This is a genomic window from Spirosoma daeguense, from assembly GCF_054776875.1.
Window position 1 is genome coordinate 749,729 of the sequence record NZ_BAAHBF010000004.1, and the last position, 115,343, is coordinate 865,071.

Sequence of the window (115,343 nt, forward strand, 5' to 3'; positions counted from 1 at the left end):
GTCCAATCCAGAACCAATCCTTCTTTGGTACGAGTTTGATTTCCAAACTGATTCCAGAGGCCATTGAGCAGCTTTTCGTTAAGTGTATGGACACGAGCAATATCTTTCTGCGTCTCGGTAACGTAGTACGTTCCTTTGTCTTCGACCAGATCGGGGTAACTCATCCGAATCAGCGGATCATCGTCATACAGCAGAATTTCAGGCTGAGTCCACCGAATGATTTTCCCTTTGGGCGAATCGGCTTCAATACCCCCCATGAGCCAGGCCGGATTACGATCTTCGTAGGCCATGCTACGTCGGTTCGGATGCTCTCGAATAAAGCGTCCTCCGTGGTTATGGAACCAGTACAGAAACTTTCCATTCTCGCATTTCCAGACAAAATTGGCCGCTCTTGGGTGCTTCACTAATCGACCGTTGGCATAGGCCATGTATTGCGGTGGCTCCCAGGTTCGGCCACCGTCGCGGCTATACGTATAGGCCGGATGCCCGTCAATTGTGCGGTAGACGCAGAAAAACGAGCCATCGCTCAATACCGCAAAGCTTTGTTCTTCGGCGATAGGGCCACCTATTTTGGCAGGTGTTCGCAGACCAATATCGCCGTCGGGCAGGGTGCTCCAGTTGGCTTTGGCGGGGTCGCTGATCGTAAGCAGATCGGCGCTACGTAGTAAGGCTCCTTCGCTCGATGTAAAAAAACCGACGCCAAATCCACCGACTTTATGCACCGGAACAAAAGCAGCGCCTTTATCCGTAAACGCTTTTCCGACATTCCAGAAATACTGAATCTTGCCCCCATACGGATTCTTTCGGTCGATTTCAAAATTTCGAATCGGGATCGTAATTCGGTTGGCCGACCATGTTTTTCCGTTATCGTCGGAATATTTAAATACGAAATATCCCTGACTATCAACCCGTTTAACCAAACCATCCTGATACGGTGGATTATCGCCCTTTACGGCTCTGATATTATCCGTGTTGTGATTATAAAACACAAACACGCGACCCGATGGCGCCTTTAGCAGCACTGCATAAGACGCTTCAGGGCCATCTTCTGGCTCTACGGCCCGCTTATCAATCCAGGTTTTTCCCTGATCGAGACTCCGTTGGGTAATAATGTGCTGCCCTGATGCGCCTTCATGACCGGAGCCGGTTGTCAGTACGCAGAGCCAGGCGCCATCGTTCGTTTTAACGATGTAGGGCTGATCGCTATACGTAGCATCTGGAATGATGGTACCGGTAGTAATATGGCGGTTATCCTGAGCCTTTACTGAACAGACCAGCCATAGCCACAAACCAACAAACAAGTGTATTCTTCTGATAATAGGACGCATATAATCCGGATTCAATTTTGTTCACCAAAGCGATGCAAGAGTCTTCCTTACCTCTGATTCAATAGCCCGGATTTTGCGGCATTAGGTTTGGATTAAGCATAATTTCGGTGAAGAACACAGGCATCAGTGCTTTTTTATCGACGCCCAGCACCGACTTGGCCCGTCCGGTACGTAGCAAATCGTACCAGCGATGCCCTTCGAAACAAAGCTCCACAAATCGCTCCTTCTCAATGGCCAACAACAACGCGTCCTTCGACGTAGCGGTGGTATTTGCCAGCCCAGCCCGGTTCCGAATCCGATTGACCTGAGTGGCCGCTTCGGCAGTTTTACCTAATTGCGTCAAGGCTTCGGCCTGCATCAGTATCACATCGGCAAGCCGTATAAAGATGAAATTACTGTCGCTGAATCGAGCGTTGCCAACCACCGTCCCCATGTATTTAGCCACGGTTGGGAGGTTCGGAAATTGGTCGGTGGCGGGGTTGCTGGTATACATACTGGCCGCTTTACGAACATCGCCGGGTTCAAAGGCATCCACCAGTTTGGGCGTTGGAATCAGGGTCTGATTCCCCCCCGTTTGCACCTTGCTGCTACGTGGCAGGAAATAGGCAGACAGCGCATTCGTTTCCTGATTCGTGTAGTTGTATTGCAGTTCAAAAATGGATTCTGTCGTATTTTTAGTCGTAAAAATCGTAGCATAATTAGCCCCCGACACCAGCGAATACGTAGCGTTTGCCAGCACTTTAGCCCCATAGTCGGCGGCCTGTTGCCATTCGTTGGTTTGGTTGTAGGAACTGCGCCAGAGATACACTTTGCACAACATGGCCTGAGCGGCCCCCTGCGTAGCGCGTCCACGTGTTTCAACCGCCGACGCATACGTAGCGGGCAACAATGTTTCGGCCTGTTTTAGATCGGCAACAACCTGCTCCAGCACTTTATCGGCTGGGGTTCGGGCGGGTTGCAGGTCTTTATTGAGCGACAGCGTTGGCTCCAGAATGAGCGGAACAGCACCCCATAAACGTACCAGATTGAAGTAGCTGAAAGCCCGCAGAAAATAAGCTTCGCCCATGAGCCGGTTTTTCACGCTGGCAATGGTTGGGCTCTGTATGTTCGGCACCTGCGCCAGTACGTTGTTAACCTTGTTAATACCATTGTAAAACTTGGCCCAGTTGCCATAGCTACTACTGCTACTGATGTTATCGTTCTGAAAATCAAGCACCGCCGGATCAGTAGCACCAATCGTCTCAAGCGGAATTTTCAGGTTATCGGCTCGGGCATCACCCCAGATAATATGCCGAACTTCATCACCCTGTAAGGCATCGTAGCCAGCCAGTACAGCCGCTTCAGCATCGGCAGCAGATTGAAAAAACGAATTTTGCGTCAGCGCACTAACGGGCGTCTGGTCGAGGATGTCGCTACAGCCCGACAACTGTACCATCAAACTGACAACCAATAATTTATAGATGATTTTTTTCATGGCTAGGATATTGATTAAAAGCCCAGATTTAAACCAAACGTAATGGAGCGTACTTGCGGATACGTACCGAGATCGATCCCCTGCAACAAGGGCTGTCCCGTCCTGAAATTGGCTTCGGGGTCAAGACCGGAGTAGTTAGTGAATGTGAACAGGTTCTGCCCTGATATGTATACTCTGGCGTTGTCGACTCGAATTCGTTTCAGCAAGGCAGCCGGAACCGTGTAACCCAACGTAGCGGTTTTCACGCGTAAATACGAACCGTCTTCAATCCATCGATTCGACGCAAATCCATTACGGCCAATGGTACTCGGGGCACCGCGCGGTACGTCGGTAATGTCCCCTTCTTTTCGCCAGCTACGTAGCACTTCGGTGGTGGCGGCATTGTACACAAAGCTGCGGTTCGATGACTGCCGCGTCTGGTTAAAAATGTCGTTGCCGTAGGAGCTTTGCAGGAAAATCGACAAGTCGAAGTTTTTGAACGAAAACGTGTTGGTAAGCCCGGCAATAAACTTCGGATTCGCATCGCCAATAACAGCCCGGTCGTTGTCGTTGATAACACCATCGCCGTTTAAATCCCTGTAAATCATGTCCCCCGCTACGTAGAACGCTCCCGTTGGGCTACCGTCACGCATGTTGGCCGATTTGGCTTCTTCCGACGTAGCGTAGACCCGGCCTGTGTATACGTAGCCATAGAAGATGCCTATCGGTTGCCCAACCCGGCCAATTCCTATCGGGCTTGTGCTGAAGAACGTAGCATCGGCACTGGTCTGAATAATATCGGCATTGTTGTTCGACAGGGTCAGGATTTTATTGCGGTTAAACGAAATATTGAAACCTGAGTTCCACTTAAATCCGTCACCTGCGCTGGTAATATTCTGACTGGAAATACTGAATTCCAGCCCTTTATTCTGCGTATCGCCCACGTTTTGCAGAGCCGACGTAAAGCCCGTGGTAGTAGGCAGGTTGACCGATAACAGCAGGTCGTTGGTCCGTTTTAGATACGCGTCAGCCGTGATCTGTACCCGATTATTGAAAATCGAGAGGTCGATACCAATGTCCGATTGCGTTGTCGATTCCCAGCTCAGATTCGGATTCGGAATGGCCGACAGTGCAATACCAGCCTTACCAACGTAGTTGCTGCCAGTGCTGTATAAGCCCTGCGCGCCAAAATCGCTGATCGACTGGTTACCGACAACACCAATGCTGGCCCGGAGTTTCAGGTCATTAATAAACGTCAGGTTGCGCATGAACGACTCTTCCGAAATCCGCCAGCCCGCCGACACCGACGGAAACAGACCGTAGCGTTTGTCGGCCCCGAACCGTGACGAACCATCGCGACGTAACGTAGCGGCCAACAGGTATTTATCGTTGAAGCTGTAATTCAAACGGGCATAGTACGAAATCAGGCTCCACGACGATTTGCTGCTCGATGCACCCGTTGGCGTAGCAGCCGCATTCAACGTAGTGATGTTGTCGGTAGCGCCCTGATTACCAGCCGCCGACAGATTAAAAATTTTCGATTCCTGAACGCTATAGCCCAACAGTCCCGTTACGCTGTGTTTCCCAAACGACCGAGTGTAATTCAACGTATTTTCGTTGACCCATGTAAACACATCGCCATACGAGGCCGTAGCCGGGCGAGCCGCCCCCCCCTGAATACTACTGGGCGTAAACCGCTCATCACGCGTACCTGAATAATCGATGTTCAGGGTTGACCGTAGCGATAATCCTTTCCAGATATCATAGTCGCCGTAGATATTGCCAACCAGCCGATTGTTGACGGTGAACCAAGATGTCAGATTGGCCAGCCCGACCGGATTGGGCCGTTGAATCTGATCAACGAATGTGTACGAACCGTCCCTGTTGTAAACGGGCGAAAAAGGCAACATGCGCATCGCATTGGTAATCACGGCATTGTTGTCATCTCCTTCAGGGACCCGGTCACGTTTAGCCGTCGACAGCAGAATATTAGCCCCGGTTTTAAAACGCGCCGATGCCTGATGATCGATGCTGAAACGCCCTCGATACGTATCGAAGCCCGAACTAATGACCACCCCTTTCTGATTGAAATAGCCCAGACTGGCGACATAGGTCGTTTTGTCGTTACCACCCCGCAGCGATAGTTCATAGTTCGACACCACGCCCTGCCGGTAGATTTCGTCCTGCCAATTGGTATTGTAGACCGCCACACCGTTGCGGAACAGCGTATCCAGTCCCAGACGTACCTCGGCTGTACCCGCTAACGCATTGGCATTGAGAATGTAATCGCGCTCCTGAGCGGCATCGAGCATCGGAATCTGTCGCCGAACATCCATGATACCCGTGTAGGCATTCAGATTGAACGACGTTTTCCCAGATTTGCCCCGCTTGGTGGTCACGATAATAATCCCGTTAGCACCCCGCGCGCCGTAAATAGCGGTTGCCGACGCATCTTTCAGCACCTCCATCGACGCAATGTCATTCGGATTAACGACGCTGATATCGCCCGTAATCGGTACGCCATCCACAATATAAAGCGGGTCATTTCCGGCGTTGAGCGACGTAACACCCCGAATTCTGACATTTGGTGCGGCCCCCGGCGAACCGCTATTCTGGACAATCTGCACTCCGGCTACTCGTCCCTGCAAGGCTTCGAGCGGCCCACGAACGGGCAGATTTTCCAACTCTTTCCCCTTCACCGACCCCACCGAACCAGTCAGGTCTTTACGTTGCTGGGTACCGTAACCCACCACCACTACTTCGTTCAGGGCTTTCATGTCGGCTTTCAGCGTTACGTTGATCGTGGTTTGATTGCCCACCGCTACGTCCTGTTTTTCGTAGCCGACCGAACTAAATACCAGTACTACGTCCCGATTCGGCAGACTCAGGCTATACTGTCCGGTTTCGTTCGTTGTGGTGCCGATGGTGGTACCTTTTACCGCAATCGTAACGCCGGGCAACGCTTCGCCTGATTCAGACGTAACCGTACCTTTCGCAACAATAGCCTGCTGAAAAGTCTTACCCTGTGTAATTCCGGGTATCTGACAACAGCACAACACCAGAAGAAACACCCTCCATGCGACCTGTTTTAGAAATAGGATCATAATTGGTTCAAGGATTAGAAAAGTGATATTTTTTACCCTTTCGTTCCCGATTCAGTAAATCCAGAATCATACCTGTCCGGGTGGGCTATACCATCGAATTTATATGGATTTAAGCCGTTACAGCAAGTATAATTGCGTGTTTTCGGGGTTTTATTGTAAAAAAACGTTACCGGAAACGTTGCCGGAAACAGGCGGGAAAAGCTTATTTTCTTAAAAAACCGGCTCTTTTGAGATGCATATGATACGTAGTAGAGCCAAGGCGTCAATCGAAGTGGTTCGCACTTAAAACTGTATTTCTCAAAAAAGTACCAAAACCAATTCTTTTGCCCTGACCACTTCTCTCAATGAACAATAAACAACCCACCATATGGGACATTGCCATAAAGCTAAACGTATCGATCTCGACCGTTTCGCGCGCGCTACGTAATGCCCCTGACATTAATCCAGATACCAAGAAAGCCATACTTGATCTGGCCCATCAACTGGATTATCAGCCAAATACAATTGCCACCAGTTTACGGAAGAATAAAACCAATATTATTGGCGTCGTGGTACCGGAGTTTGTACACGCGTTTTTTCCGAACGTGATTCTGGGCGTTCAGGAAGCCGCTAACGAAGCCGGTTATAAGGTCATGACCATGCAGTCGGGCGAGTCGCTCGATATTGAAAAACACAATTTGCAGGCCATGATTTCCAGCCGGGTCGATGGGCTAATTCTGGCAATTTCGCGGGAAACGAACGATTACGAGCACATTACGTCGGCTCAGCGGAAAGGGTTACCGATTGTTTTTTTAAACCGGATTGTTGACGAACTGCCGGGCTCGAAGGTAATGGTCGATGATTATCAGGGAGCATTTATGGCTGTTGAACATCTGATCAAGACAGGCTGCCAACGTATTGCTCATTTGGCAGGCCCGCAAAATCTGACCATTGGTCGAAATCGGCTTAATGGGTATCTGGATGCGTTAAAAGCCCACCAGTTTTCGATTGATGAAACCCTGATTATGCCGTGCGATTTTATGGAAGGGAAAGCAAGATTTTACACGCAACAACTGCTGGACCGACCTGACCGACCCGACGCGCTGTTTGCGGTGAATGATCCGGCGGCCATTGAAGCGTTAATCTGCATTCAGGAACACAAACTAACCATTCCCCACGATATATCGCTGGTTGGGTTTTCGAATGCTCCGCACAGTGCTTTCGTAACGCCCCCGATGACGGCTGTAGTCCAACCCATTCATGAGATGGGGCGACTGGCAGCCGAGTTGTTGATGCGCCAGATAGCCGAAGGGCAGCGCTTCACCACCGAAACTCGTACGCTGAAAACAAGTCTGGTTGTCAGGCAATCAACACGAGGTTTGTGAACCAGACCACCATCATCGTAATTAAGGGTTGATATTTTTCAGAATGAGCGTCCGCAAACGCTGCTCATGCTCATCTCCCCATTGCCCGATGGCCCCAATAACCGGAATCAGTGATTTCCCGAAATCGGTAAGGTAATATTCAACTTTGGGCGGGACAACCGGGTAAATCACTTTCCCAATCAATTCGTGGCTTTCCAGTTCCTTCAACTGTACATTAAGCACTCGTCGGGATGCGCCCGGTATTTTTCGCTGTAGCTCGCTGGGACGTTGGAACCCTTCATTGATAAACCACAAAAGCCGAATCTTCCATTTCCCGTAGAGAACTTCGCCAATCAGATCGAGGCCGCAATTCAGCTCAGGGACTATCTTTCTCTCGTACATACAACAAATGTAACAATGTGTACTGGGCTGTTCAATAGGGATAAATTTATCCCTATTTGATTCGTAAGTCCGTACTTGTCAGCACCGGACATACACCCGAAATTTGTCCTAAACAAAGCAAAAGTGTTATGGATTTTACGTTTGAAAACGAACTAGCAGGCAAAATTGCGCTGGTTACCGGAGGCAGTAAAGGAACAGGGAAAGCAATCGCCGATCGCCTGTTGAAAGCGGGTGCAACAGTACTCATTACCGCCAGAAACCAGCCGGAAGGTGAACCGAATGGTGCCCATTTTATCGCAGCCGATTTAAGCAAACCGACCGGAACCCAGAAAGTAATCGACGAAGTTCTCGGCACATTTGGCCATCTGGACATCCTGATCAATAATATGGGTGGCTCAGAAACGCCCGGTGGTGGGTTTGCAGCGCTATCTGACGAAGATTGGGAATCAACGTTTCAGACAAATCTGCTAGCACCCGTGCGACTCGATCGCGGATTATTACCTGATATGCTCAATCGTGGTGAAGGAGTCATTATTCATATAGCGTCCATCCAGGCCAAATTGCCTTTATACGACTCAACCCTCCCCTACGCAGCTGCGAAAGCAGCCCTGATCAATTATAGCAAAAGCCTATCAAATGAAGTGTCACCCAAAGGCGTGCGTGTGCTCACCGTATCGCCGGGATGGATTATGACCACAGGGTCGATCCGGATGATGGAACGTATTGCCGAAAGCTCGGGCGGCACCACTGAACAGGCTTCAAAGAGTGTAATGGATGCACTGGGTGGTATTCCTTTTGGCAGAGCTGCCTGGCCAGAGGAAGTTGCTGAACTCGTTGGATTCCTGGTTTCGCCCCGGGCGGCCTATCTTACCTGTACCGACTATGTCATTGACGGTGGTACAATACCTACGGTCTAAACAGGCCTTTGCTAAACTGATATTGACGCAAACCTATTTTTAACAAACACCAAAAAACAATGAAACTTCCAGAAAACATAGACGGGCTGATTAACGCCCAGAACGACCAGAACAGCACCGCCTTTGCGGAGTATTTCACGCAGGAAGCCACTGTTTCCGATGAAGGTTTCTCCTATTCGGGAAGATCTGAAATTAAGCAGTGGATACAGCAGGCGGCTGAAAAATACAATATGCAGATAAAACCACTCCATTTCAACCAGAACGGCTCACTGGCCGAGCTGACTGTTGAAGCCACCGGCACATTTCCCGGAAGCCCGGCCGTTATGAAATACCATCTTGAACTGGATAATCTACAAATAAGCTCGTTACGAATTTCGGGGTAAAAGCAAACTCTTTTCTCATAGCCAGCCAAACCGCTGAACCAGCTTTTCTTTCTGATTTCGCGCCACCGGAATACTTACGTCGTTGGTCATAACCAGATATGCGCCTTCGCCTTTCACAAACAATTTGATGTGATCGAGATTGATGACGTATTGCCGGTGAACCCTCAGAAAGTTACGTTCTTCCAGTACTTCCTGTACCTCACGTAGCGTGCGCGTCAGCAGAAAATGCCGGTTTTGAGTGGCAATCACTTTGGTGTAATTACTATCCGATTCGCAATACAGAATCTCATTAACGGGCAGAAAAATTACGCCTTGCTGATACGGCACAGCAATTTTATCGGCCAACTGATGACTATGTAGCTGATTACGTAGTATATCAATCTGTCGGACATCCAAGCGCTGTTGCCGCTCGGCTTTCCGAACGGCTTCCTGCAACTCAACGGCATCAATCGGTTTGAGCAGATAATCGAGCGCACTGAACCGAAAGGCTTTAACCGCAAACTCGTTATAGGCTGTTACAAAAATCAAGCTGAACGTAATGGAACCCAGTTTTTCCAGCAACTGAAAACCATTCAGACGCGGCATTTCAATATCCAGAAAAACCAGGTCGGGCTGCAACACCTGAATCAGACGCAGGCCATCTTCGCTGTTCGTCGTCTGCCCAACCACCTGTACCTGTGGACAATACGCAGCCAGCTCGTGCGCTAGTAATCGCACACAATCCGGTTCATCATCAATCAGTATCGCTTTGAGCATAGGTAACACAATGATAGAATGATTGAGTGATAGAATGATTGAATAAAAAATGCTGACGTAAGCCTATTCAATCATTCTATCACTCAATCATTCAAAATTAAATCGGTATATCCAGCATCACTTCGGTTCCGGCGGGGTGTCCTTCGGCGTCGATCAGGTCTTTTATCTGAACCTGCGTATGGGTTTTGTAAAGCTGGTTGATGAGCGCAATACGTTCGCGCGTTACGTTCATACCCAGCGATTTTTTAGGCGTCGCCGACTTGCTTTTCAGTTCAGCCGACTTGGTTCGGCCAATGCCATCGTCGGTAATAAAAATCCGTAACCGATTGTCGTCCGGCTGCTCCACCCGAACCGCTACGTTCCCGCCTTCCAGTTTGTGCATCAGCCCATGCCAGATGGCATTTTCGACATACGGCTGAAGCAATAAAGGCGGAATTTCGACAAATTCGGCGTCGATGGTTTCGGCTACGTCGATGCTAAAACGCAGTTTGCTTTTAAAGCGCATCGCTTCCATTTCCAGATAAAGTTGCAACGCATCGAGTTCGTTACGTAGCGTTACGTGTTCAGAGCGCGAATTTTCGAGCACCAGCCGAATCAGCCGACTGAAGCGTGTGAGATAGTCCGACGCTTTGGCCGTATCGTTTTCAGTGGCATACAGCTTAATGGAATTCAGGCAGTTGAATATAAAGTGCGGATTCATCTGAGCACGTAGCGCGGCCATTTCGGTTTCGGCCAGTTTTTGTTCAAAATTCAGTTCGAGCTGACGAATCCGTTGCTCTTCCAGTTGGCGACTTTTCTCCTGAATTTCGGCAGTACGTTCGGTTAGTTGCTGTTCAAGTGCCTGCGTATACGTAGCACGTAGCGACGTATTTTCCAGTTCAATCAACCGATTTCGATACGCCAGTGCCATCGCAAAACAAAACGATTCGATGGTAAAACCGGTCAGGCTCCAGAAACCCGGATTGTTCACGAAGATTTCGATATTGGGTGGCAGATTTGATACAAACGGGTTCAGAAATTGCGGTATGAACAACAAAATCAGCAACGTAGCGACACCAGCCAGCAGGTAGTTTCTGATCGGAATTTTACTACGTAGCAACGCTACGGTTAGCACCAGCATCAGCATCATACCGGGCAAAAGCCTGAACCGATACAGCAGGTTATTACCGAAAAACAACGTGCTCAATACGTCCTCCAGCGACTCCCACACGAGAAATACCAAAACAAGCCAAAACAATCCTTTCGCCCACAGCCACAGACGTGGATTGTTCTGTCGAATCAATAGTAAATGATTCATAAACAGGGCGTAAAACACGATCAGCAACGACGGCGACAGGCGAGGTAACCGAAGTATATCCAAACCAAATCGATCATCGACATGCTGAATCGACAGGTAAAACGCCATCAACGTATAGAGTCCATAGAACAGAAAAGCTCTGTCGCGATTAAGCCCGAACGAGTAAAACGCAAACAGGGTCATAAACAGCAAACTCCCGCACACCAGCGACAGATATACTAGCAGCGTCGATTCGAAATAGGCGTTCTCCAGCGTGGTTTTATACACATCTTCGGGCGTGTAAAGCAACGACACAATCGGCACTACGCTGACGATATAACTCACCGATTGAACATAGTACGTATTGGTTTGCCCCGGCGCGATACGTAGCAACACCGCCGACGTGTTGGGCGATCCTTTTGGGCGTCGGATACCCACGCCAACGCGGGTCAGTCGGTGGTTGTTCTCGTAAACGGTAATGTAATATCCCTGCCAGCAGTCGTAAAACAGACGTAGTGTATCGGTTGGATTTGTGTTTTGAATCCGAAACCGGAGCCACGTTACCAGCAACGGTTGAGCGGCATCGGAGGTACGTTCGTTACGTTTCTGGGCAAACGGCAGAAAACGCTTTTTCTGGATAACGGACAGCGGCAACGTATCGCCCGATTTATCTTCAAAAAACTCGGTAAACGGGCCAATGTCGCGGGGAGGTTTCTGATGATCGACAACAACAGGCCGTACGGTTTGAGCAGACAAAACGTATCCGCAACAACATACTACCAACATCAGTAACCACCTCATGAACAAATAGATAAAAGCGAATTAAGTATTTGTTCGAATATCGGCAAAAGCGGTTAAACGGGCACTAGCTTTCTTGCGAACGGTAGCTTCGGGCTGATCAGCGACCGAACTTTTGAGTAAAGCGCTTCACTCAAAAATTCTGCTATTAGTAGGCTGGTTCTGGTTGTTCACACAAGAAAAGTGGAAATGAGTTTTGTGGCGATGGTAGCTTCGGTAAACTATCCTTTCTGACGGTCATGGAAAAAGCGTACCGAAATATCAGCTACTTTTTTGGAGCTATTCTACTCCTTGTTTTCGTTGCCTTCTTTAAAACGTACTTCAGGCTGTTTCCGCAGTTTTTTGGCATTAGCGGACTCATTCACATGCACGCGCTAACCATACTGATCTGGTTTGCGTTGCTGATTCTTCAACCGATTCTGATTGTAAAAAAGCAGGTCGAATGGCACCGATTGCTGGGAAAATTCACGTATGGGTTTGTGCCGGTGATGTTACTTCTATTAATTATGGTTTCCCGAACGGGGCAGCTAAAACAGAAAGATTTGGGCATCTTTCTGGTCAATATTCTGGATGTCAGCCTGTTTGTGGCGCTCTACGTTCTGGCCATCCTGTATAGAAACAAACCCACATATCACGCCCGGTTTATGATCATGACGGTAGTGCCCTTCATTAGTCCGGCTCTGGGCCGTTTACCACAAATTCCACTACCGCCAGGAGTTCCTTACCTGCTAATTATTGCAGGATTTTTGCTGTATGAGCGATTTCACCGGAAAATCTACAAACCATATTGGATTTCGCTAGCTGTTTTTATGGCTATTTTTCTGCCCCTGCTTGGGCTTTTCCTGTTCGGGATGCCGTTGGTCGACAAGCTGTGGATTGCCTGTTTCGGGTAGAAAGCTCACCTGTTTCTACCAAACCACAATCCGTTCTTTTTCAGGCTTGTACATTTTGTCGCCTGGTTGCACATTAAAGGCGTTATAAAAAGGCGTGAAATTCATCAGCGGGCCATTTACGCGCCACTTGGCGGGCGAATGCGGGTTCGTGTTTACGTACATGCCCATGTAAGCGTTTCTGGTTTTGACCCGCCAGATTCTGGCTATCGAAATAAAGAACCGCTGATCGGGCGTAAAGCCGTCGAGTTTCTCAGTGCTTTTTCCTTGCTCGGTTAGTTTAAACGCATCGTAGGCAATGGCAACTCCGGCAATATCGGCGGTATTTTCACCCACGGTTAAAGCCCCTTTTACGTGAACTGAATCCAGCACCGTGAATTTGTTGTACTGGTCGATCACCTGCTGGGTCCTTGCTTTGAATTTAGCGTAATCTGATTTTGTCCACCAGTCCGTTACGTTCCCGTATTTATCATATTGCGCCCCCTGATCGTCGAACGAGTGGGTGATTTCGTGTCCAATCACCATACCGATTCCACCATAATTCAGCGCATCGTCGGCATTCACATCAAAATAAGGCGGTTGCAGAATACCCGCCGGAAAAACGATTTCGTTCAACGGCGGATTGTTGTAGGCCGTTACGGTAGGCGGAGTTGTGTGCCATTCGGTACGGTCAACAGCTTGCCCCACTTTAGAAACCCGGTCGAGGTATTCATTTTTCGTCGCCGACAACCGATTTTCAAAATAAGCGTCTCGTTTCACCACCACCTTCGAGTAATCTTTCCATTTGTCGGGGTAACCAATTTTCTGCGAGAACGCGTACAGTTTGTCTTTCGCCTTTGCCTTTGTCGAATCACTCATCCAATCCAGCCGGTTAATACGGGCTTCGAAGGCTTTTTTCAGGTTATCGACCAACACCGCCATCCGTTTCCGGGCCGATTCGGGGAAATATTTTTTCACGTACAACTGAGCCAGCGCCTGCCCAATCGACCGATCAACGGCTTGTGTCATTTCTTCGGCCCGCGTTTTCTTTACGGCCTGACCAGTCAGAATTTTGGCATACGCAAACGACGCATCAACAAACGGCTGGCTCAGAAAATCGGCGTAGTTGGTCAACGCCTGCGCTTTCAGATAAACTTTCCAATCCTGAATAGAAACTGAATCGATCATTTTGTTCAGCTTGTCGTAATAAGCCGGTTGGCCCACATTAACCGAATCGGCCTTCACGCCGAGGTCGCTCAACAGCGTTGTCCAACGTAGCGAAGGCTGTGTTTTTGCCATGTCAGCAATCGCCAGTTTGTTGTAGTTCGCCTTTACGTCCCGCAGTTCAATGTTTGTTCGATGCGACGTAGCGAACTGTTTTTCAATAGCATACGTAGTGTTTGCGTTTTTGGTGGCCGTTGCTGCGTCGGTTCCCGTCAATTCAAACAAGCGGGTGAGGTAAGTTTTGTAGGCGTTTTGAATCGCAACGGTCGATGAATCAGTCTTGAAATAATACGCTCGTTCGGGTAAGCCGATTCCGGTCTGGGAAAACTGGGCAATATTGATCGTACTCTTTTTATCATCGGGACCAACGTAAAAACCAATGATAGACCCATTGCCTACTTTTTGTTCGTCGGCCACCAGTTTCAGCAACGTAGCGGCATTCGAAATGGCATCAATACGAGCGAGCAACGGCTTGATGGGCTCATAACCGCGTTTGTTAATCGCAACGGTGTCCATGCCCGACTCATAAAAATCGCCGACCTGCTGTTCAAGACTTCCGGGCTTATGTTTCCCGGCCGACAGGCTATCCAGAATACCCTGAAGCCGAATGCGCTGCGGATAATTCAGGAACGAATACGACCCTACACCCGACTGACTAGCGGGTATTTGGATGGTGTCGTACCAAATACCGTTGGCGTATTTAAAAAAATCATCTCCCGGTTTTTTAGACGTATCAACTCCTGTAATGACAACGCGCTTTGCCGATTGTGCAGAAATCGGCTGCCCGGCTCCTGCCATCAATAGCACCAGCGAGAAAAAGAAGATTTGTTTCATAGTTTGTATTGATGAGTGGCACCGACTGCCAATTGATTTCCCTCAAAATCAAAAATACTTCAGTTTACCACAAAATGAGTAAACTGAGGTAAAAAATGGCAGGCAATAAAGCTGTGCCAGTTCATGTCTGCTACGTCCTGTGCACTACGTAACGGAATTAGCTATTGAAACCGGTTACAGTAGGTACGCCCTTCTTTGCCAATTTGAGTCTGACGTATTCCTAGTGAGCCTGACTACGTAATGCAAATTATGGGTAGTTAGTCGAGGAATTACCTATCTGATTAATAAGATTTTATAGATATTTTTTGTCATTCCGACGACAGGAGGAATTCCAAAAAAAGTCAATTAAATATCTGACTAATAGAAACTTATATCGAAATATAATCATGTTACGTAGCCACTTTTAGCTACCGTATCCAAAAAAAATGCTTAGATACACAACAAACCAAGGATACGTAGCAAAACAGTCGTATACAAAGCTTGGTCAAGTTCAACAATTTCAGGATTTTTTGTTGATATAATTAGTACCTTGTTGGTTACTACGTACTCCACCTAACCAACATGTCGTCGCTCAGATTCTTTCTAACTTTTCTATTTATAGGCTACTCAATTACGTCCTTATTGGCGCAACAGCCGATTTCAATTTCGTCGCCCGACAAAGCCATTGCGTTATCAGTCAGCAACAACCCAACGGGCAACGTAACGTATCAAATCAGGTATAGGGGTAAAAAAGTAATTGAGCCATCCAGCCTGGGTTTTGTCTTCAGCAAGCCTAAAGCTACACTCACGCAATTCACCATTACGGTCACCGATTCGTCGACCAAAGATGAAACCTGGAAACCCGTCTGGGGCGAAGTCCGCGAAATTCGCAATAACTACCGCGAACTGGCTTTAACCTTAACCGACAAAGGCACATCGGGCATCAAGCTCGTGATTCGGTTTCGAGTCTTTAACGATGGCGTTGGTTTCCGCTATGAGTTTCCACCCCAAACAGGGCTCACTCACTTTATTGTCGACGACGAAAAAACCCAGTTTGCGCTGGCGGGCGATCATAAAACGTTCTGGATTCCGGGCGATTACGACACCAACGAATACCTTTATAATACCACTCGCCTGAGCGAAATTGATGCGCTTTCAGCGGCAGCGAAAGAAAAAGATATTGCGTTGAAATCGGTTATTGGCCCCAATGCCATACAGTCGCCGTTGCTGCTCAAAACCGGCGATGGCATCTACATCAGCATCTACGAAGCGGCACTGATCAATTATCCGGTCATGCACCTGCAACTCGACAAAAAGAAACTGGTGCTTACATCGCAACTCGTTCCCGATGCGGTTGGTAATAAAGCATATCTGCAAACTCCTGCTCAAACGCCCTGGCGTACTATTTTGGTTAGTGACAAAGCCACTGATTTGCTGGCGTCTAAACTGATTCTCAACCTCAACGAACCCTCTACAATTGCCGATCCATCGTGGATAAAACCACAGAAATTTGTGGGTATGTGGTGGGAAATGCATGTCAATAAAGCAACCTGGGAGAAAACAGGTGGCAGACACGGCGCTAACACGCAGAACGTAAAGAAATATATCGACTTTGCCGCTAAATATGGTTTCGATGGCGTACTGGTCGAAGGATGGAACGTTGGCTGGGAAGACTGGTTTGGCAACTGGAAAGAAAACGTCTTTGACTTCGTGACGCCCTACCCTGATTATAATCTGGATTCGCTGACTGCTTATGCCCAACAGAAAGGGGTACGTATCATTATGCACCACGAAACGTCCGGCTCGGTTACCAACTACGAGCGACGCATGGACGCGGCTTTTCAGTACATGCAGAAAGAAGGAATTAACACGGTTAAGACGGGCTACGTGGGCAAAATTATTCCACGCGGAGAACACCACGACGGCCAGTGGATGGTTGGGCATTACCAGCGCATGGTCGAAAAAGCCGCACAGTATAAACTGATGGTCGATTCGCACGAATCATCTCGACCGACGGGATTGCACCGAACTTATCCGAACTGGATGGCCAGCGAAGCAGCACGGGGCAGCGAATTCAACAACGCCCCTACGCTCGGCATTACGCCCGAACACACAACAATTCTGCCCTTTACCCGGCTGCTGGGCGGCCCGATGGATTTCACACCGGGGCTGTTTCGGTTCAAACTTGACCAGTTCGACAAAACACGTACCACGCGGGTTCGCACTACGTTGGCTAAACAATTGGCGCTGTTTATCACTATTTACAGCCCGTTACAAATGGCCGCCGACCTACCCGAAAACTACGAGCCGCATCTGGACGCGTTTCAATTCATTCGCGACGTACCAGTCGATTGGGACGATACAAAAATCATTGCGGCCGAACCCGGCGATTACGTTACCATTGCTCGAAAAACCAAAGGAAAAGATAGCTGGTATCTGGGCGCTATTACCGACGAAAACAGCCGCGACATTGCCATTCCGTTCGACTTTTTGGAGCCGGACAAGAATTACGAAGCGACTATTTATCGTGATGCCCTCACCGCCGACTGGCAGGCAAACCCGGAAGCCTACGTTATTGAAAAGAAACTGGTGAATAGTAAAACCTTATTGCCAATTCATTTGGCCAAAGGCGGGGGCTGTGCCATTCAGTTCATAAAAAAGTAACGTAACAATCTTAGCTTTACGTTTGTCTTATAAAGATAGCCGTAACATAACGGCCAGCAATCACCTTTATTCACCGCTTAATCTTAACGTATTATGCCAATCAAACGGAACGCTTCCGCCCACTGGGAAGGCTCAGGCAAAGATGGAAAAGGCACGCTATCGACTGCCAGCACCGTACTTAACCAAACACAATATTCGTTCAACACCCGTTTTGCCGACGGAGTTGGTACAAACCCCGAAGAGCTAGTAGCGGCTGCCCATGCGGGTTGTTTCTCCATGAAACTGGCCTTCAACCTGCAAGGAGCTGGTTTCACCGCCGATTCGCTAGACACCAAATGCACTATCACGCTCGACACCGATAGCGGCAGCATCAGCGAATCGCATCTGGTAGTAACGGCCAGCGTGCCCGGTATCGATCAGGCACAATTCCAGTCGCTGGTTGACGATGCGGAAGCCAATTGCCCGATCTCCAAGCTTTTCAATACCAAAATTACGGTGGAAGCAAGCTTAACGTAGCACCTCAATCTTTCCTGCCAACGCATAGAATTTTCGGCAGATTGATACGTTCTAGTAGTAGTAAAAAGCCGGGTAATACCGGCTTTTTCGTTTTAAATTAACAACGGATGCAAGCGTCAACATTCACTACGTTTCTCTCGAAAATACTACGTTGCCAGTTATGGCTGAGTTTGTGTCTTATGGTTTTTGCTACGTCTATTTCCTCGGGGCAATCGGGCTTTTCGAAATCGCTGGCATTTCCGGGTGCTGAAGGATTTGGACGGTATACCACCGGAGGGCGTGGCGGTAAGGTTATCATTGTCAAAAATCTGGACGACAGCGGTCCGGGTAGCTTTCGGGAAGCCATCGAAACACGTAGCCCACGTATTATTGTCTTTGCTGTGTCGGGGACAATTGCGCTCAAATCGAAAATACAGATTCGGCAGGGCAACCTCACTATTGCAGGTCAGTCGGCACCGGGTGATGGCATTTGTCTAAAAAATTACAACCTGTCTATCGAAGCCAATAACGTCATTATCCGATACATGCGTTTTCGGTTGGGCGATGAAGCCAAGCAACAGGACGACGCTATTACGGGACTTCGGCAGAAGAAAATCATCATCGACCATTGCTCTATGAGCTGGGCCACCGACGAGTGCGCTTCGTTTTATGACAACGAAAATTTCACGATGCAGTGGTGCATTATTGCCGAAAGCCTAAACAAGTCAGTTCATGAGAAAGGTGCTCACGGTTACGGTGGTATCTGGGGCGGTTTAGGCGCTACGTTTCACCACAATTTGATTGCGCACCAACACAGTAGAACACCCCGTTTCTGCGGTTCCCGCTACCACAAACAACCCAAACGCGAACTGGTCGATTTTCGAAATAATGTCATTTACAACTGGGAAATCAACAGTGCTTACGGCGGAGAACAGGGCAATCATAATCTGGTCAATAATTATTACAAACCCGGCCCTGCCACGCCTGAAACACTACGTAGCCGAATCATAAACCCGATGAAACCCTACGGCAAATTTTACGTAGCAGGCAACGTAGTAACTGGTGATGAGTCGGTTAGCGCGAACAACGTAGCAGGTGGCATTCAGTGCGAAGATCCCGATTCGGCAAAAGTCGATACACCTTTTCTAGTCGAAGATATTAGCGAACAAACAGCGCAACGGGCGTACGAACAGGTACTGACAAAGGTAGGAGCCAGCCTTCGTCGCGACGCCGTTGACACACGTATTATCAGCGATGTAAAGCAGGGAATCGCTACGTTCGGTCGGGGAAAGAAAGGCATCATCGATTCGCAATCAGACGTAGGTAATTGGCCCACACTGAAACAGGAATCGCCCCAAAAAGATACTGACGCCGACGGCATACCCGATACGTGGGAAACCGAAAAAGGACTGAATCTCAGCGACCCCGACGATGCCAGCCAGTTCACCCTCGACGAACAATACACAAATATTGAGTTGTATCTGAATAGTTTGATACGTTAGCTTTTTTAACTACCCAAAAGGTTGTGACACAGAGACGCACAGAGAAAAAAGAGATACGCAGAGAAAAAAACCTCAGTGAATCTCTTTACTCTGTGCATCTCTGTGTCACAACTCTTTTAAAAGTACTACGTGTCGCTTCCAATGACCTTGAAGGGTAGAAGCGTTGGGGCTACGTCTTATTCCTCCCGAGTCCTAAACCAACCTTATTCCTACCTTGATGAACCGCTTATTTACCGTTGCTGCCCTGCTGGTGGCAAGCGTGTGGACAACGCTATCCTTCGGCCAGCAGATTTCGAAAGAAGAACTTATTTTCTTGACGCCCGACTGGAAAGGTGAACGCTTCCCGGATGGGCGACCAAAAGTTTCGGACGCGATTCTGAAACGGATGAAACTCGTTACGCAGGAAGAAGCCTGGTCGGTATTGAAAGGCGAAAAATACCGGTATCAGTTTGCAGGTGGTTGGCAAACAATAAACCCAGATAGTGTATTGGTGGGTCGGGCCTTGACCGCTACGTTCATGCCCGGTCGTCCTGATGTTCACCGGGTTACGGATGATAAAGGCCATACCAAAGACGGCCGGGTGAAATCGCAGAACGCGTGGCCCATTGATATGCTCGTAAAAGGTGATGTATACGTAGTAGACCAGTTTGGTATGCACGAAGATGGCCCAACGATTGGCGACAATCTGGGAAATTCCATCTATGCCAAAACCGGAAATGGTATCGTCTACGAAGGAGCCGTTCGGGACGTAGCGGGGCTAAAGGAAATCGGTGGTTTTACGTCTTATTTCCGCAGTTATCACCCCTCTCACCATAACCCCGAAGGTGATCTCAACACTACGTTGGTCGGTATCAATCGCCCGACACGTATCGGAAAAGTGATGGTGATGCCCGGCGATATTGTGCTGGGTCGCGATGGCGGTGTTTGCTTTATTCCGCCCCATCTGGCCGAAAAAGTGGTCAAAACCTCCGAAATTATTCGTTTGCGCGATATGTTCGGCCATCAGCGTTTGCGAGAGCAGAAATACACACCCGGTCAGATCGACACCCGTTGGTCGGACGAGATTGAAAAAGATTTCTCGCAGTGGCTCAATTCTCATCTCGATAAATTACCCGTTCCAAAAGAGCAGATTCAGGAATACCTCAAAACACGAACGTGGTAACGTCACAGAGATGCACTAAGACGCATGGAGATACACAGAGAAAAATAAAACCTCTGTGTATCTCTTTTATCCTTCGAGAAACTCTGTGTCATAGCTTTTCGCAATTCCCCTAAACCTCTTATCATGAATACAATTACATCCCGGCGCTCTTTTCTGACCAAGAGTGCTCTGGCCAGCGTGTTCAGTGCCAATGCGTTATCAAGTTTTGGAGCCGGGCTGGAAACCGCCGTCGAACGCACTCCCCTATCGTCGGCCCCATCCGACCTGAAAATCACCGATATCAAATGCGGCTACACCCGTAACGGTCACAGCCTGTTTGTGAAAGTCCACACCAATCAGGGCATCTGGGGTTGTGGAGAAGCCGTCGATGCATCGGTTGGTACGTATCATCTGGTCAAGCTGATGGGCCAACGTATCAAAGGAAAAAGTCCGCTCAATGTGAATCGGCTGTTCGAAGATGTTCGGCGGTCGGGTTTTTTCGAAGGTGCGCAGGCAGGTATGTATATCTCGGTTCTGTCGGCGGTCGAAACGGCACTCTGGGATTTGGTCGGTAAGGCGCTAGGATTGCCTGTTTATCAATTACTCGGCGGAAAATTCCGGGACAAAATCCGGGTTTACTGCGATACCGGCGCTTACCGCGAATCAGATACCAGCGCAGATGCGTTTGGGAAAAGCGCGAAAAAAGCGGTCGATATGGGGTTTACGGCGGTAAAATACGACATTGATGAACGGAACGACCCGAACAAATACGACTCGTATAACTGGACAGCCAGCCAGGGCGAACTGGAACGGATGTATAACCAGATTGCGGGTGTTCGAAAAGCCGTTGGCCCGAAGATTGACATTTGCGTGGACATGCACGGTCGATACGACGTAACAACTGGTCGGCGGGTGGCGAAGATGATGGAACCGCTGAATCTGCTATTTCTGGAAGAACCCATTCCGGCCGAAAACCCCGAAGCCTACAAACAGATCCGGGAAGCCTCGAATACGCCCATCTGCGCCGGTGAAAACCACTACCTCGCTCACGGCTTTCGGAAACTCCTCGAAATCGGTGCCGTCGATATTATCATGCCCGATTTGCAGAAAGCGGGTGGTTTAGGTGAAGCGCAACGTATCGCCAATCTGGCTAATCTGTACTACGTACCGTTTGCTCCGCACATGGTGGCGTCGTATCTGGGGGCTATGGCGTCGAGTCATGTTTGTGCGTCGGTGCCAAATTTCCTGATTCTGGAATGGCAGATTTATTTTCACGAAGAGCCAATGTTTAAGGAAATCGTTACGTTCGATGGGCCGATGGTTGAAAAAGGGTTTATTCCGTTGTCGAATAAACCCGGTATTGGGGTGGAAATCAACGAGGAAGGTATGCGAAAATACGCGCCCAAAGACGTACCATTTTTTGTTTAGAAACACCCCGTTCATTCAATTCATCAGATCGCAGAAAGCCTGTTAAAGAGTAGCAAAACAGGCTTTCTATGCTTTAACGTAGTGAGCCAATAACTCGTACTTTAATCGCCCCCTCCTATAGTGACAACCAAGCCAACTTCCTCAGCCGTTACGTCCAGTGACCTAACGGGTGCTGTTTCAGGACCGAAAACAAATTATCGCTGGATAATTGCTACGTTGCTTTTTGTGGCAACGACCATCAACTACCTCGACCGGCAGGTAATCGGTCTGCTGAAACCGATTCTGGAGCAGGAGTTCGGCTGGAGTGAACTGGACTACGGCAACATTGTGGCCGTTTTCACTTTTTTCTATGGCGGCACTACGTTACTAGCCGGTTACCTGATCGACCGTATCGGCACCAAAATGGGCTACATCTGGGCCATTTTGATATGGAGTATTGCCGCAATGGGCCACGCGCTGGCTGGCGGAACCTTCGGTTTCATGGCAGCACGGGCACTATTGGGTATCGGTGAGGCTGGCAACTTTCCAGCTTCTATAAAAACCGTTGCGGAGTGGTTTCCGCAGAAAGAGCGGGCACTGGCCGTTGGCTTTTTCAATTCAGGGGCCAACATCGGGGCTGTGGTGGCACCTGCCCTTGTTCCTCCGCTGGCGCTGCTGGCCGGTTGGCAAATGACGTTTATTCTGACCGGGGCACTAGGTTTTCTGTGGATTGTGGCCTGGTGGTTCTATTATGATATACCGACCCGCCACAAAGGCGTTAATGAAGCCGAGTTAGCACACATTACCGAAGCAACCACCATTACCGATGCGGCTCCTGTTGAACTACCCATCGACGATACGGCCAAAGGGTACTCTATTTTTTCGAACAAAGCCATCTGGGGATTTATGGGCGGCAAATTCATGACCGATCCCATCTGGTGGTTTTTCCTCTTCTGGCTTCCTACGTATCTGTCGAAAATCTATAACCTCGACCTGAAGAAACTGGGCGCTCCTCTCATTGTGATTTATCTGGCTGCAACCATTGGTAGCGTAGGTGGTGGCTGGCTCTCGTCCAAACTAATTCAGCGTGGCTGGCACCCCACACGTGCCCGGCAGTGGGCTATGGCGCTATTCGCTATCTGTGTTACTCCGGTAATGCTTATCAGTCAGATGAGCAGTTTGTGGCCCGTAATCGGAATCCTTTCGCTGGCGGTGGCCGCTCACCAAGCCTGGTCAGCTAATATTTTCACCGTTGCTGCCGACCAGTTTCCGAAAAGTGTACTCAGCCGCGTTGTTGGATTGGGGACGATGTCGGGAACGATTAGCGGTTTCTTTTTCCCGCTTCTGGTTGGACAGATACTGACTCATTACACGAATCTGGGCAACCTATCGCAGGGATACTACCTTATTTTTTACGTTGCCGGTTTCGCCTATCTCATTGCCTGGAGCATTCTCTACTTCTTCATTTTCAGCCGCGTGAAGAAATAAATGAATAATGCAGAATGGATAATGCATAATGAGTGCTAAGAAAACAGCTATTCATTTGACATTACCCATTCTGCATTATCCATTCTACATTATTCATTTTTCATTAATATGTTACAAACCATGCGTTGGTTCGGGCCGAACGACCCGGTTTCGCTGATGGACATTCGGCAGGCAGGTTGCTCGGGCGTTGTTACGGCCCTGCACCAGATTCCGGTCGGCGATGTTTGGAGCATCGACGAAATTAATCAACGAATACAACTGGTCGAAGCTGACAACCACCGGTATTCCTCTTTACATTGGGCGGTTGTCGAAAGCTTGCTGGTACATGAAGACATTAAAAAAGCGCGTCCGAACCGGGCTCGTTACATCGAGAATTATAAACAATCGCTTCGAAATCTGGCCGCTTGTGGCATCCGTACTATTTGTTACAATTTCATGCCCGTTCTCGACTGGTCGCGCACGAACCTGAGCTATGAAATGCCCGATGGTTCGCGAGCACTCCGGTTTGTGTGGGAAGATTTCGTGCTTTTCGACCTGTTCATTCTGAAACGCCCCAACGCCGAAGCCGATTATCCATCCGAACTTATCGACGCAGCCCATCAAAAACTTGGGCAACTATCGGCAGAACAAATTGCCCAACTTCAAAACACGGTTCTGCTTGGTTTGCCGGGTTCGGAAGAAGCGTTTTCGCTTGATACGTTTCAGGGTTTATTGAACGAATACGCCACTATCGGCGATCAGGAACTTCGGAACAATCTGTACGCATTTATTCAGGAAGTGGCTCCGGTAGCGCAGGAAGTTGGCGTCAATCTGTGCATCCATCCCGACGACCCTCCATACCCGCTGCTGGGACTTCCCCGTGTCGTAAGCACCGAATCCGATCTTGCCCAATTGATGGACGCCAGCAACGTAACAGCCAATGGTATTACGTTCTGCACCGGCTCACTAGGTATCCGCGCCGACAATGATCTGCCCGGTATGATCAAGCGATTTGGCGAACGTATTCACTTCATTCACTTGCGCACTACCAAACGCGAAACGGACAACGTAATAGCCGGTCGTCATAACTTTCATGAGGCCGACCATCTTGAGGGCGATGTCGATATGTACGCGGTGATAAAAGCCATTGTGCTGGAGCAGAAACGACGCGCCAGCGCTGGCATTGGTGTTACGTCGATTCCGATGCGACCCGACCACGGCCACCAGATGCTCGACGATTTACACAAGAAGACGTATCCGGGCTATTCGGCCATCGGTCGTTTACGCGGTTTGGCCGAACTACGTGGGCTTGAACTCGGCATACTACGTTCGCTGGATTAATTCTTGACGTATCTGCTTCGCGATGAACGTACTTCCATTTCGGAACGTAGCGTTATTCATAAGCCTTTGAAAACCCCTAAATCCCTTGAAGGGGACTTTTTCTAAGTACGAAAGAAGTCCCCTTCAGGGGATTTTGAGACAGTTCCATAAAACGATCTAATTAGTTTATAGCCATACATTTCATGAAACCGACTTCCGAATATCAGACACCCAAAGACCGCGCCTATGTCGACATGCTACTAAAGTCGGCACCCAAAGAATCGGCGGCTTTCATGAACCTTAAGCATACAGCCGAACGTAAAGATGGTGTCATTCCAATCAAATATCGGGAACTGATGTCGGTGGCCGTAGCGCTCACAACCCAATGTTCGTATTGCATTGAATCACATATTCAGAATGCCGTTCAGGCGGGCGCAACGCGCGAAGAAATTGCCGAAACTGTTTTCATTGCCGCAGCAATCCGGGCCGGTGGCGCGGTTGGAAATGGCTTGATGGCAATGCGCCTTTTCGATGATGCTACGTCCGAAAAATAATTGAATCATTTATATCTGACTATTTCTCAACCAGTCAGATTTCAAGTATAGCCACTGTAGCAAATGGCTTTTATAGGTATGTCGCCTATATCTTATTACCAACCTATGAAACGAACGATTGTCTGGCTGGCCCTCTTTCTGGTTTTTGCCGGACGTAGCAATGCCGACGATGGCTATCGGTTATGGCTCAAATACGACCAAATTCGAGATGCGGCCAAACGGAATACGTATGCCCAATCAGCGCAGTTTATTACGTTTTCGGGAAACAGCCCAATTCTGCAAACGGCTGCGAACGAATTGCAGATGGGGTTGCAGGGACTACTTGGCAAAAGCGTTCCGATCATTCAGAATGGCGGGAATCGTACGGGCGGCATTGTGCTCACAATCAGCAATGCACCCGGCGCTAATGCCAGCCAACTCAACGACGAAGGATATCGAATCTCTCAACAGGGAAACATTCAGATTTCGGCGAAAACTGACAAAGGTGTTCTTTACGGTGCTTTTGCGCTACTACGTCATATCCAAACGGGCCAGTCTATTCAGCGTATTTCGCTCACCAGCAATCCGAAAGTCCGGTATCGGATGCTCAACCACTGGGATAACGCCAACGGCACCATCGAACGTGGCTACGCAGGTGAATCGCTTTGGAAATGGTATGAGCTACCGGCTACTGTCTCTACGCGCTATCGCGATTATGCACGCGCCAATGCATCGCTCGGTATCAATGGCACCGTAGTAAACAACGTTAACGCCACGGCCCGCTTTCTGACGCCCGAATACATCGAAAAAGTGGCCGCGCTGGCCAATGTGTTCCGCCAATACGGCATCCGGCTTTATTTGTCCATTTACTTCCCGGCCCCTAAAACCATCGGTGGCTTAAAAACAGCCGACCCGCTCGACCCCGACGTAAAGAAATGGTGGGCCTATAAGACCAAAGAGATTTACAAATCCATTCCCGATTTTGGCGGATTTCTGGTAAAAGCGAACTCAGAAGGTGAACCCGGTCCGCAGGATTATGGCCGTACACATGCCGATGGAGCCAATATGCTGGCCGAAGCCCTGGCTCCTTACGATGGCGTAGTGATGTGGAGGGCATTTGTCTACAAAGCAGATCCGAAGGCCGACCGTTTCAAAGCTGCTCATGAAGAATTTGCTGGGCTGGATGGAAAATTTGATAAGAAAGTCATCATTCAGGTCAAGAACGGGCCAATTGATTTTCAACCACGTGAGCCATTTTCGCCCCTGTTCGGTAATATGCCCAAAACTCCGCTATCGGTAGAATTTCAGATCACGCAGGAGTATCTGGGTTTCGCTACGCACACGGTTTTTGAAGCACCTTTATTTAAGGAATGTCTGGACAGCGATACGTATGTAAACGGCAAAGGTTCGACCGTTGCAAAGGTGGTCGATGGCAGTTTGCACGGCTACAACGTAACGGCAATGTCGGGTGTAGCGAATACGGGTTCTGACCGAAACTGGACCGGGAATCCGCTAGCGCAGGCCAACTGGTATGCCTTCGGTCGGCTCGCCTGGGATCACACTCTTTCTTCCGAAGCTATAGCCCGCGAATGGATAAACATGACATTAACCACCGAGCCTAAAGCGGTGCAGACTATTACCAATCTGCTGTTAAAATCGCGGGATATTTATGTGCAGTATAATACGCCGATGGGCTTATCTCGTCCGTGGACAGGCGTACACTTTGCTCCCGAACCCTGGCAAAACCGAAGCTCCCGCCCCGACTGGACAGCGATTTATTATCATCGCGCCGATTCGGTAGGATTAGGTTTCGACCGGACGGCAACAGGCAGCAACGCGCTGGCACAGTATCGTCCTGAAGTACAGCAACAATGGAATAACGCCGAAACCTGTCCTCTGCCCTATTTACTCTGGTTTCACCACGTAGCGTGGACGAAAAAATTGAACACCGGACGTTCGCTTTGGGACGAACTTTGTGTTCAGTTTTACACCGGAGCCGATTCAGTACGTTGGATGCAGCAGCAATGGGCACAGGTAAAACCCAATATCGATCCTGAACTTTTTGCCGACGTAGCAGGGCGTTTGTCAACCCAACATAAGGAAGCAATCTGGTGGCGCGATGCCTGGGTACTTTACCTGCAAGAATATGCGCGTCAGCCGATTCCGGCACCGTTCAAAAAACCCGAGCGAACGCTCGATGACGTTAAAAATCTCGTGAATATTTACCAAATGCGATAATGGAACAACCAACCGTGAATTCAATCCAACAAAATTTAACCGTATTTTCTCTCGAAGGCAAACTAGCCCTGATTACTGGTGGCGGCAGTGGCATCGGTTTCGATATTGCCCGTTGCATTGTACAGGCCGGTGGGCGGGTGGTGATTACCGGTCGGCGGGAGCAGCCGCTCCAGGAAGCCGTTGCTACGTTGGGCGAACAGGCATCTTATCAGGTCAACGACGTAACCGCACGGGAATCGCTGGACGAGCTTGTCGAACGTATCGAAACCACACAAGGCCCAATCGACATTCTGGTCAATAATGCGGGTATCAATATGAAAAAACCCGCTCTCGACGTAACAGACGAAGATTTCGACCGGATTGTGCATACCAATCTTAACTCGGTATTTAGCCTGACACGTGCCTGTGCCAAACGCATGATGGAGCGTAAAAGCGGGTCTATCATCATGATTTCTTCGATGGCGGCCTATTACGGCCTTGATCGCGTAATTGCGTATGCGGCTTCGAAATCGGCGGTCGAAGGAATGGTGAAAGTGCTGGCGTCTGAGTTTTCGGGTAATGGCGTTCGGGTGAATGCAATAGCGCCGGGGTTCATTGAAACGGCAATGAGTAAAACGGCAATGGGTGGCGACCCTGATCGCTTTGCACGTGCCATGCGCCGGACACCGATGGGCGCTTTCGGAAAACCATCCGACATTGGCTGGGCCGCCGTTTTCTTAGCCTCCGAAGCCGCCCGCTACGTAACAGGTGTATCCTTACCTGTCGATGGCGGCAACTCAATTGGGTTTTAGAAAACGTTGCTATTTAAGCTTGAGATTCCGCTCTATGGTTGGAATGACGATACGTAGTTTATCACTACGTATCGTTTGACTTAGTTTAGCGCAAATTTTATGAAGCAGACGCTACGTATATTTCTATTTGCTGGCCTTGGGCTTGTTCAGATATCCTTGAGTTATGCCCAGACGCCCACTAAAAAAGCGTTGTTCGTTATTGTCGATGGTATTCCGGCGGATGTGATCGAGAAAGTACCAACGCCGAATCTGGATGCCATTGCGAAAGTGGGGGGATTTGCGCGTGCTTATGTAGGTGGAAAGAAAAGCTCCTATTCACAAACGCCAACTATCTCGGCAGTAGGTTATAATAGTCTGCTTACAGGTACGTGGGTCAACAAACACAATGTCTGGGATAATACCATAAAAGCGCCTAATTATCATTACTGGACCATTTTTCGCTTCTTCGAAGAACAATATCCAGCGAAAAAAACTGCCGTTTTCTCAACCTGGCTCGATAACCGAACCAAGCTCATTGGCGAAGGATTACCGCAAACCAACCAGCTCAAGCTTGATTATTCGTTCGACGGTTTTGAGCTGGATACGGTAAACTATCCGCACGACAAAGAAGCCAATTACATTCATAAAATCGACGAAAAAGTCGGGAATGAAGCTGACCGATATATTCGGGAACAAAGCCCGGATTTGTCGTGGGTGTATCTGGAATATACCGACGATATGGGCCATAAATACGGTGACAGCGAGCAGTTTTACAAGGCCGTGCAAATCATGGATGAGCAGATGGGGCGTCTGTGGCAGGCGATTCAGTATCGGCAAAAAATGTTCAACGAAGACTGGCAACTATTCATCACCACCGATCACGGCCGCACCGCCGATACGGGCAAAAATCACGGTGGTCAGTCAGACCGGGAACGCTTGACATGGATTGTGACCAATGCAAGCAGCCTGAATGCTCAGTTTAAACAGCATACGCCCACCATTGTTGATATTATGCCGACACTGGCGCGTCATCTAAGTATCAAAATTCCGCAGAAACAGGCTTTCGAACTTGACGGTATTCCACTAACAGGCAACGTATCGATTACCGAACCTGCCGTAAAAAAGCAACGTAGCAAAATTACGGTAACGTGGAAAGCAGGAAAACCCGAAGGCAACGTAACGATCTGGCTTTCACCGACGAATTCGTTTGAAGAAGGAAAACCCGATACGTATACCCAAATCACTAAAGCACCGGTAAAAAATCAGGCCGCTACGTTCGACGTATCGGCCTGGCCATCCAAATTTTACAAAATTGTACTCGAAGCACCTTACAACACTGTTAATCAATGGGTTGTAGAGTAATCCACTACGTTACTTAACCCGTGTCCAGGTTTTAGTTTTTCCGAACATGGTAACGCCCATCACATAGCCGCGCATATCCAGTTCGTTTGGATTTTTAAGGCTTAATTCGCAACCATACGTTTTTCCGTCTTCGGGGTTATAGACTTCGCCATCGCCCCATACATTATTTCCTTTATACTTTAGATTCGACACCAGCACCATCTGCATCAGTGGCCGACTTCGTAAGTTCTGGTCCGGGTTTTCACTGTCGACTTTTAGCTTTTTTGTAGCCGGGTCGGTGGGTTCGAGCATCCAGACCAGTTTCCCGAAATACTTGTCGCCCTGTTTATAAATCTGAACCTGATTTCTCTTTTTGGAACTGAGCCATCGGCCCAATACAGCATCGGGATCGTCGTTTTTCGGCGCCAGCGCAGGCAATGTCATGCACAGAACAAGCAATAAAGCGCCAAGTCGAAATGAATTCATACGGCAGTTGAGTCAATCGTTTGATTATATAACGAATTACAGGGCGATTTGTCGATTTCCTCTGAAAATCTCTTAACGATTGCAGGCATTAGACAGCCATCAGGCCCGTTCGTTTAACCGAATTCAAAGCTTGCATAAACAAATAATTACGTCAGTACTAAAAGCAATATCAGTACCAGAAATAAGTAAATTCTTTTAAAAAATAGCACTCTAAAAAGTAAACCCATCGAAAATAACCCTTTTTATAAAAGCGCACCACAGCACTACGTCTACCAACCTCTTCCTGTTACATGATAAAACATTTGAAGTTCATAACAACCGTTTGCCTTTTCCTGTTAGATACGCCTGTGCTACGTGCTCAACAACCATCGCTGGGCGTTTTCGACGGACAAACTAGTATTGGTTCGCTGGTACGTCCCGGCGTAATTACGTACAATAAAGCCACACAGGTTTATGAACTAAGCAGTTCGAAGGCTAATACGGAGAATAAAGACGATGCGCTTCATCTGCTCTGGAAACGTATCAAGGGCGATTTCATTCTGTACGGACGCGGTGAGCTAATGGGCAAAGGAAGTCAAACCGGATGGATGGCACGTAGCAGCCTCTCGGCCAACGCAGCTCAGGTGAGTGCTGTTACGCAGGAAAATGGTACGACTTCAATGCAGCTTCGCCGAACCAATGGAGGCAATCTCGAAGAAACGAAGATAGCCGCTCAGAAGGCCGATATTATTCAACTCGAACGACGTGGCAACACGTATACCACCCGCGTGGCCCGTTTTGGCGAACCGTTTCAGACGCACGACGTAACAGAAGTAAATTTAGGCGACGAAGTATACATAGGCCTGTTTGTGCAGACCAGTAACGCAACGCCAAAAGCTCGTTTTGAAGATGTGCGTATTAGCGTACCGGTGAGCTCAACCGAAAGCCCCAATCGCATGAATTTAGGAAGTCGTCTGGAGTTGCTGGACGTATCGACCGGAAAACGTAACGTGATTCACACCGAGTCATATTCCATTCAGGCTCCCAATTGGACGAACGATAATAAATTCCTGCTTTATAACGGGCGAGGGCTGATTCAGGCGTTCGATCTGAACACTCGGCAGGTACGTATCGTAAATACGGGCGACGTTAAAAACAATAACAACGACCACGTTATCTCGCTCGATGGCAAGCAGTTAGGACTTAGCAGTGGCGTAAAAGAATTGGGGGGCTCCATCATTTATACCGTACCGATTGAGGGCGGAACACCCAAACAAATTACCCCAAAAGGTCCTTCGTACCTGCACGGCTGGTCGCCCGACGGAAAGAGTCTAGTCTTTTGTGGAGCACGTAACAACGAATACGATGTCTATAAAGTCCCGGCAGAGGGTGGTCCGGAAGTCCGGCTTACCGATGCAGCGGGCCTGGACGATGGCCCTGAATATACGCCCGATGGAAAGTATATTTATTTCAATTCTAACCGGACGGGCACTATGCAAATCTGGCGTATGCAACCCGATGGTAGTCAGCAGGAAGCCGTTACCGATGGCGAGTTCAACGATTGGTTCGCGCACATTTCGCCCGATGGCAAATGGATCGTTTTTCTGTCTTTTCTGAAAGATGAAGTTAAATCCGGCGACCATCCGCCCTACAAGCACGTTTACCTGCGCCTAATGCCCATCACCGGGGGCAAACCAAAAGTGATTGCCTACATCTACGGCGGTCAGGGAACGATCAATACGCCATCGTGGTCGCCCGATAGCAAACGCGTAGCTTTCGTGAGCAACACCGACGCCAGCGTACTCACTCCAGCCGAGATTAGCGAAAAGTAAGGCAGTTCTAAGTAGCTTTACCACCCCTAGCCCCTCCTGTTTTAGGAGGGGCTAGGGGTGGTAAAATCAAAGCTCCTACAAGATTAGATCGCATCAGAAGAATTTTACCCCCAATTCCCCTTTATGCTCGTCCGCGATTGCATCAATGCATTTCTTTCAGCGTTGTCCAGTACAAACCAGCGAACAGCATACTAAAAAACACCCCAAACGACGTAACAAGCGCACCAAAACCTGCCAGTAATATGGGGAGAACCAGCCCTACGGCAACCCCTGCTACGTATACCCAGAAGCCGACTCGTTGCAACCGAAACATCAGAATGGCCCCGGCCAATGTCAGTAATGAGTACACAAACTGGGCAATAGCCTGCGATTTTACCAGTTCGGGATCGCTATCTACAGGAACATCGCCCGACGAGCGATCTTCGTAATATTGTGTAGGTTCTTTTTCCTTCTTAGCGCCCTTATGTTCGATACGTTGCGTTTCGGACACGGCATCTGATTGAAAAAACGAAACCGATGCATCGAATAAGCCAACGGCGCAACTTAAAAAGGTGAGAATGCAGAGTACGGTTAGAAATTGTGAGCGCATAGGTAACGCGGACATTCTGTCCGCAAGAGAATTTGGCGGACAGAATGTCCGCGTTACGTAGAAACTTTAATTTCGCGGCTGAGTTTCCTTATTCAACAACGAAATCCAATAATCGATGACTCTTCAGGAATTGACCGAGCAAGTTCGTAACAAAGTTACGAACGCCGACAGTATAAACGCTACCGTTAAACTCGTAACCGATCAGGGCGTTATTTTTATCGATGGGAAGCAATCGCCCGCTACGGTATCTAACGAAGACAAACCGGCCGACTGCGACCTGCAAATCAGTGTCGATAACCTCGTTCGTCTCGGCACCGGCGATCTGAATCCGATGATGGCCGTAATGACCGGCAAACTCAAAATCAAAGGCGACATGGGCATTGCTATGAAAATGGGTCAAGTGATGGGTTAAACCAAAGAGCGAAAGAATGAATGAGCGAAAGTGTGAATAAGTAAAAAGAGTGAGTCCGTATACTTATTCACACTTTCGCTCATTCATTCTTTCGCTCTTTAATTATGTCTAAACCCTCTCGTCGTAAATTTCTGGAAAGTAGCGCACTGACGGCCGCTGGTTTCTTTATTGTTCCGCGCCACATACTGGGTGGTAAATCATCTGATGGTACACGTATCATTGCACCATCGGACAAGCTTAATATTGGGGCTGTTGGCTGTGGCGGAAAAGCTGACGTAAATATCCGTTTATCGTTCAATAGTGGTTCCGACAACATTGTCGCGCTCTGCGATGTAGACGACCGTCAGGCCAAAAAATTCCGGGGTCAATTCTCTAACGCTCCTTATTTTCAGGATTACCGGGAGATGTTCGACAAAGCCGGTAAAACCTTTGATGCCGTTATTATCAGCACACCCGATCACATGCACGCTCCTATTGCAATGGCGGCTATGCAGATGGGCAAACACGTATACGTAGAGAAACCACTTACGCACGACATCTACGAAGCCCGGATGCTGACAGAAGCGGCTCAGAAATATAAAGTAGTGACTCAGATGGGCAATCAGGGGAGTTCGGGCGATGCTACACGGATCATCGAGACGGCTATCCAAAAGAAACTGATTGGCCATGTTCATACCGTTTATTGCTGGACAAACCGTCCGGTTTGGCCACAAGGCGTTAAATCACCCAAAGACAAAGGCGAGTCGCAACCGATTCCGGCTGAAGTAAACTGGCCACTCTGGCTCGGTACGGCTCCAACTCGTGATTATCACGCAGCTTATATGCCCACGCGCTGGCGCGGCTATTGGGATTTTGGCACAGGTGCACTCGGCGACATGGGTTGTCATTTTATGGACGTACCATTTCGGGCGCTGAATCTAAAATATCCAACATCGGTGGAGTGTAGCGTTGGTTCGGTGTACTCCGATTTCTTTCAGGAAGCATTTTACGACGACGTTTGTCCGCCTTCATCGGCTATTCACTTGACATTTCCTTCTGATGATAAAAAGGTAAAAGAAATAAAGTTCTCATGGTTCGATGGGGGTATTCGGCCACAACTACCCGACGGTGTCGACTACAACGATGTATTCCGTGATATTGATGGCGGCATTCTGTTCATCGGCACCAAAGGCATGCTGACCGGTGGTCTTTTTGGCAATAATCCGAAGTTACTCGGAAAAGCAGCCGACAAAACGTTACCAACTCCCGAACGTCCGCTGGTCGAAGGTAAAACCGAAGGCCACCAACAACAATGGGTCAAAGCTTGTAAGCAAGGTTTTGGTGCTTACACATCTTCATCATTCGATCAGTCTGGGCCGCTAACCGAAACGGTATTGATGGGCAATTTGGCAACACGTTCTTATCTGGCTCGCGAAAATGGCAAGTTTCCAGGTCGCAAAAAGTTGTTTTGGGACGGCCCCAATATGAAAATAACCAACTACGATTACGCCAATCAATTTGTTAAACGCCAGTATAATGGCGGGTATAGGTTATAAAATCAGCGAGAAGCCAATACTTTATTCTGGATTAAATTAATCCAGAATAAAGTATTGGCCACCATTAATTCCTTGCCTCTATTAACTAGCTGCCACTATATCACGTATATAAGTAAGCTAAACGCATAAACCATAATTATTTTAAATTCACTTTTTATAAATTATAAATAACCAATTTAATAAACATATAAAACCATATAGTATTATTATTTATAGTATATATTCTAAAAATAATATATTTATGTATTTTCAAGGCTCATTTATTTATAGAAATTGAGAATACAATTATGATAAAACGCTACGTTATCACCATACTGCTTATAAGTACAATAGCGCTGCTGGCGGTAGCGCAGCCCTCCTCAACACCTGCACCGGGTTACGTGTGGCAGGCCATTAGCTCAAGCACCTACACAACTGGCCCTCAACGAACAGGTTGTAAATCAGGGCCAGGAAGCTGTGGTAACGGTAATAGTTCTTTTGGCTTAAACATACTCTGCCCTCCCGATTTACCAACAACTACTCTAGCAGGCTGTCCCATAATCCAGAAACAGATTTTTGGTAATATTGGCGAAAACGGTAGTAACTTCAGTGGTCTGACCGTAGCACAAAATCCCGGTTGTGGCGGAACGGGAGCTGGAACTAACTGGCCTCAGTCTTCAACCGCAACCCGGCGCATAACCCTAACCGAATGGGCAAATCCCAACCCAGAATCAGGTGTTGCTAATGGAGCGACCAATGGCACTGTCTGCCTACCCGTAGCAGCCCGAATTATCATTGATGACGGTTCCATTTGCGATGGATCGGGGGTCGGAGCAAATCAATTACGTTTTTTGGTTATTGGCGGTAATTCAGGCGCTCAATCCAGTTTCAACATTACGGCTAATTACCAATTAAATTGGTCTTCAAGCAAATATGGCGGTATTGGTTCAACAGGGAATCAGACAATCAACCAAAATCTGGTTGTTTTTGATGCAGGCGGAGGCAATCAATACGATTGGGCCCTGCAGCAACCTAACCAGTCGTGGTATTATCCATCGGCAGGAAGCAACGTAGCGTCTATTGGTACTTCGCTTCAGCAAACAGTGGCGGTGCCAGTTGGCAGCATTAGCCAGACAGGTGGTACGTTCACTATCGACTTTACGGCCACGGCTGCTCTTGACTTAAATCGTGCATTCGGTAATGCCGACGCTCGCGTAACAATGGGACCGGGTTTCCATGGTCGCGCCCGCTACGAAGTCGATTATCAATGCTGGCAGATTGTTCCAAACTCATTGCCGGTTCGTCTGGTCTCGTTTATTGGCAAAGTGGGCAACGGCCTTATCAATCTATCTTGGGAAACCACCGCCGAGCAGAAAAACAGCCACTTTATTATTGAACGTAGTGGCGATGCTACGTCCTTTGAAGCCATTGGGCAGGAAACTGGGCGGGGAACAACCTCATCGCGGCAGCAGTACGTTTTCGTTGATAAATCGCCCCTTGATGGAGCTAATTACTATCGACTACGTCAGGTTGATATAGATGGCAGCACGGCTTATTCTAAAATGATTGCTGTAGTATATGCCGAAACACAACCTGTTTTGGAAATTCTGGGTAATCCTACCGACAAGCAGCCAATTCGTATCCAATTGAAAAACCTACGTCCTGACAATCTTAGGTTAACCAGTATGAATGGGCAATCTGTTCCGTTTGATATTCAGTCCGAATCAAGTAACATCTATCAGATTATTCCTAAAACAGCCAATACTTTAGGTGGGTATATTTTAACCGTACATGAGGGGGCTGTGCAGCTCAGCGAGCGAATTATTCTAAAATAAATACTTCAGTATAGCCTGATAATCAACACAATACATCTATTCTCAAATTTATCAGCCAGACATGACTGATAAAGCACAAACCTATGAAAATTCTTAACAGAGTTCTTATAATGGTAGTCGGCCTTATCAGCGTCATCAGTTCTGCCCATGCGCAGCAAGTAATGATGCAAGGGTTTTATTACGACATTCCCAAAGCACAGTGCGGAGCCGCATGGGCCGACACAATGGCGGCTAAAGCAGCTTCACTGGCTACAGCAGGCTTTACTCATATCTGGTCTCCTCCATTCCAGGGTAATGGACCGAATAGTGGTGGCTATGACCCGAAAGACCTTTACATTGGCACCAACAGCACACTTACGGCCCTGGGCACCAAACAGCAGATTCTGAATATGGTATCGGCTTTCAGTGGCGAAGGAATTCAGGTAGTAGGCGATATGATTTACAACCACCGCGATGGGGGCACGCCTGAAATTAACGACCCAGTGTTAGACTATATCATGAATCATGGGGGTAACACAAGCAATCAAAATTGCTATCAATACGCCATGCCTTCTGACCGTTATCGCTTTATCTTACCCGTGGGTGGTACGTCGGGAAATGGCACCGGGAATTACTACCTCAACATAAGCTCCCGAACCAATACGTATTCAGGCAGTCAGTATATGCTCTACGTAACAACGAGCAAGATTGGTGGATCACGCTGGGCACCCGTTAACCCAACAACTACAATAGCTCCTGAACAGGGGGCCGCTTACCCAATTCAATTGGGAACAAACTATCAGGTCAATATCGATACTAATGGTGATACAGACGAGTTTCAAATTTCACTTAATCCGTCAGATTTCAACCCATCAGATACGTTGTTTATCCAAATGATTAACATCAATCCAGGCGATATTAGCGCATACTCCAACCATCGTCCCTGGAAAATCTGGTATGACCCATTGGGCTCTACAGGAAACGGCTCTCCGCGCGACGTAGCTGATGCCAGCAATATTTTTAGCCCTAATTATAAGCTTCGGGTACAGACGTTTACTAACTTTTGTGGTTTACCGGGCGGGGGCCCCTGCATGAATGGCGCCAACTTTCGACCCAACTGGTCGGGCGATCCGGCATCAGACGTGAATGCTACGTGTCTGGGCCCTGCCTGGAGTCAGCAAAGCATGGATTACTTCTACGATTATGACCATCAGAATCCCGATACCAAACAAAAACTAATCGATTGGACTATCTGGAGTTGGGATCAGGTAGGTATCCGAGGTCTACGTATGGACGCTATTAAACATTTTCCAGCCTCGTTCGTCGGAGATTTGCTTTGTGCCATGCACGTAGCGGGTAAATCTCCCAGTCTGATTGTAGGCGAATGGTATGGTCAGGACCCTGGCCCGCAGGGAAGCTGGCTCAGTCAGGTTTACAGTAAGTTGAACGCCTGCGGAGCGGGTTATCTTAACCCAAAAGTCTTTGACTTTAATCTGCGTGATCAATTGAAAAAAGCGAGTGACGGTGGCAATGGCGTCAGTACCTCAGCCGATTGTAATGATCCAAATTCGTGGGATGTACGTAGTATCTTCACTGGCAGCCTCCACGATGGCAGTAGCTTCAATACCAACAACGTAGTAACGATGTTGAATAATCATGACTTTCGCAGCTCAACCCCGACCTATGGTGATGCGCTAATACATGATCGAGCCGATGCCATCAACAGCTATGCCTACCTGCTCACCAACAATCATCTGGGTGTACCAACGGTGTTCTGGCCCGACTATTATGGGTATCCGGCAACAGTAACAACCTGGAACGGATCGGCCTGTGTGCCGCAGGCATACAATTATTTTCCTAACTGGCCGCAGGGTGGTTTAAAAACCGAAATCGATCAGTTACTCCATATTCTAAAAACATACGTCAGCGGCTCGTCGGGAGTAGATTACCTCAATAAATTTGGTGGCCCTGCGCTCAATTATTTTACAGGTTGTTATAAAAGAACCCTTATTTATCAAAACAATGCCACTGGCAGTACGGGCGGGAAAGAAGTCCTGAATGTCATTAATTATGGTGATCAGCCGGTAGATGTTGAGGTACCCGTTATTCAGCGTAACGGTATAGTATCGGGAACGATGTTCAGTCAGGTGGCTGGCACAACGTCTTCCACTACCCCGATTGTATCGGACATCGGAATGCTCCGGGTTACTGTACCGGCCCACAGTTTTGGTATCTGGGTACAAGGCGCTCCTCTGCCCTGTCCGGCAATGTATACCGTGCGTGATGGGTTATGGAATAATAATACGACCTGGTCCTGCAACCGCCTGCCAACCAGTAGCGATAGTATTCAGATTAAACATATCGTAACGGTTCCAGCTACGTATGAAGGTCATGCGTTGAAGCTTAATTTCGACTCGGGTAAAAAGCTGATTTTAGAGACAGGTGCTAAAGTGCATCTCGAACAATAAAAATAAGTTTGTAAAAGCTGGAGACTCGCAGTAACGACCTTTATCAATGCGGGTTTCCAGTAGTTCCACAGCGTAATACCACTCCGGTAATCCATAAAAATGCTTACATTCGTACTATTCACAGACACGAATGGGGTATTCTCAATATCGGTTCGTTTGGCTACTGTGCGTTTATTTAATCGCCGGTCGCCTATCGGCACAACCAGTAGCACATCAGCCCGTGCTGGTTCTTCCAGCCGATAATCAGCCACTGTCGTTACGGGGCCATTTATCTTACTTTCTCGACTCGCTGCAAACAGGAAATCTGGCCGTCATAAGTAGTCAGGCAATTGATGCAGCTTTCCGCCCTGTTGATTCGCCAGTTCCGAATTTTGGGTATATCTCCGGTGTTAAAGCGGCCCGACCGATCTGGTTACGTTTCCGGCTGCAAAATCCGACCAATCAACCCAAAAACTGGCTCACCGAAATCGACTTCTGGAGCTTCGATGAACTTCAGCTTTTTGTGGTCGATGAGCGGCAACAGGTTATGACAACGTCGCCGGTTATCGGCTGGAAAACGCCCGCCACCCAACGTATCAGGCACCATCGACACTACTGGTTTCCGGTATCAATACCAGCTAATCAGTACGTAACGGTTTATTTACGGATCTTCAAACAACGAGGCACGCAACTGATTCCAATCAATCTTTTGCCCGAATCGGCCTATGAAACCGAAGTCCAGAAAGGTTATCTGTTCTGGGGAGGAGTGCTTTTTACGCTCACGTTTGTGGCACTTATGAGCCTCATTTTTTTTCTCACTACGTTCGCGGCTATTTATTCCCGCTATATTTTCTGTTTGCTCGGACTGGTTGGGTTTTTTGTCATTAACGATGGATTTCTGAACCAGTTTGCTTTTGATGAGCAGTTTCTGTTGCCCCGACAGAATGTTTATTTTCTGTTTCCGCTCATTCTGTTTTATTCACAACTCACCTTTGTTCGTACGTTTTTACCCTTACAAAAAACACCATCTCATCGGCTGCACACCATCGGTACGGTTGTTTTATGGTCGGGTATAATTGGCCTTTTGGCGCTAACAGTTGAGCTATTTACCTCATATACACCGCTTCTTGAACAGATCGTTGTTCGTATTTTTTCGGTGGTTTACTGGCTCCCGATGCCGGTCATTGTGGCTTATATCGTTGTCAGTATTGTTCGACGGTATCATGTTAGTGAAGGCTGGCTTTATCTGATTGCCGTACTGCCATATTATACGCTCAATCTGGGTCAGGTATTCGCCAATTTTGGCCTGCTTCCGACCTACGAACCCGTCGCGAATTTTGTTTACTACGCTGTAGCGGCACTTTTCGAGGTGCTAGTACTCACAATTGGGCTGGCATATCGGTATAAAATGGATCGTGACCAGACCGAAAAACTCATCAAAGAACATACCGTTCAGCAGCAACGTGCTTATGAAGCCGAAGTACAGACTCTTGCTCTGAAGAATAATCTGCTAATTGAAAAAGAACGTATTGCCCGCGACTTACACGATAACGTTGGCGCACATTTAGCGTTTGTCGTCACTAATCTCACACATATCAGCGACAAGGCTGAAAAGCAACCCGTTAACGATGGCAAAACCTGGGCTGCCCAGCTACGTACCATTGTGCTCCACACCCGCGAAGCCGTTAAACTCCTTCGCGAAACCATCTGGGCTATTCATCAGGAAAGTTTTACGGTAGAAGAATTTGGCGAACGACTCAATCAATACATTAACCGCTACGTTCACGAAACTGATGGTTTATCGGTCGATGTTCAGGTAACGGGATCACCCACCAAACGACTCACATCATCGCAAGTACTCAATCTCTTTCGAATTGTACAGGAAGCCCTTAATAACGTAGTGAAACACGCAGGAGCCACGCAGGCAACCGTACAATTGCACGTGCAGGGCAACCAGAACATTCAGTTACGTATTCACGACAACGGACGCGGATTTATCTGGCCCAGCGAAACCTCTGAATCACATTATGGCCTCCAGAACATGCAAATCCGGGCTCAGGAGCTAGGCGGTACGTTCCGGGTTTTTGCCGACGATGGCACTACCGTAGAAGTGAATGTTTGACGGGTATCATCTCTGATTATCAAGCCGCTTCGCCTTAGAGAGTAATTTTTTTGAAATTTCAGAGTGGAGGAAAATCTAGCTTCGGCTATTTACCACCCCCTGCCCCCTCCTAAAACAGGAGGGGAAGGTGCAGAAGTGGCCCTTTACACGAACCCCTCCTGTTTTAGGAGGGGGCAGGGGGTGGTAAGCAATACCAATAAATCCAAACTCAGAAAGACTGCTACGCGCCTGATTTTGACCGCAATAACGTAACACTTTACGGGTTTCTGTAACACAACTGACTGATGACTTGTTTTCTAGATAATTAGCTAAGAAACCATCAGCCACAACCCATGTATCCAACCTTAGTTAGCCATCGAACACTCGGCGTTACGTTCTCTCCCGAAGGTACTTGCGTTCGTGTCTGGGCTCCTTTTTCTCAATCGGTCTGCATTCAGCTTCATAAACAACAGGAAACCATTCGCCTTCAGTCAGACGGAACGTACTGGCAAACAACAACCCAGCTTCTCCAGCCCGGTGATACGTATTCGTTTATTCTAAACGACACTACCGAACGGCCCGACCCAGCATCCTTATCGCAACCGCAGGGTGTTCATGGCCCATCACAAGCTGTCGATACGTCGAAATTTGCATGGACCGATGTCGATTGGAAAAACCTTCCGCTCGATGATTATTTATTATACGAACTCCATACCGGCACCTTTACGCCCGAAGGTACATTTGCCGGGATCGAAAGCCGACTGGATTACTTTGTTGAGCTGGGTATCAATGCTATAGAAATCATGCCCGTAGCGCAGTTTCCGGGTACACGCAACTGGGGTTACGATGGCGTTTGCCCGTATGCGGTGCAGCATTCATATGGCGGAGCCATTGCGCTGCAACAGTTGGTCGATGCCTGTCACCGGAAAGGATTGGCGGTCGTGCTCGACGTAGTGTATAATCACATGGGGCCCGAAGGCAATTACTTTTCTGATTATGGACCTTATTTCACCAACCGATATCAGACACCCTGGGGCAACGCGCTGAATTTCGATGATGATTACAGTGATAGTGTAAGGCGTTATTTCGTAGAAAACGTACTCATGTGGTTTCGTGATTTTCATATCGACGCACTACGTATCGACGCAGCCCATGCCATTCACGACGCCCGTGAGGTGCATTTATTACGTGAAATGAAGGAGTATGTCGATGAGCTGGTTCGTCAGTCGGGTCGGTCACATTACCTGATTGTTGAGTCAGATCAGAACGAAACGCGGTTTATTCAGGCGCTGGCGCAGCAAGGCTATGGCATGGATGCGCAGTGGAACGACGAGTTTCACCATGCGTTACGGGTAACGGCAACCGGCGAACGTAACGGCTATTACGCTGATTATAACGGCGTTCAACATCTGGCCAAATCGTATAAAGACGCCTATGTTTACGATGGTACGTATATGCCGCGTCGGGCACGTATTGTCGGAAAATCGACCGCCGGGCACGCAGGCCGGCAGTTTGTAGTTTTCTCGCAGAATCACGATCATATTGGCAACCGAATGCTGGGCGAGCGGCCGAGTCAGCTCGTCAGCCTATCGATGCAGAAACTAATGGCGGGAGCCGTTATGAGTAGCCCGTATTTACCCATGTTGTTTATGGGCGAAGAATGGGGCGAACTCAATCCGTTTATGTATTTCGTGAGCCACTCCGACCCGGCTCTTATTGAAGCGGTTCGGCAGGGAAGAAAACGGGAATTTGCAGCCTTTCAGGGACTGGCCGAAGCACCCGACGCGCAGGATGAACAAACGTTTGAGAAATCGAAACTCAACTGGAGCCGCCGTACTCAGGAGCCACACAGCACCTTATTCCGCTATTACCAGAACCTGCTGGCGCTACGTAAGCAGTCGTCGCTACGCCACCCCGACCGGGAATCGGTAGCTGTTGTGGTCGACGAAACAAAGCAAACAATCATGCTACTACGCCAGCACAAACAGGTCGATTGGGTGCCAACGTCAGGTAGTGAAACGGTTGTTTGCCTACTCAATTTTTCGAAGGCAATTCAATCATTTGTGTTGCCAGTCTGCGACCGGTCGTGGCAGAAACTACTGGATTCAGCCGATCCGCAATGGCAGGGACCGCAAGCCGCGCCCGATAGTCTTTTCGGTTGTGATACTGTATTGGTTCAGCCCGAATCTATACTGATTTATACGCATAAATAGCCCGTCGGCAAACAAATTGAGCTATCTATTAAACAACGTAGTGCTGATGCCGCTTCATAGAATGGCTCCCCTGAATTTGGGAGGGCTTTACTTTATGAAACTCAATGCTGATTAAGCACTCATTATGTATAATCCAATTGCTACGTATCGCCTTCAATTTAATAAAGACTTTACCTTTTCTGATTTTGAATCACTTTTACCTTATTTCCAGCGTTTAGGCATAACAACCGTTTATGCTTCTCCCATTTTTGTGGCTTCTCCGGAAAGCTCGCACGGTTACGACGGCGTCGATCCAACACGTATCAACCCGGAAATTGGCACACTCGAGCAGTTACGAGCTATTAGTCAGCGTTTAAAAGCGCATGGGATGGGCTGGATACAGGATATTGTTCCGAACCACATGGCCTATCATCCTAATAATGAGCGACTAATGGACATGCTAGAAAAGGGAACTCGTTCGCGCTACGCCAATTTTTTTGAGACTTCGTTGAGTAGTACGTTCTTTCACGGTCGGATTCAGGCTCCGTTTTTGCCCGAATCTCTGGACGAAACAATTGCTCAAGGCAAGTTGACATTAGCGTATGAAGAATCTCGCTTTGTCTGGAAAGTAAGTGGTGACGTATTACCACTAAAGCCCGAAAGTTATAGTATCGTTTTGCAGTCGACTTCACAGCAACCTAACGACGCTATCCGGCAACTGCTCGTTGAAATTGACCAGCTTCGGCATCAGGGCGACCCTACAGCTTTTACCCCCGCCTGGGAAGAGTTGCTGCTGCAACTGGCGTCACTGATGGAAACGCCACAAACCAGCGCATACGTAGCCAATTGCTTGAAAACCATCAACGAAAATCCAGATTTACTACGTCAACTGGCCGACGAACAGCATTACCATCTCTGCCCGGAACCCGAAACCCGCCAGCGCATGAATTATCGGCGGTTTTTTACCGTCAACGGGCTTATCTGCCTGAATATGCGCGAAGAAACTGTTTTTCAGGAGTTTCACAGTTTAATCAAAACGTTGCTTGACGAAGGCGTTTTTCAGGGCGTACGTATCGACCATGTCGATGGTTTGTTCGATCCGGCCCAATACCTCGGCTGGCTACGTCAGGTAGTGGGCGACGAACGATACGTAGTAGTCGAAAAAATTTTACAGGCCAACGAAAAGCTACCGACAAACTGGCCCGTGCAAGGCACATCGGGTTATGATTTCCTGGCGATGGTCAACAACCTGCTGACTGATGGACGTAGTGAAACTCACTTCCGAACGTATTACCACGAATTGCTCGGCTCCGATACGTCGCTACCTGACCGTATTCGCGACCGTAAGGCGTATTTTCTGGCCCAATATATGGGTGGCGAATTAGACAATCTGTATCATTATTTCCTGTCGCAGAATCTTGTCGAAGGCGATAATTTACCAGAACTGACTAAAGGTGAGCTGAAGCTGGCTATTGGCGAGTTATTAGTTGCCTGTCCCGTTTATCGGTATTACGGCAACGCATTTCCATTGCCCGATGAGGAAGCCACCATGCTACGTTCGTTGCTAAAAACCATTCGCCAACACCGGCCTGAGCTTACCACTGCCGTTAACATACTGGACGAAGCTCTACTTTTAAAGCCACCCGTTGCCGATAGCGATTACCGCAATCGGGCTGTTCGTTTCTACCAGCGGCTGATGCAGTTTTGTAGCCCGCTCATGGCGAAGGGCGTTGAAGATACGTTGTTATACACGTATAATTGTTTTATCGGACACAATGAAGTCGGCGATTCTCCCGAGCAGTTTGGAATGTCGGTCGATGCGTTTCATCAGGCCATGCATTATCAGCAGCAGCATTGGCCTTATACGCTCAATACCACCGCCACACACGATACCAAACGGGGCGAAGATGCCCGCGCCCGGCTCAACGTATTAACCAGCCTACCCAACGAATGGCTGGCCGAAGTGAAGCAATGGATGCAGTTAGTTGAGCCGCTACGTAGCAACGATGCGCCCGATGCCAACGATACGTATTTTATTTTCCAGAACCTGCTGGCTACGTATCCAATGCCCCAACAAGACGAAGACGACTTTCCAGAACGTTTTCACCTTTATCTCGAAAAAGCATTACAGGAAGCCAAACGACACACAACCGGCTGGGTCGTTGACGATACGTATCATACAGGAATTCTGAATTTCACTAACAGTATTCTGAATAAACAGGGCGATTTCTGGAGACGGTTTCAGCCATTTCATGCGCAGATAGCTAACTTCGGAGTAGTTAATTCGCTCGCGCAGGTTATGCTCAAATTCACCTGTCCGGGTGTGCCTGATGTGTATCAGGGTGGCGAAGGCTGGGACTTAAGTTTGGTAGACCCCGACAATCGACGCCCGGTCGATTTCATGATGCGGCAACAGTGGTTATCTGAACTAAGCTCAAATCAATCTGCTCCTGCTACGTCCAGCAAGGCCATCTGTGATAGGCTCTGGGAAGGTCGTTTTGATGGACGTATCAAGCTCTGGTTAACCCACATTCTGTTGCAGGAACGTCAACAAAATGCAGCCTTATTTTTAAACGGGAATTACGTACCACTAGCTGTGAAAGGTACGTATCGTGAACACATAATGGCGTTTGCTCGTCAGCTAAACCAAGCTTGGTACGTAGTAGTCGTGCCACTCTATCCGGCTCAGCTTTGTCGGCAGCAAAACACCGATCTTCTATCAATCGATTGGGCTGATACGTCAGTTATTTTGCCTGCCGATGCACCAACCAATTGGCATAGTAGGCTCGATGGTTCATCTGGTAAAGGTAATTATCAGCTTTCGGTACAATCGCTATTGCGAAGTCTACCTGTTGCTTTGTTAACACTGGATTAATTCATAGTGTAAACGTTTTTGACCAAATCAGCAGTCAGAGAGGAGATTTCTGACTTTATACTTATAAGCCCTTTAAAACAACGGTTTTAGCATTGAGTTTTCTTGTCTGTGTATCATGCAATCAACCACAAGAACAAAAGCTGAGGTTTCAGGAACTTCCTTCGAATGTTTTGTAAATTCTAAGGGAGTTATTTTAGATCAAGACTCCAGGAAACCTATCAACTTGGCGAGGATTTGTAATAAACGACAAAAAGTAACAGATCACTTTCCGTTTATGCATATATCCGATTTAAGTAAAAAATAGCAGATTATGGTTTCAAGTTACCGGCTATTTAGATACCCTGAACTTATCTTTTTAAAAGCCAGCTACAAGTTTACTGATACTGTTCTGACAAGCTGTTTGCGGTAAAGGTGTAACCCATAACCCTATTTTCTCGACCCCAAAACGTACCATTCATCGTAAGATAAGTTTATTCTCATGTAGTTTTTTTTGACAGTTGAACCAGCGAAACGACATGGCTAAACAATACAACCGGTACAATAAAACCGGGTAGCCAGACATAAGGCGCTTTCAGCACGCCAATATTCGGTTGGTCGAATGCAAGTTGTTGGAACGGTAGCGGTGCCGACAATATCGCATGAATCACAATATTGAGTAGCAACAGTAGCGATACTACGTTCCAGACGAATAGCCAACGTAGTGAAACCGTCTTTTGCCGAAAAACCAGCCAGGCTACGAGTGGTGCCGTTAACCCGGCCAATATATCAACGTTTCGCCCGGCAAAGGTCATCAATTCAGGAATTTGACGATAAACGTATAATCCATAAAGCGTTAGCTCAACTGGCACACGTACTACGTGCAAAAACGTCAGTCTGGGCAGCGGCAATTCTTGAATTAGGGTACTACTTTTTCTTATAACAAACAGGCTAAAGATCAATAGAAGTGGAGGGCCAAGCGTCAACATAAAACGGGGAGGAAGCCCCGAAAATTGAAAAAAGAACTGTTGATAGGCCAGCCATGCAAGCAACAGCAGCCAGCCGATGCTTATTATCAATAAACCACGAGCTATTCGTACCGAAATCGGCAAAACCGCTACGTATAGCAGATAAAGTGTCAATACGGTTGTAACCACGAAAAAGCTATCTAACCACAGCGGGGTTGTTTCGTATAAGTGCGATAAGTTGGGATACATCTGTTCGTTTTCGGGCAGGAAAGTGCTTTGCCACCACAAAGGAAAGCAGCTATTTTCAGCTTAAAATGAGCAATCATTAGTTCGAAAACGAATGGTATCAGAAACGAAGATGAATGGTCATTGAGAACTAGAAGCATCCAGCCATTTACGAAAATCGACACTCCGATACCGACTTACAACAACTTCATGATACGTATGCTGCCGGTGTATAGCCGGAACCAGCGTAACGATAAGTTTGCGGTTAACATCGTCCCGAACAGCGCGTACTGAACATGTACTGACAACAAACTGGCGGCTCAGTTGAAAGAACTGATGCTTATCTAAATCAGGTGTAAATTGGGCAAATGACGAATAGTTTGTTGCGATCTGTTGGCCGTCAGTTTTGATCATCAATACCAATCCACCTGTTGAATAAAAGTAAGCGACCTGCTCTACAGGCAATCGTAGCTGCCCATTACTCACCTCTACGATTACAAGCGAAGAGCCTGAAGATGTTCTGGACATTGTTTCCGACGTAGCGTCGTTATTGGTGTGATACGTATTCTTCTGACGTTCAGACCAAAAAGCTCTTAACAGATAAAACCCTACATAGCCACCATTGACAAGCGTAGCTAACGTAACGCAGACAATAATTCCTTTTGCCAGCATCGGAAAGGCGGGCCACTGATGTCCATATGCCTGTTGTGCCAACGGAAACACAAGTGCAAAAGTCAACAACGTAGCACTCCCACCCAACAGAAGCTGATACACCAGCCGTTGGCCAGGATTTTGCCAGAACGGCAGTCGCTCATCAAGCCATCGAAAAATAAACAGGTTCACTTCCCAACAGGAAAACATCACCGTAGCTACCGTCAGGAAGTAGAGCCATGGGAATTGATATCCCGGCTGGCCAGGCAAGATCTGACTAAAAACAAGGTGTGAAGCAACCAGTGCAGCCAGCGGAATCACTATTGAGCGAAGCAATATGCTCTGCCAACGGGTTAGACCAATGTTGCTATGTACGGATTTGCGGCTCACTCACTACGCTAATTAATCTGGCTTTCTGAGGCATTATTTTATCTCTACTTTTTATTGATAAGCGCTCAATAAAATAGTAAAAAGCATAACCCGAAGAAAAGATAAGAAATAATGCCAATAAGATGAAAATTATTCCTCTGTCTGGAACAATTGCTTCGGCCGTATGGATTGCCAAAGCATGGGTCAAATAAAGTGAATAGGACGATAAAGCAACTATTGAAACAACCCGATTTTTTGATAACACCCAATCCGATGCATCAATACAAAAACATAATATACCAGCAAAAAATAACGACAGAAAAAGTATTCCAAAGCTATACAGCAATGCGTTATTGGTTATAAACCAGTAAATGGCTGTTCCACCCATAGATATACCTACTAATTTTATCAATAAACTAAAGCGTTTCCATAAGTCAGTTTTCACGACGTATATATACGCACAGAGTACGCCCGTTGTTAGGCCATCTAGCCGTAAATGAGTAGCGGTTAACCAATAGCCAAAGTCAGGGTAATTAGCAGCATGCATAAATAATCTCATGCTGAAACTATATAAAATAGTCGCTACGCAAATAGGAATAACAATATCGAATCGCAATCCTATATACAATAGTAAAGGTAAAATCAAATAGAAGTGTTCTTCAACGCATAAAGACCAGCTAACCATAAAATAAGGCGGCATTGGCTGGTAATTTTGTAAAAATAAAAGAAACGAATAATCGAACTTCTGGCCTCTTACTATATATACAGATAACCAGCTAATAAATAAAGCAATTAAATAAGGAGGTATCGTCCGCAGCCATCTTCTCCCCCAGAAATCAAAAAGATTTACATTACCGTGTTCGACATAATCACGAAAAAAAATACCTCCAATCAACCAACCACTTAAAACGAAAAAAATATCAACTCCGTAGTTGCCTAGTGAAAATACTTTATAAACTGGAGTAGGTAGTGTTGGTAAATATTGGCTTAGGTGATATATAATAACAATTAATATAGCGATAGCTCTAAGAAGGTCGAGATTAGCCTTACGCGTTTTCATGATCAATAGATGAAGATACCGAGATATCCTTTCGGCCTTATTAATATAATTTCATCTACATAAACCTACAAACCAAGTGGGTCTATTTGAGAAAAAAACAACCTAAAACCCCGTAATGATATATTATATGTAAAAAAATTTCTATTTTAATTACTAATACAAAACCATAAAAAGTACTGATTTGAGAAAAAGTACTTTCACCAAAGAAAGTATGTTAATGGTCTGAATAAGCTACTAGCGTTTTTCATTCGCACTAAAATTAACTATATACATACGATACGTCGACCTATAAACGACAAACTATTTTACAGTAATAATTATCAGCATCATCGCAAAAAAGAGTTTTTTATTCTACCAGCAAATCTGAGATTACCTGAGCCATTACTTTATTACCGGCAATAGTTAGATGATCCGTTCCATCGAGCATTTTACTCGTATTTTCACTATATAATTTAACCGGACTTGCATAACGAATATTTTCTTTTTTCAGAAACGATTCAATTTCACTTGTCATATCTGCTAATTCATACGTATTATTTTTATAAGATGCACCGGAAGGCAGAATAATAACACTAAACGGCACTTTTGTCTGTTCTTTTAGCTGGTGCAGGCTGTCAAAAATTTTCTCTTTTGTGCCGTCAAAAGCCCAATGATAATAATCTGTATTATAGGTAACTTCTCCTTTCTTTTTTATTCGATAAATTAATTTCCGCAAGAACCACAGCGATTTAAATGAAGGAGGATTAAAATAACGATAAACGCCGTTGTCTGCGCCTTCATACATCGAATTACGTAGCGTAAAATCATTCAGATTTAACACATAAACAACTTCATCAAATTGATATATTGGCTGGTATTTAGCAAACTGGGGCACCATTTGCGGGGTTGCATAACCCGGAACGCCTAAATTAATAACTTCGATAGTATCTTTTCGAACCGATTCTGTAAGTTCACTGAGCGTGCTGTCCTGACTTTGATTGATCCCGAATACAACCGAATCACCTAATAAACCAATACGTCGTTTTTGTTTCTGAGTAGTATCAGAGCTTTCCCGAACACCTTGCTTATTTATTTTCAACAATCGACCATCATTCAATATATTAAACCTTGGCCTTAATTCATATCCCAAGTCTGGGTTATCTGATTTTTGCAAATAAAAAAATGCAGAATTTTTTACAGAATCGAGTTGTCTTTTAACAACCACAAAATAAAATGCCTGAGCAACTAATTCAATGATCACGCAACTCAATAACAAACCGATTAAGAAGGCGATTACTGTTGCTTTACTGGAATTCATTTTCGTAAGATTTTCTCAACTAATTAGTAAAGGTTGCTGTATTACTTTGCTGCTCTGAGCAATACGTTTAGTGTATACTATCTATAGGTAAAACAGACTATCTATGAGTGCATCAATAGATAAAAGCACATACTAATAACAGTATACATATTGGGTATAACGCTAGCTAAAGAAGCAACAATATCACTATAGCTCTTTTTTTTATAGCAAAACCAACAGCCGCAAAAATACTAAATCGTTGAAAATGGTATCGAAAAAATTGTTTAAATTTTCATAAACTGCTTCACATAGGCATAAAGAACCATACCTGATAATAGAAATCAGAGAATTCTAAACAATAAATTGGTCTACATTCTAATTCTGAAGTAACATATCGATACGTCGGATTGACTGCACCACAGAGCGCACGGTATGGTAATTGATTTTCCATGAATGGCTCATATGGGTCCAGATGGGAGCACCCTGGCGAGTCATGAGCGGCCACCACTCTCCTACCGGATGATTAACCATTTTGTCGATAACAAACCGATGGACGTTTTCGTAAGCCTTTCCGTATTTCTCATCGCCAAAAATCCGATAGGCGTCCAGTAAACCTATCAACACTTCGGCCTGTTGCCAGAACTCTTTTTCCCGATCATATACCGTACCCCCATGAGAACCTTCGACAAAAACGCCACCATGTTCCCAGTCTACCCCATAATCAACAGCGTGCGAGAACGATTTCAGCAATTGGTCTTGATACTCACTGTGCGGAATTTCGAGCACTGATAAAGCATGCATCAACAGCCAGGCAAACTCAACATTATGGCCGTAACTAGTGTTATCTTCCGCTTCCCGTTTTGCGCCATCTTCCGTAAATCGATCCCAACCCCAGATAACATCAAATTTTATTTGCGGAGCCACACGCCAATCGGCCCAGAATTGAGGAATGCCCGTCCCATAGGTCGGGTGCATAATTTTCCCTGTTAGCAACGTAATGACTTCCAGTAGTTTCCGGCGATGAAGCGACTGTTGCGAACATTCATACAATGTAGTGAATGCCTCCATCAGGTGCATGTGCGCATCGAGGGTTTTACGGTCACCACCAGCCGCGCCCGGCCCTTTCAGGATCCAGTCACGATGGAACATCTCGAAGTAACCACCGTAGCACGTATCAACTGCGTGTTTCTGCAACAGATCAAACACACGTTGCGCATAGTCAATACCGCGCTGATCGCCCGTTGCTAACGTGTATTCGCTCAGGCAATAAATGGCGAAGCTTTGGCCGTATACAATTTTCTGGTCGCTAATAACCTCACCTTTGCGGTTGGTCATCCAGTAAAACCCGCCGTGTTCTTCATCCCACATTCGATTAATGAGATAATCGACACCATGACGTGCCATGTCGGCCAATACACCATCGCCATAACCGGCCCGGTGCGCCGATGCATACGTATAGATGGAGCGAGTTTGCGCAATGAGCGATTTTTCGTCTTCGCCCGAATCATTGCCATCTTTGTCAAAATGCGTAATGAAGCCGCCATTGGTCTGATCGACAGCCCGTTTTATCCAGAAAGGCAACAGTTCACGGGTTAGGTGATCGTGTAATTCCTGACGGCAATGTTGAAGGGTTTGGTTAGTCATTAGGATAAAATTTCTTGTGAAGGGTAAGGATTTCAAGCAACGTAGCAGTGCCTGTCTGGCGTAATTTCTGTACGGTCACAGCGGCTGCCAGATTCGCCATTGCCAATGCCTGTTCGACTGTTGCATTAGCGCCCCGACAGGCTGCCCAGCTTGCTACAACCGTATCGCCAGCGCCAACCGTATCCAGCTCACCTGTCAATGATAATCCTTCGACAGATTGTTCTCCCTGTGCATCTATGTACAAAATACCGGCTGGCCCACGGGTAATAAGAAGTCCTCCGCCAAGTTGCTCACGAAGCTGTTTCCCGTGTTTAACACACCAGTCTTTATCAGGATGCGCGAGGGCCGTAATACCCAGAAAGCGAGCCAGTTCGTCGGTGTTCACCTTCAACGTAGCACCATGCACATACGTACCAACAGTACGCATATCGGCCACGAATTGAACATTTGGGAAGCGTTCGATCAAATCATTGATGGCTGTTGCACGCTGCTGCGTCAGCAACGGATTAGCGAATTGCTGATTGATGATCAGTACGTTCAGCCTGGGCAGTAGCTGTTCCAGTCCGTCGATTAATTCCGAAAAATAGGTATCCGACAACGTATTGGCTGTACCGAAATCAATTCTGTTGGCTTCTTCGGCTTTTTCGTTCGGTTTGGTATATACGCAGGTATCCCAGTTTTGAGAGGGTATCAGTAAATGCTCGGTCGATACGTTCAGTTGGCGAAAAAGATGCTGCATTTCACGCCCGTATAAGTCATTGCCGACGCAGCCCACTACGTGCAGCCCCGGAATACCCAACGCAGCCAAATTCTGCACTACGTTACCGGCAGCTCCGAGCGACGCCGTAGGATGGCTTCCCCAAAACACATCCAATTTTGTTTCCAGTGATGTCTCACCAGTCTGAGTTTGTAACGTATAATAAAGATCGAGGGCAAAGTCGCCGATTACGCCAACATTTACGTGTTTAAATCGGTCAAAGAGAACTTCTATTTCGGTAGTTGTCATCTGGGCAGCCAGTTTGCGGGCTCCGTTTTCATGTGGACTGCAATTTTATTCGATACGCGGCTTAATCAAAAAAAATTTGCATTATTTAGCGACAAATAATCATTTTCTCACCCGAATCGCTGGATAAAGTGATTTAGAAAACACTTCTCTTCAACTGCTGTCTATGACGTATTATACGCATCCGAATCGAATTTTAGTAGCACTTGATTGCATCATCTTCGGTTTCGATGGCGAAGAGTTGAAACTCCTGTTAATCAAACGAAACTTTGAGCCGGAGCGCGGCAACTGGTCGCTGATGGGAGGTTTTTTACACGATGAGGAGGATCTGGAAGTGGCTGCCCAACGAATATTATTTGAGCTTACTGGCCTGAAAAACAATTTCCTCGAACAATTGCAGACGTTTGGTTCCGTAAAACGCGACCCTGTTGAACGTACCATATCGGTTGTTTACTACGCGTTGGTTAACAGCCAACAGCAGGATATTAATGCCATCCGGGCACATAATGCATTCTGGATTAGCCTGAGCCAAAAACCAAAACTCATTTTCGACCACGATGCTATGGTTGATCAGGCGCTACGTCAGCTACGGTATAAAGCCGCCCTGCACGCCATCGGTTTTGAGTTGATGCCAGAGAAATTTACCATTCCTCAACTTCAGAAAGTCTACGAAGCCATTTACAATACCCAGCTCGACCGCCGGAATTTCAGCCGTAAAGTCATGTCGACCGATTTACTGATCGACACGGGCGAAAAAGACGAAAACTCAGCCACAAAAAAGGGAAAATTGTATCGACTGAATACAACCAAATATCAGCAATACCTAACCGATTACGTCAGCTTTTTTCCGGAGTTAACCCTAACGTAACGACTGAACTAGCATTATCAAAAAATAATTACGTTTCGCATTGAAAAAACACAAGTGAGTTGTAATATTGTGTCAGTTAAACACGATTCGATAAAATAGTAGTAATAAGCGGGTTATTTGCCTTTTCCGCACAGGCGGTACCGGCAGCAAGTTGATGGAAATCTATTCCTGATGAACACTTTTTTCATATGATTAATCAATATGTTATCGGCCTCGACTTCGGCACTGACTCAGTAAGAGCGCTGGTCGTTAATGCACACACAGGCGAAGCCGTTGGCACACACGTTCATGAATACGCTCGCTGGAAACGCGGTCAGTACTGCAATCCGGCAACCTCGCAGTTTCGGCAACACCCGCTCGACTATCTGGAAGGGCTGGAAGCAACCATAAAGGGCGCATTGGCGCAGGCTCCTGCCGACGTTCGGGAACAGGTTGTCGGCATTTCGATTGATACCACCGGCTCCACGCCCTGCGCCGTTGACGAAAGCGGTTTACCCTTGGCACTACGTCCTGATTTCGCCGAAAATCCCAACGGTATGTTCATTCTCTGGAAAGACCATACTGCCAATGCCGAAGCCGAAGAAATCAACAATCTCGCTCATCACTGGGATATTGATTACACGAAATACGTCGGCGGGATTTATTCGTCGGAATGGTTTTGGGCCAAAATTCTTCGGACGCTACGTGTCGATGAAGCCGTTCAGAAACACGCCTTTTCCTGGATCGAACACTGCGACTGGGCCTCTGCCGTACTAACGGGCAATACAAATCCGCTCACGCTACGTCGGTCACGCTGCGCTGCCGGACATAAAGCATTGTGGCATAGCGAATTCGACGGACTTCCTTCAGAAGAATTCCTGACCAAGTTGGACCCGCTCCTTGGCGGTATACGCGACCGACTCTTCACCGATACGTACACGGCTGACCAATCAATGGGAAACCTGTCGGCCGAATGGGCGGAGAAACTTGGCCTTTCCACTAACGTAGTAATTGGCGTTGGCGCGTTCGACGCACACATGGGCGCTATTGGGGCCGAAATTGAGCCGTATGCGTTTGTACGTATCATCGGAACATCGACCTGCGACATTCTGATGGCTCCTAATGAAGAAATTGGTCACCAGCTTATCCGGGGTATCTGCGGGCAGGTCGATGGTTCCGTAGCACCGGGAATGCTTGGCCTTGAAGCTGGTCAGTCAGCGTTTGGCGATCTATATGCCTGGTTTGCGCGATTAATTACCAAGCCTGTAAGAGACTTACTGGGCGATGAAGCCGCCGATACGTTAGCCAGTCAGCTTATTCCGCATCTGTCGACGCAGGCTGCTACGTTGCCTATTACGGAAAACGATGTGATTGCGCTCGACTGGATCAACGGCCGCCGGACGCCCGACGCTAACCATACGCTCAAATCAGCGTTAGCTGGCTTAAATCTCGGAACGGATGCTGCGACTATTTTCAAAGCATTGGTTGAAGCAACGGCATTCGGCTCACGTAGCATTGTCGACCGGTTTATCGACGAAGGCGTTCCCATCAAAAAAGTAATTGCCATTGGTGGTGTTGCCAAGAAATCGCCCTTTGTGATGCAAACCCTAGCCGACGTATTGAATAAGCCCATTCAGGTAGCCAGTGCCGATCAGGCCTGTGCGCTCGGAGCGGCTATGTGCGCGGCTGTAGCGGCTGGTGTTCACCCAAACATGGAAGCAGCTCAACAGGCTATGGGTTCTGGTTTCGACGCTGAATATCAGCCACGTCCAGAGACAGTAGCCACCTATGAGAAGCTCTATCAGAAATATCTGAAGCTCGGAAAATTTGTAGAAGGAAAGTAAAAAGTGTCTTATCAACCGCAAAGGGCACAAAGTTTCTCGCAAAGTTCGCCAAGGTTTTCTCCGCGATTCTTTGCGAAATCCTCGGCGAACTTTGCGGTTATTTCTATAACCTGAAAAACATGCTTGATTTAAAACAGTACGAAATTTGGTTCATTACAGGTAGCCAGCATTTATACGGCGAAGAAACGCTAAAACAGGTTGACGCGCATTCAGAAATTATTGCCGAATCGTTTAACAAATCAGCCGATATTCCGGTACGAGTTGTTTTCAAACCGGTGGTAAAAACGCCCGACGAAATCTACGCCATTTGTCAGGAAGCGAACGTAGCGCCCAATTGCGTAGGTATCATTACGTGGATGCATACGTTCTCGCCCGCCAAAATGTGGATTCGTGGTCTGAACGTATTGAAGAAGCCGATGCTTCACCTCCATACACAGTTTAACCGCGACATTCCGTGGGGCGACATCGACATGGATTTTATGAACCTAAACCAGTCGGCGCACGGCGACCGTGAATTTGGTTTCATCATGTCACGCATGCGCCTGAATCGGAAGGTAGTGGTTGGTTTCTGGCAAGACCCCAATGTAATTACCCAAATCGCTGGCTGGACGCGCGTTGCCGTAGCGGCTTACGAGCTAAAAACAATGAAACTGGTTCGTTTTGGCGATAACATGCGTCAGGTAGCTGTTACGGATGGCGATAAAGTGGCCGCTGAAATGACGTTCGGCATGTCGGTCAATACGCACGGAATCGGTGATCTGGTAGCCGTTATCAATCAGGTGACGGATGCCGAAATTGACCGGTTGGTTGCTGAATATGCCGACAGCTACACGCTGATGGAATCGCTACGTAAAGGTGGAACGCAGCACAGTTCGCTACGTGATGCGGCCAAAATTGAAATCGGTATGCGGGCGTTCCTGAAAGACGGCAATTTTTCGGCCTACACCGATACGTTCGAAGACCTCCACGGCATGACTCAATTGCCGGGTATTCCATCGCAACGACTTATGGCCGACGGTTACGGTTTTGGCGGTGAAGGCGACTGGAAAACGGCGGCTATGGTACGTACGTTGAAAGTAATGGCGGCTGGACTTCCGGGCGGTAACTCGTTCATGGAAGATTATACGTATCATTTCAACCCCGGCAATCCGCTTGTTCTGGGCTCACACATGCTCGAAATCTGTCCGTCGATTGCTGCCGGAAAACCAACCTGCGAGATTCATCCGTTGGGCATTGGCGGCAAAGCTGACCCCGTTCGGCTGGTATTCAATGCACCCGCTGGCCCGGCCATCAACGTATCGCTGATCGATATGGGCAATCGGTTCCGACTTTTGGTCAATGAAGTAGAAGCGGTTGAGGTTCCTGAAGCACTGCCGAAACTGCCCGTTGCCCGCGCCATCTGGAAACCTCTCCCCGATATGCAAACGGGTTGTGCAGCCTGGATTCTGGCCGGTGGTGCTCACCATACGGTTTACAGCCAGAACCTGACAACGGACCATATCGAAGATTTCGCCGACATCTTTGGCGTCGAACTCGTGGTCATCGACCGCAACACAAACTTACGTCAGCTCAAAAACGAACTACGCTGGAGCGAAGCCGCATACAGATAACTTTAAAGAGTGAAAGAGCGAATGGGTGAATGAGCGAATTTCTACAACGATCGCTCTTTCACTCTTTCATTCTTTCGCTCTTTCATACATATGAAAAAACAACTCCTGACCCTCCTTTTTGCTGGCGGAAGCCTGATGGCAACGGCGCAAAACAAAGTGACCATCAACGGTAATGATGGCAAACACGTTATTAGTCGTCATATCTACGGACACTTTGCCGAACACCTTGGCCGATGTATTTATGACGGCTTTTACGTCGGTGAAAAAAACACCAAAATCCCGAACAAAAACGGCGTTCGGATGGACGTAGTGGAGGCTCTGAGGAAGCTAAAAATTCCAAATCTGCGTTGGCCGGGCGGCTGTTTTGCCGATACGTATCACTGGAAAGACGGCATCGGCCCGAAAGTCAAACGCCCGAAAATCGTAAATACGTGGTGGGGGGGCGTTACGGAAGATAATAGTTTCGGTACGCACGATTTCCTGAATATGTGCGAGTTGCTGGGGACCGAGCCATATCTGGCCGGAAACGTTGGCAGTGGTACGGTGCAGGATCTGAGCGATTGGGTGCAGTACGTCAATTTCGAGAAAGACAGCCCCATGTCAAACCAGCGTCAGCAAAATGGTCGTGCTACGCCCTGGAACGTGCGTTATTGGGGTGTTGGCAACGAAGCCTGGGGTTGTGGCGGTAATATGAAGCCCGATTACTACGCCAATATCTATCGGCAATACAGTACGTTCATGAACAACCGGGTGGGCAAAGAAAAGATCTTTCGGATTGCGTCGGGCGCCAGCGATAACGATTATAACTGGACCGAAACGCTCATGAAAAACATTCCCGGCTCGCTCATGGAAGGGCTGGCTGTGCATCACTATTCGGTGCACTCGTGGGGCGAAGGCAAGAAAGGTTCGGCCACGCAGTTTTCTGATCAGGAATACGCCAAAACGATGGAACAGGCGCTGCTAATGGACGAGCTGATTGAGAAACACTCGGCCATTATGGACAAGTATGATCCGGAGAAAAAAATTGCAATGGTAGTCGATGAATGGGGTGGTTGGTATAACGTAGAGCCGGGGACTAATCCGGGATTCCTTTATCAACAAAACACCATGCGTGATGCCGTTTTAGCCGGTGCTACGTTGAATATTTTCCATAAGCATTGCGAGCGCGTTCGAATGGCGAATCTGGCACAGGCGATAAACGTATTACAGGCCGTTATCCTGACCAAAGGCGATAAAATTATGCTGACGCCAACGTATCACGTACTGGAAATGTACAACGTTCATCAAGACGCTACAATGTTGCCTGTCGACGTAAAATCGAATGATTTTACTATCGAAAACATAAAACTGACCAGTGTATCGGCCTCCGCTTCGCGTGACAAAGCCGGCAAAATTCATATCTCGCTGGTAAATATTGATCCGTCCAAACCGCAGGAAATCAACGTAGCGTTGAAAGATCTAAAAGCTGGCAACGTAACGGGGCGTATTCTTACCTCGGCCAACGTCCGCGATCATAATACGTTCGAGAATCTGACCAAAGTAAAACCTGCCGCCTTCACGGGTGCCAAATTAACCAACAACGACTTAAACGTAACGCTCCCCCCGGCTTCGGTGGTGGTTTTAGAACTTTAATGATAGAATTTCGAATGATAGAATGAATCAATAATTTATCAATAGAACCTATTCACTTATTCTATCATTCAATCATTCAAAATTGAACGATGTACACGACCTTAAAAGAAGAATGCTATGAAGCCAACATGCAGCTCCCGAAGCTGGGGCTGGTGTTGTTTACCTTTGGCAATGTAAGCTCCGTTGACCGTGACCGATCGGTGTTTGCGATTAAACCAAGTGGTGTGCCTTACGACGAATTGAAACCACAGGATATTGTCATCTGCGATTATGACGCCCGTATTGTTGAGGGTAAAATGCGCCCTTCGTCGGATACGAAAACGCACGCGCTACTCTACAAAACCTGGGAAACAATCGGCGGTATTTCGCACACCCACAGCACACACGCCGTTGCCTGGGCACAAGCTGGGCTCGATATTCCCATTTTCGGAACTACCCACGCCGATCATACACATCAGGATATTCCCTGCGCTCCGGCGCTGACCGATGAGATGATCGAAGGTGATTATGAGTACGAAACCGGCAATCAGATTTTCAACATCTTCGCCGAAAAAGGACTGTCATACAGCGAAATGGAAATGGTTTTACTGCAAAATCACGGGCCATTTACGTGGGGCAAAACTGCCGAAAAAGCGGTTTACAACTCAGCCGTACTGGAAGAACTGGCGCGGATGGCCTATCTGACGCTTCAGATCAATCCGAACACACCTCGTATTAAAGACACGCTACGTCTGAAGCATTACGAGCGCAAGCATGGAAAAAATGCGTACTACGGTCAGGGATGTTAGTGGGATAATACGTAGTGAATTCTGCTTTATAGTATTAAAAAGCCCATGCTGGCTTTATCCTCTAATTCTAGTAACGTATCATATTCGTCCATGAAATTTCTGACTCAATTCCTATCGCTGGCTCTTCTATCGGGCTGTGTAGTTATGACTTCCTGTTCCTCCAACAAAGAAACGGCTGAGCAAAAGCCGGGTATCGAAAAATCCGTGTATGGCCAACTTCCCAACGGGCAAACCACCGATTTATACAAACTCCATAACGCGGCTGGCATGACAGTCCAGATTACCAATTATGGCGGCATCATCGTTGGCCTGACCGCGCCCGACCGGAACGATAAGTTTGAAGACGTAACGCTCGGTATGGATTCGCTGGCGGGCTACGTAAAAGGAACACCTTATTTCGGCGCATTGGTAGGTCGTTACGGCAACCGGATTGCCAAAGGCAAGTTTACGCTCGATGGGAAATCCTATACGCTAGCTACCAACAATATGGGCAACCACCTGCACGGCGGTCTCGTCGGTTTCGATAAAGTGCTTTGGAACGCTACGCCCATTGAAGGCGATGAACCAGCTTTGAAACTGACTTACACATCGAAAGATGGCGAAGAAGGCTATCCCGGCAATCTGAACGTAACCGTTACGTATACGCTCCAGAAAGATAACGCCTTAAAGATTGATTACGAAGCCACTACCGACAAACCAACAGTTGTTAACCTGACCAATCACACGTACTTCAACCTGACGGGTGGTGCTAAGCGCGACATCCTCGACCACGAACTGACGCTGAACGCCGATCAGATGGTTCCTGTCGATAATACGTTGATTCCAACGGGCAAACTACAACCTGTAGCCGGTACGCCCTTCGACTTCACCAAGTCAACCGTTATTGGCAAACGTATTAACGATTCGACGGATACGCAGATTAAATACGGTCTGGGTTACGATCACGCATGGGTGCTGAACGGCTCTGGCGATTCGCTTAAACTGGCTGCCACGGTTTACGAACCAACCAGCGGACGGGTTATGGAAGTGCGCACCACACAGCCAGCCATTCAATTCTACACGGGTAATTTCCTCGACGGTACGTTAACTGGTCGCGAAGGAGTGGCTTATCAAAAACGCTACGCTCTTTGCCTCGAAACGGAACACTATCCAGATTCGCCGAACCAGCCAAACTTCCCATCGACGGTGCTACGTCCCGGCGAAACGCATAAATCAACTACTATTTACCAGTTCTCGACACGTAAGTAGTAGGGCTGATTTTATACAAACACGGCGGACATCCTGTCCGCCGTGTTTATACTACTTTTAGTCTTTCTTTTTCCCTTTCTTTTCTTCTTTCTCGCCACCAGTAATCTTGAAAATAAAGGGCGATGAAGTCATATATTTACCGCCCTGCGCAGCCGCAAACAGATACTTTGGGTGCCCATGACGCATCAACAATTGTGGGCGTTCCAGCCGACCGTATCGGGTCAGATGATTCGGGGCGGGTGGCTCTTTAGTATAATCGGCAATGGAGCCATAGGCAAGCTTGGGCGCATCCCAATGAATACCATCGGTCGAATTCAGGTAAAGGCCGTCGTTGTGCCCAAAAACACCCATATCGCGAGCCAGCATATTGAATTCGCCATGCTGTAACCAGACATACGCATCTTCAAATTGCGCATTATTCCCCCGGCCAGAGAAATCGAGAATTGGCTTTTTACTCACCCGTCGATAAGGCCCCGTCAACGTATTGGAAACGGCCAGACCGTATTTCCGATTTCCGCGAATGGCCGCTTCTCCTGCTTTTTCTTCATCCTGCGTATTCCACGATTTATAATAAAGCCAGTACTGTCCATTCGGGTGCTTTACAAACGACGGATTCGTTGTGCAATGGTCGTCCCACGTACCAGCAACACCCGGCTGAAGCAGGGGCTTATCCATTCGTTTCCAGGGACCTTTCAAGGATTTCGCGGTAGCCAATCCGATACGTTGCGTATCGGTTTTCCCGTTCGAATTGCCCATATAAAACAGACAATAGCGACCATCGGAATACGTAATGTGCGGATTATGGCACGTAGTAGCATCCCAGGCCCCCTCACGCGGAGCCAGCACGGTTTCTACGTACTCAAATGGTGATTCAGGCGATTCGGCTACGGCGTGCGCAATTTCGGAGCCATTGATCCAGCCTTCCATTTTTTTGTCGGCCGACCAGCGCGAATAAAACAGATGTACTTTTCCATCATGCCCATAAATCGGGCTACTGCACCACACATACCAGTCGGGCGATTCCAGGGCGCGGCCAATGGGTTTCAGACGTTTGCCGAATACAGAATTATCGTTCAGTAAAAACGATTCAGCCAGCCCATGTGCGAAGGTATCCGAAAATGGAAGCAGGGATAATCCAGTAAGGAAATCTCGTCTGTTTATCATAGATCAAGGTTGAGTGAAACAAAGCAACGTAACGGCCGACGATACGTTTTACCAAATATGTATCTCTATTTATCTGATAACGAACCGACGGGCGTTAACAGTATCGGGCCCAGTAACCCCGATGGTACAGCCTCCCAATTGGTTGCATTGAAAGGTCGGTATCGAATATCAACAATATTGATATCGTAAAACTTCTTCCATTCGGGATGTATCCGGTCGTATAGCCGCATGTAATTGGCCGACAGATTCGTTACGTCGATCTCAAGTTCATTACGATTTGCTTTCAACAAACTAGCTGGTATCATAACGCGATAGGGCAAACACCAGGCCGTTCCAATGGGCTGCCCATTCACCCGAACGTCAGCTACTTCACGCACGTCGCCCAGATCGAGTTGATACGTTGTAGCTTGTTCACCATCAGGCAAATTGAACGTAGTACGATAACGAGCCGTACCAGAAAAATAACTCGCTGAGTCCGAAAAAGTTGTCCACGAGTTCAGATTCGCAATCGTTGTCGACAACGCTAAAGATGGCCTTCCGCCCATAAACTGTACCTGCCATGGATTCTGCACTGGAATTGAAGCAACACCGACGTTGCGTTCATCCGATGCGGAATTTGCTACGTTAGGCTTAGCCGTTTTTTTACTGTCGACGTTCACAAAATACGCCTGTCCCGGTTCAACCGAAAGTAGAATTTCGGGTTGTCCGTTCCGTCCTTGCCGCACAGGCAATTGCTCTGTTTGATTCGTTAGTGGATCGTAGCGGCTGACGTGCCCTTTCGCTGAAAGCTGAATCCAGTTCTGGCGAAACTGATTACTTAAATTGGTAATAAAATATTGCGTTGTATCGGCATTACGTTTGCGAATGAACGACAATCCCTCAACCGCCCACGGCTCTACGCGCACGCCCAGTTGCGGCAACGTAGTGAAGATATCAGAGCTCACCATTACGTTCTTCATCTGCTGAAGCTGTTTCCCTACCTGCGTAATGATTGCCGAACGTGCCTGATGGTTATAAAATCCGGCAGCCTGTTCGGGCAATTGCTGATCGAACACAATCCGGGCACCCTGTTTCGCCAGCTCTTCCAATTGACGTAGCGTTGTTTCGGGCAGATACGTAGTACGCGGTACGAGAATGATCTGATACGTAGCACCACCCGAACTACGAATTTCCTGTTTATTGACGGTCAAACTTTTCAGCAATTCATCTGATACGTAGTCGAAGGAATAACCGCGCTGACTGAGTTGTTCGCATAAACGCCCGAAAGGTTGCGGCAGAAGCCAGCGTTCTACGTGGTGTACTTCCAGTTGGTGAATGCCCCCCGCCGATTTTGCCGGTGTTGCCCATAAATCATGAATCGGCAAATAAACCAGTATGTCGTTGTCGGGCTTACTGGCCTGAAGACGGGTTTGACAACGCTCGATGTACTTATTGAGCAAGGGCAGATGCGGCCAGAAATGCGAGGCCGGGCCGTAATGCGTCGATGCGTAAAACACCCAGCCGGGCCAAGGCTCAGACGGTGGCGAATAAGGCGTACCGTGGTAAAAAATATGGTTAATGCCAGCCGCAAACAATTCGTCGATCTGCGGTTTTATTTGCGACAGCGATACCTGAAAATGATTCGCCAGCCAGGTTGTGGTTTCAGAGCTGACCAGCGGTTTACCCAGCAGATTAGCCGCCGATGAAGCAAATTTCATAGCCAGTGGATTGGGCGTTCCGAACCGGTCGACTTCATAATTGGCATCGACCCGCAAACCGGGAATCGGAAACCGGCTGGAGCCAAACGATTCGGTTTCGGGAATATCGGCCTGAGCGTAAAGGTCGATCAGATTTCCGGGTGACCCATGGGCCTGATTTCGGGATAGATAGCCCGCTTTTCTGGCCCAGTTGCCCCAAGTTTTGGCAAATCCATCGTTCAGCAATTCGGCCAACGTCTGGTGATAATCCTGATGAACCAAAATACTTTCGCTACGTTGAGTGGTATCGGTAAACAGGGCAAGTTGGCTGTTAAGATCGTAACCGCGCCGGGCTTTGAATTCGGACAGAAAATTATCGGTCCAGTTGGCTCCGTAGACTTCGTAGGAATCATTATAAACGGCTCGTGGGCGCTCGGGCATACGTAGCAGCGTAGAGTCGAATCGGCGCAGGTATTTTTCAATAGCCTGTTTGCTAAAATAGTCGACCACAAGCCCCTGCCCGCCCGGTGCCGGTCGTTTCACCTGCTGTTTGGTCAGTACCGTGGCTAACGTTCCGTTCTCATTTTTCCAGGCTTTGGCCGCAATGTCGTCCGATACGTTCGGCCCGCCAAACGGCCAACCCGTACCCGTGGTCAGGTCGACACCGAGCCCAAGCCGTTTTCCTTCACGAATGGTATGACCGACCACAGCCTGCCAACGTTCACTTAAAAATGGGATAAACTGGTTTTCGTAGCCTTTAACCCCGTAAATCGGGATGATATGCACACCACCTAACCCCGCTTTTGCAAATTGCTCCAGTTGATACGTAACGTCGGCTTCATTGGCGGCACTGCCCATCCACCACCAGTACGTCCACGGCTTTGCGGTCTGCCGATTCACGATGGGCTGCTGCGCCATCGACGTGGTTAAGAGCGTTAGCCAACTAGTAAGTATAAAACCGGCCAGTAGAATCTGTTTCATAAGAGGTACGGGGTAATGGGTTTAAATAAACACATTTAAACCCATTACCCCGTACTGCTCTCCCCTATTGATGCCGATTTATAGGCTTATTTCGGTGTATTTTTCACGTCAAACAGTGTTCGCTGATAACCGGCACGACCATCGGGTGCGAGACCATTGATTTCGACAAGGTATGTTCCAGTTTGGTCGGATGTGTAAAAATCGACCTGTGACTTCCCTTCGGCATTGACCAACAGGTTTGGATTCCAGTACAATAACGTCCGGCCATCGGGTAAGCGGCTGGTCTGTTGCTTGGGTGTTTCGTAACGAGGAATGTAGAACTCCCGCTGAAGCTGGAGGCCATCGTAATCGAGTTTTACCAGTCGGTTATCGAGCAGAAATCCCGATAAATCATTTTTGTAAGTCATAAAGTTGATGATACCACTGAAGGCCGTCATGCCCATCAAATACCGATTCGTCACTACGTCTATCTGCTTCACTTTCAGTGGATTAAATTCAATTACCCGATCCATATTAAAAATAGGAACGCCATCCATCAGTACCATTGAAGGCTCTTCAAAAAGGGAGCGATACGGCAGGTTCGGCACCATCAGCCGGAAATGCCCGTCGCGTTTACGGGGAAGCACACCTGTTACGTATTCACGTAACACTTCTTCCATCCGAGGAAAACGGGTGTAGGCATCCAGCAGATAGGTTTCAGACGGTTTACCATAAAAAGCGCTGCTGTCAACATCCGGATAACGATACCGGATGATATCATCGCCCCAATACGTTGACTGCACCTGCATGGCCACGCTCCGATTTAGTAATTGCGTTGCGTGCGATTCGTTGATGGCCAGCTCGGGAAGTCGATAAGCCGATATTGACGTAGAGAACGGATTATCGATGGTTAGTTTGTTGAGACTGTCTTCAGGGTTTGTCTGGGCAAAAATGTTTTTAGGGCCGTAAAAATCCTGCATCTCGTACCGGACCCGCCCTTCAGCATCACTCCGAAATACATACAGGCGAGTAGGTTTTCCGAGCGTCGACAGGTACGTTACAATGTTTGGAACAGGCTTGCCGGTTTCAGGATTCGTTACGCTCCCCTGAATGACCAGTCCGTTCGGCTCGGCTATATAAGGTCGGGTTACGGGATTTTTCTGAAGCAGGTCGTCCCAACGGAATCGGCGCCAGCCGTGCGTCAGCATCAGATTGTCGGTTGCCAGTGCTACGTCGGCATTGGTCGGTTGCAAATAATAGTCAGGCGATTCGATACGTCCGGCAAGATCCGATGTCATCCATAAGTAATTCAGGATATTATCGCTAGCTCCGTCAGCTAGCGAATCGACCCGATAAACGGCTACGGACATCGACGGCCGATTGATTTTGCCCGCCGATGCCTGTGCAGAAGCATCGAGCGTAACTTTAGTTCGGGATGCGTATTGCGGATGGTCTGATTTGAGTTGAATACGTAGCTCCTGCATTGGGCGTTTAAAATACAATCGTTCACAAACCGGCTTCTGAGCCGCATCGAAAATCGTTAGGTGCGAAACGCCATCGCCCAGCACTTTTTTATCGACTTGAAACGTAGCTTCCTGTTGCATGAACTTTGTTTCAGCCACTTTGATTTCCTGCCGGGTGTGCGCAAACAACGATATGCTACCCACATTACTCAGGTTCGTATTGACGGTGATTTTCAGTTGGTCTGGCCCGCTTTCCTCCAAGCGCATTACGTATCCCTGCGCCTTCACAGCCGGGAGAGAACGGGTAAACGGACGTCCTTTCTCGTCAAAAACAACAGCCCGATACGTAGCGACCTCGGAAGGCGCAAAACTAAAGCGTCCAATCCCGAATTTCTGCGACTGAAACCGGACTAACGTATCATTCTGCGCATTGATGATACCGCCCCGAACCGCTACGCCCTTGCCCGATTCATCAGCAATTTTAAACGCTACGTTGCTGGCAATTCCCTGTACCAGATGCCCGCCTTCCGGAAAAAACTGAATGTCGTAGTCTGAATTTTGTTTGGCAAACGGCAAGCCAAGGGGCTTAAATGAGTTGACAATAGTCAGGTTTTTCTCGAAGAAAAAATCGGCGCTGAAATTTTTCATCCAGTTGGTATACGCCCGTAACCGATACGTACCCGAATTAAGCGACGACGGCAAAAAGAACGCACCGCTCCCGCCATTGGCAGTCAACTCGACCTTCGCCTGTAACACTGATCGCTGTTCTTTATCCAGCACCTCAACATACGCAACTTTGCTGATATCAAGCGGCTGATGCAACGTAGCATCGACGTAGTATACCTTGAACCAGATCGTTTCGCCAACCATGTAGGCCGACTGATCGGTGTGCACAAACAGTTTTTCCTGAATGGTCTGCCGGCGATACGTATCAAACGATTGCGCAACCGTTTTTGCCGATTCTGTTGTCTGGCCGAATCCGCATAAACTGCTTAATGTCAGCAGGCTACCAGCCCAATATGATATAATTCGTGAGGTCATTGATTAGTCCCAGAAAGCAGGTTTTGTTAACACTCCTCCTCGTAAACGGCAGTCGACACAATACTCCGACGTAGTTAGATACTCTGGCGAGCCTTCAATACGGTCGATAATGGCTGGTTTGTCTCTCAATATATCCGCCCGCGACGTAGTGTCGATTCGGCAATCTTCAAGGCCCGTAATGGTATACCAACCCGGCAACTGTGACTTATTAATAAAAATGCGCTTTGTCTGAATATTTCCCACCCGGAAAAAACCCATCACTAAATCTGATGCTCCCGCCGATGAATGCACATTACCCACAATCTGCGAGGGTTGGGGATCGAAAATGGAGCCGATGTTCTGCGTTATTTTCGCCAATTGATCATAATAGTCGAAACCCGTCTGTGTGAGTGATGTTTGTTTGACCAGAATACTGTATCGAACCCCTAGTTTAATAGAACTTTGAGGAATAAATGTAAGCGGATATTTACGAACAATATCCTGCGACAGTCGTACCGTTGAGGTAGTAATGATGTTGGTCGATGATTCGCTGTTCCAGCACCGGTTTATCGGAATCGCGCGTTCAACAATCTGATTATTCCGTAGTTCATAGCCCGAATTAAAGATGTTGTAATACTCCCAAGTCGCTTCGTATTCCCAGCGATAATAGCGCGTACTATTTTTCGGGTCATGGGTGTTCACACTGATTTGCAGCCCATCCGTCAGAGCATCCCAACTCACGCTATCGATAGGGGGCGTAGTGACCACCGGCACATAGTCCGAATAATAATCCACCCCTTTCGTTTTGACATGCAACCGATACGTCTCCCCCGAAACGGGCGTCACGCCCGCCAGCGTGTAACTACCCGGTGTGCCTTCCCGAAGTGTGTAAATGGCATTACTTTTCGATTCAATTGTCACCGTCGCCTTGCTTTCGAGCGTAGGCGCTTTGGTGTCGGTCAGATTCTGCGTGCGCGACAACTGGATTGTGGACGTAGTACCGGGCGCACTGTTAAAGAACCCATTGACAACCAGATAACTGCCGGGTGAGGTGATTTCAGGCGGCCGATACGGGTCGATGCAACCCCCAACTAGTGCAATCAATAACCAAGCTATTCCTCTTAATTTACTCATTAGAACCTGAAATTATATAATATGGATAGTATACCAAGCGGCTTAACTGTCCAGATTTCTCTAACGAAATGATACGTATCAACTGTTTGTTCAACAACCATTGACTAATCCCAGAAAGCAGGTTTTGTTAGCACTCCTCCCCGTAATCGGCAATCGACACAGTATTCGGCAGTCGTCAGGTATTGAAGAAAGTATTGCTCAATGATAGCCGGTCTGTCTCTTAATATATCACCGATCGATAGCGTATCCATCTCACAATCTTCCTGCCCAGTAATAGTATACCAGCCCGGCAACTGCGATCTGTTAATGAAAATCCGTTTTGTTTCTACGTTGCCCACCCGGAAAAAGCCCATCACCAGATCCGAAGCCCCGGCCGATGAATGCACATTACCCACAATCTGCGAGGGCTGTGGGTCGAAAATGGAGCCGATGTTCTGCGTTATTTTCGCCAGTTGGTCATAATAATCGAATCCCGTTTGTGTCAATGACACCTGCCTCACCAGAATACTATACCGGGAACCCAGTTTAATCGAACTTCCGGGAATGAACGTGAGCGGATATTTACGAACGATATCCTGCGACAGCCGGACGGTTGAGGTCGTAATAATGTTGGTCGATAATTCACTGTTCCAGCATCGATTTATTGGAATTGCCCGACCAACGATCTGGTTATTTTTCAACTCCAGTCCCGAATAGTAACGGGAATAATATTCCCAGGTTGCTTCATAATCCCATTTGTAATACCGGGCGTTATTTTTCGGATCATGCGTATTCGCACTAATCTGTACGCCATTATCAACAACGCCCCAACTCACACTATCGATGGGGGGTGTGGTCACCACCGGTACGTAGTCCGAATAGTAATCCACCCCTTTCGTTTTGATATGCAACCGATACGTCTCCCCCGAAACGGGCGTCACGCCCGCCAGCGTGTAACTACCCGGTGTGCCTTCCCGAAGTGTGTAAATGGCATTACTTTTCGATTCAATTGTCACCGTCGCCTTGCTTTCGAGCGTAGGCGCTTTGGTGTCGGTCAGATTCTGCGTGCGCGACAACTGGATTGTGGACGTAGTACCGGGCGCACTGTTAAAGAACCCATTGACAACCAGATAACTGCCGGGTGAGGTGATTTCAGGCGGCCGATACGGGTCGACACAGCCGCCCACCAGCATAACCAATAACCAGCCTATTGCTTTTAACTTGCTCATTAGAACCTGAAATTGTACGTTATGGATGGAATCGGGTTCCCAAAAATAGATAGCTGATACCCGTTGATCCGACCTTGTTCCGCTTTAAAATAGACAGAGTACGCGTTACGTCGGCCGAGCAGGTTATAGACCGAAATCGTCCATGAACTGTGAGCCAGTTTCTTCACTTTGTGATTGCCTTCGATGTTCATCGCAAAATCAGCGCGGTAATAATCCGGAATACGGTACTGATTCCGTTCGGAATACAGCACTCGAGCCGAATTGTCGAGAATGTATTTGCTGACGGGCAACGTAATGGGTCGTCCGGTGCTGTACGTAAAATTGAGCGACAAACTGAACCGACGATTGATTTTGTAATTACCAATCATCGTTACGTCGTGCGGTTTATCGTAGCTGCTTGGGTAGTATTTACCAGCATTTATCAACTCCGTGTTGTTCAGATTCGTTGACTTCAATAGCGTTCGGGCGTAGGTGTAACTCAGCCAGCCGTTTAGCTTACCGGTCGTTTTCTTCACCAGAAACTCAATTCCATACGCCATTCCTTCGGCATTTACTACGTCGGTTTCAATATGATGATTCAAAATCAGCGAGGCTCCACTACGGTAGTCGAGCATGTTTCGCATGGTTTTGTAATACGCTTCTACCGACATTTCGATGGTGTTGTTTCGGTTGTTTTTGTAGAAACCCAGCGCATACTGATCGCCAATTTGTGGTTTAATGGACTGATCACTAAGTTTCCAGATATCGGTTGGCGAAATCACCGTTGTATTCGACAGCATCTGAATGTATTGACGAGTTCGGTTAAAACTGGCCTTCACCGAAGAAGTAGCGGACAGTGCGTACCGTAGTGCTATGCGATATTCAGGTCCGTGATACGTAGCGATATTGCTGTTGTTGCCATACGCCACCGTATCAATAATCGAGTTGACCGATTTAGGAACACCGTCGGCATATTTATAGACTGAATTCGGCCCCAGAAACGTGTAGAACGAATACCGCAATCCAGCACTGATGGTAAACTTTTGCGATACGTCGAAACGGTCGCCGATATAAACCGCGCTTTCTACCCCTTTTTCATTTGGTACTACGTCGGGAATAATGAGCGACTCTGCTCCTTTCGGCTGAAAATTTCCGGGCGAAAGTTTGTAATAGATACTACTAACCCCAAAATCGAGCGCGTGCTGGTTGGTTGGGTAATAGTTGAAATCGGCCTTAAACTGCGTCTGGTTGATCGAAAAATCGAGTTGATAGGCGTTGAGTGGCTGCTTTTCGCTCGCAACACCATAGGCATACCCGCTGTAACTCCCGGTAAAAACACTATATAACTTATTGGTGATAATGTGCTTCCATTTCAACGTAGCGGTCTGATTTTGGTAATGATACGACGTATCGCTATTGAGCCGGAAACTGTCCTTACTCAGATACCCTGTAAGGTAGAACGTATTTTTCTCGTTAGCGTCGTGCGTGATGTGCAGGTTCAGGTCGTAGAACGAAGCGCGGCTATTCTGAAACGATTTCGACTGTAATTGACGTAACAGCCAGTCGGAATAGGTTGTGCGAATACCCGCAATGAACGACGTTTTATCTTTCAGAATTGGTCCCTCAAGTGTCAGCCGCCCGGTTAGCAGACCAATACCGCCCGAACCCACGAATTTCTTTTTGTTCCCATCGCGCGTCTGCACATCGAGTACCGACGACAACCGACCACCGAACCGCGACGGAATGGCACTTTTATACAATTCGGCACTCTTGATCATGTCGGGGTTGAAGGCCGAGAAAAAGCCGAACAGGTGCGATGAGTTATAAATTGGCGCGTCGTTATACAGAATCAGGTTCTGGTCGGTGGCACCTCCGCGCACGTTAAGCCCGGTCGAACTTTCGCCTACGGTTTTAACGCCGGGCAGCGTCTGAATCACACGTAGTAAATCGGCTTCACCCAGAGCGGTTGGCACCTGTTTGATACTCTTGATATCAACCCGCTCCTGCCCCATCTGAACCCCGGAAATATTGGCGTCTTTCTCGGCTTCAATCACCACTTCTTTCAAGGCAATCACGTCGTCTTCCATCTCCACATCAAACTTCCCATCTGAATACAGAATAATCCGACGGCGGGTATCTTTCATGCCGATGCTACGTAGTTTGAGGTCGTGACGTCCGCGTGGTAACGTGAAGGAATAATGCCCGAACTGGTCGGTTACGGTGCCGATACGTGGGTTATCGATATAGACAGCCGCCCCTACCACTGGTTCACCCGACGCTACGTTACGTACCAGCCCGGTCAACGTAGCACGGCCCGGCCGAATGGGATTAGTACGTTTGCCAATTTCGTAGGTTTTAGTTTCAGGCTCTACCCGCTTTTTCTGCGTTTCGGTCAGGTAAGCCGAAGCCGTTGAGTCAGGACCAGAATCGGCAGCTCCCCGACGGAAAAAACCAATCGGCAGTTCAGTTCGAATAAGCCGGTTGACGGTAATGTAAACACGCTGTTGATTGTCGATGGAAAAGCCAAATTTCGAGTTCGATAAAAGCTGCCGAAGCACCGTCTGAAGTGGCTGTTTATCGACCTTCATATCGACAACCAGACTATCGACATCTCTGGGATTATAAAAAAACCGGTATAGTGTCTGAGCTTCTACCCGTTGTACAAACGCTTCGAAACGCAGGTTTGTAAAATCGCCACTGATGGGCTTGTCGGGGTTTGTCTGCGCGCGTAGTTCGCCTAACCAGCCAGCAAAGAATAAAAGTAAAAAAGAGATTCGGTAGAGTTGGGTCATGGTTAGCGGGCTAGTTCGTCATAACGTTGCGTTACTTTGGTAATCGCTTCTTCGCGCAGTTCGTTTTTGAATTTAAGCTTGTTGGTGCGAATAAACTTTCGGAGTTCTTTCGACTGATCGGGAAACAGACGTAGCAGCGACGATTTGGTTTTCACTTCGTGATACGTATTGTCTTTGAAAACATAGAATCGGTCTTTCGGCAGATACTCGCCTTTATACACACCTGTCGAAATATCCTCCAGCACCTCTTTCTGTCGTTTGGCCAGTGCTTTTACTTTTCCATCGTGCAGCAATTCATAAAAACCAGTACGGATACCCGTTGCACTATCGGCCACGATGCGGGTAAAGGTGTGCTTATCAAACGAAAAGCGAGCAATTTTTTCGTTTCTCAGCCGTAACCGATACGCGCCATCAGGCGGTTGAACGGCCAGTTCATCCCGAACGATGTCGTACAGCATCAATACATTTTCGTAGTTGATTCCGTTATACAGAACGGTTCCCGTTTGCAGATTTTCGGCAACGTAGTATGGATGAACCTTAATTCGGTGGTCATGAATAATGTACTCGTCTCCTTCATATATGTGCGACTGCCGATACATAGCCTGATTGTATGACCGAACAACCGCATTACGGGCAATTTTTATCGAAGAACTATCGGCGGTGAGAGTTTGCCCCGCAGCTTCTGTGACGAGAAGCACAACGAGGCATAACGAAAATACTACGTGCATAGACTGAAAATCTCGGATAGAATGTACACTACGTTTTGCATTCAGGAACGAAACTAGAGAGTCTACTAGCGGCCAATTCGTTCGAATGGTTTTCAATAAATTATCTATCACCTTTTTACGTCTGAAAATATATTGATGTAAAAGAATCCACCTGCTACGTTATACTGACAGTTTAGTTAGGATTACAGTAAAACTGTTTATAATATCGTGCATCCAGATAGACTAGATACTACTACGTAAGTACCATATCAATTGTGGCAAAACGCAACGTTTCCGAGCGAATTTACCATTCAAAGCTTATCTATACCAAATAAAATAAGGATGAACGGTTTTAAAGAAAATCAGTTCATAATGTTCTCAACCGATTATCGTGTGGCAACATAATCGGGCTTACTCGTCGATACACTCTTGGGATTTATAGTTCTGATATAGCTGAGCTGGCAATAACGGCCAGATATAACCAATCTGACGTAGTGGTGTCGGGTTCGAAAACCCGACACCACCGTTATTCTGATTTCAACATCGTATAATTTTTCTACATTCGCCCCTGATAAGTAAAGCCTGTCTCGCCCGCTACTTTATCAGTGAATAAACTTTTCATTCGTCAAAAAACACCAATTCCAATGCGTCTACACGCTGCGTTACGTTCGTCTGGCCTTCTTCTGCTTTCACTTGCATTCGGCCACACTTACGCGCAAACACTACGTCCACCTGCGTATCCACTCATTACCCACGACCCGTATTTCAGCCTCTGGAGCAATACCGATAAATTGACCGATTCGCCCACGCGCCACTGGACCGGTAAGGCGCAGTCTTTGGAAGGAATTATCCGAGTCGATGGGAAATCATATCAGTTTCTGGGAGCGGTACCCACTACCTATGAACCGATTCTGCCATCGGGCGAAGTAAAACCGTTCACAGCCCGATATACGATGGACAAGCCCGAAAAAGGCTGGGAAAAATCGGATTTCGACGATAACAAGTGGACTTCGGGGCAAGGTCCGTTCGGCGATACACCCGACGCCAAAACCAAATGGGTCAACAGCGAAACGATGAAAGAGGGCATCTACTTCCGTCGGGAATTTACGTATGATGGAAAAGCAAATCCTGCTAATTTATTGCTCGCCCTCAACCACGACGATGACGTAGTGGTTTACCTGAACGGCACCGAAATTCTGGACAAAAAAGGCTACATCCACGAGCATATTTATTTGCCACTTTCGGCGGCTGGTCAGAAAGCGTTACAAACAGGCAAGAACGTACTGGCCGTACATTGCATCAGTCCTCGGGGCGGTTCATTTATCGACGTTGGTATCGTCAATCCGGTTACGTTGTCATCGATTACGCCAGCCGCCCAAACCGACGTAACGGTATCGGCCACACAAACAAAATATACGTTTACGGCTGGCCCGGTTAATTTGTCGGTTAATTTTCTGTCGCCCCTGTTGCTTGACGAATTGAACGTAGTGGCTCGACCCATCAGCTACGTTACGTTCGATGTTCGGTCGACGGATGGTAAGCCCCACGCGGTTCAGGTGTTTTTCAGCGAATCGGGTACGGTGGCGACCAACACCATCGGGCAGGAAGTGATTACAAAAGTGGCGCAAACGGGCGGACTGACGTATCAGGTTGTTGGTACCGAAGCACAGCCTGTTCTGGGTCGCAAGGGTGATAACGTACGTATCGACTGGGGCTATGCGTATCTGGCGGCTCCGCAACAAACTGGCAATCAGACAACTTCAGGATTAGCCAGTGCGCTCAAACAAGCATTCGTCAGCAAAGGTCAGCTACCGGCTCCGGGCGCAAAATTACCCGCTCGTGCGGCAGTCGACGTAGCGATGGCTGCTGTACTGAACTTCAACAACGTAACAAGCCCAGCAACCCGACACGTACTACTTGGCTACGATGATCTGTATTCGGTTCAATATTTCAAGCAGAATCTGCGGCCCTGGTGGAACAAAACGGGCAAAGTCAGCATGGGCGAACTATTGCAAACTGCCGAAACCGACTACAACCGACTGCGCCAGAAATCTACTACGTTCGACGCCAAGCTTCGGGCCGATGCGCAGAAAGCGGGCGGTAAAGAATATGCCGATTTGTGCGTGCTGGCTTATCGACAAGCGATTGCTGCCCACAAAATTGTGGCTGGACCCAAAGGTGAAGTGCTCTTTTTATCGAAAGAAAATTTCTCGAACGGTTCTATCGGCACTGTCGATATAACGTATCCATCGGCTCCGCTTTTCCTACTCTATAATACCACGTTGCTGAAAGGTATGATGGAACCCATTTTCCACTATTCGGAGAGTGGTCGGTGGACCAAGCCTTTTGCGGCTCACGACGTAGGTACGTATCCATTGGCAAACGGACAAACTTATGGCGAGGATATGCCGGTTGAAGAATCAGGGAACATGCTCATTCTGACGGGTGCTATTGCCAAAGCCGAAGGTAACGCGAACTATGCCAAACAACACTGGAAAACGCTCACTACGTGGGTCGAATATCTGAAAAAAGATGGTTTTGATCCAGCGAATCAACTCTGCACCGATGATTTTGCGGGACATATTGCCCGTAACGCTAATCTGTCGGTAAAAGCTATTCTGGGCATTGCCGCTTATGGTCAGTTGGCAGGTATGCTTGGCGACAAAGCCACCGCCGACAGTTATCAGAAAACGGCAAAAGAAATGGCACTTAAATGGCAGCAACTAGCCCTCGATAAAACATCATCGGCTAAAAAACACTACGATTTAACGTTTGAGAATTCGGCGGACACGTGGAGTCAGAAATACAATCTGGTGTGGGATAAGCTGCTGAACATGGGAATATTCCCGAAAGAAATTACGCAGACAGAAATTGCGTATTACCTGACCAAACAGGAACCATACGGTCTGCCCCTCGACAGCCGGAAAACCTACACCAAATCAGACTGGATTATGTGGACCGCTACGTTGGCGCAGTCGCCAAAAGATTTTCAGGCGCTGGTAAAACCTGTCTGGCGGTACGCAAACGAAACGACCTCGCGCGTTCCACTTTCCGATTGGCACGAAACAACTGATGCCAAGCAGGTTGGTTTTCAGGCCCGGTCGGTAGTGGGCGGTTATTACATCAAAATGCTTGAAGGAAAGCTAGCGAAGTAAAAGTCACTGATTTATTCTCAAAAGCCCGTTTCTGAGTCAGGAAGCGGGCTTTTTATTTTTCACAAAAAATATAACTAACATATTAGTTGTAAAACTAAACCATTAGTCATAACTTTCGTTTACTATTTAATTCTGAACCGAAACAACCAATCATGGCGATACGCGAACTAACCAAAGCAGAAGAAGAAATCATGCGGGTGCTCTGGCAACTAAAAAAAGGCTTCGTAAAAGACGTACTGGCCGAACTCCCCGAATCTGGGGACCCTCCGGCCAAGCCCGCGTACAACACCGTTTCGACTATTATTCGCATCCTGGAGAAGAAAGAGCTGGTGGGGTATACGGCCTATGGAAAAACGCATGAATACTACCCGCTCATTACCGAAGAAGAATACCGACGTTTCCAGACCGAGCAATTGATGGCCAACTATTTCGACAATTCGCTTAAGAAGCTGGTGTCATTTTTCGTAAAGGATAAAAACATCAGCCTCAACGAAGCCGATGAAATTATTAAACTCCTAAATCAACAGAAAGACCAATGAATACGCTCGATTATTTCCTCAAAGCCAACCTCTACGGTCTGCTGTTTGTAGGCTGCTACTGGCTATTTCTACGTCGACATACGTTTTTCGGCCTTAATCGGGCGTATCTGCTGCTGTCGGCTGTGCTCTCGCTTCTGCTTCCACTGGTAAGCTTACCTACGCAAACCGTCGACGCCTTGCCGGTTCCGGTTGGCGTTATTACGTTGCCCGTTTCGGCAATTGCTACGTCGGCTGCCGAGGCAGATATCAATTGGGAAAACATGGCAATGGGCGCTTATGCCCTCATTGCTGTAGGATTTCTGCTACATCTTTTGTTACGTACCGGTCAACTGCTACGTTTCATTCGACAGTCGCCACAGCAACCTAACGAAGACTATGTACTGGTGAAGCCACAGAATAAACAAGTGCCTACTTTTTCGTTTTTCCGCTACCTCATACTTAATCCGGCAGATTCGAGTATTACCCCAATTATCGACCATGAGCTAGTTCATATCCGGCAGCACCACAGTGTCGACGTATTAAGTCTGTCGCTGCTACGTTCCATTTTCTGGGCCTGTCCGACCTTGTGGCTCATCGACAAAATGCTACGTCAGGTGCATGAGTTTCTGGCAGATAAAGCCGTTTCGGAGCCTACCAATTACGCTCGTTTTCTGGTCGGTTACGCTTTTGGTACACAGCCCGATACGTTGGTCAATGGGTTCTTCAATCCGTCGTTACTCAAGCAACGCGTGCTGATGCTACACCAGAAAGCCACTACTCGTTGGGCATTAGGTAAATACGTTTTAGTTATACCAATGGCATTGGGGCTGCTTTCGATGACAACGGCCCGCGAGGAAATCACGGCCATGATTAGCCAGGCGACCGATGAACGTATCACCGTATCGGGTGTGGTAACCAGCGCAACCGATGGAAAAGGCTTACCCGGTGTATCGATTGTTGTTAAAGGAGGGAATCTCGGCACATCGACAGATGCCAATGGAAAATATACTCTCTCAAAGGTGGGTAAAAATGAATCACTGGTTTTCAGCTTTGTTGGCCATAAAACGCAGATTGTGCCTGTCAATGGTCGTTCATCTATCACGGTTAGCCTGATGGTGGGAGCCACGGAGTTAAATACAGTGCACGTAATGGGCTTTGAACCTGCTTCCGAAGAAACCTCTCAGGCAAAAACAGTAGCACAGCCGAGTACCGGAGCCGTCTTCACGGTTGTCGAACAACAGCCCGAATATCCGGGTGGTATGCGGGCGCTGGGTCAATATCTTGCCAAAAACTTACGCTATCCGGCAGAAGCCCGGCAGAAACGAGTGCAGGGACGTGTATTCTTGCAATTTGTAGTATCGACAACAGGCAGCGTTCGCGATTTGCGCGTCTTGAAAGGAATCGGTAGTGGTTGCGATGAAGAAGCCATACGGGTAGTAAGCCAGATGCCCAACTGGACTCCTGGTAAGCAGCAGGGAAGACCGGTAAACGTACAGTATAATCTGCCGATTCAGTTTTCGCTGGAGAAAGCGGATAAACGTACCGGGCAGGTTTCACCAAACTCAGAATCTACTCAAACCGAATCCGTTGCGGCAACAGATAGTCAGAACGAGCCAGTCAATCCAGCATCTGCGACTCAACCCGGCATAAAACCCAATGTAACCATTAGCGGACCTCCACAAAATCCGTTTGGTGGCGAACCACTTTTTATTGTCGACGGCGTTGAGATGCCGAAAGGCACTGCGTTACCCAGAGAAGGTGTATCTGAAAAAAATAAGCTGGATATCAATCCTAACGACATTGAGAGCATCAATGTCCTGAAAGGCGAGTCGGCGGCTGTTTACGGCGAGAAAGGGAAATACGGCGTCATTCAGATAACAACCAAATCCAAAAAGAAATGAACGCGCTTACGTATTTCCTGATCGCCAGTCTGTATTTACTGCTTTTCTACGGTTGCTACGTTCTGCTCCTACGTCGGAATACATTTTTCGGACTGAATCGAGCGTATCTGCTCGGTTCGGTCATGGCATCGCTGGTTTTACCGTTTGTTCAACTACCCAATAGTCTGATGGGCGCATTGCCAACAGGTGTAATGACCCTACCTACGTTCGTAGTACGGACCGATAGTCAACCCGCCGATTGGTATGCGCTGACAACGGCACAGTGGCTCTGGATTCTATACGGTGCTGGCGTAGTTTTTATGGTTTCCCGTCTAATTATCAACATGCGTTTGGTTATGCGTTTAATCAGACAGGGAGCAGCAGAACAAAAACAAGCCTACACACTCGTTCGCCTTGTTGATAACGTAACGCCGTCGTTCTCATTCGGTACATATCTGGTTCTTAACCAAGCTGATGCACGTAACGAACCCGACGCACTGCTACGTCATGAAGAAGCACATATTCGCCAGCGCCATACTGTTGATGTAGTATTGCTGGAAGTTGTGCAGGCTCTATTCTGGTTCAATCCGGTCTTGATTTTCTACAAACGTGCCTTGCAGGAAGTGCATGAGTTTCTGGCCGACCGTGCCGTTTTGCAAACTCCACAGCCCGATTATCCGCGTCAACTTGTAGCCTACGCGCTCAACGTAGCACCGAGCACGCTAGTTACGTCTTTTGCCTCTAAATCAACCCTTAAACAACGTATCGTTATGTTACAAAAACCTACATCGCACCGCCGGGCGTTATTTGGCTACGTACTGGCATTACCATTGGCAGCGAGTCTGCTCATGTGTACACAATCAGAGCAAGATCGACCATTGGCTTCAACAGAAGGCGTAAGCCGTAAAAGTCCGGTGATTAATGGCGACGTGTTAACCATTGTGGAAGAGCAACCCGAATTTCCCGGAGGTATGAAAAAACTGGGCGAGTTTCTGGGGCAGAATCTGAAATATCCTGAAGCAGCACAGAAAGCGCATGTCGAAGGTAAAGTATTTGTCTCCTTCGTTGTCACAAAGACGGGAGAAATTACCAACGTGCAGATTGAAAAGGGTATTGGTTTTGGGGCTGATGCCGAAGCGGTACGTGTTGTGAAAGCAATGCCTCGCTGGAGCCCCGCCCGACACAATGGCGAAATCGTGAACGTCAAGTATAACTTACCCATTCGCTTCGTAATGGAAGATGAAACCGAAAGCCAGACTCCCCCTCCGCCACCACCGGTTGAGGCTGCTAAAAAAACCGCCTTCTTTTCGATCCCTACCGACATAGACGTTATTCAGAAATCATTTAACCACTTTATCGTCGATGGTGAAGAAGTTGCGTTCAATGAATTCAAGAGTCGATTTACGGGTACTAATATCGTAGAAGCCAGCTCAAGCGAACAAGCGATTAAACTCGCCACGAATTAGACACTCATTATCAATCATTCAATAAGAATCATGCAGAAATTTTGTCATTCCGACGGTAGGAGGAATCTCAAGCTTACATTACGGGAAATTTGAGATTCCTCTTACTGTCGGAATGACAAAATCTACCCATTTCGCAGCTGACACATAACGAGTTACCTTAATTTACGCTGATTACCTAACAAAAACGAGGCCCCAAAAGTAGTAAGCTTTCGGGACCTCGTTTTTGTTACTTGTTATTCCAGTTTTACTCTTTCACCAGTTTCCGACTGGCAGCGCCGTTGGGCGTCTGGATATGCAGAATATACATACCCTTAGGTAATTGGCCGACGTCGAACGTAGCAGTACGTTGGCGCGATTTGATGGATGGCTGTAACACCATTGATCCCGTCAATGAACGAACAGCAACCTCTTCAATTTTTTCCGTACCCGGCAGTTCGACGGTGAGCGTATTGCTTACCGGATTCGGGTATACCGCCATTAGCTCAGACCAGAGCGGTTCAGCAGCCAGTACAGCCAGTACGTTAAAGGTTCTTTCTACGTCGGTTGCTGAAGCAAACTGGTCATTTCCTGTCTGAAAAGCCCGGATCGTAACCGCACCTACGCCCGTAAATTTCAACGTACTACCCGACAACGTAGCAGGGCCGCTTTTAACCTGAAAGCTAACCGCTAGATTCGATGACGACGTAGCACGTAGCGTTAAATCGCCCTGATTGAAATAGCGGTCGGTAATGGCATCGAACGTAATGGTTTGGTTGGTTTTAGCAACTCGATTGCCCTGCGTGTACCAGACCGGCCATTTCGCACCCGTATACAACACCGCTGCCGTACCCGAAGGCGACACTTTATCAGTTCCCAGATTTATACCCGAAATATTTTCTGTAGACCCAGATTCGGTACTGAATACCAGCCGATTGTCGAGACGAGAATAACTAGGAAAGCCTAACGTATTGTTTTCATAAACTAGTTTTAGCGAACCCGTACTCAGGTCAGCGGCCACTACGTAGTAACTATTATCATTATCGTTTACATAGTCGAAAGCGATTACATCGGGCGAGTTTTTCGAATACGAGGGGTTACCCACACTCTCTCCTTCTTCCAGACCGGTAAACAGTTTTTCGATATCGCCCCTGGCAAAGTCAGCCACCTTGTTGTTCCAGACATTGATAAAGCCCACGTCCCAATAATTGATACTACCACCAGAACTGTTTTTCAATGAGTTGTAAGCATCATAGACAATATTTTCGCCTGTAAAATCCCACTCAAACGAATCGGCATACTGCACATCGCCCGTTGAAACGCCCTGCGTATACGTCGGATTGTACAGCTTAAAGGTTGTCCATTTCCGTTTGGCGTAACTATATACGTAAATAGATGGCTCCTGAGCATCGGTCAGCGCAGCTAGTTTAGTACCATCTTTCGATATGGCTACGTTGCTCCAGACGGTTTCGTTCGAAATAACGGTTTCTGAAGCCGTACCTGTCAGATTTACCGCCCGGATACGCTTATCGCTCGTTACGTAGTAAGCAAACTTGCCATCGTCGGTCACGCTGGGGCGATGTTTCAGACCAAGCTGTGATTTCTGATCGAATTTGGCCGGTGTAACTCCAACTACGGTCGAATACAGTTTTGCAGAGCTGGTGGTTTCAGTCAATAACAACAAATCTTGACCTGTAGCAACGGGTACGTCGGGCTGTTTGCCGGGTGTTTGGGTTCCATCGGTAATTCCTACCGCATCAAAAGCACTTTTAGCCGCCGTCACCTCAGTGCCATTGGCTCCATAGAGATCGCCAGCGGCTTTGATAACCGCCAGCCGCAGATCCAGAAATTGCGACGTACGTACCAGATAGTTGGTCAGGGCGCGATAATAAACCTGCTCGGCTTTATCCTTGCCAATAGCCGACGCGAATTTGAAGAACGCAAAATTGGGAATACCACTGTTGATGTGTACCCCACCGTTATCTTCGGTCGTATTATCAAACTGTGACATGGTAGCCGGCTGGTAACCATTCGGATCTTTTGCTTTACCGCCCTGATTCGGATTCGAGAGATCACGTAAGGCTCCTGAAGGCAGTACCTGAGGGGTAGCCACATCTTCGCCAAGCCGCCAATCGTCGCGGTCGATCATGGCGCCGAATACGTCGGCCATCGATTCATTAATCGCCCCCGACTGATTTTTGTATTGCAAATTGGCCGTATTCTGAATTACGCCATGAGTCATTTCATGACCTGCTACGTCCAGTGCTCCTGCCAGCGGTTTTAGTAGTTTTCCATTGCCATAGGCCATCACTTTACCATTCCAGTAGGCATTGTCCATCGCTTTACCGTCATCGTCGGGCATATTCACAATCGATACAATAGTTTCGCCGTTGCCGTTGAGAGCGTTCCGCTTAAACGTATTGAGGTAATATTCGTAAGCAAGTCCTGCGTTATAATGCGCCGAAACCGCCGTTGGCGTCCAGTTGGTGTTGTTGGTTGAGGTAATTTGATAGATTTCCTGTTTGTCGCCGAATGTATTTTTCGCATCAACCGTCCAGATTCCTCCCAGCGGATTGTCTGGCATTTTCGACGTATTCTTAAACATCGCCCGCGAGGCATCGATCATGTAATACGTACCATTGGTATGCTGATAGGATTGAAACGTCCGGTTTGTACCGTTCAAATCGCGGGCAGTAGCTCTGATTGGTCCGACAAACGAGCAGGTATGGTTGTATTTATCAAGGATTTCGCCCGTTTGCGCGTCGATAACGTACTCCCAACGGTCGAGCATATTCGGACGTACCGTGAGTTGATACGCCAGTTTAGCTTCTCCTTTTTCGGGTGTGAACACACATAGTTCGCCCTCCGTCGATTTCAGTTTCAGAATATTATCGCCGAACGAACGCACTTTTACCTCTCGCCGAACATCGCTCAACGCCCTTTCCGACGCATCGGCCAGCGCCAGCTTCGGCATTGTCGACAGGTTTTCCGGCACTGACTGATAACGCCCATTCAGAACCGTTACGTTGCCGTCGGTCAGGTGCGCTACCAGTTCGGCACCAAGTACGGGGATACCCCGGTGCATCTGGTTCAGGTGCAGGTGCATTTGCCCGAGTTCGTCGGTTTCGGTACGTCCTACCGCAAATTGCGCTGCCGGATTTTCGACTTTCAGCAAGCTACGTATCTGACTCATAAACTGATACGTAGTTGACGTAGCAGCCGCTGCCGACATACGAGCACCACTATTTTTTCTGGCCCTGGCAGCGGCTGCCGCACTCATTTTACGCTCAATAAAAATAGGCAGATCAGTCGCACCATCACGCACAATACGTAACCGCAATGGCTCTGGCGAAGGCTGTTCTACACCCGTTGCCAACAACGTATTACGTCCGATCTTGTTGGTAGGTGGTGCCACAACAGTAGCGTTCAGTCGCTGAGTGAGACCAGCATCAGCCGCATCGGTTTTCTGCTTGCGGGCAAAGCCGCTTACGGGCTGCTGTGCCAACGTAGCAGACGTTAGCAAAAGGCCGGTTATTAATAATAGTGGTGTTTTCATGAAAAAGACTGTAACGCGGACAGAATGTCCGCCGTATCGTTTATTGTACAGACAAAATGCCCGCGTTATAACTCCCTATTTCAGACGTAGCGAAGCCGGAATCATGGCCATGAACGAATCGTAAAACTTAGGGTAGTTTGGCGGCACCGTTTTACCGGGTTCGCCCCAGGTAACGATATAGGCTTCTTTCCCTTTTTTCCATCGCACAAATTTGTAAGTATTGCCAGGATAATCGAATTTGGTCTTTTTTATTTTACACTTCTCGTCGAACGTAGCGAAGACTTTTTTTGTGTTGGGTAAAGTCTGCTGAGCAACAAAAGTGAACGTAGTGTCACGGCTGCGTCGTCCAAAGAGTTTTCCGTCTTCGAATAGGTAATACATCGTAGAAAAACCCGTAACACCACCACCACTACCAATAGCAATCTGGCGACCTTTATAATTATTGGGTGTGACGGCAACGGCTTTTTGTACCACAGGCATTTTATCGCCAGCGGCCCGAATCTCCTGCGCGTGTACGGTCAGCAGATTCAGAAAAAACAGACAGGTCAATCCGATACTATGTACTGATTTCATAAGTCGAAGAACTGCGCAGTTACGAAACAAAGGTAGATTCAGTCGGTACCTCCATCAATACTGCATTTGCATGATTTTAGAATACGTTATTTTATGGACTAAGACCGTTGAAAACGGAATTTCGTCACGCTACGGGAGTGTTGGCTGCCCGTAAGTTGTTTCCGAAAGTTTTGTCGATTTGCCAAACAGTCCACGCCGAATCTGTACGCGAAACAGATTATCGAAATCACCTGATGCAATGGTGTTCATCGTTGGATGCGTGCCCAATCCTTTGGCGATATCCAGAATGGTGTTGCTATGGCCAACAACGAGCACAGTTTTACTACGTATCGCTCCAATACGTTTCACGATACCGTCATTCGGCCGGGCGGCATAATCAACCATTGTTATATTAAGCCGACGCGCCAAGGGTTCAGCCGTTTGGCGGGTACGCCGATACGGTGTCGTAAAAATGGAATCGACTCCTTTCGATGCCAATACGTTGGCGAGTGCTTCGGCCCGTGCATGACCTGCTGCCGTTAGATGAGTGGTGTCGGATTCGCTAACCTTTTCGCCATGACGGACAATATAAACGGTAGTGGTTGAACAGGCCGAACATAGGAAGAGTAACAGAAAAAAGAGCGGGTAAATAAGGCGCATACGCTGATTATCAATTGGTGAGCAATGATACAAAAAAGCCCCTGACAAATCGCCGAGGGTCTTATTAAGTGGCTCACAAATTAAAGGTGCCTTTTCAGTTCTAGAAAACACTAACGTTTTCACTACTAGAGAACTTTCTATCATCGATTGACTCACTCAGGAGTGGCTATCGTCAACGATAGTCTGTAAAATATATAATCAAAAAATGAGTTAGCCCACAAGCAGATAAATAATGACTAACTCCATTTTTTGTGACGGATCTGAGCACAATATGTCTTAGGTATTAGGTTATGAGTATTTATAAAATTATCAGCAGACATATAATAGGTTCACCCATACAGTAATAATCAGACTATTAGTATAAAAGTATTTACTAGATATATATTTTTATACTACTTCTATAAAAATTTGCATTCTTATGACTACTTCAGTCGCGCTATGTACATACAATGGTCAAAAATATGTTTCACAACAACTTGACAGTATATTATCCCAATCACACACGGTAGATGAAATAGTTATCTGTGATGACGGATCAACTGATCGCACAGTCGAAATTATTAAAGAATATGTAAAAATTTATTCACCAATTATAAAATTTTTTATAAATAATCATAAACTTGGTTTAATTAAAAACTTCGAAAAGGCAATAAATACCTGCACAAAGGATATAATATTTCTAGCAGATCAAGATGATATATGGCATAATACAAAAGTTGAGAAAACACTTCTTTTTTTTAAAAATAATAACGACAAGGAGGCTGTTTTTCATGATTTAAGGATTATGTTAAAGGGACGAATTCTGAATCAAACCATGTGGGATATGTTCTTTTTTCATAAAGAATTCAGAATTCCAGAAAAACTATCCTGGTATTTATTATATTATAACAACGTAGTAACGGGTGCTGCATTAGCCATAAGACATCCTAAAGAAAAAGTTCATATACCGATCAGTGGCATGGTGGAGAAATATACAAAAATTCCGTTTTTTCTTCATGACTATCTTTTAGCCTTGGATTACTCATCCAAAAACAAGTTAGGTATTTTAGATGAATGTTTAATTGATTATAGATTGCACAGAAATCAAAACAGCGGACTAAAACTAGCGCGCCCTATTAATTTTTCCCCTCATAGCTATTATAGTAGTACTAATCTATCGATAAAATATTGGTACATTAATAAAAGACTAAATAAAATACAACATTATACTGATTTGCATCCTGACATTGAGAGAGCATTGACAAATCTCAAGAAAGAAAAAATAGAAATAAGAAAAAAAATGAATTTTTTTGAAAAAATTATCTATAGGATACTATATACTAGTGACAATATATACCAGACATTTAAATGGTTATAAATATTCAAAAAAAATGCAGAATATGATCAATTTAGTATTCAATTATTATATTTTACAAAAAGTCTAACATTTCATTCTCTAATTCCCACAAAAAACATTTTCATTTTTCCAAAAATAATTTTCACAATATATACAAATTGGCTTTTCCAGTTTAGTGGTTTAAATAAGTTTACTATATTCTTATTGATTCTGTGTTTAATTAGTTTATCAATTTTCACATTCTGCGCTATTTTCAAATATTGGAAAACCGTTTCAGTCTTCATCCTGCTTCTAATGTACAATAAATTCCATAAAGGATTATTTAATTCGTAATACATTTTAATAGCTCTGGTATGTTGGATAACCTTATCTAATACAGCACCAATTTGTTGACTATTATGCTGTCGATACAAACCCAGACACTCTTCATGAAAATAAATACTATCTTTTAGCAGATAGTCAATTGCCATCTGATAATCGTGTATTACATGGGGAATATCATTATGAAAAGCAATTCGATTAGCAGATTTTTTAATACAAAATGAGGCTCCTGTTACCATATTTCCAAAAAATATAGAATGAAAAAGGTAGTCTTTGTTGCCGTAAGTTTGTTTTAAAAAATATAAAAATCCGATTGTATCCCACATTGTGATGTCAGTTAGTTCTTTTGTATCAGTACAAATCTGTAGATTATGACTTATTGCTTCTATATGAGGCATAGAGTTAAAAAGCCGTAAAATAGTTTCTGTTTTGTGGGGAAACCAAATATCGTCTTGATCAGATAAAAATATAATCTCTTTACTACAAAGGTTAATAGCTTTTTCAAAGTTTTTCACGAAACCTATCCGTGTCTCGTTAGTATGTATCTTTATTAGTTCAGGGAACTTACTTTTATATACATTCAGAATTTTTAACGTATCATCTGTAGAATTATCATCGCAAATAATTATTTCATCAGGTCTTAAATTTTGATATATAATACTATCTAATTGCTCCGAGATATATCTTTCACCATTATAAGTACATAGAGCAACTGATATAGATTTGATATTCTGAATAAAGTTTTTTTGTGCTATTTCTAGCGCAAAAATAGTTTCTACCGTTTCAAGTGCTTTAATTATAGAGCCTTTCTCTAAAACCAAAGTATGTCCATTTGTGCCCATATTTAAGCGGTGGGCAGGCGTGGCATCAAAAACTTTTAAAAGAGACTCAGCAAGTGCTTCCGCATCTCTATTATTTACTACATAGCCTGTTTTCCCATTACTGACAAATTCTCGGCCAGCACCCATGTCAAACGATACAACGGGGGTTCCGCATGCCATAGCCTCAATTAACATCGAAGGACCAGAATCTTCTAAAGACGAGTTTACATATACATCTGCAGCCTGATATAAGAGTGCTAAAAGTCGTTCATCTTTAACAAATGGAATCAGTTTTTTTGAAAAATTTATTGCATCATAGGTTTTATTATCCAAAATTTTGGTAACGGACAATATTTCTACTTTTTTACGTTTATCGGGTGTTAACTTATCCCAAAATAGATTGATAGCTTTTACAAAATACACGTAACCTTTTCGTTCATCGAATGTATTTTCGGATCCTGCTAATATATAAAATTTATTATTATCAAGATTGAAGATTTTTTTAGCAATATCTCTTTTCTCAGGATTAAAAATATCTGTATCTACAACTCCTGAAATATTAAAAAAATTACTTTGGTCTTTATACAGAAATGATTCCCTAGCTTGCTTATGAGTCCATTCAGTTCCTGCTAAAATCTTGAAATCACCTTTTTGAATATTATTTTTCTTTATTCGAAAATTCCTAGCAGCTAATTGTTTATACTTATCTTCTAAAATTGCAGGACAATCAACCGTATCACAACCTTTTTTATATCCTTCACAATTCCAGGCAAAATGGCAGCCGCCTGTGAAATGATTCATATCGACAGCTACATTGTATACAGTAGCTTTTGTAGCGGTAGCAAGTTTTAAAATGTCTGTAGAGGTAAGAAAATCAAAAGTAATACCTACAAAAATAATATGAGGATTATAACGAAGATAACTCAGAATGATATCAGTATCTTGAAATGAATTTTCTTCATTTATTGAATTGAAGAGGTATTTCTCATCTCGTTTAATCCTTATTTTATTTCCAGACTCATCAACAACTAAACCCAATTCTGCTACAAAATTTTTTCTTGAAGGCAATTGGTTTACTATGGGATTATATTCTGTTTTATCACGTACTAAAACCTGAACATTATGCCCTTTTTTATGTAAAGCTTCTGCTAACTTTATCAATGCTGTATTTGCACCCGTTTGGTCACCAAAGGCAATGAACAGTATATTTATTGAATTCATATCTATATTTTTCTTATATACTAAAAAAAGTTAATCCTCCTTGAGTCCAGACCCTTCCGTTCAGGTGTTCCTGTTTCACTGTAAACAGAATAGGGTTCTACGTCTTTATTTATTGTACAACCCATGCCAATAAAACTCCCTTTACCGATACGCACGTTAGATTTAATAATACTACCAATACCAATAAACACATGGTCTTCGATAACTACATTACCTCCTATTATTGAGGTTGAAATAAAAGTATAATCACCTATTGTTGAATGATGGCCAATCTGTGATCCAAGCATTGTTACCCCTTTTCCAACCTTAACATAAGGATGAAACTGGCTAACGTGATCAATAAAACAATTTTCCCCAAAATCAGGTACGAAAAAGTTATTACTCCCACGAGTATAATAAGTGGCCAACTGATAATTTTTAGCTTTTGCTCGCTCACAAAAATTCTCCAATATATTATTTAGCTTATATGGGCCAATAGCTATAAACATATCAGCCTCGTCGGGAGAAATATACTCTTCAACTTCTTCAAATGGAAACACAGGGAGTCCAAGAAGTTGTGTTTTTGTTAAGTATTGTTTTTCTACAGTAAATGCCGTTACATCATAGTTTGAATCTTTTTCAAAATAAGCATGAACCAATTCGGCATGAGAGCCAGTTCCGCAAATAATTAGCTTTTTCATGTTGAGAACTATCTTTATAGGTCTTATTTCTCCCATTTTCAATCATTCAAAAACAATTGAAATAAATCAACGGCAAAACCACGACTGAAATAAGCCTGAATGCTGCGTTTGAACTTGATGGACTAATAGAAACGTCATAAGTGTCTGATTTCAAAGATACTGACTTTTCCACAGAGCCGTTTGAGAGATACACAACCTATGGCTAGGTCTCCCAAAGCCAGTAGTATCTTCGTTCCCCTAAGCCGGTACAGCTTAGTATTGAGTGTTGCCTAGCCTCATCTAATCAGACGCAGAAAGAGAATAAGGTCATCAACAAAGGCACCATTGGCTGTTTTTTGCTCGAAATAAAAGGCTGATAACTCTTGTGTTTAGTAGCACACCAAGGTTGGACTTGCTACGTTTGACTGAAGGGAGAAGGAATTTTTTAGGCTGAGCTATGTTTACTATGCAAAGGCACGTTTCTTCAGACAGATGGCCCCGTACCGGCAGATCGGTCGATTTGTCTTACGCAAAAGGTTCGGTTCGCAAAGCGGCCGAAGAACTGGGCATTGATTCGGCAGAATTAGTAAATGGCGACAACGAAATAGCAAAGCTGCCCCGGCAGCTAAATCACATGCGGATCTGCCAGCGTCAAAAAAACTCAAAGAAACTCAGATAGGTTGGATCAGTTTTTATTGCCCGATTGTTGCCTGAATCATAGAAATCGATCCGATTCAAAACGCTCAAATGTGAGATAGTTAATCATGTTGATTTTGAAACGCGCCACCACGCAAAGTTGACTACATTTGAATGTATTGAGGGTTGCGTCGGTGGAAACATTCAGCGTTTGACTACTAAACTCCTTTTCAATGCGAACCGTATTTTTCACCAGCTCAATAACTGCTTGAAAAATCCTCTAGTGTACTATTGCAATTCTATTATTGCCTATTTTGTGTTGGCTTTAGGCAGTCATCATGACGTAATGCCAGTGAATTACTAGAAACGTATCGATCTGGAATTGTGATTGGCACTGACAAAGGGTATGTGGGGTTGCTTAAACGCCTTACCCATCCGGTGGATTATCAGATTATTGTACCAATTGAATCAAGCGAGTAACCCAAGTATTGGAAAGCCTTTCTAGCTCAGTTTCGCCAATTGAGTCAGACGACCAATGCCCAGTTGAGTGACCACTTCAATGTAGTTTAAACTCGAGCTAAATCAGCCTGGAGTTTGATGAGTCGGCTGATTCATAAATTGCCAGCGCATACGCTGGGAATTTATCTGAATATGTTGGCAGATAGGTCCTTGTTGCCATCATATCGATTACTTTTAACTAGCACTTTTGGTAGAGTGTAGCTAATATACGTTTGATAAAAAGCGAGAGGTGTTATAAACATAATGGATAATCGGTAAAAATGAATAGACCTCTAAAACGTTCTATTCATTTTTACCGATTATCCATTACACTACAACTCCCGCACCCAGATGTTGCGGAATCCAACTGGGTTGCCGTGATCTTGCAGAATGAGGGGGCCTTTGCCGTGTGCTACAACTTTGGGGTAACCTATGTATTCGGTTGTACCTCTGATCGCTACGTGGTTTTGCACCAATACACCGTTCAGCAGTACCGTTACAAAAGCTGGCTCCAGCATCAGACCCGCTTTGTTGAACTTAGGCGCATTGTAGATGATGTCGTACGACTGCCATTCGCCGGGTTTGCGGCTTGGGTTTGCCAGCGGAATCGCCTGCTTGTAGATCGAACCAACCATACCATTCACGTATGTTGGGTTCTCGTAGTTATCGAGTACTTGAAGCTCGTAACGACCTTGCAGGAAGATACCGCTGTTTCCGCGTCCCTGACCGTTTCCTTCAACTTTCGAAGGTGTCTGGAACTCAATGTGCAACTGCATATCGCCAAATTCCTGCTTGGTTTTAGCCGATGAGGTTTTCGACGAATACAGAACGCCATCGCGCACAGGCCATTGGAGCGGATCGGTGCTGTTGGTTGGGTTATAGCCTTTATTAGCTACCCACTGATCGGCATTCTTACCGTCGAAAAGAACGATAGCGTCCGAAGGAGCAGTTGTACCTGATGTGTTGGCCGAATGTACACCCGGCGTCACAACGGGAGGAACGGGTTCCCAGATCTCGGTCGATTGGGGAGTTTGTTTATTAGGTTCGGTTTGGGCTAGTGCTTTATTCGTGTAGCTAAGGCAAACTGTAGCCAGACAAATGGCAAGCGGTAACTGTACGTTTTTCATGGAAAATGAACCGGGTTAATATTATTCTATCGGAAAACTCCCAAAGATAGGGCAAATGTCTTTTGACAGACTTTTACAGGGAAAAAATGTAATTTTCGCCCCCAAAACATTTGGTATAACGTATGAAGCATTCCTCTACACTACTCCGATTCAGCGGATTTCTGGCCATTGGCTGGGCTGCTAGTATTGGAGTGGCACTGGCCCAACCGGCTCCATCGCCCGGTATGCCAATCGTTCTCAACGATTTAAGTGCCTTTACACCAGCTACCCAGAACTGGCGCATCGTCGGAAATATTCGGGCTGATCTCAACACACAAAACCTGCTCGTTCCTGAAAAAGGAACCGGTGTGCTGGCCAATATTCCGCTCGACAAAGCGCCCGCCGATCCAAAAAATCCATACAAATACAACCTATTCACCAATCTCCAACATGGCGATGTCGACCTTGAACTCGACTACATGATGGCGACTAAATCGAACTCAGGCGTGTATTTGCAGGGACGTTACGAAGTGCAACTCTACGATAGCTGGGGCGTCCGCAATCCACGTATCGTTGATAATGGGTCGATTTACGAACGCTGGGACCCAAAACGGCCCGAATTTCAGGATGGCTACGAAGGGCATCCGGCTCGCCAGAATGCCAGTCGGGCACCGGGTTTATGGCAACATCTGAAAATTTCGTTTCAGGCTCCCCGATTCAACGCCAACGGGCAGAAAACCGAAAACGCCCGGATGATACGTGTCGAACTGAATGGCGTTGTCATTCATGAGAACGTAGAGCTAACCGGCCCAACCCGCGCGGCTGGCTTCAACGATGAAAAAGCGGTTGGTCCGCTCATGCTCCAGGGCGATCACGGTGCCGTAGCGTTCCGTAACATCCGCTACGTATCGTACGACAAACCCCGCCCCGAATTGCTCAATCTGAAATACGCCGTTTATAAAGGCAAGTTCCAGAAAGAGCCGGAATACGATAAAACGGCACCCGAATCGGAAGGTACCACTACGGTGCTTTCGTCGTCGGTGAGCCGAATTCCAAACGAATTCCTGATTCGCTACACCGGTACGCTACGTGTGTCGGAACCGGGCGAATACAAATTCAATCTGGGGGTTCCGGGTGGTGGTGGTGCCATGAAAATCAATAACCAGACGGTTATTTCGCCAAGCGAATGGAATGCGCGCGGTCAGGCTACGTTACCCAAAGGCGACTTGCCCTTTGAACTGCTCTACGCCAAATTTGTCGATTGGGCACAGCCAGGCTTAGGGCTCACTGTTGCTGGTCCGGGCATCCGTGAATACGTTATCAGCGATGCCGCAAGTGGCACCGGCGAAGAAGTTGATCCGATCATGGTCGATGCGTCTACGAACACCATGCTACGTAGTTTCATGGATATGCCGGGCGAGAAAAACACGCAGGGCCGTACGCTACGTGTCACCCATGCCGTATCAGTCGGTAGCCCTGAACAAATTCATTACACCTACGACCTCGACAAAGGGGCAGTGGTGCAGGTGTGGCGCGGTATGTTCCTCGACGCTACGCCGATGTGGCATGAGCGTGGTGACGGTTCTTCGCGGCCAATGGGCATGGTACAACGGTTCGGTGCGCCGGTATTCTCCGTGTCGAAACTGGCCTCGCCACAGACCAACTGGCCTACCGACACAACGGGTTCCAACTATCGCCCGAAGGGATACGTATTGGATGAAAACGACCGTCCTACGTTCAAATATCAGAGCTTCGGCGCGTCTATTGATGACAAGATTCGGGTAATTAACGAAGGCAAAGGCATTCAGCGCGAAATCACGATTGCCAACCCACCCGCCGATTTTTATGCCCGATTAGTTAGTGGCAGCACGATCAGCGCACTGGAAAACGGCCTGTATCTGGTCGACGGTCAGGCGTATGTACGTATTGACGACGTAGCGGGAGCCAAACCCACAATTCGGGAATCGAACGGGCGTCAGGAACTGATTGTACCTGTAAAAGGGAAAGTGGCTTATTCAATATTGTTTTAATGAATAATTGATGACGTACTAATGACCAATAGGAAACTTAGATTTCCATTGTATGCTACGTTATCCATTCCTGATTGACATTCAACATGAAACGTATATTAACTACCCTCTTTCTGGCGGCCAGCTGTATCGTAGCAAAGGCGCAGGAATCGCCCAAAGAGGAAGATTTTTTCAAGATTTTGAAAGTGACGGCCCCCGAAGGCACGTTGCTTGAAGTTGGCGGACTGACCGTATTACCCAACGGCGATCTGGGCGTAGCAACCCGCCGGGGCGATGTCTGGATCGTTGAGAACCCGACGAGTCGCAAACCGTACTTCCGCAAATTTGCGTCGGGTCTGCACGAGATTCTTGGGCTTACCAACCGCGACGGTGCGCTTTTCTGTGCACAACGGGGTGAACTCACCAAGCTTGTCGATTCGAACCACGATGGTAAAGCCGATGTGTTTGAAACAATTTACGCTTGGCCATTATCGGGGCATTACCACGAATACAGCTTCGGGCCGAAGATTGCACCCGATGGTCAGTTTTTCGTAACGGGCAACGTAGCGTTTGGCGACGAAGAATGGTGGCGGGGTGAAAGCCGGGTCCCCTGGCGCGGCTGGACGATGAAAATCACCGAAAACGGTACGATGCAGCCCTGGGCAACGGGTATGCGGTCGCCAGCCGGTCTAGGTATTTACGATAATGAACTATTCTATGCTGATAATCAGGGCGATTGGATGGGTTCGGGCGGTGTTGTTCACGTAAAGAAAGGTGCGTTTATCGGTCACCCGGCGGGACTTCGCTGGACAGGTGCCGCTAATTCGCCAGTGAAACTGACTGCTGAGCAGTTCAACGCAACGATTGATGAACGTCGTCGTCGCGATGAAAACGGCCGGGCTATCAAACCGGAGAACGTAGTGAATGAAACGCCAAATCTGTTGTATCAGATGAAAGACAAGTTTCCGGGTGTAGATGTTCAGACGCCAGCAGTCTGGTTGCCACACGGAATTCTGGGTATTTCGAACTCTGAAATTCTGGAGATTCCACAAGGCGCATTCGGTCCATTTTCGGGTCAACTGCTCGTAGGCGACCAGGGCATGAGCAAAATCTCGCGCGTGTTTATGGAAAAAGTAAACGGCGAATATCAGGGAGGTGCTATTGAGTTCCGGAACGGTTTCCGGTCGGGCGTGCTACGTATGGCGTTCGCCAAAGACGGGTCACTGTTTGTGGGCGAAACCAACCGGGGCTGGGGTTCGGCTGGTGAAGCGAACGAAGGGCTACAACGGCTCGCCTGGAACGGAGCTATTCCGTTTGAAATGCGTACCGTAAAAGCGATGCCCGACGGTTTTGAAGTCGAATTCACCAAACCCGTTGACCGGAAATCAGCCGAAGATCTAGCGTCGTATCGGGTTGAAAGCTTCCTGTATAAATACCATTCGGTATATGGCAGCCCAACCATCAATAAAGAAGCGTTGACGCTGAAAGGGGTGAAAGTTTCGGACGACGGTCTGAAAGCGCGTATCATCGTCGATAATCTTCGAAAATATTACATCCATCAGCTCACGCTTGATGGCGTTCGGGCAACCGAGGGTTCTTACTCGATCGTGCATCCGATTGCGTATTATACGCTCAACAACATTCCCGACGGTCAGAAATTGGCAATAGGCGAAGTGAGCACAAAAAATTCGGCGAATACTCCGGCGCCCGCAGCTACGGCTGCTCCTGCTACGGGTACAAAAAAAGCACCTGCTACTAAAGGCGGTAAGCCAAAACTAGTGGAAGGTCAGGCCGTAACGATGGCAAAAGCGCCAACCTACGAAGAAGTAAAAGGCTTATTGACACGCCATACCTGCGCTGCCTGCCATCAGGCGAACAAACGTCAGGTTGGCCCCGCTTTTTCGGACGTAGCAAAACGGAAATACACAAACGACCAGATTGTTGATCTGATTTACAGCCCGAAACCACAAAACTGGCCCGATTATTCGACCGAAATGCCACCGATGCCGCAGGTTCCCAAAGCCGATGCATTGAAGATTGCCGCCTGGATTAACTCACTGGCTCCAGCCAGCGGCAGTACGTCGAAAGGCGAACCAAAGCCCTAACGTAGCAAAACCGCTTTAATATCACCAACCGCCCGATACGCCCAGCGTATCGGGCGGTTCTATTTTCAGGCTCGCTCACTTTTCTGAATTCCGCCAGTTTTAGCCCCATTTCCACCGCTTTTAAAGCCGAGCGCTCCTCCTGTATAGTCTCTCCGATATCCGCTTTTCGGACGTAGTAGCTTTGAATCGTCAAACAAGGACAGACACCAAACAACGGCTTCCTTCACTGACTCAGGCGACTGAATCATCTTTAAAACCGGATCTAACTTTTTACTTTTTCAAACACAAAAACATTCTCTTTTCAATCATGAAAACTTTACACGTAGCAGCAATCCTCGCCTTCTCTGGAATCATCGGTTTAACGTCATGCAGCAAAAAAGGCGACGATGTAGTGCCTGCTCCGACACAAACCACCACCCCAACAACAACCACCCCAACAACAAATACGACGACTGCCCCGGTAACTGCGACCACAACATCGACCACAACGGCTCTGGCTACAACAGGCTTCGTGGCCAAAATTGACGGCAAAGATTATATGCCTGATTTGGTATACAGCAAAGCAGTAATGCCGGGCAATGATGGTTATTACGGCATCTATGGCCTCGACAGCAAAACCGGTGACGTAGTGTTTATTGGCCTGCCTTATGCAGCACTGGTTGGTACCCACAAATTAAGCTATGTTAATTACGGTGGATTCTCGCTTGGTAGCGGCAATGATTCATTCTCAACCCGTGTAGAGCCCGGCGAAGGTACTGTTACGATAACCAAAATGACGACAACTAACGTCGAAGGTACGTTCTCGTTCACGGCTTATAATGACAAAGGCACCGTTAAACGCACCATCACCGAAGGTCGGTTCAACGTACCATTCAAGTAATAGACGGCTGAACGTATCAACAGCCGCTTCATCAACAAACCATCTCTTTTTCAAACACAAAAACATTCGCTTTCAATCATGAAAACACTACGTATCGCATCAATTCTGGTTTTCTCAGCTATCATTGGATTAACATCGTGCAGCAAAAAAAATGACGACAGCGTTACGCCAAGTCAACAGGGGACAGGAACAGGAACAACTACATCGAGCGTAGCCTTTTCTACTAAAGTCGATGGTAAGGACTTTAAACCTGACTTTGCCTACGCTAAAATCAGTTTTCCCGGCAATGATGGCTACTATGGTATCTACGGCCTCGATAGTAAAACCAGTGATGTTGCCGTGATTGCGCTCCCAAATTCAGCGCAGGTTGGTACGCACGAGTTAAGCTCAATTAGTTTCGGTTCTTTCTCGAAAGGTAACGGCACTGAATCGTATTCAACTGTAGTTAAACCAGGCACGGGTACGGTGACGATAACGAAAAAGACGTCTACTGAAATCGTTGGTACGTTCTCGTTCACCGCCTACAGCGATAAAGGCGTCAAGATTACACTAACCGATGGCACGTTTAACGTACCGATCAAATAGAAGCAGTTAAATACTACGTATCAAACGGTCGGCCGGGCAACGGGCTGACCGTTTTGCGTTCAATATGTATAAACCCGGCAGATTATCCTTATTTTTAGGCCTTTACAATCGAAAACACATCACCTACATGAAACAATTACTCTTCATCACAACGCTTCTCTTTCCTTCGCTACTCTGGGCGCAAAGTGGCTCATACACGCTAAATGGCAAACTGGCTGGTGTTAAAGCACCAGCGAAAGCCTATCTTCGGTATCGGGTGGGAACTGCTGTTAAAATGGATTCTACTCAGATTCAGAACGGTACGTTCTCGTTTACCGGAACGGTTGAAGACCCAACCTCAGTGGGTTTATACGTCGATAAACTCGGAACGGGTTTCACCAACACGCGCCCAATTTCCTCCATTAGCCTTTATCTGGAACCGGGCACCATCAACGTAACCAGCGCCGACTCACTCGACAATGCAGTCGTTAGCGGTACACCACTCAACGTCGACAATCAGAAACTGACCGTCATGATGAAACCCGCCAGCGAGAAAATGGCGCAGTTAATGAAAGAGTATCGGACGGCCACGCCAGCGCAGAAAAATTCGAAAGAGTTTGAGGAATCTATGGACAAGCGGTATGAAGCCATTTCTGCCGACCAGAAAAAAGTACGGGCGCAATTCATCAAAGAAAACCCGAATTCGCTGGTTAGCCTCTATGCTCTTCAGCAGTATGATTACACGCCCGAATACGCTGAAGTTGGCCCTATGTACGACGGACTGGCCGAATCGATACGTAACAGCAAAGGCGGAAAAGAATACGCGAAAACATTAGCCAGTATAAAAGCTACGTCTATCGGTGCAATGGCTCCCGAGTTTTCACAAGCCGATACGTTGGGTAAAGCTGTATCACTGAACAGTTTCCGGGGCAAGTACGTACTGGTCGATTTCTGGGCATCGTGGTGCGGGCCCTGCCGCGCTGAAAATCCGAACGTAGTGAAAAATTTCCAGCAGTATAAAGACAAAAACTTTACCGTGTTAGGTGTTTCGCTCGACCGCCCCAACGCAAAAGAAGCCTGGCTGAAAGCCATTCATAAGGATAATCTGACCTGGACACACGTATCGGACCTCAAATTCTGGGAAAATGAAGTTGCCAAACAATACGGTATCCGGTCGATTCCACAGAATTTCCTGATTGGCCCCGACGGTAAGATTGTCGCCAAAAACATCCGGGGTGAAGAACTCGGCAAAAAACTCGGCGAAATTCTGGTTGCTAAACCATAACAGCAAATCCTGCAACTTACTACGTTACCCGCAACAGTTTAGTTACTTTGCGGGTACTTTTTTTCACGACCTATGACTTCATCATCGGAAACGATTCTTAAACCCGCCGTTCAGGAAAAATTCGAGCACCTCTGGCATCTGGTTGGCAATACGCCCATGCTCGAATTATTTTATACCTACGAGGGTCAGCCCCGGTCGCTCTACGTTAAGTGCGAGCATTATAACCTTACCGGAAGCATGAAAGACCGGATGGCATTGCACGTATTGCATCAGGCCTATCGACAGGGAAACATTCAACCCGGCGACCGGATTGTGGAAGCTACCAGCGGCAGTTCGGGTATTGCGTTTTCGGCAGTTGGTCGAGCATTGGGGCATCCGGTTACTATTATCATGCCCGCCGGAATCAGTCAGGAACGTATCGATATTATCCGAAGCTTAGGCGCCGATATTATTCTGTTCACGAAAGAAGAAGGCGGTTTTCTGGGAGCAATTCAGCGTTCGGAGGAAATGGCTGCGGCTGATCTGCACGTGTTTCTGCCCCGTCAGTTTGCCAATCAGTATAACGCGGAAGCACATCGGCTCACAACCGGAAAAGAAATCTGGCTGCAAATGCAGGGCGTCGATGTAACACCCGATGCGTTTGTAGCGGGCGTCGGTACAGGCGGAACCGTTATGGGCGTTGGTCGATACCTTAAATCACGCAAACCCGATATTCGCGTTCATCCGCTCGAACCCGCCGAATCGCCTACGTTATCAGTTGGTTATAAAACGGGCTCACATCGGATTCAGGGCTTTTTTGATGAGTTTATTCCCGACATTCTGAAACTGGATGAACTCGATCACGTAGTACAGGCCAGCGATGGCGATTCGATTCTGGTGGCCCAGAAACTGGCGCTGCAATTGGGCGTAGCAGTCGGTATTTCGTCGGGAGCTAACCTGATTGGCGCTATTAATTTGCAAACCGAGCTGGGTGCCGATGCCCGGGTTGTGACCATTCTGTGCGACAGTAACAAAAAATACCTCAGCACTGATCTGGTAAAAGAAGAACCCATAAAACCCGGTTACGTAGCACCCGCCGTCGAATTCACCGATTACCGTCCAATCAGTAGGTTATTGGTTGGGCGGCCCGGCGTTTTTTGATTGATAAACGACCAAATCAATAGTCAATACACTTCAATATGAAACAACTCGCTATTCTTTTCACAATTCTAGCCTGTACCTTTTTCAGCCAACACGTAGTAGCGCAGAAAGCCGACGTAACGCCGGAAACGGTCGTTCAGAAACAGCTAGAAGCATATAACGCCCGCGACATTGATGCCTTCCTGGCAACCTACGCCGACGATATTGAGCTATACGATTTTCCAGATAAGTTGCTTGGTAAAGGAAAGGAATCCATGCGCAAACAGTACGGCACGATGTTTCAAAAAACAAAAGCCCTCCACTGCGAAATCGTTAAGCGCCTAACCTACAATGATACGGTGATCGACCATGAGGACGTAACGATTAGTGCGGACAAGCCTCATCTTCAGGCCGTTGCCATTTACAAAGTCGAGAACGGACTCATCAGGAAGGTTTACTTTATTCATTAGTACTATTAGCCCACGGCAGCGGCCGACCGCCCTAAATCCCGCATAAAACAAAACTTCCCGAAAGTCCAGAGCTCTCGGGAAGTTTACTATTTAGTCCAGGAAAAACTGATTCAATTTCAGGTCATTAATTCATGGCCACCACGCGACCGGGATTTTCAGGTTTCTCGGTTTTGATAGTTACCGTATGCATTTTGGTATCGACACCATTCGTAATTTCTACCTGATACACACCATCGGGCAGTTCATCCAGATTCAGGCGAGTGCGATACGTTGTCTGGTTTTTACCCAGCTGCTCGCTGAATAAAACCTTACCGTTATTGTTTTTAAAGTTGATGCTAACCGTACCACCTACTTCTTTATTCAGAGCGATGTTCAGCTTGCTGTCTTTAGAAGTATAGATGCCCGCTTCATACGTAACGGCGGTTGATGGACGGTTTGGTTTCACGTCAGCGAACGTAGCAACTGAGGTAGCAAAACCTAAAGAAAGAGCAAGAGCGAAGGATTTGATGAGCGTTTTCATTGTATGATGTTGTTTATGTTTAGTTCTAAGCAGGTCGGGGTTTCTTTCCTGATTTGTTGTACCAAAGTTAAGGGCATCATACAGTACTATGCATTACAAACTACTGGAGCGGTAACAGAAATGGATGAGCGGACGGAAATAAAGGACGACTGATCGAACGGTACAGATACGAAATGGCTCAAAAGGCGAGTTTACTACGTTAAAAAGGCTTCGTGCTGTTGCTGTAGCGTATTTTTTGTAGGCTGAATGAATGCCAAACCCATAAAAAAATAGCAGGAAGGTTGCACCTGCCCGCTATTCATTGTCCATAAATTTTGTCTTGTGAGTGTAAAAATTCTTATTTGGTTACCGTACTACTTTTAACTATTCGTTTTCAGTGATGACAGAATCTGGTTTACCATCTGATTTGATAACGGAATACGCACTGGCATTTTTGCCTGTTGATTCTCCCAGGTAAATCTGACCAGATAAAACATATCACTGGGAGTAGGCAATCGATTTTCCTGAGCAAAATGTTCGATCATCAGTAGACGCTCCGGGTTGAAGGGATAAACCGATATAAGCTCAGTAGCAACAGCCTCGATTGATCGACTTTGGTTCTTGATTGGCTCAGGCCAACTGGCTACGATGAGCTGTAACCGAACTTCAATCCGAACCAAACAAGTTCCCATTATGTGTTCGGTCCCTCTAAACAGTAGAATACGTTCCTCCATAAGCAATAGAACAACAAATGAGTTTGAACAAAATAGCCACCTGTTATTAACAAATGGCTATTTAACGTACACTCTGCTCAGAGTGAATTTCCAACTTAAATACATAGAGTGTTGGGGGAACATCGAACGAAAAGCCGATGATTCATTGCGAATTTCGGGCTCCTGCTTAACTAAACCTCATGAAAGCGATTAGAAAAAACTTAGAATTCATTGTATGTCAGCCAGAACGCCACTAAATAGGTATTTCGCGCAAAGCCGATGATCTTTTACACGTGATTATAGCAGGCCTAAGTTTTCTATTCGTTATTTGGTCAGCAAATCTTCCGGATATTCGTCCGACTTATGTAGCCCCACCGATAACGTACGAATCATGATGCTACCCAAAACGAATACGATTCTGTTCACGCTCGTTTACCAACAGCAGGAGGTGCACGTACAGACGTATCCTAATCAGTATCACTCGCTGATGAGCCTTATTTCTGATTATCTCGCTATTCCCGGCTTTGGTATTTGTTGCGGTATGGGAAGTTGTGGAACCTGCGTTGTGGAAATAGATGACATCCGCCACTTATCCTGTGACTTACCGATCAGCGACGAACTAGCTAATACGCAGGTAGTGCTCAAAGAAACGTACTGGTAATATTTCCCGGAAAGTTATTTCGTTTTATGATAATGGCTTGCCCGCTTCCGGTACAGTTTCGCTAGAGCCAGTGGCTTAGCCGGATAAGAGCGTCTCGACGGAATATTATTGATAATGAGCGCTGTAAAAAACAAAATGGCAACGCCCGACATTACAGGTGTCAGCGTATAGGCAAAACCCAGACTTGTAATCTTTTCGGAGCCAATGTTGGCGATCAGGGCCGTTGCGCCAGCAGGCGGATGCATGGTTTTTGTAATCTGCATCACCACAATCGATGAAGAAACAGCCAGCGCTGATGCTAGCCAAAGCTGATCGGGGAATAATTTATGAATGGCTACCCCAATTAATGACGCCAATAGATGGCCCCCAATCAGGTTCCGGGGTTGTGCAAGCGGGCTGTTGGTCGCGCCAAATATTAACACGCAGGATGCACCAAAAGAGCCTATCAGAAAAACGCTATCCTGCCGGGTAAAATCGGCCTGTTGTAATAAGCCAAGCGAAGCAATGGCGATAAACGTGCCCACAAATGTCCAGACATGATCAGCGGGTTCCAGAATAGTTTCTCGATAGAGTACATACTTGGCAATCCGATACTGACGCTTTATTTGATTTCTCATAACCATAGTAAATACACAGCAGTGCAGTTATATGGTTCCTGTCAGTACGCAATTAAAGCTAAGTCAGCATTTTAAACAGGGCAATGACAACAGCACTAATCAGAAGCAGAACGGCGCGCCACCAATTGTAAAAAAGTGAACTGGGAAAACGAGGAACACGAAATTTATCTTTCATAGTCGTATGTGATTAGGTCAATAACTCCTTATGGCTAAACTACAAAAAATAGCAAATCCCTAATGCAGAACGATCAGGTTATTAATGACTTAAGTTGAAAATTATCTTATTGTTTAAAAACTACTTCAGCAGTAGGCTGAGTGATGTAGGTTTCAACAAGTACGCCAACTCCAACGCCCAAGCTATAACACAGCAGATCGCTCCACACGAACGTAAAGCCGAGTATCAATCCGCCCAAAGGCATAGCGCGAATTTCATCAATCCACGGAGCGTGGTACAACTGGCTGATTTCGATGAAAAAAGAGAATGCTAACGTAGCGACCGCAACTACCCAAGTCGGCCATTTTCGAAAGACAAACGCAAAACCGAAAAAAACCATCAAGGCCCATAACACATCGCCTACATACATCCTGACGAATGCACAATCACCGAAGAAACGTCTGGATGCGAAGCCGATTAGTAACGTAGTAACTGTCAGCAAGCCGTACACAAGTCGACCTCTGGTTACCAATGATTTTGGCATTATACTATTGAAATCAACAATTTTCACATAGGGTAGATCTAAAAGAAGGACCAAATTCACGGTCGGCCGCTGCCGTCATTTAAGATCAAAATCAGTCTCACAAACTCAGGCGCATTTTTTGAAAAGATGCTTTGATTTATGAGATAACATTTTGAGATCGTGTGTAGCTAGAAATGAAGTAATTGGTCAACGTTCGGTGATCGTCGCTGAAAATAGGCGTTTCTTGAGCCAGTATACGCCTGGAAGAATGCAAGCAGAAAACACTATACTTGTAAACCGTTAAACAAGAACAAGATCCCTACCGAAATTAGTCAGACCGATTCAACAATGACGCTCATCCAGTGGATAAAGCTCAATAAACAACTCATTTATGCCACTCTGCTAGTGGCAACCTCTGGTTTGGCTTGGTACCTTGGCAACGCCCTGACGGGAAACTATTGGTATCTGGTCTGGCTAGCGCCGACTCCTCTTTTAGCGCTAGCCTACGATCGCTCCCCGAGAACCAGTTTTTGGTTAGCCTTTGCGGCTTGTTTACTGGGGAGGCTGAGTTGGCTGGCTTACCTACAAACCGTCGTTTCACTTATTCCGGCTCTACTGCTGACGCTGGCACTGGCCTATGTGTTTGCCCGTATTCTGGTTTGGTCAATCGCCATCACCTACGCTCTCAATGCGTGGTACACGGTTTTTGCCTACCCCGTCTTAATGACGAGCTTCGAATACTTGGTCGGAACGTTTTCACCCGATGGAACGGCTACCAGCCTGGCCTATACCCAAGCGGATGTGGTACCGGTGATCCAGATTGCGTCGGTAACGGGTAGTCTGGGCATTACCTTTTTGGTCAGCTTCTTTCCCGCCCTGATCGCCCTAGGGTGGTGGGTTTATCTACGAAACCGGCACTGGATTCCCTACTTAGTGAGTAGTGCCGTTATGGTGTACGGTCTGTCGTTTTTCTACAGTTGGCATCGTCTCCACAGTCAGCAGTCTTTAGCGGGCCTCAAGGTAGGGTTGGTGGCCTTGGACGAGAAGAGACATCACAACGCCCAGCAGACTACGGCTCCCCAACTCAGGCGTCTGCTGGATGATTATTCACAGGCTGTCTCGTCAGCAGCCGCCCAAGGCACAGCCATCATTGTCCTGCCCGAAACGGCCATCCAATTAAGTCCAGACACGTATCAACCGGTCGTGGCTTCGCTCAAGCGTATGGCCCACCAGTATGCGGTCTCGCTGGTGGTTGGACTCGCTGATTTTAGTCAACCGCAGGCTCGCAATAGGGCAATGGTCATCAATGAGAAGGGGGAAATGGTTGCCAACTATACCAAGAACCATCTAGTAGGCGGCTTTGAGCGTCATTTCACCCCTGGCAACCAAGTGGGCCTGTTTCGGGTAGCCGGTCAACAAGCGGGTGTTGCCATATGTAAAGATCTTGATTTTGCTGGCACTATTCGCCGGTATGGCAACGAGCGAATTAGTAGTTTATTTGTACCAGCTAATGACTTTGTGGTTGACGCCTGGCTGCACTCCCGCATGGCGTTAATACGGGGCGTTGAAAACGGCTTCGCTGTGGTAAGAACCGCCCGGCAAGGTCGCCTTTTGGTTAGTGATGATTTAGGACAGGTATTAAGTGAAGCCAGTACGTCAGCGGGCAACCAAGCAATTTTGATAGGTACCCTACCCGCTTCTTCACGAGGCAGTTTCTACGCTATGACCGGGAACTGGTTTGGTCTGCTTAATCTGTTGGTAGCCGCTTACCTAGTATGGCGGGCAAGGGTGATCCGCAAATCCGTACTGGCTTTGAGCTGATTAGTAAAGTGGTAGTGGTAAGATAGCAGCTATCTAGTCAAAGTTCTTAATTCTCACAAAATTGCTCCCACTTGAGACATACAAGATTTTCATGTCCGTAAATGGGGCAAAGTTTACAACTCCATAAATGTTACGGACTGATTTTCATCTTTATTCCGTTTATTTCCTTTTGGCCAGACAACCTATCTAAAGAGATGGCTGGAAAAGCGAAGGGGGCGGTTTAAAGCTGCATTCTCGACCTAACCCAGATAGTCAGCCATTTTTACTCAGTGAAATGACCGTCTAAATTCTAAAGGGGAAACGGTTGTTTTTGACTTGAAAACTTTGCTAAATGATTGTGAATGCTCAAAGCCTAGTTCGTGGGCAATTTCACTTACTGAAAGGTTTGTCGTCGATAGTCTTTCTTTCGCTTTATGAATTAATTTTTCGTGAATATGTTGCTGGGTGTTTTGTCCAGTGACGGCTCTAAGCAGACTGCCTAAATAACTAGACGACACATTAAGCTGATCGGCTACATACTGAACCGTAGGCAGACCGTTAGCCGTGAGATCTTCACTATTGAAATAAGTCGTCAACAGGTTTTCTAACCGGGCTAAAAGTCGGTGATTCACTTTCTCTCGTGTAATGAACTGACGATTGTAAAACCGCTCCGAATAGTTGAGTAATGTTTCAACGTGTGAAATAATGATTTGCCTACTAAACTGATCAATATTTGCGTGATATTCTTGTTGAATATGCTCGATAATCCCGTTAATAGTTGCTTCTTCTCTTTCCGAAAGAAATAAGGCTTCGTTCACTGCATAGTCAAAGAAATCATATTGCTTAACTTTGCTTGCAAGCGGTGTATTCCAAAAAAAATCAGGATGAATAAGCAATAACCAACCAGCTTGTAGCGGTGTTTCATGCTCACTCGTGTAAAGGCTGAAGACCTGATTCGGTGCCATAAAGTACATCACACCACTATCAAAATCATACTCCTGCTGTCCGTATTTAATTTTTATATTGGAGCTATGTTTGATACAAATCGAATAGAAGTTAATTACCACCCCTGTTACGCTATGTTCAGGCGGAATGGTTTTCAAATCGACCACGCTTATCAACGGATGTAGAGGTTTGGGGAAACTTCGCAACCGATGATAGTCGCTGATTGCTTTAATTGGCGTGTGTTCCTTCATGCTTGGCTCAAATAGAGGGATGATAAACTTTCAGGAAGTTTTGCCAGTTCAAGTTCGAATACACTTGACGAAATCGTCTCATTGGCGTTTCGTTTTATGAAATGAATAAGATACGAAAAGCGTAATAATGAAATTGCAAATGGTAGTTTTTCTGGGCTTGAAACGTAGAAAGTGATACTGGTTTCCGGGACATACAAGTGCTTTTTAACCAAGTTCTTTTCCCGCAGTTTCACTGTTATTGGCTTGGTGAAACTAATATCCAAATCCCTGTTTTGATGGATGTGTCCAAATTCTTCACCCCGGTATAAAAATGTTATTGCTCCGAAATCGCCACTCCCAATGCTGGCTTCACTCCATTGTAAAATTACATTTTCTATCTCTTGAATGATTTCTCGATTTGCCATCCTGTTTCTAATTAACTAGTTTCCAATTCCCATCCATTCAACCGATAAACAATAAAGTACAGCCTCACAGCTTATCAGTATGATACTTCAGCATCAGTTCTATTTACATACATCTCCCAGAACTTTTCGGCCAGAATTGTTGGAGAATGTGTTTCGCTATCGGGCTGAATGGAATTATTGATGGTCAATGTAGCTGCATAAATATTATCAGGCTTGAGCACTTCATGCAATTGAAAAGCGAGATTTCGTAAGGCTGCTTTATTGATCGATAGAGAACCCACCTGCACATTGGGGTAAAGTGCCAATCCGCCCCCAGTAAGCAACACCGCTCCATTTGTTTGTTTAAGTTGTTGATGTAGTGTTTTTACACAATGAAAAGCGTTTGCAACGGACATTCTGAAATCATCGGTTAATTCTTCGGCTTTTTCATCAATAATGTTTTTAAACTTCATTGCCGCAGCGTTATACAATAGTGCATCCACACTTCCGAGTTTGTCTGCTAATTCAAGGACAGCATTTTCTATCTGCAATGTATTGTAAGCGTCTGCAACGGCATAGTCGGCCTTAATTCCTTTCGTTTTAAATTCCGCCAGTAGAGCCTTTAGGTTTTGTTCATTTCTACTAATTAGTCCGATTGAAAAATTATGTTCGGCAAATTTTTCGGCAATGCCCGAACTTAAGTTTGGTCCTGCCCCTACGATAATGATGTTTTTATTCATTTCTTTCTGTTTTAATTTGATGACACAAAATTGCAGGATTATCAAAAAACAGATGTAGCTAAAATGACTGTTGTTGTAGTCGAAATGAAAGGTGGCGGTAAGTCTAGTTTATTGGAGGGTTTTGGTTTGTCAGTTTTACAGGATACCCCAACTCTCTTATAAAAAGGCTCCCCAGTGAGACGAGGGAATGTCAAATAATTGGGCAATAATTGATATTAACACAGCAAGAGTTAATAACTGATTTATAGTCCAAGCAATAAAAACTATGATGGCAGCAACTAGCCAATTAGGTTGATCCTGATCCCTAGTCTACATTTTCCTATGTAGCTTTATGGAATCGAGAAAGGCACGACATCTAAGATGAATAGTCAGTCGCTTTTCTTAATCAACGTGTATGTTCCAAAACTACTTTAGAAGTACCTTACGTCATGCCAGTAGCCAAAAGGGAGATTCAAACCAACTTCGAACTCCCTTTACTAGTTTTCTAAACTTCCTGCTTCTTTTCCTTCTCTTGCTATCGCCCAGACTAGTTGCCCAGAACCAACCATTGCTAAACGATGGCTGGCTAAAGAATTATGATGAATGCCGAGACTATGGGGAAGTCTATGTGGTCAAAAAGATTACGAGCCAGTGCCACTCCTATCAAACCTTCTTGACCGACAAAAACGGACGTAAATTAACCCCAGCCTACCGCGACATTGGGGACTTTGAAGAAGGGCTGGCCGAGTTTGTCCCCATGCAAACGAGTCGACAAGGGCATGGGCTACACGGATTTATTGATAAACTGGGGAAGGTCATCATCGAGCCTAAATATATCTCTACCGACCGATTCCGGCAGGGCAAAACCTGGGTCATCTACCCCGCCGACTCGCACTACGGGCTTTCCTATATTGATCGGAGGGGAAAAGAGCTCTATAAGATCCCCATCCAGCACTATGCAAACGACTACCTGATCAAAGACGCCACGATCGATCATACCTGTAACCATGACACAAAGGAAGATGTACTGTGGTGGAAAGGAACTGACTTCTTTATTCTTAATTTCAATTTTACCCCCTTTGTCACCGAGGAGATCCAGCGATCCAAACACGTTACTGCTTTTAAATACCAGGGTAAATTTGGCATCATCGACCCTGGCTTAGTGCTGAAAGTGCCCGTGGCCCTCGATGCTGTTGATGTCGACTACACCTATTCAGGTCAAGGTATGCAACGGGTGCAATATGGGAATAAGTATGGGTACGTTAGTCCAGCGACGGGTGAACTGATTGTTCCCTTCAACTATACCGACACCCGCAAGCCAACCAACGGCCTGTTTTGGGTCAAAAAGGGAGGCAAATGGGGCTGTATTGACAAAACCGGCCAGCAGCGCATCCCTCATTTGTACGATGAAGCGACCGGCTTTACCGCCGAAGATCGATCAGCGGTGGCCATCAATGGCAAATTCGGCCACATTGACAAGTCGGGCAAGGTGCGTACGCCATTGACCTATGATTTTGCTTCGTATTATCAGCATGGACTCTCGGTGGTTCGCCTGAAGGACAAATATGGCTTTATTGATACGACCAACCGGTTGATCATCCCGCTTATTTACGACGAAGCGTTCCCGTTTGACCGTGTCACGACGGTCGTTGAGCGCAACTGGCTTCGGTATGAACTTTCTCTGGATGGAACCAAGCAGTTTCTGGGCTTCTCCTACAAATTGAAAGCGCTGTTTATCATAGCTGGTCTGCTTATTTTTATCTGGCTCAGCAGCTTGGTAAACGAGTTAGCTAGCCAGTTTAGGGCAAAATTGTCAAGACATTAGCCATTCGCTAGTCAGTATGGTGAAGATGTCAATGGGACAGCCCGCCTGTCGCTCATTTTTCGCTACAGTTGTTAAGGGTCGGCCACGGCCGACCGTGAATTTGGTCTTTTTTTATCTACCCCACACACGTAACGTAGCACCTGAATTAGTTGGCGGTTTTATCCGGGACACGCTGTAAATCGAGATCCTGAAAATCGAAACTAAAGTCCGTCAGGAACGAAATCGGTTTCATTTTCAGTGAAGTTGGTTTCATCGTTTCGTCGGTCTGGAACGTAACGTAAGCATCGGCATCGAGGCTCCGGTTCAGCCATTTCACGATAAACGTATTGTTTTTGTAGAAGAACATCTCCCCCGTTAGCTTGGGCGAACGTAGCGACTGAAACCAGAGTTTACCGTTTTTCGAGTGAATCGATACGTCGCCAAACCATTTGTCGTGATACGTGCCAATGTAAGGTGTAAAATCGGTTTTCGACGTACCGCTTTTCTGTTCTTTCTCGATGCTATCCCAAATATTTTTCGAGATTTTATCAGCTTCTTCCTGCCCTTTTTTCACCCGGTCGCCAAGCGTTTTTACCCAATCGGATGGCGGTATTCCCAGATAGCTGTCTTTGATGGTGTTTGAAATCGCTACGAAAGCAGCGCCCATTTGCTGATTCGTGAAAACGATAATGCCCAGTTGAAGTTCGGGAAGCAACATTACCTGCGTTACCATACCGGCCAGTCCGCCCGTATGCGTCACCTGCTTGTAGCCTTTCACATCGCTAAGATCCCAACCCAGCCCATAGGCCGAAAAATGCGTGTTATACGGTGGAACGGGAGTTGGATTTACCGGCTTAATCGTTTGTGGTGCCCACATATCGTTGTGAACGTTCTCGCTAAATAATCGCTGGCTCAGATTCGGACCGTATTTCCCACGATTTAGTTGCGTAATCACCCACTTGCTCATATCGGCCACGCTGGAATTTATCCCGCCCGCTGAATTGCCAAACCGGAACATATCACGGCTGACTACCTGCACTTTACCATTTACCGGAGCATGAGCATCAATGACATTCACTTTGTCGGTCAACCGGCTATAGGTGCCGGCGCTACGTGTCATCTGAAGCGGTTTCATGATACGCTCCTCTACAAACGCTTCCCAGCTTTTTCCGCTGATCCGTTCAATAACTTCGCCCGCCACCATGTAAAGCAGATTATCATAATCATACTTCGTCCGAAAGCCCGAAACGGGTTTCAGGTAACGCAGATTATGGATGATGTCTTTCATGGTGAAATTGCTGGAATCGGGCCAGAACATCAGATCACCAGCACCGAGACCAAGGCCGCTCCGGTGCGTGAGCAAATCGCGAATCGTGAACTCCTCGGTAACGTAGCCATTGTACATCCGAAACTCCGGAATATAATCGATCACTTTGTCGTCCCATTTCAGCTTTCCTTCATCAATCAATATACCCAGCAAAGCCGCCGTAAACGCCTTACTATTCGACGCAATGCCGAACAACGTATTTTCATCGACTTTCTCTTTGGTTCTCAACGACCGCACGCCATAGCCTTTTGAATGAATCACTTTGCCATCTTTTACCACAGCCACAGCAATACCCGGCACATCGAACGTAGTGAGCGTACGTTGCACCAGCTCGTCAATCTGCACCGATGAAATGGGTTGGGCAAGGGATTGATTCAGCCAGACGAAACAGCTAAAGAGAATAGCAGAAATAAGGCGTAGGTATCTAGTTTTCATAATGGAGGAAGGATATTTGACAAAGTACGCAAAAAAACAGAACCGCACCGGGGACACCGATACGGTTCTGTTTTACAACTGCCGGGTTGTCTCAGACAGCATCTTGCTGTCTGAGACAACTTCATCACTCAGTTCACTTAGCGTTTATCCCACCAAACTTTGCTGAGATACGTATCGCCACTGGCAAAACGGGCAACGGCAGCGTCATAATTCGGTTTATTCAACAACGCTTCCTGCGTAGAATAAACCGCCCGACGAGGAATCTGTCCATTTGTCGAACCCGCGTTCGGGCCGGGAGCCAGTTTTGGATAACCCATCCGGCGCCATTCGATAAAGGCTTCGTAAGACCGACCAAACAGTTGAATCCATTTCTGCGTACCGATTTTTTCGAGTTTCTGCTCTTTCGTCAGACCCGTAAACGACAATTCGCCATACGTAGCAGGAATGGTTGTTATGTTGTACGGAGCCATGGCCATTGCTGCTTTCACTCCATCCTGATAGAATTTTTCGGCCTGATCGGTAGTTGCGCCCCAACCTTCGAGCGCAGCTTCGGCCTTATAAAAGCTAACATCGGCAAACGTAAACTGAGCACACGGAATAGCAGGCGTGTAGGCTTTATTGAAATACGTCGTCTGCGAAGCCGTCGAATAATCGTCTTTGATAATGGTTTTCAGCAGAGCATCCGTCAATGCAACACCAATACCTTTATAGGCTGGCTTTCCAGCTTTTACCGAGCTAACAGTTGGTTGTACCAGACCCGGCAAACGTGGATCATTTGTCGTAACCAATTGGTTCACAAACGTATCGGCGAGGTATTTTAAATCAGGACTACCCGCCAGCCAGTGATTCAGCACTGGATGTACGTTGGCATTGGTCGCATCATTGTACGTCGGAATGTTGGCGTTATCGGCGTTCGACTCCAACAAAGGCTGCCCCATGGCTTCGGTAACAGTCTTCTGCGCCAGCGTCGGGTCGGCGTAGCGAATCCGCATTCCCAGCCGAAGCTTGAGCGAATTGCCGTATTTTTTCCATTTCGCTACGTCGCCTTTGTAGTAAAAATCAGCATTTCCGTAACTGGCATCACCAGCGGTGAGTTGCGCAATAGCCGCATCAAGCGTCGGAATCAGTGATTTATAGATCGACTCCTGCGTATCGAAGGCGGGCTGGTTGTTCACATTGTCGGTACCCAGCGCCGTTTTCGAGTACGGTACGTCGCCAAACAGATCGGTGAGTCGCTGCCAGAGCGCAATTTCTACAATACGCGCAATAGCCAGTTTGGTACGTCCCTGCGGGCTGCTTTCCTGTCCTTTCAGCAACTGATTCCGAATCTGGGTGATGTTCCGTAAATAGACGAATTGATTGGCCCAAAGATCGTTATCGGCCTGCTGAATATAGCGCGAACTCGATATCAGTACACCACCCGCCCACTGCTGAATCCAGGAACCAAACTGGTTGTTCGGATACTCGAAACCTTCCGAAAAAGCCGCATCGCGCTGCACTTTCGACAAAATCAGACCGGGGTCAATCGTGGTAACAGACGTGGGGGGCGTGTTTATTTTTTCAAAATCGTCTGTACATGCCTGCGCCATAAATAAGGCGAGTGCGATGCAAAGGGGTTTTATTATTTTTTTCATTTGACGAATCAAGGATATGAATTGATAATGGATAATGAAAAATGTATAATGAACAGTACACAAACAAATGATAACTAGCACACTATCAGTCCATTATTATAATTTTTTATCATTACACATTATTCATTCTTCATTAATTAAAGTTCGCAGTTAAGGCTGAATCCAACATAACGTAGCAACGGCAGGGCCGTCGATTCGAGGCCCAACGACGAGTTGTTGACGTTGAATGCCGACGCTTCGGGTGCAAAACCATCGGTTTTACGCTGGAAATAGAACAGATTCCGACCATAAACCCCCGCCCGAATACCCCGGAACGGAGTCTTGCTCACCAGTTTCGACGGCAGGCTGTAGTTGAGCGTTATTTCCCGCAGGATGATATAGCTGGCATCGTTGAGCATTTCTTCGGCCACTACGTTGTCTTTGTCCGGTGCAATAACGTTCCAGTAATCCTGCGCCCGAACCTGCTTTGTGTTCGCCTGACCGGTACCAGTCCACGTACCATCGGCCCCTTTCGTACCCACTACGCCCTGTGCTACGTAACTGCCATCGCGACCGGGCAAGGTTTTCTTGATAGTACCATAAACCAGTTCTTCCCGCAAACTCTGCGAGTATACATTTCCGCCCTGACTAATATCGACCAGCCCCGACAACGTGATGCCTTTATACCGGAATACGTTGTTGAATCCGCCAATCCAGCGAGGTAGCGCGTTACCCATTTCATACAGGATTTTGGCGTTTGTTTTCACCGGAAGGCCTGTGGCAGGGTCGATGATTCGGTTACCAGCGCCATCACGTAACCACTGAAATCCGTTACCCAAAATAGTACCGAATGGTTTGCCGGGCGTAGCAATTACCTGCACACCCCGGTCACTGCCGAGAATGTAGGTTGGTACACCTTCGGCCAACGAAACAACTTCGTTGCGGTTATGCGAGTAATTTAACGTAGCATCCCAGGAGAAACCCGACATGGTTTTTACCGCCGTTCCGCTCAACGACAATTCGATGCCGTGATTCCGAATTTCGCCCGCATTGATCAGTCGCGACGTGAATGTGCTCGATGGAGGCAACGGTACGTTTAGAATCTGATTTTTGGTACCGGCATTGTAGTACGCAAACGTCAGTGCAATACGATTTTTCAATAAACGCGCTTCCAACCCAAACTCATTCGACGTAGTAAGCTCGTTTTTCAGATTCGGGTCGGGAATGGTCGACGCGAACGACGCTAGTGGAATCCCCCCCTGTGTGTACTGGTCGAGCGAATAGTTCCCGTTCAACTGGTACGGACTACCCGAACTACCAGCCTGCGCCCACGACGCTCGAACTTTCAGAAAACTCAACACCGGACTTTGCAGCCGTAACGCATCGGTCAGAACCAGACTCCCACTAACGGCTGGATAGAAGAACGAGTTATTTTTCGGAGAAAGCGTTGACGACCAGTCATTTCTAGCCGAAAAGTCAATAAACGCCATGTCTTTATAACCAACCGAACCGGAGCCATATACCGAGTTAATGGACGACTCGGTCAGGCCAAACACATACGAATTGGTGAGCGTGTTGTTGATGGCATACAGGTTCGGAGCGATAAATTCATTACCCGTATTCCCCACCGTCCGCGAAAAATAACGCTGGTGGTTAGCGCCCAAATTGAGTGAAAACGAAATATCATCCGAAATTTTCGGTGTCAGCGAAAGTAATACGTCGCTGTTGTCTTCGCGCGTCCGGGTCACTTCTTCGTTAATATCGCCGTTTTTGTTGGTCGTTACGTAGGTTCCTTTTTCCCGATACCGGAAACGTTGGTCGGTATAAAAATCGGTTCCGGTACGTGCCGTCAACCGAATCCAGTCGTTGAACTGATAACTCAACCGAATCAGCCCAATTACCCGCCGACGATCATCGACGTTACGTGTGTGATCTCTGGTCCAGTATGGGTTGGCGGTTGACGAGTTAGTAGCGTAGGTTTTTTCCAGACCTACAAAGCCAGTGGTGCCATATCCCAATTGTTTCGCTACGTCCTCTGCCGTCCATGCCGAGTTTGCCAGAATATCCATCGGAATGCTACGTGGCTGACTGATAAAGATATACGCCGGATTATCGGCCGCATCCGAAACCGTTGGGCGGTTCACACCCGCCTGCGCAATGTAGTTGACTTTAATATCGGCCTCTAGTTTCGAGGTTACTTTCGCCATTGTCCGCAAGCTGATGTTGTTACGTGTCAGCGTATTGGTCGGTACGTAGCCATCCACTTTCGTGTTCGAGTAAGCCAGCCGGTAATTAACCGATTCGTTTCCGCCTTCCAGACTCAGGTTGTTAACCATCTGTTTTTCGGTATTGAAAAACTTCTGGAACGTATTGGGTTGTGGTGTCAGACTCAGTACGTTGCCCCACTGATCTTCATATTGCTGACCATCCATACGAGGGCCCCAGCTTGCACGAGTGAAGCGATCACGGCCACCGCTCATCTTCGGCATTCCCTGAACGCCAGCCGCCTGTGCAGCCGCCCAAGTGTAAATCCGACCGTCATTTCCCCGAAAGTTAGTGAACGTACCGTCGAGTCCCTGTGCATATTCATCCTGAAAATCAGGCAATACCAACGCATCGCCCATCGAGTAGTCGATACCGTATTTCACGCCGATACCTTTTCTATTCTTCCCCGACTTTGTCGTAATCAGCACCACGCCGTTGCTTCCCCGCTGACCATACAGAGCCGCAGCGTTTGGCCCTTTCAGCACCGACATCGTTTCAATATCTTCGGGATTGATGTTCGAAATACCATCGCCATAATCAATACCACCGCTGCTACCGGGCGATTTTGGGTTCTGGTTATCCATCGGCACACCGTCGATGACGTAGAGAGGCTGGCTATTACCAACCAGCGAGTTAGACCCGCGAATAATCACCCGCGACGAGCCGCCTGCCCCATTGGCCGACCGGGTTACCTGTACACCCGCTACTTTTCCGGCCAAGGCCGTTGCCAGATTGGTTTCTTTGGCGGTCGCTAAATCTTGCCCATTAATTTCCTGAACCGAATAACCTAATGAACGCTTGTCACGTTTGAT

General features: G+C 47.0%; 84 protein-coding genes (2 of these 84 running past the window's edge). 45 read left to right on the forward strand and 39 right to left on the reverse strand.

The features are described 5' to 3' along the window. The 3 genes in view from ACYVD4_RS15860 to ACYVD4_RS15870 are tightly spaced (at most 58 nt apart) and all read right to left on the reverse strand, a layout consistent with a single transcriptional unit that may run on beyond the window. Positions 1–1,328, reverse strand: the 5' portion of a protein-coding gene (locus tag ACYVD4_RS15860) for a LamG-like jellyroll fold domain-containing protein (protein WP_460947324.1). The gene continues 553 nt to the left of window position 1, outside the view; only the first 1,328 of its 1,881 coding nucleotides appear in the window; it begins with the start codon at positions 1,326–1,328; its stop codon lies beyond the left edge, outside the window. Positions 1,329–1,386: 58 nt separating this feature from the next. Next, entirely contained in the window at positions 1,387–2,802 is a 1,416-nt protein-coding gene (locus ACYVD4_RS15865) for a RagB/SusD family nutrient uptake outer membrane protein (protein WP_460947326.1), read from the reverse strand. A gap of 14 nt (positions 2,803–2,816) precedes the next feature. Next, complete coding sequence (locus ACYVD4_RS15870; RefSeq protein ID WP_460947328.1) at positions 2,817–5,885, reverse strand: SusC/RagA family TonB-linked outer membrane protein; 3,069 nt, start codon at positions 5,883–5,885, stop codon at positions 2,817–2,819. A 344-nt stretch (positions 5,886–6,229) separates the two neighbouring features. Between ACYVD4_RS15870 and ACYVD4_RS15875 the strand changes: the two genes are divergently transcribed. Beyond that, positions 6,230–7,249: a LacI family DNA-binding transcriptional regulator gene (locus tag ACYVD4_RS15875; RefSeq protein WP_460947330.1), complete on the forward strand. Its 1,020-nt coding sequence runs from the start codon at positions 6,230–6,232 to the stop codon at positions 7,247–7,249. Positions 7,250–7,270: 21 nt separating this feature from the next. Here ACYVD4_RS15875 and ACYVD4_RS15880 read toward each other — a convergent pair whose 3' ends face one another. Further along, entirely contained in the window at positions 7,271–7,630 is a 360-nt protein-coding gene (locus tag ACYVD4_RS15880) for a winged helix-turn-helix transcriptional regulator (protein ID WP_460947332.1), read from the reverse strand. Between the two features lie 128 nt (positions 7,631–7,758). Between ACYVD4_RS15880 and ACYVD4_RS15885 the strand changes: the two genes are divergently transcribed. Both ACYVD4_RS15885 and ACYVD4_RS15890 read left to right on the forward strand, forming a co-directional pair. Next, on the forward strand, positions 7,759–8,547 hold the full coding sequence (locus ACYVD4_RS15885) for an SDR family oxidoreductase (RefSeq protein ID WP_460947334.1): 789 nt from the start codon (positions 7,759–7,761) through the stop codon (positions 8,545–8,547). A 59-nt stretch (positions 8,548–8,606) separates the two neighbouring features. Further along, entirely contained in the window at positions 8,607–8,930 is a 324-nt protein-coding gene (locus tag ACYVD4_RS15890) for a nuclear transport factor 2 family protein (protein ID WP_460947336.1), read from the forward strand. A 15-nt stretch (positions 8,931–8,945) separates the two neighbouring features. Here ACYVD4_RS15890 and ACYVD4_RS15895 read toward each other — a convergent pair whose 3' ends face one another. Beyond that, positions 8,946–9,686 carry a LytR/AlgR family response regulator transcription factor gene (locus tag ACYVD4_RS15895; protein ID WP_460947338.1) on the reverse strand — a complete coding sequence of 247 codons (741 nt, stop codon included), beginning with the start codon at positions 9,684–9,686 and terminating at the stop codon, positions 8,946–8,948. Positions 9,687–9,783: 97 nt separating this feature from the next. Next, entirely contained in the window at positions 9,784–11,718 is a 1,935-nt protein-coding gene (locus ACYVD4_RS15900) for a histidine kinase (protein WP_460947340.1), read from the reverse strand. A gap of 281 nt (positions 11,719–11,999) precedes the next feature. Between ACYVD4_RS15900 and ACYVD4_RS15905 the strand changes: the two genes are divergently transcribed. Next, entirely contained in the window at positions 12,000–12,653 is a 654-nt protein-coding gene (locus ACYVD4_RS15905) for a hypothetical protein (protein WP_460947342.1), read from the forward strand. Positions 12,654–12,668: 15 nt separating this feature from the next. Here the strand turns inward: ACYVD4_RS15905 and ACYVD4_RS15910 are convergent, their stop codons facing one another. Continuing rightward, positions 12,669–14,687, reverse strand: coding sequence for a M13 family metallopeptidase (locus tag ACYVD4_RS15910; RefSeq protein ID WP_460947344.1), 2,019 nt, complete (start codon positions 14,685–14,687; stop codon positions 12,669–12,671). 561 nt (positions 14,688–15,248) lie between these two features. Here ACYVD4_RS15910 and ACYVD4_RS15915 point away from each other — a divergent pair. The 11 genes from ACYVD4_RS15915 (at position 15,249) to ACYVD4_RS15965 (ending at position 29,565) form a co-directional block, all read left to right on the forward strand. Beyond that, positions 15,249–17,330 (forward strand): glycoside hydrolase family 97 protein, encoded by a 2,082-nt coding sequence (locus tag ACYVD4_RS15915; protein ID WP_460947346.1) that lies wholly within the window; start codon positions 15,249–15,251, stop codon positions 17,328–17,330. Between the two features lie 93 nt (positions 17,331–17,423). Further along, on the forward strand, positions 17,424–17,846 hold the full coding sequence (locus ACYVD4_RS15920; protein ID WP_460947348.1) for an OsmC family protein: 423 nt from the start codon (positions 17,424–17,426) through the stop codon (positions 17,844–17,846). 107 nt (positions 17,847–17,953) lie between these two features. Next, positions 17,954–19,327: a pectate lyase family protein gene (locus ACYVD4_RS15925; RefSeq protein ID WP_460947350.1), complete on the forward strand. Its 1,374-nt coding sequence runs from the start codon at positions 17,954–17,956 to the stop codon at positions 19,325–19,327. A gap of 217 nt (positions 19,328–19,544) precedes the next feature. Then, the gene (locus tag ACYVD4_RS15930) at positions 19,545–20,489 is read left to right on the forward strand and encodes an RraA family protein (protein ID WP_460947352.1); all 945 of its coding nucleotides are present in this window, start codon (positions 19,545–19,547) and stop codon (positions 20,487–20,489) included. Positions 20,490–20,612: 123 nt separating this feature from the next. Further along, the gene (locus ACYVD4_RS15935) at positions 20,613–21,896 is read left to right on the forward strand and encodes a mandelate racemase/muconate lactonizing enzyme family protein (RefSeq protein ID WP_460947354.1); all 1,284 of its coding nucleotides are present in this window, start codon (positions 20,613–20,615) and stop codon (positions 21,894–21,896) included. 120 nt (positions 21,897–22,016) lie between these two features. Beyond that, the gene (locus ACYVD4_RS15940) at positions 22,017–23,363 is read left to right on the forward strand and encodes an MFS transporter (RefSeq protein WP_460947356.1); all 1,347 of its coding nucleotides are present in this window, start codon (positions 22,017–22,019) and stop codon (positions 23,361–23,363) included. 120 nt (positions 23,364–23,483) lie between these two features. Next, positions 23,484–24,683 (forward strand): mannonate dehydratase, encoded by a 1,200-nt coding sequence (gene uxuA, locus ACYVD4_RS15945; RefSeq protein WP_460947358.1) that lies wholly within the window; start codon positions 23,484–23,486, stop codon positions 24,681–24,683. Between the two features lie 182 nt (positions 24,684–24,865). After that, positions 24,866–25,216 carry a carboxymuconolactone decarboxylase family protein gene (locus ACYVD4_RS15950; RefSeq protein WP_460947360.1) on the forward strand — a complete coding sequence of 117 codons (351 nt, stop codon included), beginning with the start codon at positions 24,866–24,868 and terminating at the stop codon, positions 25,214–25,216. A gap of 105 nt (positions 25,217–25,321) precedes the next feature. Then, a complete protein-coding gene (locus ACYVD4_RS15955) occupies positions 25,322–27,433 on the forward strand; it encodes an alpha-glucuronidase family glycosyl hydrolase (RefSeq protein WP_460947362.1) in 2,112 nt (703 codons plus the stop codon). Continuing rightward, complete coding sequence (locus ACYVD4_RS15960) at positions 27,433–28,224, forward strand: SDR family NAD(P)-dependent oxidoreductase (RefSeq protein ID WP_460947364.1); 792 nt, start codon at positions 27,433–27,435, stop codon at positions 28,222–28,224. The genes ACYVD4_RS15955 and ACYVD4_RS15960 overlap by 1 nt, the downstream gene beginning before the upstream one ends. A gap of 99 nt (positions 28,225–28,323) precedes the next feature. Continuing rightward, the gene (locus ACYVD4_RS15965; RefSeq protein WP_460947366.1) at positions 28,324–29,565 is read left to right on the forward strand and encodes an alkaline phosphatase family protein; all 1,242 of its coding nucleotides are present in this window, start codon (positions 28,324–28,326) and stop codon (positions 29,563–29,565) included. Between the two features lie 9 nt (positions 29,566–29,574). Here ACYVD4_RS15965 and ACYVD4_RS15970 read toward each other — a convergent pair whose 3' ends face one another. Then, complete coding sequence (locus tag ACYVD4_RS15970; RefSeq protein ID WP_460947368.1) at positions 29,575–30,030, reverse strand: DUF2147 domain-containing protein; 456 nt, start codon at positions 30,028–30,030, stop codon at positions 29,575–29,577. 290 nt (positions 30,031–30,320) lie between these two features. Between ACYVD4_RS15970 and ACYVD4_RS15975 the strand changes: the two genes are divergently transcribed. Then, positions 30,321–31,841 carry a TolB family protein gene (locus tag ACYVD4_RS15975; protein WP_460947370.1) on the forward strand — a complete coding sequence of 507 codons (1,521 nt, stop codon included), beginning with the start codon at positions 30,321–30,323 and terminating at the stop codon, positions 31,839–31,841. 142 nt (positions 31,842–31,983) lie between these two features. On the opposite strand, the gene ACYVD4_RS15980 is transcribed toward ACYVD4_RS15975, so the two are convergent. Beyond that, positions 31,984–32,430 carry a hypothetical protein gene (locus ACYVD4_RS15980; protein WP_460947372.1) on the reverse strand — a complete coding sequence of 149 codons (447 nt, stop codon included), beginning with the start codon at positions 32,428–32,430 and terminating at the stop codon, positions 31,984–31,986. Between the two features lie 115 nt (positions 32,431–32,545). Between ACYVD4_RS15980 and ACYVD4_RS15985 the strand changes: the two genes are divergently transcribed. The 7 genes from ACYVD4_RS15985 (at position 32,546) to treY (ending at position 45,785) form a co-directional block, all read left to right on the forward strand. Beyond that, a complete protein-coding gene (locus tag ACYVD4_RS15985) occupies positions 32,546–32,842 on the forward strand; it encodes an SCP2 sterol-binding domain-containing protein (protein ID WP_460947374.1) in 297 nt (98 codons plus the stop codon). A 104-nt stretch (positions 32,843–32,946) separates the two neighbouring features. Continuing rightward, a complete protein-coding gene (locus tag ACYVD4_RS15990) occupies positions 32,947–34,377 on the forward strand; it encodes a Gfo/Idh/MocA family protein (RefSeq protein WP_460947376.1) in 1,431 nt (476 codons plus the stop codon). Between the two features lie 287 nt (positions 34,378–34,664). Then, on the forward strand, positions 34,665–36,191 hold the full coding sequence (locus ACYVD4_RS15995) for a hypothetical protein (RefSeq protein ID WP_460947378.1): 1,527 nt from the start codon (positions 34,665–34,667) through the stop codon (positions 36,189–36,191). A gap of 83 nt (positions 36,192–36,274) precedes the next feature. Beyond that, positions 36,275–38,638: an alpha-amylase family protein gene (locus ACYVD4_RS16000; protein WP_460947380.1), complete on the forward strand. Its 2,364-nt coding sequence runs from the start codon at positions 36,275–36,277 to the stop codon at positions 38,636–38,638. A 130-nt stretch (positions 38,639–38,768) separates the two neighbouring features. Then, positions 38,769–40,739 carry a sensor histidine kinase gene (locus ACYVD4_RS16005; RefSeq protein ID WP_460947382.1) on the forward strand — a complete coding sequence of 657 codons (1,971 nt, stop codon included), beginning with the start codon at positions 38,769–38,771 and terminating at the stop codon, positions 40,737–40,739. Positions 40,740–41,071: 332 nt separating this feature from the next. Then, complete coding sequence (gene treZ, locus ACYVD4_RS16010; protein WP_460947384.1) at positions 41,072–42,931, forward strand: malto-oligosyltrehalose trehalohydrolase; 1,860 nt, start codon at positions 41,072–41,074, stop codon at positions 42,929–42,931. Between the two features lie 124 nt (positions 42,932–43,055). After that, positions 43,056–45,785 carry a malto-oligosyltrehalose synthase gene (gene treY / locus ACYVD4_RS16015; protein ID WP_460947385.1) on the forward strand — a complete coding sequence of 910 codons (2,730 nt, stop codon included), beginning with the start codon at positions 43,056–43,058 and terminating at the stop codon, positions 45,783–45,785. 476 nt (positions 45,786–46,261) lie between these two features. On the opposite strand, the gene ACYVD4_RS16020 is transcribed toward treY, so the two are convergent. From ACYVD4_RS16020 to ACYVD4_RS16045, 6 genes are all read right to left on the reverse strand, one after another. Continuing rightward, complete coding sequence (locus ACYVD4_RS16020; RefSeq protein ID WP_460947387.1) at positions 46,262–46,978, reverse strand: hypothetical protein; 717 nt, start codon at positions 46,976–46,978, stop codon at positions 46,262–46,264. 117 nt (positions 46,979–47,095) lie between these two features. Next, complete coding sequence (locus ACYVD4_RS16025) at positions 47,096–47,995, reverse strand: LytTR family transcriptional regulator DNA-binding domain-containing protein (RefSeq protein ID WP_460947389.1); 900 nt, start codon at positions 47,993–47,995, stop codon at positions 47,096–47,098. After that, on the reverse strand, positions 47,973–49,034 hold the full coding sequence (locus ACYVD4_RS16030) for an acyltransferase family protein (RefSeq protein ID WP_460947391.1): 1,062 nt from the start codon (positions 49,032–49,034) through the stop codon (positions 47,973–47,975). Before ACYVD4_RS16030 ends, ACYVD4_RS16025 begins: the two co-directional genes overlap by 23 nt. 346 nt (positions 49,035–49,380) lie before the next feature. Further along, positions 49,381–50,331 carry an SGNH/GDSL hydrolase family protein gene (locus ACYVD4_RS16035; protein ID WP_460947394.1) on the reverse strand — a complete coding sequence of 317 codons (951 nt, stop codon included), beginning with the start codon at positions 50,329–50,331 and terminating at the stop codon, positions 49,381–49,383. A gap of 354 nt (positions 50,332–50,685) precedes the next feature. Beyond that, positions 50,686–51,954: an AGE family epimerase/isomerase gene (locus tag ACYVD4_RS16040; protein WP_460947396.1), complete on the reverse strand. Its 1,269-nt coding sequence runs from the start codon at positions 51,952–51,954 to the stop codon at positions 50,686–50,688. After that, entirely contained in the window at positions 51,947–52,960 is a 1,014-nt protein-coding gene (locus tag ACYVD4_RS16045; protein ID WP_460947398.1) for a bifunctional heptose 7-phosphate kinase/heptose 1-phosphate adenyltransferase, read from the reverse strand. The genes ACYVD4_RS16040 and ACYVD4_RS16045 overlap by 8 nt, the downstream gene beginning before the upstream one ends. 163 nt (positions 52,961–53,123) lie before the next feature. Here ACYVD4_RS16045 and ACYVD4_RS16050 point away from each other — a divergent pair, with 163 nt between their 5' ends. From ACYVD4_RS16050 to ACYVD4_RS16075, 6 genes are all read left to right on the forward strand, one after another. Further along, the gene (locus ACYVD4_RS16050) at positions 53,124–53,825 is read left to right on the forward strand and encodes an NUDIX hydrolase (RefSeq protein ID WP_460947400.1); all 702 of its coding nucleotides are present in this window, start codon (positions 53,124–53,126) and stop codon (positions 53,823–53,825) included. A 188-nt stretch (positions 53,826–54,013) separates the two neighbouring features. Beyond that, entirely contained in the window at positions 54,014–55,648 is a 1,635-nt protein-coding gene (locus tag ACYVD4_RS16055) for a ribulokinase (RefSeq protein WP_460947402.1), read from the forward strand. Between the two features lie 119 nt (positions 55,649–55,767). Continuing rightward, a complete protein-coding gene (gene araA / locus ACYVD4_RS16060) occupies positions 55,768–57,258 on the forward strand; it encodes an L-arabinose isomerase (RefSeq protein WP_460947403.1) in 1,491 nt (496 codons plus the stop codon). A gap of 90 nt (positions 57,259–57,348) precedes the next feature. After that, entirely contained in the window at positions 57,349–58,890 is a 1,542-nt protein-coding gene (locus ACYVD4_RS16065; protein WP_460947406.1) for an alpha-N-arabinofuranosidase, read from the forward strand. A gap of 89 nt (positions 58,891–58,979) precedes the next feature. Beyond that, on the forward strand, positions 58,980–59,678 hold the full coding sequence (locus tag ACYVD4_RS16070; protein WP_460947408.1) for an L-ribulose-5-phosphate 4-epimerase: 699 nt from the start codon (positions 58,980–58,982) through the stop codon (positions 59,676–59,678). A 90-nt stretch (positions 59,679–59,768) separates the two neighbouring features. Then, positions 59,769–60,926, forward strand: a complete 1,158-nt coding sequence (locus ACYVD4_RS16075; protein WP_460947410.1) for an aldose epimerase family protein — start codon at positions 59,769–59,771, stop codon at positions 60,924–60,926. 57 nt (positions 60,927–60,983) lie between these two features. Here ACYVD4_RS16075 and ACYVD4_RS16080 read toward each other — a convergent pair whose 3' ends face one another. From ACYVD4_RS16080 to ACYVD4_RS16110, 7 genes are all read right to left on the reverse strand, one after another. Continuing rightward, entirely contained in the window at positions 60,984–62,090 is a 1,107-nt protein-coding gene (locus ACYVD4_RS16080) for a glycoside hydrolase family protein (RefSeq protein WP_460947412.1), read from the reverse strand. 65 nt (positions 62,091–62,155) lie between these two features. Then, on the reverse strand, positions 62,156–64,747 hold the full coding sequence (locus ACYVD4_RS16085; RefSeq protein ID WP_460947414.1) for a glycosyl hydrolase: 2,592 nt from the start codon (positions 64,745–64,747) through the stop codon (positions 62,156–62,158). Positions 64,748–64,833: 86 nt separating this feature from the next. Beyond that, the gene (locus ACYVD4_RS16090; RefSeq protein ID WP_460947416.1) at positions 64,834–67,230 is read right to left on the reverse strand and encodes an MG2 domain-containing protein; all 2,397 of its coding nucleotides are present in this window, start codon (positions 67,228–67,230) and stop codon (positions 64,834–64,836) included. A 3-nt stretch (positions 67,231–67,233) separates the two neighbouring features. After that, complete coding sequence (locus tag ACYVD4_RS16095; RefSeq protein ID WP_460947418.1) at positions 67,234–68,343, reverse strand: DUF4249 domain-containing protein; 1,110 nt, start codon at positions 68,341–68,343, stop codon at positions 67,234–67,236. A 104-nt stretch (positions 68,344–68,447) separates the two neighbouring features. Further along, a complete protein-coding gene (locus ACYVD4_RS16100; protein ID WP_460947420.1) occupies positions 68,448–69,551 on the reverse strand; it encodes a DUF4249 domain-containing protein in 1,104 nt (367 codons plus the stop codon). Next, a complete protein-coding gene (locus tag ACYVD4_RS16105; RefSeq protein WP_460947422.1) occupies positions 69,551–72,322 on the reverse strand; it encodes a TonB-dependent receptor in 2,772 nt (923 codons plus the stop codon). The genes ACYVD4_RS16100 and ACYVD4_RS16105 overlap by 1 nt, the downstream gene beginning before the upstream one ends. 2 nt (positions 72,323–72,324) lie before the next feature. Further along, on the reverse strand, positions 72,325–73,050 hold the full coding sequence (locus ACYVD4_RS16110) for a hypothetical protein (RefSeq protein ID WP_460947424.1): 726 nt from the start codon (positions 73,048–73,050) through the stop codon (positions 72,325–72,327). A 623-nt stretch (positions 73,051–73,673) separates the two neighbouring features. On the opposite strand from ACYVD4_RS16110, the gene ACYVD4_RS16115 reads away from it, so the two are divergent. The 4 genes from ACYVD4_RS16115 to ACYVD4_RS16130 all read left to right on the forward strand — a co-directional run bounded on the left by ACYVD4_RS16115 (position 73,674) and on the right by ACYVD4_RS16130 (position 80,048). Then, positions 73,674–76,184 carry a glutaminase family protein gene (locus ACYVD4_RS16115; RefSeq protein ID WP_460947426.1) on the forward strand — a complete coding sequence of 837 codons (2,511 nt, stop codon included), beginning with the start codon at positions 73,674–73,676 and terminating at the stop codon, positions 76,182–76,184. A gap of 152 nt (positions 76,185–76,336) precedes the next feature. After that, positions 76,337–76,723: a BlaI/MecI/CopY family transcriptional regulator gene (locus ACYVD4_RS16120; protein ID WP_460947428.1), complete on the forward strand. Its 387-nt coding sequence runs from the start codon at positions 76,337–76,339 to the stop codon at positions 76,721–76,723. Then, the gene (locus tag ACYVD4_RS16125) at positions 76,720–78,603 is read left to right on the forward strand and encodes a TonB family protein (RefSeq protein WP_460947431.1); all 1,884 of its coding nucleotides are present in this window, start codon (positions 76,720–76,722) and stop codon (positions 78,601–78,603) included. The genes ACYVD4_RS16120 and ACYVD4_RS16125 overlap by 4 nt, the downstream gene beginning before the upstream one ends. Continuing rightward, a complete protein-coding gene (locus ACYVD4_RS16130; RefSeq protein WP_460947433.1) occupies positions 78,600–80,048 on the forward strand; it encodes a M56 family metallopeptidase in 1,449 nt (482 codons plus the stop codon). The genes ACYVD4_RS16125 and ACYVD4_RS16130 overlap by 4 nt, the downstream gene beginning before the upstream one ends. A gap of 244 nt (positions 80,049–80,292) precedes the next feature. Here ACYVD4_RS16130 and ACYVD4_RS16135 read toward each other — a convergent pair whose 3' ends face one another. From ACYVD4_RS16135 to ACYVD4_RS16145, 3 genes are all read right to left on the reverse strand, one after another. Next, positions 80,293–83,580 carry a M4 family metallopeptidase gene (locus ACYVD4_RS16135; RefSeq protein WP_460947435.1) on the reverse strand — a complete coding sequence of 1,096 codons (3,288 nt, stop codon included), beginning with the start codon at positions 83,578–83,580 and terminating at the stop codon, positions 80,293–80,295. A gap of 75 nt (positions 83,581–83,655) precedes the next feature. Next, positions 83,656–84,153 carry an FAD-binding oxidoreductase gene (locus ACYVD4_RS16140; protein WP_460947437.1) on the reverse strand — a complete coding sequence of 166 codons (498 nt, stop codon included), beginning with the start codon at positions 84,151–84,153 and terminating at the stop codon, positions 83,656–83,658. 129 nt (positions 84,154–84,282) lie between these two features. After that, a complete protein-coding gene (locus ACYVD4_RS16145) occupies positions 84,283–84,792 on the reverse strand; it encodes a SixA phosphatase family protein (protein WP_460947439.1) in 510 nt (169 codons plus the stop codon). 418 nt (positions 84,793–85,210) lie between these two features. Between ACYVD4_RS16145 and ACYVD4_RS16150 the strand changes: the two genes are divergently transcribed. Further along, positions 85,211–86,149: a glycosyltransferase gene (locus ACYVD4_RS16150; RefSeq protein ID WP_460947441.1), complete on the forward strand. Its 939-nt coding sequence runs from the start codon at positions 85,211–85,213 to the stop codon at positions 86,147–86,149. Between the two features lie 71 nt (positions 86,150–86,220). Here the strand turns inward: ACYVD4_RS16150 and ACYVD4_RS16155 are convergent, their stop codons facing one another. Together ACYVD4_RS16155 and ACYVD4_RS16160 are read right to left on the reverse strand one after the other, a co-directional pair. Then, complete coding sequence (locus ACYVD4_RS16155; protein ID WP_460947443.1) at positions 86,221–88,491, reverse strand: glycosyltransferase; 2,271 nt, start codon at positions 88,489–88,491, stop codon at positions 86,221–86,223. Between the two features lie 20 nt (positions 88,492–88,511). Next, positions 88,512–89,171, reverse strand: coding sequence for a PglD-related sugar-binding protein (locus tag ACYVD4_RS16160; RefSeq protein ID WP_460947445.1), 660 nt, complete (start codon positions 89,169–89,171; stop codon positions 88,512–88,514). A 445-nt stretch (positions 89,172–89,616) separates the two neighbouring features. On the opposite strand from ACYVD4_RS16160, the gene ACYVD4_RS16165 reads away from it, so the two are divergent. Then, a complete protein-coding gene (locus ACYVD4_RS16165) occupies positions 89,617–89,829 on the forward strand; it encodes a hypothetical protein (RefSeq protein ID WP_460947447.1) in 213 nt (70 codons plus the stop codon). 787 nt (positions 89,830–90,616) lie between these two features. On the opposite strand, the gene ACYVD4_RS16170 is transcribed toward ACYVD4_RS16165, so the two are convergent. Beyond that, complete coding sequence (locus ACYVD4_RS16170) at positions 90,617–91,411, reverse strand: 3-keto-disaccharide hydrolase (protein ID WP_460947449.1); 795 nt, start codon at positions 91,409–91,411, stop codon at positions 90,617–90,619. Positions 91,412–91,533: 122 nt separating this feature from the next. Here ACYVD4_RS16170 and ACYVD4_RS16175 point away from each other — a divergent pair, with 122 nt between their 5' ends. Together ACYVD4_RS16175 and ACYVD4_RS16180 are read left to right on the forward strand one after the other, a co-directional pair. Continuing rightward, a complete protein-coding gene (locus ACYVD4_RS16175) occupies positions 91,534–93,420 on the forward strand; it encodes a family 16 glycoside hydrolase (RefSeq protein ID WP_460947451.1) in 1,887 nt (628 codons plus the stop codon). Between the two features lie 86 nt (positions 93,421–93,506). Continuing rightward, complete coding sequence (locus tag ACYVD4_RS16180; protein ID WP_460947453.1) at positions 93,507–95,504, forward strand: c-type cytochrome; 1,998 nt, start codon at positions 93,507–93,509, stop codon at positions 95,502–95,504. Positions 95,505–95,569: 65 nt separating this feature from the next. Here the strand turns inward: ACYVD4_RS16180 and ACYVD4_RS16185 are convergent, their stop codons facing one another. Beyond that, positions 95,570–95,752 carry a hypothetical protein gene (locus tag ACYVD4_RS16185; RefSeq protein WP_460947455.1) on the reverse strand — a complete coding sequence of 61 codons (183 nt, stop codon included), beginning with the start codon at positions 95,750–95,752 and terminating at the stop codon, positions 95,570–95,572. A 59-nt stretch (positions 95,753–95,811) separates the two neighbouring features. On the opposite strand from ACYVD4_RS16185, the gene ACYVD4_RS16190 reads away from it, so the two are divergent. From ACYVD4_RS16190 to ACYVD4_RS16210, 5 genes are all read left to right on the forward strand, one after another. Beyond that, complete coding sequence (locus tag ACYVD4_RS16190) at positions 95,812–96,384, forward strand: DUF6252 domain-containing protein (RefSeq protein ID WP_460947457.1); 573 nt, start codon at positions 95,812–95,814, stop codon at positions 96,382–96,384. A 78-nt stretch (positions 96,385–96,462) separates the two neighbouring features. Further along, positions 96,463–96,969 carry a Riean_0653 family protein gene (locus tag ACYVD4_RS16195; RefSeq protein ID WP_460947459.1) on the forward strand — a complete coding sequence of 169 codons (507 nt, stop codon included), beginning with the start codon at positions 96,463–96,465 and terminating at the stop codon, positions 96,967–96,969. A 127-nt stretch (positions 96,970–97,096) separates the two neighbouring features. After that, on the forward strand, positions 97,097–98,233 hold the full coding sequence (locus ACYVD4_RS16200; protein WP_460947461.1) for a redoxin domain-containing protein: 1,137 nt from the start codon (positions 97,097–97,099) through the stop codon (positions 98,231–98,233). A 72-nt stretch (positions 98,234–98,305) separates the two neighbouring features. Next, positions 98,306–99,373 (forward strand): PLP-dependent cysteine synthase family protein, encoded by a 1,068-nt coding sequence (locus ACYVD4_RS16205; RefSeq protein ID WP_460947463.1) that lies wholly within the window; start codon positions 98,306–98,308, stop codon positions 99,371–99,373. Between the two features lie 38 nt (positions 99,374–99,411). Beyond that, complete coding sequence (locus ACYVD4_RS16210; RefSeq protein WP_460947465.1) at positions 99,412–99,822, forward strand: nuclear transport factor 2 family protein; 411 nt, start codon at positions 99,412–99,414, stop codon at positions 99,820–99,822. A gap of 124 nt (positions 99,823–99,946) precedes the next feature. Here ACYVD4_RS16210 and ACYVD4_RS16215 read toward each other — a convergent pair whose 3' ends face one another. Both ACYVD4_RS16215 and ACYVD4_RS16220 read right to left on the reverse strand, forming a co-directional pair. Continuing rightward, complete coding sequence (locus tag ACYVD4_RS16215) at positions 99,947–100,342, reverse strand: T9SS type A sorting domain-containing protein (protein WP_460947467.1); 396 nt, start codon at positions 100,340–100,342, stop codon at positions 99,947–99,949. A 359-nt stretch (positions 100,343–100,701) separates the two neighbouring features. Beyond that, positions 100,702–101,013 (reverse strand): hypothetical protein, encoded by a 312-nt coding sequence (locus ACYVD4_RS16220; RefSeq protein ID WP_460947469.1) that lies wholly within the window; start codon positions 101,011–101,013, stop codon positions 100,702–100,704. A gap of 412 nt (positions 101,014–101,425) precedes the next feature. On the opposite strand from ACYVD4_RS16220, the gene ACYVD4_RS16225 reads away from it, so the two are divergent. Beyond that, positions 101,426–101,695, forward strand: coding sequence for a hypothetical protein (locus ACYVD4_RS16225; RefSeq protein ID WP_460947471.1), 270 nt, complete (start codon positions 101,426–101,428; stop codon positions 101,693–101,695). A 14-nt stretch (positions 101,696–101,709) separates the two neighbouring features. Here ACYVD4_RS16225 and ACYVD4_RS16230 read toward each other — a convergent pair whose 3' ends face one another. Beyond that, entirely contained in the window at positions 101,710–102,312 is a 603-nt protein-coding gene (locus ACYVD4_RS16230; protein ID WP_460947473.1) for an HPP family protein, read from the reverse strand. Between the two features lie 281 nt (positions 102,313–102,593). Next, positions 102,594–103,010, reverse strand: coding sequence for a ribosomal maturation YjgA family protein (locus tag ACYVD4_RS16235; RefSeq protein ID WP_460947475.1), 417 nt, complete (start codon positions 103,008–103,010; stop codon positions 102,594–102,596). A gap of 327 nt (positions 103,011–103,337) precedes the next feature. Here ACYVD4_RS16235 and ACYVD4_RS16240 point away from each other — a divergent pair, with 327 nt between their 5' ends. Beyond that, positions 103,338–104,810, forward strand: a complete 1,473-nt coding sequence (locus ACYVD4_RS16240; RefSeq protein WP_460947477.1) for a nitrilase-related carbon-nitrogen hydrolase — start codon at positions 103,338–103,340, stop codon at positions 104,808–104,810. Between the two features lie 266 nt (positions 104,811–105,076). On the opposite strand, the gene ACYVD4_RS16245 is transcribed toward ACYVD4_RS16240, so the two are convergent. The 3 genes from ACYVD4_RS16245 to ACYVD4_RS16255 all read right to left on the reverse strand — a co-directional run bounded on the left by ACYVD4_RS16245 (position 105,077) and on the right by ACYVD4_RS16255 (position 107,108). Then, entirely contained in the window at positions 105,077–105,985 is a 909-nt protein-coding gene (locus ACYVD4_RS16245; protein ID WP_460947479.1) for a helix-turn-helix domain-containing protein, read from the reverse strand. Then, complete coding sequence (locus ACYVD4_RS16250) at positions 105,982–106,389, reverse strand: luciferase domain-containing protein (protein WP_460947481.1); 408 nt, start codon at positions 106,387–106,389, stop codon at positions 105,982–105,984. The genes ACYVD4_RS16245 and ACYVD4_RS16250 overlap by 4 nt, the downstream gene beginning before the upstream one ends. 74 nt (positions 106,390–106,463) lie before the next feature. Then, positions 106,464–107,108 (reverse strand): SDR family NAD(P)-dependent oxidoreductase, encoded by a 645-nt coding sequence (locus ACYVD4_RS16255; protein ID WP_460947483.1) that lies wholly within the window; start codon positions 107,106–107,108, stop codon positions 106,464–106,466. A gap of 394 nt (positions 107,109–107,502) precedes the next feature. On the opposite strand from ACYVD4_RS16255, the gene ACYVD4_RS16260 reads away from it, so the two are divergent. Next, positions 107,503–108,912 carry a WG repeat-containing protein gene (locus ACYVD4_RS16260; RefSeq protein ID WP_460947485.1) on the forward strand — a complete coding sequence of 470 codons (1,410 nt, stop codon included), beginning with the start codon at positions 107,503–107,505 and terminating at the stop codon, positions 108,910–108,912. Positions 108,913–109,057: 145 nt separating this feature from the next. Here the strand turns inward: ACYVD4_RS16260 and ACYVD4_RS16265 are convergent, their stop codons facing one another. The 3 genes from ACYVD4_RS16265 to ACYVD4_RS16275 form a co-directional block, all read right to left on the reverse strand. Then, the gene (locus tag ACYVD4_RS16265; protein ID WP_460947487.1) at positions 109,058–110,653 is read right to left on the reverse strand and encodes a serine hydrolase; all 1,596 of its coding nucleotides are present in this window, start codon (positions 110,651–110,653) and stop codon (positions 109,058–109,060) included. Between the two features lie 137 nt (positions 110,654–110,790). Next, complete coding sequence (locus ACYVD4_RS16270; RefSeq protein ID WP_460947488.1) at positions 110,791–112,287, reverse strand: SusD/RagB family nutrient-binding outer membrane lipoprotein; 1,497 nt, start codon at positions 112,285–112,287, stop codon at positions 110,791–110,793. A 137-nt stretch (positions 112,288–112,424) separates the two neighbouring features. Beyond that, positions 112,425–115,343: the 3' portion of a SusC/RagA family TonB-linked outer membrane protein gene (locus ACYVD4_RS16275; protein ID WP_460947490.1), read on the reverse strand. 288 nt of this gene lie beyond the right edge of the window; the window shows 2,919 of its 3,207 coding nt (coding positions 289–3,207); its start codon lies beyond the right edge, outside the window; the stop codon is at positions 112,425–112,427.

Coding starts and splice junctions, on each gene's coding strand:
- ACYVD4_RS15865 (WP_460947326.1), bottom strand. CDS start 2,802: ATGAAAAAAATCATCTATAAATTATTGGTTGTCAGTTTGATGGTACAG.
- ACYVD4_RS15870 (WP_460947328.1), bottom strand. CDS start 5,885: ATGATCCTATTTCTAAAACAGGTCGCATGGAGGGTGTTTCTTCTGGTG.
- ACYVD4_RS15875 (WP_460947330.1), top strand. CDS start 6,230: ATGAACAATAAACAACCCACCATATGGGACATTGCCATAAAGCTAAAC.
- ACYVD4_RS15880 (WP_460947332.1), bottom strand. CDS start 7,630: ATGTACGAGAGAAAGATAGTCCCTGAGCTGAATTGCGGCCTCGATCTG.
- ACYVD4_RS15885 (WP_460947334.1), top strand. CDS start 7,759: ATGGATTTTACGTTTGAAAACGAACTAGCAGGCAAAATTGCGCTGGTT.
- ACYVD4_RS15890 (WP_460947336.1), top strand. CDS start 8,607: ATGAAACTTCCAGAAAACATAGACGGGCTGATTAACGCCCAGAACGAC.
- ACYVD4_RS15895 (WP_460947338.1), bottom strand. CDS start 9,686: ATGCTCAAAGCGATACTGATTGATGATGAACCGGATTGTGTGCGATTA.
- ACYVD4_RS15905 (WP_460947342.1), top strand. CDS start 12,000: ATGGAAAAAGCGTACCGAAATATCAGCTACTTTTTTGGAGCTATTCTA.
- ACYVD4_RS15910 (WP_460947344.1), bottom strand. CDS start 14,687: ATGAAACAAATCTTCTTTTTCTCGCTGGTGCTATTGATGGCAGGAGCC.
- ACYVD4_RS15915 (WP_460947346.1), top strand. CDS start 15,249: ATGTCGTCGCTCAGATTCTTTCTAACTTTTCTATTTATAGGCTACTCA.
- ACYVD4_RS15920 (WP_460947348.1), top strand. CDS start 17,424: ATGCCAATCAAACGGAACGCTTCCGCCCACTGGGAAGGCTCAGGCAAA.
- ACYVD4_RS15925 (WP_460947350.1), top strand. CDS start 17,954: ATGCAAGCGTCAACATTCACTACGTTTCTCTCGAAAATACTACGTTGC.
- ACYVD4_RS15930 (WP_460947352.1), top strand. CDS start 19,545: ATGAACCGCTTATTTACCGTTGCTGCCCTGCTGGTGGCAAGCGTGTGG.
- ACYVD4_RS15935 (WP_460947354.1), top strand. CDS start 20,613: ATGAATACAATTACATCCCGGCGCTCTTTTCTGACCAAGAGTGCTCTG.
- uxuA (WP_460947358.1), top strand. CDS start 23,484: ATGCGTTGGTTCGGGCCGAACGACCCGGTTTCGCTGATGGACATTCGG.
- ACYVD4_RS15950 (WP_460947360.1), top strand. CDS start 24,866: ATGAAACCGACTTCCGAATATCAGACACCCAAAGACCGCGCCTATGTC.
- ACYVD4_RS15955 (WP_460947362.1), top strand. CDS start 25,322: ATGAAACGAACGATTGTCTGGCTGGCCCTCTTTCTGGTTTTTGCCGGA.
- ACYVD4_RS15960 (WP_460947364.1), top strand. CDS start 27,433: ATGGAACAACCAACCGTGAATTCAATCCAACAAAATTTAACCGTATTT.
- ACYVD4_RS15965 (WP_460947366.1), top strand. CDS start 28,324: ATGAAGCAGACGCTACGTATATTTCTATTTGCTGGCCTTGGGCTTGTT.
- ACYVD4_RS15970 (WP_460947368.1), bottom strand. CDS start 30,030: ATGAATTCATTTCGACTTGGCGCTTTATTGCTTGTTCTGTGCATGACA.
- ACYVD4_RS15975 (WP_460947370.1), top strand. CDS start 30,321: ATGATAAAACATTTGAAGTTCATAACAACCGTTTGCCTTTTCCTGTTA.
- ACYVD4_RS15980 (WP_460947372.1), bottom strand. CDS start 32,430: ATGCGCTCACAATTTCTAACCGTACTCTGCATTCTCACCTTTTTAAGT.
- ACYVD4_RS15985 (WP_460947374.1), top strand. CDS start 32,546: ATGACTCTTCAGGAATTGACCGAGCAAGTTCGTAACAAAGTTACGAAC.
- ACYVD4_RS15990 (WP_460947376.1), top strand. CDS start 32,947: ATGTCTAAACCCTCTCGTCGTAAATTTCTGGAAAGTAGCGCACTGACG.
- ACYVD4_RS15995 (WP_460947378.1), top strand. CDS start 34,665: ATGATAAAACGCTACGTTATCACCATACTGCTTATAAGTACAATAGCG.
- ACYVD4_RS16000 (WP_460947380.1), top strand. CDS start 36,275: ATGAAAATTCTTAACAGAGTTCTTATAATGGTAGTCGGCCTTATCAGC.
- ACYVD4_RS16005 (WP_460947382.1), top strand. CDS start 38,769: ATGGGGTATTCTCAATATCGGTTCGTTTGGCTACTGTGCGTTTATTTA.
- treZ (WP_460947384.1), top strand. CDS start 41,072: ATGTATCCAACCTTAGTTAGCCATCGAACACTCGGCGTTACGTTCTCT.
- treY (WP_460947385.1), top strand. CDS start 43,056: ATGTATAATCCAATTGCTACGTATCGCCTTCAATTTAATAAAGACTTT.
- ACYVD4_RS16020 (WP_460947387.1), bottom strand. CDS start 46,978: ATGTATCCCAACTTATCGCACTTATACGAAACAACCCCGCTGTGGTTA.
- ACYVD4_RS16030 (WP_460947391.1), bottom strand. CDS start 49,034: ATGAAAACGCGTAAGGCTAATCTCGACCTTCTTAGAGCTATCGCTATA.
- ACYVD4_RS16035 (WP_460947394.1), bottom strand. CDS start 50,331: ATGAATTCCAGTAAAGCAACAGTAATCGCCTTCTTAATCGGTTTGTTA.
- ACYVD4_RS16040 (WP_460947396.1), bottom strand. CDS start 51,954: ATGACTAACCAAACCCTTCAACATTGCCGTCAGGAATTACACGATCAC.
- ACYVD4_RS16045 (WP_460947398.1), bottom strand. CDS start 52,960: ATGACAACTACCGAAATAGAAGTTCTCTTTGACCGATTTAAACACGTA.
- ACYVD4_RS16050 (WP_460947400.1), top strand. CDS start 53,124: ATGACGTATTATACGCATCCGAATCGAATTTTAGTAGCACTTGATTGC.
- ACYVD4_RS16055 (WP_460947402.1), top strand. CDS start 54,014: ATGATTAATCAATATGTTATCGGCCTCGACTTCGGCACTGACTCAGTA.
- araA (WP_460947403.1), top strand. CDS start 55,768: ATGCTTGATTTAAAACAGTACGAAATTTGGTTCATTACAGGTAGCCAG.
- ACYVD4_RS16065 (WP_460947406.1), top strand. CDS start 57,349: ATGAAAAAACAACTCCTGACCCTCCTTTTTGCTGGCGGAAGCCTGATG.
- ACYVD4_RS16070 (WP_460947408.1), top strand. CDS start 58,980: ATGTACACGACCTTAAAAGAAGAATGCTATGAAGCCAACATGCAGCTC.
- ACYVD4_RS16075 (WP_460947410.1), top strand. CDS start 59,769: ATGAAATTTCTGACTCAATTCCTATCGCTGGCTCTTCTATCGGGCTGT.
- ACYVD4_RS16080 (WP_460947412.1), bottom strand. CDS start 62,090: ATGATAAACAGACGAGATTTCCTTACTGGATTATCCCTGCTTCCATTT.
- ACYVD4_RS16085 (WP_460947414.1), bottom strand. CDS start 64,747: ATGAAACAGATTCTACTGGCCGGTTTTATACTTACTAGTTGGCTAACG.
- ACYVD4_RS16090 (WP_460947416.1), bottom strand. CDS start 67,230: ATGACCTCACGAATTATATCATATTGGGCTGGTAGCCTGCTGACATTA.
- ACYVD4_RS16095 (WP_460947418.1), bottom strand. CDS start 68,343: ATGAGTAAATTAAGAGGAATAGCTTGGTTATTGATTGCACTAGTTGGG.
- ACYVD4_RS16100 (WP_460947420.1), bottom strand. CDS start 69,551: ATGAGCAAGTTAAAAGCAATAGGCTGGTTATTGGTTATGCTGGTGGGC.
- ACYVD4_RS16105 (WP_460947422.1), bottom strand. CDS start 72,322: ATGACCCAACTCTACCGAATCTCTTTTTTACTTTTATTCTTTGCTGGC.
- ACYVD4_RS16110 (WP_460947424.1), bottom strand. CDS start 73,050: ATGCACGTAGTATTTTCGTTATGCCTCGTTGTGCTTCTCGTCACAGAA.
- ACYVD4_RS16115 (WP_460947426.1), top strand. CDS start 73,674: ATGCGTCTACACGCTGCGTTACGTTCGTCTGGCCTTCTTCTGCTTTCA.
- ACYVD4_RS16120 (WP_460947428.1), top strand. CDS start 76,337: ATGGCGATACGCGAACTAACCAAAGCAGAAGAAGAAATCATGCGGGTG.
- ACYVD4_RS16125 (WP_460947431.1), top strand. CDS start 76,720: ATGAATACGCTCGATTATTTCCTCAAAGCCAACCTCTACGGTCTGCTG.
- ACYVD4_RS16130 (WP_460947433.1), top strand. CDS start 78,600: ATGAACGCGCTTACGTATTTCCTGATCGCCAGTCTGTATTTACTGCTT.
- ACYVD4_RS16135 (WP_460947435.1), bottom strand. CDS start 83,580: ATGAAAACACCACTATTATTAATAACCGGCCTTTTGCTAACGTCTGCT.
- ACYVD4_RS16140 (WP_460947437.1), bottom strand. CDS start 84,153: ATGAAATCAGTACATAGTATCGGATTGACCTGTCTGTTTTTTCTGAAT.
- ACYVD4_RS16145 (WP_460947439.1), bottom strand. CDS start 84,792: ATGCGCCTTATTTACCCGCTCTTTTTTCTGTTACTCTTCCTATGTTCG.
- ACYVD4_RS16150 (WP_460947441.1), top strand. CDS start 85,211: ATGACTACTTCAGTCGCGCTATGTACATACAATGGTCAAAAATATGTT.
- ACYVD4_RS16155 (WP_460947443.1), bottom strand. CDS start 88,491: ATGAATTCAATAAATATACTGTTCATTGCCTTTGGTGACCAAACGGGT.
- ACYVD4_RS16160 (WP_460947445.1), bottom strand. CDS start 89,171: ATGAAAAAGCTAATTATTTGCGGAACTGGCTCTCATGCCGAATTGGTT.
- ACYVD4_RS16165 (WP_460947447.1), top strand. CDS start 89,617: ATGCAAAGGCACGTTTCTTCAGACAGATGGCCCCGTACCGGCAGATCG.
- ACYVD4_RS16170 (WP_460947449.1), bottom strand. CDS start 91,411: ATGAAAAACGTACAGTTACCGCTTGCCATTTGTCTGGCTACAGTTTGC.
- ACYVD4_RS16175 (WP_460947451.1), top strand. CDS start 91,534: ATGAAGCATTCCTCTACACTACTCCGATTCAGCGGATTTCTGGCCATT.
- ACYVD4_RS16180 (WP_460947453.1), top strand. CDS start 93,507: ATGAAACGTATATTAACTACCCTCTTTCTGGCGGCCAGCTGTATCGTA.
- ACYVD4_RS16185 (WP_460947455.1), bottom strand. CDS start 95,752: ATGATTCAGTCGCCTGAGTCAGTGAAGGAAGCCGTTGTTTGGTGTCTG.
- ACYVD4_RS16190 (WP_460947457.1), top strand. CDS start 95,812: ATGAAAACTTTACACGTAGCAGCAATCCTCGCCTTCTCTGGAATCATC.
- ACYVD4_RS16195 (WP_460947459.1), top strand. CDS start 96,463: ATGAAAACACTACGTATCGCATCAATTCTGGTTTTCTCAGCTATCATT.
- ACYVD4_RS16200 (WP_460947461.1), top strand. CDS start 97,097: ATGAAACAATTACTCTTCATCACAACGCTTCTCTTTCCTTCGCTACTC.
- ACYVD4_RS16205 (WP_460947463.1), top strand. CDS start 98,306: ATGACTTCATCATCGGAAACGATTCTTAAACCCGCCGTTCAGGAAAAA.
- ACYVD4_RS16210 (WP_460947465.1), top strand. CDS start 99,412: ATGAAACAACTCGCTATTCTTTTCACAATTCTAGCCTGTACCTTTTTC.
- ACYVD4_RS16215 (WP_460947467.1), bottom strand. CDS start 100,342: ATGAAAACGCTCATCAAATCCTTCGCTCTTGCTCTTTCTTTAGGTTTT.
- ACYVD4_RS16220 (WP_460947469.1), bottom strand. CDS start 101,013: ATGGGAACTTGTTTGGTTCGGATTGAAGTTCGGTTACAGCTCATCGTA.
- ACYVD4_RS16225 (WP_460947471.1), top strand. CDS start 101,426: ATGATGCTACCCAAAACGAATACGATTCTGTTCACGCTCGTTTACCAA.
- ACYVD4_RS16230 (WP_460947473.1), bottom strand. CDS start 102,312: ATGAGAAATCAAATAAAGCGTCAGTATCGGATTGCCAAGTATGTACTC.
- ACYVD4_RS16235 (WP_460947475.1), bottom strand. CDS start 103,010: ATGCCAAAATCATTGGTAACCAGAGGTCGACTTGTGTACGGCTTGCTG.
- ACYVD4_RS16240 (WP_460947477.1), top strand. CDS start 103,338: ATGACGCTCATCCAGTGGATAAAGCTCAATAAACAACTCATTTATGCC.
- ACYVD4_RS16245 (WP_460947479.1), bottom strand. CDS start 105,985: ATGAAGGAACACACGCCAATTAAAGCAATCAGCGACTATCATCGGTTG.
- ACYVD4_RS16250 (WP_460947481.1), bottom strand. CDS start 106,389: ATGGCAAATCGAGAAATCATTCAAGAGATAGAAAATGTAATTTTACAA.
- ACYVD4_RS16255 (WP_460947483.1), bottom strand. CDS start 107,108: ATGAATAAAAACATCATTATCGTAGGGGCAGGACCAAACTTAAGTTCG.
- ACYVD4_RS16260 (WP_460947485.1), top strand. CDS start 107,503: ATGTTCCAAAACTACTTTAGAAGTACCTTACGTCATGCCAGTAGCCAA.
- ACYVD4_RS16265 (WP_460947487.1), bottom strand. CDS start 110,653: ATGAAAACTAGATACCTACGCCTTATTTCTGCTATTCTCTTTAGCTGT.
- ACYVD4_RS16270 (WP_460947488.1), bottom strand. CDS start 112,287: ATGAAAAAAATAATAAAACCCCTTTGCATCGCACTCGCCTTATTTATG.